We start from the raw sequence: 115,343 nt of genomic DNA on the forward strand, positions 1-115,343 counted from the left end.
GCGGCGTCCTACTCTCACAGGGGGAAACCCCCAACTACCATCGGCGCTGAAGAGCTTAACTGCCGTGTTCGGAATGGGAACGGGTGTGACCTCTTCGCTATCGCCACCAAACAATAAAGGAACGTTGTTCCTTCAAAACTAGATAATAAGAAGGTATTTCATTTTTTAAAGCGTGGTTAAGTCCTCGATCTATTAGTATCAGTCAGCTCCACATGTCGCCACGCTTCCACCTCTGACCTATCAACCTGATCATCTTTCAGGGATCTTACTAGCTTGCGCTATGGGAAATCTCATCTCGAGGGGGCTTCATGCTTAGATGCTTTCAGCACTTATCCCGTCCGCACGTAGCTACCCAGCTATGCCTTTGGCAAGACAACTGGTACACCAGCGGTGCGTCCATCCCGGTCCTCTCGTACTAAGGACAGCTCCTCTCAAATTTCCTGCGCCCGCGACGGATAGGGACCGAACTGTCTCACGACGTTCTGAACCCAGCTCGCGTACCGCTTTAATGGGCGAACAGCCCAACCCTTGGGACCGACTACAGCCCCAGGATGCGATGAGCCGACATCGAGGTGCCAAACCTCCCCGTCGATGTGGACTCTTGGGGAGATAAGCCTGTTATCCCCGGGGTAGCTTTTATCCGTTGAGCGATGGCCCTTCCATGCGGAACCACCGGATCACTAAGCCCGACTTTCGTCCCTGCTCGACTTGTAGGTCTCGCAGTCAAGCTCCCTTGTGCCTTTACACTCTACGAATGATTTCCAACCATTCTGAGGGAACCTTTGGGCGCCTCCGTTACTCTTTAGGAGGCGACCGCCCCAGTCAAACTGCCCACCTGACACTGTCTCCCACCCCGATAAGGGGCGCGGGTTAGAATTTCAATACAGCCAGGGTAGTATCCCACCAACGCCTCCACCGAAGCTAGCGCTCCGGCTTCTCAGGCTCCTACCTATCCTGTACAAGCTGTACCAAAATTCAATATCAGAGTCGCAGTAAAGCTCCACGGGGTCTTTCCGTCCTGTCGCGGGTAACCTGCATCTTCACAGGTACTATAATTTCACCGAGTCTCTCGTTGAGACAGTGCCCAGATCGTTACACCTTTCGTGCGGGTCGGAACTTACCCGACAAGGAATTTCGCTACCTTAGGACCGTTATAGTTACGGCCGCCGTTTACTGGGGCTTCGGTTCAAAGCTTCGCTTGCGCTAACCTCTCCCCTTAACCTTCCAGCACCGGGCAGGTGTCAGCCCCTATACTTCGCCTTGCGGCTTCGCAGAGACCTGTGTTTTTGCTAAACAGTCGCCTGGGCCTATTCACTGCGGCTTTTCCGGGCTATTCACCCTAAAAAGCACCCCTTCTCCCGAAGTTACGGGGTCATTTTGCCGAGTTCCTTAACGAGAGTTCTCTCGCACACCTTAGGATTCTCTCCTCGCCTACCTGTGTCGGTTTGCGGTACGGGCACCTTACATCTCACTAGAGGCTTTTCTTGGCAGCGTGGAATCAGGAACTTCGGTACTATATTTCCCTCGCCATCACAGCTCCGCCTTAATGGAAACGGGATTTGCCTCGTTTCCGGCCTAACTGCTTGGACGCGCATATCCAACAGCGCGCTTACCCTATCCTTCTGCGTCCCCCCATCGTTCAAACGATGTATAGGTGGTACAGGAATATCAACCTGTTGTCCATCGCCTACGCCTTTCGGCCTCGGCTTAGGTCCCGACTAACCCTGAGCGGACGAGCCTTCCTCAGGAAACCTTAGGCATTCGGTGGAAGGGATTCTCACCCTTCTTTCGCTACTCATACCGGCATTCTCACTTCTAAGCGCTCCACCAGTCCTTCCGGTCTGACTTCAACGCCCTTAGAACGCTCTCCTACCATCGACACCATACGGTGTCAATCCACAGCTTCGGTGATACGTTTAGCCCCGGTACATTTTCGGCGCGGAGTCACTCGACCAGTGAGCTATTACGCACTCTTTAAATGATGGCTGCTTCTGAGCCAACATCCTGGTTGTCTAAGCAACTCCACATCCTTTTCCACTTAACGTATACTTTGGGACCTTAGCTGGTGGTCTGGGCTGTTTCCCTTTCGACTACGGATCTTATCACTCGCAGTCTGACTCCCAAGAATAAGTATTTGGCATTCGGAGTTTGACTGAATTCGGTAACCCGTTGGGGGCCCCTAGTCCAATCAGTGCTCTACCTCCAATACTCTCATCTTGAGGCTAGCCCTAAAGCTATTTCGGAGAGAACCAGCTATCTCCAGGTTCGATTGGAATTTCTCCGCTACCCACACCTCATCCCCGCACTTTTCAACGTGCGTGGGTTCGGGCCTCCATTCAGTGTTACCTGAACTTCACCCTGGACATGGGTAGATCACCTGGTTTCGGGTCTACGACCTCATACTCATTCGCCCTATTCAGACTCGCTTTCAGCTGCGGCTCCGTCTTATCAACTTAACCTCGCATGAAATCGTAACTCGCCGGTTCATTCTACAAAAGGCACGCCATTACCCATTAACGGGCTTTGACTACTTGTAGGCACACGGTTTCAGGATCTATTTCACTCCCCTTCCGGGGTGCTTTTCACCTTTCCCTCACGGTACTGGTTCACTATCGGTCACTAGGTAGTATTTAGCCTTGGGAGATGGTCCTCCCTGCTTCCGACGGGATTTCTCGTGTCCCGCCGTACTCAGGATCCACTCAGGAGGGAACGAAGTTTCAACTACAGGGTTTTTACCTTCTTTGACGGACCTTTCCAGATCACTTCATTTACCCCGTTCCTTTGTAACTCCATGTTGAGTGTCCTACAACCCCAAGAGGCAAGCCTCTTGGTTTGGGCTAATTCCGTTTCGCTCGCCGCTACTCAGGAAATCGCATTTGCTTTCTCTTCCTCCGGGTACTTAGATGTTTCAGTTCCCCGGGTCTGCCTTCAGTACCCTATGTATTCAGGTAAAGATACTGTTCCATTACGAACAGTGGGTTTCCCCATTCGGAAATCTCCGGATCAAAGCTTACTTACAGCTCCCCGAAGCATATCGGTGTTAGTCCCGTCCTTCATCGGCTCCTAGTGCCAAGGCATCCACCGTGCGCCCTTTCTAACTTAACCGTTAAAAAAGATCTTACTGATGCTTTGAAAAAATTAATTGCCTTCTATCTATTATCTAGTTTTCAAGGAACAAAGAAGAAAGAACTTCATCACAACGTGATGAGATCTTTCGAATCTGAATGAATTACTCATTCAAAACTGAACAAAACAAAAGCGCTCTCGTATTTATCCTTAGAAAGGAGGTGATCCAGCCGCACCTTCCGATACGGCTACCTTGTTACGACTTCACCCCAATCATCTGTCCCACCTTAGGCGGCTGGCTCCATAAAGGTTACCTCACCGACTTCGGGTGTTACAAACTCTCGTGGTGTGACGGGCGGTGTGTACAAGGCCCGGGAACGTATTCACCGCGGCATGCTGATCCGCGATTACTAGCGATTCCGGCTTCATGTAGGCGAGTTGCAGCCTACAATCCGAACTGAGAATGGCTTTATGGGATTCGCTTACCTTCGCAGGTTTGCAGCCCTTTGTACCATCCATTGTAGCACGTGTGTAGCCCAGGTCATAAGGGGCATGATGATTTGACGTCATCCCCACCTTCCTCCGGTTTGTCACCGGCAGTCACCTTAGAGTGCCCAACTGAATGCTGGCAACTAAGATCAAGGGTTGCGCTCGTTGCGGGACTTAACCCAACATCTCACGACACGAGCTGACGACAACCATGCACCACCTGTCACTCTGTCCCCCGAAGGGGAACGCCCTATCTCTAGGGTTGTCAGAGGATGTCAAGACCTGGTAAGGTTCTTCGCGTTGCTTCGAATTAAACCACATGCTCCACCGCTTGTGCGGGCCCCCGTCAATTCCTTTGAGTTTCAGCCTTGCGGCCGTACTCCCCAGGCGGAGTGCTTAATGCGTTAGCTGCAGCACTAAAGGGCGGAAACCCTCTAACACTTAGCACTCATCGTTTACGGCGTGGACTACCAGGGTATCTAATCCTGTTTGCTCCCCACGCTTTCGCGCCTCAGTGTCAGTTACAGACCAGAAAGTCGCCTTCGCCACTGGTGTTCCTCCAAATCTCTACGCATTTCACCGCTACACTTGGAATTCCACTTTCCTCTTCTGCACTCAAGTTCCCCAGTTTCCAATGACCCTCCACGGTTGAGCCGTGGGCTTTCACATCAGACTTAAGGAACCACCTGCGCGCGCTTTACGCCCAATAATTCCGGACAACGCTTGCCACCTACGTATTACCGCGAGTCGCTGGCACGTAGTTAGCCGTGGCTTTCTGGTTAGGTACCGTCAAGGTACCAGCAGTTACTCTGGTACTTGTTCTTCCCTAACAACAGAACTTTACGACCCGAAGGCCTTCTTCGTTCACGCGGCGTTGCTCCGTCAGACTTTCGTCCATTGCGGAAGATTCCCTACTGCTGCCTCCCGTAGGAGTCTGGGCCGTGTCTCAGTCCCAGTGTGGCCGATCACCCTCTCAGGTCGGCTACGCATCGTCGCCTTGGTGAGCCATTACCTCACCAACTAGCTAATGCGCCGCGGGCCCATCTATAAGTGACAGCTAGAGGCCGTCTTTCCATCTTCTCTCATGCGAGAAAAGAACGTATCCGGTATTAGCTCCGGTTTCCCGAAGTTATCCCAGTCTTATAGGCAGGTTGCCCACGTGTTACTCACCCGTCCGCCGCTAATCTCAGGGAGCAAGCTCCCAAAAGATTCGCTCGACTTGCATGTATTAGGCACGCCGCCAGCGTTCGTCCTGAGCCAGGATCAAACTCTCCGAAGAAATGTTTGACTTGCTCATTTTGCTTTTTGATAGTGTGTGCTCACTTAAAAATTTAACGTTGGCGCTTTGTTTTGTTCAGTTTTCAAAGAGCAATTTTGTTGTCGGTTTGTTTCGACTTATTCATCTTAACATAGCTACGAATAGTTGTCAACTTCTGCGAAGAATTTCAGTTTCATAAAATCGCTCATTAATTAAGCGACTTCATTATCATACTTCTATTTTTTAAAATAGTCAACTTGGAATTGATAAATTAACAAACTATGACGTTTGTTCACCTTGAACCTATTTTGTTGATGTACAAAAAATCACCTAAGCAAGTTCTCCGGTCATTCATTTACCCTATTTTATGGAAGTGAATAATTTTTTAGAAACGTCTTTCTTCTATACTTATCTTTTTATTCAGCTACCTAAGCCAAGTGAGTATCCAAATGTTTTAAAAATTTCTGCTGGAGATTACTGGTGTATCCAAAATAACGGCTGGTCTATTGATTCTGCTACTGAAATTTATGGGAATAATAAACTCTATCATCAATTGAAAAAAGAACTTCGAATAAGAAAAACATAGGGAGATTTTAGTCTTCCTATGTTTTCATTCATATTATTTATCTGTTTGTTTTTGCTTCTTTTTCAAATACTCCGCACGTATTTTTTCAAGTTGCTGCTTTTTATCAAATTTGGCAGGCGTCTGTTTTTCATGAAACTTTGTCACAGCTACCTGACCTTTGTAATCCAATTGATATTTTCCCACTTTGTTCACCTACTTTTCATGTCTTTAAAGAGAATCTATTCAACAAATATAATATACCTTATTTTACTGAAGTAAACCTTATTACTTTATTAGTGTACTGCTAACTTTGCATATATCAGTAAAAACATTAAAAACTTAGTAAAATAATCATCGCCAAATGGTATTCATTTCATTGCTATAATCAAAATAAAATGCCTTGACACTCTGCATAAGCCTCAATAATTCTATTTCTTGTTTGTTCAGCTCTCTTCTAAAGGTCCAATTGTTCGGTAAATAAGGTTTAAAATATTAAAACAATCTAAGTCTACTCCATCTTTTAAATGGTTCTTAATGCTAATAACCATTACGTTCTCGATGATTTCAAATTTAGGTTTCTGAGGGGAAATATTGTTTTTTTTGCAAAGTCTTTTTACTACTTGTTTAAAAAAATCTACATCCCCAATATTTTTCTCCAAAAAATCACCCCTTGTTATTAACTTTTCTACTTATATCTATCTTAATCCAAATATTACCTTATTCAACTAAACTGCCCCTTTAGTGCCATAAGAAAATGATCGAATACCTAAAAAAGAAAGGCTATACAATCGCTCCATCTGAACAACAAACTGCATAACCAGTTAATATAACGACATGGTACATTTACGTCCTTCAAAAAATTAGAATATGGTGGGCTTATTTTGTATGGCCTTTCACGAATATATTTTCATACAAAATAGTTGCCTTAAAGACAACTCCAATCTTCAGCTAACGCACGACCCAATAGTTTAATTGGAAATCTTCACATTATTAATTAACAAAAATACATCCATTTTCCCTTTAAATTAGAAGCTTATGGTATAAACGTGTTTAGTAATTAAAAGAACCGGGTAATAGGAGTTTTGGCATATAAAAAATAGGAGGATTAGATTATGAAGGGGTCGCTAGATACATATAAATTTCTGGAATTCATCCAAGAAAATAAAGAGGATTTTGAAGATTCATTATTAAACGAAGCATCTAATGTGAAAGAAAAAATCGAAGAAATTTTAACGGTCGGTAATATTGACCTGATAACTAATGCCCATAGTCTGATTCAATACATTATTGAGGGTAAAGAACAAGAACTTCAATCATTTGCTAAGCAAGAAGGTATAGCTTGGGCGACACACGCAATACCATTATCTTTCAAATTAGAGTGGGTGCAAGCCATTCGAAGAACCTTGTGGAAGTTCCTACAAGAATATAATGAGGTAACGAATAAAGCTTTAACTGAAGAATTTTTTTCGGTAGAAAAAAAGGTAAATAATCAAGTAGACAGGTTTTTAAATGTTTTTTTTATCACCTATTCTCAATACAAAGATTCATTGATAATGGCTCAAAAAGAATTGGTTGAAAATCTTTCGGTGCCTATAATACCAATAACACCCACTATATGTATTTTACCTTTAATTGGTGCGGTTGATCTTTACCGAACGAATATTCTCGAGGAAAAAGTTTTAATAGAGATTGGAAAATTACGTATTCAAACATTGATTATGGACTTATCTGGAATTATGGAAATGGAGCCTGAAGTAATTGATCATTTAATGAAGATTATTGACGGCACTTCATTAATGGGATGTACCACCGTGATTACCGGGTTAAGAGCTGAAGTGGTTAGAAAAATGATAAACGTAGGAATAAGATTAAATGAAAAAGCACAAACATTGGGAACTTTACAACAAGCATTGAATAAATACTTATTAAGTTAAACACGGAGAATCTTAGAGGTGGGTCGCTTTGCCGACTCTTTTTTTAATTGGCTATATTCTGACCAACTGTCTAAATATTTGTTCCTGCCCCGCAGTTACATCTCGGTATAAAAACTATAGTAAGGGTATTTAGTATTTAATTCAACATCAATCAATTCATTTTCATCTTCAACTAAAAAATGCCCGGTTAGTAGCATAAAGAAAGAGCTGACAAAACAAACTGTGAAACAAAAAAACCTCTATTAATTAGAGGTTTTTTTAGAACTATCTTGCATAACTTTATCAATAGCTGAGATAGTAGATTCTATATCGTCACAGGTTTCGATAATTTGTGTATCCAAATGTGTTAGTTCATAACAATTATTGTCATAGCATACAGACAATAACGGTATACCATTTTTGTTTTTGAAAGTTAATGTTATTTCACAGTTAGTATACTGTTTTAAGGTTTCTAACATTGTTTTAATGTGGTCTAAGGACATATCGTCTTAGTCTCTCTTCTATTACAGAGGGAAGATGACTAAGAGAAGTCTGGAGGTGCCCCATATAATTCTAATTTTAACTCTAATTAAATATAACATACTAATGATTAAAAGTATTGTTATTCGATGTAGCTATACAGTACGAATACACTACACTTGTAACAAACCTGCCCCTTTAGTGCCATAATAAAAAGACTACCTCAGCAACCTTTCTTATTGAATTAAAGCACCCGTTAGTGCATTAAGAAATCCTGTATGGAAACAAATAAAACAAATAAAGAGATAACAATGCTCATATATCCCACAAAGCCTTTTCTGTCTTTTTGAAGTTCTGCTAAACCTATTTCCAATATAAGTGTCCCTAAGAAAAACATACAATACGGCATTAACTCGGTTTAGATTCAGTTATTAAATTATAACTTGATAGAACAATAACAGCTATTGCTAAGATAATTCTAATCATATTATCCCCCCATTTTTTTCGCAATCTATTATGTAAAACATACCCAAACTATAAAATAAACGAACTCATTTAAAGAACAAATCCTAACTTTTATTAATAGCCTTATAAATGATAAGGGGTACTATTTCTCCAATTTAAGCTTAAGATGGAAAATCGATGGTTCTACGGCATTGCCAGGATGTTGTTATTACCACAGGAGAAATAGTTTTGTTACTTCAGACAAATAACCCAGTCGTAAGACTTGATAAAGAATTGGATGAGCTCATTCAGATTGCTATCAAAACGGAAATACTGTTAGAGGAAATTAAGTATTTTTTATCAGGAAGTAAATCAGTATTTACATTTGAAAAAAAATGAGTAAATACGTTGTTGGTTCTCGCTGAGGTAAGATGGACAATTCAATATAATAAAAATGTTTGTGTACTGGTTTTATTAAGCTTTAGGGATATTACCCTGCCATGCTGCAACGGATCCTGAATCACACCATCCGTTTAATGCATTATTTAGGGGTTGCTGGAAGAGAAAACGAACATAAAGTTCGATGCACCTCTCTACTGCAATGCTTTTCCAATACCTTTACTGCCGCCTGTCACGAGTGCCGTTTTATCTTTTAATCCCAGGTTCACTTTAGATCCAATCCTTTCTATGGGCGTCTATTGTTGATTATATATTAACAATAACTTCTAGTCATAAACAAATGAACTATGGCTGATTTTCTGCTCCAATACTCAATAAAGGAGGGAAACCACTAAGATGGTTTCCCTCTAAAATGTTCCGTCTTGTTTAGTATAAGGTATATTCTTATACTTGCTGAGCAAGGACAATTATCATCACGATTCCCATTTTTTGTTGAACAATTCAAGGAAGCAGAGATGGAATGAGATAAGTGAACTCCTTATACAATAGGAAGCCAGCCAGGGATGCCAGTATAGTACTCCCACATTTTATCAGAAATAGCCAGTTCTTTTTGATCTTTTTTAGATAATGTTGTACGGATTTTGTTTTCTTCAACGGCTTGTACTTTTTGTACCCACTGAGGTTCCATTATCAATTCCCTCCCTAAAGCGATTAAAGGGTACACCTGTTTCAAATGCTTTCATCACTTCTTCGGGTGCCCGCAGTATCCCAACACCCATCACAGGAACATGATCGCCGACACGCTCATGGATCATAACAACTCGGGATGTCTGATGTTATCATCACGGATTGATCCGTTCCAAAAGCCGCCGACAGAATTATGGAGATAATCCAGGTCCTGGTCCGCTAACTTGTCCACTAATTCCAACGTTTCTTCCATGGTGATGCCAGGATTCTCTCTTTCTTCAGGCGATAACCGATAGCCGATGATAAAAGGTTTTGTTGCATGGTCTAAAACTGCTTTTTTAACGTCGTCAACTACAGCAAGCGGGAAGGACATACGTTTTTCCAGCGTTCCACCCACCCAACTTGTCAGTTCTGCGATTTGAGTGTGGAGAAAAGAATTGCTGAATCAAATACGTATTGGCACCATGGATTTCAACTCCATCATACCCAGCTTCGATTGCTCTTCTGGTTGCTTCACCAAATGCTTTAATAATTTCATCGATTTCGTCTGCTGTCATTTCCCGAGGTACCACGGCATCGTCCCGTTCCGCTGCTACCGCACTCGGAGCAATTGGTTGACGATCGAGCATTTTTATTCTATGAAAAAAAATTTTAGAGATACATTAAAAGCTTGCCATAAGGATCGGCCAGTTTTGACCTATTTTAGCTGAGTAATTTCTGCCAATATTTCATAGGAATGGAGGCGGGCCTTATGATCGTAAACCTGGGTGATTGCCATGATTTCATCGGCTTGACTTTCATCCATAAACTTTTCCAGCTTTTCTTTTACGATTTGAGGACTGCCAACAATCGAAGTTCCTAATTGATTCTCAAGGGCAGCTATTTCATAGTCGCTCGCTATATCATTAATATTATCCACTGGCGGCTGCAATGGGACTTCCTTCCCGCGCATCAAATTCAAGAACTGCTGCTGCAATGTTGTAGCGAGCCGCTCAGCTTCTTGATCTGTGTCGGCCGCAATGATGTTTAGCCCTACCATTGCATGCGGCTTGTCCAGTACTTTAGAAGGCTTAAACGAACGGCGGTACAGCTGGATAGCCGGCAGTGTGTTATGCGGCGAGAAATGGCTCGCAAATGCAAACGGCAGTCCAAGCTCTCCTGCCAGCTGGGCACTATATCCGCTTGAACCTAACAGCCAAATAGGTATGTTTAATCCCTCACCCGGAATTGCTTTAACATGACTATATCCTTGTGCCAGGGAAGGGTCAAAGTAATTCCGGAGCTCAGCCAGCTGCTCAGGGAAATCTTCTCCTGAACTTCTCAAGTCACGTCTTAATGCACGTGCGGTAAGCTGATCAGTGCCTGGTGCACGGCCCAAGCCAAGATCAATACGTCCTGGATATAATGATTCCAGAGTACCAAATTGCTCAGCAATAACAAGAGGTGCATGATTCGGCAGCATAATGCCGCCTGAACCTACCCGGATTTTTGATGTACCTGCTGCAACATGGGAAATGACTACCGATGTTGCAGAGCTAGCGATAAATGGCATATTATGATGCTCAGCGAGCCAATATCGGTTATACCCCAGCTTTTCAGCGAGCTGGGCCAGCTCCAAAGTATTGCGAAAAGAATCAGCCGGCGTACTTCCATCTGCAATTGGAGAGAGATCCAGGACCGAGAATGGAATATCCGTAATTTGTTTTGTATCATTTTCAGGCATATGCTCATCTTCTTTCTTTAAAAATTTCGTTTTCAAACCTATAAAAGAATTTACAGGTTGTTTTCTTTGTCTTCTTTTACTGCTTCAATCTAAATCACATTAATTTAACTGATTTAATATCTGCAGAAAATACATCCTTTATTAGACTAGACACTGTTTAATTTACTGCAGCCTGAGCCAAAATTTCATAAGAGCGCAGCCGTGCCTTATGATCAAAAATCTCTGTATGAGCCATAATTTCATCAGCGTCAGTCTTTTCTATTAACTCATGGAGCTGCTGCTTCACACCTGCAGGGTCCCCGATAATGGAAGTGAAAAGCTGTTCTTCAACCGCCCTGCGTTCATTATCGTTCCAAATCTCGTCCATGTTATCAACAGGTGGCAAAATGGGCGAAGGCTGTCCGCGGGTTAACAAAAGAAATTTTTGATACATCGAAGTGGCAAGCCTTTGTGCCTCCTGTTTCTCATCAGCAGCCACCACTTGAACGGCTAACAGTACATAAGGCTCCTCCAAAAATTGAGACGGACGAAAATAATCCCGGTACAGTTTTATGGCCTCCATCATGTTACCTGGAGCAAAATGTCCCGCGAAAGAGAATGGTAACCCAAGTATTCCAGCCAATTGTGCACTATAAAACCCTGAACCTAACAGCCAAATTGGCACATTTGTTTTTTCGCCGGGAATGGCGTGAAAGCTAAATGAACCATTCTTAGTGGCTGTTCCTGTACCATAAAGATATGCGATAAGCTCCTCAAGCCGGGCATCAAATTCAGTTTCACCAGCAACCCGCTGCCGCAATACATTTGCTGTATATTGGTCGGTGCCAGGTGCCCGCCCCAATCCAAGGTCGATCCGGCCAGGGAAGAAGGTTTCTAATGTTCCAAATTGCTCAGCCACGGAAAGAGGAGAATAATGGGAAAGCAGCATTGCGCCTGATCCAATACGAATTTCTTCCGTGACAGAGGCTACTCGTCCAATTACGATCGGGGATGCTGAACTCGCCATTCCTGCCCAATTATGATGTTCAGCAAGCCAAAACCGTTTATATCCCCACTGCTCTGTTTTCTTTGCTAGATCAAGCGTGTTTTGAAGGGAAAGTTCGGCTGATCCTCCCTCGACAATTGGGGAGGGATCTAGTACTGAAAGTTCTATTTTCTTTGTCATAATTCTTCCTCCTTTTATACAATTTAATTTTTTAAAGCTGGCCTGTACCTTTATGGGTTGGAAAGTAGGGTAAAACAAATTCTCCAAGTTCCTGGATTACTTCCTCTGGAGGGCGCTTGGAAAAATACAGAACAAACGCCAAATGGTTGACACCAATCGCTTGAAATCGATGAAGTAGATCAACTAAACGGTTTCTTCCCACGGAATAGCCTAAGGATATGGGGACAGGCATTTCATCAGGATTTTCCAATAAATTGATGAACAAGCTTTGAGAGAAGGGTTTAAAATCTCCTGGAGCATGCACTTCAGTTAAAGCACGATAATCCTGGATAAGCTGCGCCTGTTGAATAATGCTTCTTGGGTATTGAAGCCACCCATCCCCATTCCTGGCTATCCAATTGATAGACTGATTGCTAAATCCAGTCACCATGGTCGGAATCGAAGATACAGGCTTTGGAATTAACCTCATATCTGTACCATCGATCAGCCCGGCGTGGCTGTGGATTGTCGGCTGATCCTCTTTTAACAGCCGGTCGAGAATTTCGAAATTTTCTTTAAATAACGGACCGCTTTCTTGCTTAGATATCCCTAAAGCTGTAAAGTCTTTTTCCCTGTCCCCTGATGCCACTCCCATAATCAATCGACCTGGAAACAATTGATCGATTGATGCAGCTTCCTTGGCTACCCTGACGGGGTGGCGCAAAGGGAGAACTACACTTCCTGTCACTAACGCAATGTGCTTCGTATAGGCAGCAAGATACGTCAAATAAATCCATAAATCGTACTTTTGGCCGTTATCATCAATATTCAAATTCTGTATCGTAATATCACGGAGCCATAATGAAGCAAAGCCATATTCCTCAATTTTACGGGCAAGCTCAAGCTGATTCTCCATAATCGGATTTTTAGACATCCTGGCAGTCGGGAGGATAAATCCGAGTGTCATTTTGTCTTTCTGGTACATGCTGTTATAGGCACGATGATTTTGAAAACTCACTCTTGGTCCTCCTTAAAAGGTTATATTTTTAAGCCTATATACTTTTCAAACTGTTTAATGGTTTCCTCATTGCATCGATAATAAGTCCATTGTCCGATTCGTTTCATTTCTACCAGGTGAACGTCCGACACCTGCCTCTATTCTTCCGGGAAAAAGTGATTGTAATTAAAATAGCTAGGTAGCCACCTTTTATGCACTATACTGTGGAAGCAGGATTCCACCACTGCCAACCTTCAATTATGTTTTTCAAATTTGTTCATTTTAATTTTCTCCCTTTTCATCTCTTAGAATTTCAGTATATTATTAAACAACGGATTGTATTGGATCAATAGGAAACAAAAGCGAATACTTCATCCTTATTCTTATGGACACCCTTTCTAAATTTGTCTAAATCTCTTCCTTACTATAATTAATAAATCAGCTCCTTAAATAACGCTGAAATCATAGAAGCGTATATAATAAATTAATACATCGCGAATTAACGATTTATTTTAATAAAAAAATATATGGCCTAACATATTTACATATTCTGAAATCTAGATATATATTAATTGATTAAAGTGAATTGCTTCAAGCAATTCACTTTAATCCTCAAATCTCTTTCGCAATGTAATTGCTTATTTCCTTAATAACTTCTTCATTACGCTTATAGTATGTCCACTTCCCCTTACGCGTTGCTTCGAGTAGCCCAGCCCGATGTAACATAGTAAGATATTGAGAAACCGTTGATTGTGTTACATTTAACTTATGATGTAGCTGTGATACGCATACACCCTCTTTCTCAAAGCTAACCCCTTCAGAAATAGGGAGGGTAAAATAGTTTTCAGGCTCTTTTAACCACTTCAAAATCTGCAAACGTTTTTCATTAGACAATGCTTTAAAGATTTCTATGATATCCATATGTTTATAATATCATTAATTCCCGATATGTCAATTTGAATTCCCCCCTATAAGGATATCAATCGAAGTTAATACCTACTACCAAGCATGTTAGTTATCTAAATATAGTCAGAATACTATTTACGGACCCAATCAATCTGAACATAATTAGAGCCTCCTTATACAGCGTTTGTCATTGTCATCCGGATTATGCCAAAGCAGTCGTAGCAGTGAAAAATGCGGCAGATCAATAATCACTTTTTTGTTCAAATTTATTGATCTTCCACAATCGAGGCATTATCTACAGTATGGAAAAAAGCCCAATTTCTCAATTTAATGCTGAGAAATTGAGCTTTTAATATTGGTATTTCCTTAACGTTGTAAATTCGCGTTTTGCTGGTGGTATCCCTGTAAGTACGCTCTTTATAATTAAATAGTATCAGTAAAATTACATAGTGTAATAAAGTATACCAATTACTAGGTTTTTGTATAATATTCCCAGAAACGAAAAGGTTTTCCCCTCTGAGTAGACACTCCTTCATTTAGCTAACCGTACACCACCATGGCTAGAGATTTGCACCAATGCCGGGTGCATGTGAAAAAGCCAAGGTCAGCGACTATACAAAAATCGCTAACCTTGGCTTTTAATAACTGATTATTAAATGTTGTGCTTTTCTCTACCTTAATTTGATACGTGACCATATAAAGGTAAAGAAAAAGGAGAAAACATCTTTGAATAAGAAAGAAGGGATAGTTTTTCTAATTGATATCCTCTTTTCTTTTTACTTGGCCCCCAACGACATTCTCCATATAATTTTTGCCCCAATTATACATCGAATCAAGAATCGGCATCAGGCTTTCTCCTTGTTCTGTCAGAGAGTATTCCACTTTGGGAGGTACAATTGGATAGACTTCGCGATGAACAATAAGATCTTCTTCCAGCTCTCGAAGCTGGTTAACGAGCATCCTTTGAGTGATGCCCGGCATAAGAGCCTTCAGTTCACCAAAACGCTTGGTCCCCTGCTTGCCTAGGTGCCATAAAACAAGCATCTTCCATTTCCCCCCAATAACAGAAAGGGTCAATTCCTTCTCACAATTGAATGTTTTATTCTGTAGCCTTGTCATTCAAATCACCTCCAAATATAAATCCTTAATCACATAGTATACTTTTTAACACTATGTAAAATTAAAGTGCGTACTTACAAAAATATTATACTTAGTATACGATACATTGTACAGTCGATATAAATTTCTTGCGGTGCAATGATTGAGTGCCAGAGGGGCATACTTACTGTGCAACAAACTAAAACATACTATTAGGAGTGAAGAATAAATGGAATTACAATTGGCACTGGATTTAGTAAACATTCAAGAAGGTATTGAATTGGTTAAACAAGTGGAGGAATATGTTGATATCGTAGAAATCGGTACACCTGTGGTTATTAATGAAGGGCTTAGGGCTGTTAAAGAAATGAAAGAAGCTTTCCCTTCTTTGAAAGTATTAGCTGACCTAAAAATTATGGATGCAGCCGGTTATGAAGTGATGAAGGCATCTGAAGCTGGCGCTGATATCATCACGATTCTTGGTGCAGCTGAAGATATGTCCATCAAAGGGGCTGTTGAAGAAGCTAAAAAACAAGGCAAAAAAATCCTTGTTGATATGATCGCTGTGAAAGATCTTGAAACTCGTGCTAAAGAAGTGGATGCTTTTGGCGTCGACTACATCTGTGTGCACACTGGCTACGATCTTCAAGCTGTTGGAAAAAATTCTTTTGAGGACCTTCAAACCATTAAACGTGTTGTAAAAAATGCAAAAACTGCTGTAGCAGGCGGCATAAAATTAGATACACTTCCGGAAGTCATTAAAGCACAACCTGACCTTGTCATTGTTGGTGGAGGTATCACTGGACAAGCTGATATTAAAGGGACAGCTGCCCAAATACAAAAATTAGTGAAACAAGGCTAATATCCATCATGCATACTTCTCAATATTTAGCTGAAATCATAAAAGAGCTAAATCGTTCAGTAGACTTAATAGCTGACGAAGAAGCTGAAAAACTGGTTAATGGGATTCTTGAATCAAAGAAAGTTTTTGTAGCGGGTGCAGGAAGATCCGGGCTTATGGGTAAATCCTTTGCCATGCGAATGATGCACATGGGGATAGATGCGTATGTAATAGGTGAAACAGTCACCCCTACCTTCGAAAAAGACGACATTTTGATCATCGGAACCGGTTCAGGAGAAACAAAAAGTTTGGTTTCCATGGCTGAGAAAGCAAAAAGTATCGGTGGAACCATTGCGACTGCAACAATTTTCCCTGAATCCACCATTGGAAAATTGGCGGATATCGCAATAAAATTGCCTGGTTCACCTAAAGATCAGTCAGAAGGTGATTATCAAACAATTCAACCAATGGGCTCTCTATTTGAGCAAACTCTCTTACTTTTTTACGATGGTGTCATTTTGAGGTTCATGGATAAAAAGGGATTGGATACCAATAAAATGTATGGCCGACACGCAAATCTCGAGTAAAGAAATGATAACTAAAAAGTAAGATATAAAAAGACCGCAAGGAATTCTTTGAACTGTGCCCCATTTTACGGACAGTATAAAAAAGTGCCTAAGCGGCTAATAAGTGGTCCCGGTATTGTACCGGGGCCATTTTCTTTAGCCCCCATTGATAACGATGTTCATTATATTCTTCAATAACTCGATCAATTTCTTCCTTCACATCCGTTAAATTAGTACCTGTTTTATATTCTGACTTGTTCCCCTTTTTTTGAATAATCATTTATTGTAAACCATCAGCATGAATTGCTACCAGCCGTCGATAAAAAACAAATTATGCTCCATGAACGAAACCTCTTATAAAGCCTTTATGTTTTCTTGGATGATTCTTGAGATAGCTTTAAAATCATATTTATGGTTGACGACATCTACAACAAAATCCTGTTCTTCTTCTATTCCCATTATCCATTGATAATGATTAATCTTCAGAAACATAATAAGGGAAGCGAGTGCTGTCCTCTTGTTTGCGTTGTGGAATGCATGATTTTTTGAAATGAATTCGAATAATGCTGCAGCCTTTTCATGAATAGATGGGTAAGCATCATTCTCGAAAACAGTTTGTCTGGGTCTGTTCACTGCAGAATCAAGGAGACCGGGATCTTTCACTCCGATTTGTTCAGTAGGAGAATACACTTTTATTTGAATGGCATTGATAGCAATAATTTGATTCGTGGAAAGATAGATAATATCCAACGTCATATTATCTATCCACCAATCCCTTGAATGCTTCGTCATGTTCTTTAATAATGTCTGATAACATTTCCATAAATTCTGCATCTACACCTTTAGGTAATTTTACATTTTTATTTTTCCTTAAAATGATTTCTTCACCCTTAAACTCAACCTCTAATTCGTCTCCAAAAGCTAAATTTGCAGTTTTCAACATGTCAACTGGAAACGTAATACCCAAGCTATTGCCAACTTTGGTTAATTTTCTAATAGCCATTAATCGTTCCTCCTTCAAAAGAAAGTTATAATTGTTATTACTATTATAACTTTAGTCTTTATGGTTTATACTACTTTTATCTGGAATCTGTTATTTTTGATTACACAAAAAAAGCTTGCAGATTTAGACCCTAAAAGGGACCTTATTCTACATGCTGATTTATCAGATAAAGGTATCCATGTGGGACATTTATCATTAGGTATAATGATGAAATTAGGTACTCAAACAGACCTAATTTATGTGGCAGATACTTGGTATTACATGTTCGAAGAAAAAGAAATAGTAGAAGATACTTATCCTAAAGGTGCTATACGGAAACAATAATCTGGTAATAAGTAAAATAAATTATCTCGTCCAATTGAACAAGCTGCTAACGTAAAGTTTTATCAAGCTTTTCTTTAGCTATAATAAGTCGCGGCAAAGACGATCAATCACTACTTTGGCAAATTTGATTCAGAATTAAGTAAAACTATTAATGTGTTCCTATACGGAAGCCCCCAGGAAAAGACAAAACCTTTACCTGGGGACTATTTCGTTTTGGTCTCTTATTTTACGTGACGAAATTCCCCTGGTTTTCGGGATAAAGAGTTTGTGCCATCATTTTCCGCTTTTGACTTCTTGGAAGAAAGATAAACTCCAGCGAAAATAATCAGCAGGCCAATAATTACATTAGGAGTAATCGCTTCTCCAAGCAAGACATAGCCCCAAACCATAGCGGTTGCAGGAATAAGGTATGTAACCGTTGCCGCTAACTCTGGACTGCCATTTTTATTGATGTAGAAATAGATCAGCTGGCCGAGCCCTGAACCAAAGCACCCAAGACCGACGATGGCGAAAATCGTCAGCGGTTCCATCAACATTGCTGGCTTTATCGGCTCCGTTATTAGCATCCCGATCAAACCGATAACGGCACCCGTGAGCAGCGTAAATGTCGTTATGACCAATACTCCGGTACCAGAAAGAAATCTTTTCGTAAATTGGCCGGCAAATCCGTAACAGGTGGACGCAAGCAGCATTGTTCCAATCCCGATGAATTCCTTGCCGAAAAGCTGACCGACTTGAAAATCCATCAATACTAGAATTCCGAAAAAACCGATAAGAATGCCCATCCATTGGCGGGCGGTTAGAACATATGAAAAAATAATAAATCCGATGATCCCCGTCCAGATCGGAGTGGTTGCATTAAGAATCGATGCCGTGCTGCTGTTAATCTCTGTTTCACTTAGAGGAATTAATCCCCATGCCAATACGCAATTGAAGATTCCGACAACGACCAGTGCTTTCCACGGCAATTTCCAGCTGATTTCCCTGCGCTTCCACCACAAAACGGGAAGCAGAACAGCAGCACCCGCCAAACAGCGGAGAAACACAATCCCCCAAATGCCCGCTGGCGGGAGCAACCACTTCATAAAAACAAACGATAAACCCCATATCAAACTAAGGCCAATTAAAGCCCCGTATAATCGAAGCATGATGTTCCCCCTTCCTACTCTCTTATTATGGCAAACTTTGATAGGGATTTCATATAAAATCTTGCTATATAAGTTGAACTTGTAATTAAAATCATTGTCGATATGCGGAATCACTATTTATCGTTTCAGCAACCGTCATTAGTTTTTTCATGCCTGTTTGCAGCTGTATTTCGTTTGCGTACGAAAAGCTCAGTCTAATCCACGATCTAAGGGCTTGATCTGGATCACATATAGATCCCGGCACGAAGGAAATGGACTGTTCCAAACAGGCATCAAGGAGCTTTTCAACTGAAATTTGTTCTGGAAGTTCCACCCACAAGTTTAATCCTCCTGATGGATCTGTCCATTTCCATGACGTTGCAGCCAGTTCATTTCTCATTACTTCTTTCCTTAAAAATAGAGCTGTTCGCAATTTCTCCAAGTGAATCTGCATTCGTTCCGAGAAAAAATAGTGCAGGAACATTTTTTGATTAATAAGGGCCGTCCCGTTGTCAGCGAGTGACTTTGAAGTAATCAAGTGGCTCATTAGCGGATGACGGCAAGCTACAGCTGCAACACGCAATCCAGGTGAAACGTATTTACTAAAGCTGCGGATATAGATAACATAGCCATCGGTATCATACGAATAAATCGGGAATGGAGGAGCCTTATCAAAATAAATATCCCTGAAAGGATCATCTTCAACGATGACACATTGATACTTTTCTGCAAGTTCCACCAGCTGTTTTCTTTGCAGAGCAGAAATGGTGTGGCCTGTTGGATTATTGAAGGTTGGATTTGTATAGAAAAACCGCGGTTTATCTTTTTTTAAGATATGTTCTAGCTGATTCAGATCGTAACCGCCCTGCCCAATCTCAATCCCAATAATACGCGCACCATATTGCCTGAAAATATCAATGGCTGAGCTGTATGTAGGCCTCTCAACTAATACTGTATCATTCGCCCTAAGCAGAACCTTTGCCACGAGATCAATGGCCTGTTGAGCACCTGAAGTAATTAACAGCTCATCAATCGGTGCAAAAAAATGGTGCGTCTTGTAAAAGTAGTCTGAAAGTGCTGTCCTCAATTCCTCATCCCCTTGAACAGTCGAATAAGTGCCAAGCACTTTGGGATAGAGGGTAAAAACCTTTTTGACATATTCAGATAAATAAGAATTCGGCAGGAGATTCGGATCAATAAGGGCTTGAGAGAATTGATAGTCAACAGCCACCTGATGGATCGATGACAACAGGTTGCTATAAGGATAGTCAGCGATTTCTGGCAGCTGAGATTCATTCAAAGAAAAAGATGGATCTTCAGGCTGAACAAAGTACCCTGATTTTTCCTTTGCGTATATCTTTTTATGTTCTTTTAGTAATTGATAAGCTCTTAGAACAGTCAACCGATTTACATTCAGTTCCTCCGCCATTCTTCTTACAGAAGGCAGTTTCTCATGTTCCTTCCATTCTTTACGATCAATTTTGGCAAGAACCAAATCGTAAATCTGCTTATAAAGCTCTGAGGATTTTATCTTCACATGAATTCCCCCCAATATCAGTTTAGCACCAAGGTTTGCGATCTGTTCTACCTACAATGAATCTGTTCTATTTCCCGTCCTATATGATGAGTAGCAAGGAGGGATTTACATGATTATCTTTAACTATATTTGTATGTGCTTGATTTTTGGGACAACATTCCTGGCAATAAAAATAGGAGTAGACGAAGGGCTTCCTCCCTTTTTTTCAGCAGGGATTCGATTTTTCATGGCAGGAATCCTTCTATTTTTAATGATGTCGCTGCGAAAAAAAGCAAATCTGGCTGTTCTTTTTTCTAAAGAATCATTCATCACAGGAAGTACGTTAACATTCGGAACGTTTGCTACGCTATATTGGGCGGAACAGTACGTTGCTTCCGGAGTTGGTGCTGTCCTGTCTGCAACGGGACCAATTATGATTTTGCTGATTCAAACAATGGTCTTGCACGTTAAGTTATCTATAAGAACGTTTGTAGGATGTGCAATCAGCTTGATTGGAGTGGCTCTGCTCCTTATGCCGAATCTGACTGTTTCCTACGATTCAATATGGCTGATCGCTTGCTTCCTTATTCTGCTTGGTCAAGTGGGTTATGCAGCAGGAACGATCTATTCCAAAAAGGTGTCAGAGCGTTTTTCAGGCACCTCACCTATTATGCTGAATGCTACTCAAATGATTTACGGCGGTGCATTGCTTCTGCTGCTGTCTTTGACATCTGAGCAGATAAACATAGGAGATCTTGCAAATAAGAATGCAATAGGATCGATCGTGTACTTGACCGTTTTTGGCTCTATGATTGCCCATACCATATACTATTGGCTTGTTTCAAAAACGGACCCGATATTTCCGTCCACATGGCTCTACATCTCCCCCATCATTGCCTTAGGACTTGGGAAGGTCTTGTATCAGGAAAAGATAACATGGCTCATGTTTTTCGGGGGAATCACGATCATTGCAGGATTAATTGTGATTAATTCTAAGGCCTTAATCACCCATTTTGCAAATAAGTGCCGTACTGATTCCGTTAAGAGTGAAAGTTATCGCGCTAATAAGGCTTAATGTTCAAGTCTCACATTTAAAAAGCGTTAGAATCCTATTCTGTAAATTTAGGTGATAATTTGCACTTAACTTAAGTGCTATTTTGCACGTAAAAGAATCAACTATAGGGATTGATCAAAAGGTCCTCCTGAACCCCCATATTAGCGTAAATAAAAAGAATCCATTTTGGAAAAAAATGAACAAAATGGATTCTTTTCTAGTGATTAAGTATACGGTTTTTATAAAATAGTTTGATCATTTTTTGTGATCCTTTTGTTGATTGACAATAAGGTCGTTTAATTTTAAAGCTACAAACATGCATAACACCGTCCAAATTTTTGAACGGTGTTAAAATAAAGTTATTAATTTTGATTGTAGGTCAAAATTGCTCTTTCCACAGTAACAATAATGTCATTTAAAATCTATAATTCAATGCAATAACACAGCAATTTAGCCCTAATACCATTGTATTTTAATTATTTCTGGAATGTATATCCTGCTCTGGAGTTGCTAATTAGTTTGGATACTCCTTCTGGATAATAAGGCATTAGTCTATCTGCTTCCTCTAAATTTACCCATTCAACTCTTAAAATGTTTTTTTCCTTTGGAATTTGTTCAGGTGATTTTAGAACTTGCCCTTCAAACATAATAAAATATACATGATCTTCATTTATAAATGCTTCATTTAATGCAATAATATCGTTTACCTGCACATCATAGCCCGTTTCTTCTTTAACTTCTCTGATGGCTGCTTCTTTTAGAGTCTCATTTGCTTCAACTGCTCCTCCTGGTAAGGACCAAGTGTTATTTTTTTTATTTAGTACCACTAAAATCTTATTGGTATCCTCGTTAAACAAAAGTGTGTACACAACATCAACACGATTCAAATTCAATACTCCTTTTCTTATTAGTTAAGAGTTAAACAAGTTTATTGTAAATTAAACATCTTTATTTGTAATTAATTATCTTTATTGTCATTGAACACCTTTTAGTGATCCTTATAGAACTCCCTCAGTTTAATAGATAATGCTCACGAATACTCGCTTATTCGCAGGATTTCAAACCACATGGTATAGGTTGCTTTAGATGAACGAAAGAGATAGGACCGTTTTGATAAGATGAGGGCAGGTTGAAATAGGGGATCCATTGAGAATCCCATATTATTACATATGCTGCACGCATTTTCCACGCTGCCCCTGGAGGCTTTCCCTCCCATGTCTCAACGGGTCATAATCATATGCCCTTTCATTCCTTCGTCATGCCTATCCAAGGGGTGGAGGCTGGTTTTGCTAACGGAACGGGTCATTGCCCTTTTGTTCTATATATCCAGTACTTCGTGCTTTCTTTGAAATCCTACGAATAAGCCAACTTTCGTAAAAACAATGTGAATGTAAATTTACGCTGCTAGTTGTTCAAGAGGGAATACCATTTCCGGTTTATAGACAGAGCCATTACGAGCAATCCCTACTAGGACACGGGCGAGTTTTCCACATAGTTTCATGATGGATTTCATTTTCTTAATCTTCTTCACCTTAACATTGTTCGAGTGTAGGGCTTTAAACTCAGGGTTATTCATCACCAGACTCATGGTCGCAAGGAAGAGGTAACGCCGCAGGCGTGATCTTCCACGTTTGGAAAGAACAATTTGGCCTTTCCACTTCCCAGAGCTTGCCTCAGCGAGATGCAATCCTGCATGACGAAGGAGCGCATTCCCGTGAGCGAACCCACTCAGATCTCCAGCTTCTCCTAAGATGCCCGCCAGTGAAATTTCGCTGATTCCTTTAATGGCAAGTATTTGCTTAACGAATGGAATCTGTTCCAAGACGTTTGTGACTTCTTGCGTCACTCTTTCGAGTTGGGATGAAGCGAGATCATATTCCTCTAATAACTGTTCCAAGTGAAGTTTATACGCATCAAGGGCTTGTTTCGTACCAATTGAACGCTTGGCCAATGTAATCAGGGAACGGGCTTTTTTATGCCCGGAATGTCGCTTCATACATGATTTCCACCCGGTTACGATATCTTGAGGCTGTAAGGAACATATTTCAGCTGGGGTAGGAAAGAGGCGTAGGGTTGCGATTGCCCCTTTACATGATACGTCTTTAAACACTTGCCGGAGCTCGGGAAAGACAACATCCACCCAGCGATTAATCTGGTTGATGGAGCTAACAAGGCGCTTAACGATCACATCTCGGTTGGCCATAAGGACACGAAGTTTTTCAAATGATTCTGAAGTGGAACGAACGAAGGCATAATAGCCATTCTTCACCATATCAGCGATGACAAGGGCATCTTTTTTATCACTTTTGGATTGCGTATTATCACGATTTTCTTTGTTTCTTTTGACATGGTGAGGATTGACCGTAACGACATCAATGTTTTGTTTGACTAGCCACTTTGAAAGGTTTATCCAATAATGACCGGTAGGTTCCATTCCGACTATCGTGGTGTCTAGGTTTTTCATGTGTTTTAGTTCCTTGATCCAATTTAGTAATCTAGTAAAACCCTCTTCGTTATTTTCAAAAGACAAAGGTTTCCCGATCACAATGCCTCGATAGTTTACAGCACGGGCCACGTGTACGTGTTGGGCGATATCCACACCAACAACTAGATGTTGATCCGTAATTCTTTCAATCAGTTGATTTTGTTTGTTTTGCATTTTAAAATTCATAGTAGGGCTTCCTCCTTAAGACTTTGAGTTAGATTGGACACTATACTCGTATCTTACTGAGGGGCTCTATTTTTTTCAAACCTGATATTTAACGATCTACAGGAATGCTAACGCACCCGTAGTTTAAGTACAATGTTTCACAAACCTACTCAATTACCACTTCATTTATTACATGAATGCTGCCCGTCTATATGAGAGCAAGAGATGACTCTTCCACAAATTCTGTTTATTCTCTTGCTCCAGCTTAAATAGATCTTGATTATTTCTCTCAAAAGAATGCAAGACTTCGCTTCTCTTTCTCTCCTCAACAAAAAACAAAGAATGATACGGAGTCTTACTCGGAATATTTGAATGCCCTTCATGAATTTGATCAAAGAAACAAGTATATCGAAGGACTTCATGTAACAATAATAATACAATAAAAAACAATACAAATTTATTGTAAAACGATAAATCATATGATAAAATCATGTTGTCATTAAATAAGTGAGGTATTTTAAATGAATGTTAAACCAGGTTCAACCACTTTCTTAAAGGTAATTATTTTTCTGGTTGGAATTGCAGTTCTTGCATTGTGCATATTTTTGGTGCCTAAGATTGGGAATTTTGCTGGGGAATTGTATCCAGATATTGCTTATATGAAATCTCTCGTTTTAATCGATATGTACGTGGCAGCGATTCCTTTTTATTTCGCTCTTTATCAAGCTTTTAAACTTTTAAGCTATATTGATAAGAACCAAGCGTTCTCGGAATTATCGGTAAAGGCTTTAAAGAATATAAAACACTGTGCCATCACGATCAGTACCTTGTACCTGTTAGGTATGCCACTCTACTATCTCATGGCGAAAAGAGTTGACCCTCCAAGTTTCATACCAATCGGATTGGTCATTATTTTCGCCTCAATGGTGATCGCCGTTTTTGCTGCTGTTCTCCAAAGACTTTTACAAGAAGCTATTAATATAAAATCAGAAAATGATTTAACGATCTGAGGTGAATATCATGGCGATTATCATCAATATTGATGTGATGTTGGCAAAAAGGAAAATGAGCGTAACAGTACTTTCGGAGAGGGTTGGAATTACTATGGCGAATCTTTCCATTCTGAAAAATGGAAAAGCAAAAGCGGTTCGTTTTTCAACATTAGAAGCGATATGTAAGACTTTGGATTGTCAGCCAGGTGATATTTTGGAGTACAAGGGCGACGAATACACTCAATAAAAACAGACAACAACTTTCTTCAACCAACGGGATTAGATAGTGAAATTAAGATGAAGGGATAGCTATTAAGCTATCCCTTCTCTGCGTTTATTATTGATATTTAATTAGAGAATTCCATTGAGAATTGCATTGAGAATTGCATTGATATTAGTGACAAAAAATGTGATGTGATTTGCATTGTTTGCACCTCAAAAGGGAACCCGTTAGCCGCAGCCATCCCTTCTTTAATATAAGCACCCGTTAATTTAGATAAGATAAAAAACAAAAAGGCTTATATTCCAAAGTGTATCATGTATTTATTTTCCTCTTTAGCCTGAAATATTTTAGAAGCTAATTCATTAAGTTCAGCAGATTTTTTATACATCGTTGAAGATGTAATCACATCATAAAACATTGATAAAGAATCAGGTGGAATAATTGTAATTCCCCAGTAAGCTAACCCAAACTCTGGGCGTTCAAGCGAATGAAAGTAGGTTCTCATAATAGATAAATGCTCATTTAAGTGATTAATAATTTCATCATCAACAGAAATACATTTATATTTTTGTGGTTCATAACCAATATTTCTTTTCAGATTTTCGATATTATCAATTATTCCAAAATCATGAACAGGCATTATTATCGACCTCCTGATACATAGTGAGCCTTCTTGCCACTTAAGATATTGCATAAAAGCATACTATTGTTTAAGTACATTTTTTTCAAAAACTCTATAATTGAAGGTCATAAGAATGAATATGTTGTACAAATAATATATTAAAAAGTGCTCATATTCCTTTGCATTAATCTATTTCCCATTTTACATCAATCTTCCCTTTCAAATTATCCCCTGTGACTATTAATATATATATACCTGCTTTTTCTGCATTAAACTGGATTACATTCGTATCAATGTCTCTATATTCTCCATACGTATCTTCTAGCTCTTTCATCTCTACTAACTTCCCGTTATTATCTAAAATATGATACCCATATCCTCCCTCATTCATTTGGTCAAAGGATATATAACTCGTTACTACATCTCCCTTTTTTAAAGATATTGGAATCTCGTTTTTTCCATTGAAACGCTCAAACTCTGCGGAAAATGATGATTTTGTCTTTTCTTCGGTCCAATCTTCTTTTATAGTAAAATCGAATAATCTTATACATAGCAGTAGAGGGAAGACTAAAAGAGAAATCCATACTAATTGCTTTTTTTTCTCTAAAAAATAGTAGCTAAAAGCATAGATAAATGCACATAATGCACCAACACTTCCAGCAATCAATGAAAACAAATTAATACCCATAAATGGAAAAAACACAATAAATCCTGCTAAACAGTGCAAAAGGATACTCGTCTTGTATGTGACCTCTCTCCATTTATACCTTACTAAATCGATTAGCACTGTCATCACTAGTGCATATCCACAAATTAATCCCCAAACCTTTATATTTGATATAGACTCTGTAAACTCATACAAATCAAATTCGGTTCCCAAAATGATATATATACACATAATAAATACTAATAAACCAAGCGCTGCTAGTTTATTAAGTATGTACTCCATTACATTGTTATTAAACGTTATTTCTAAATTCATAAATCCCCCTATATGAAATTTTTCAATATGATATAAATAATATTAGCAGACATTCCCAATATATTACACAAAGGATTTACAGATTGATTGCCCGGATAGCTTAAGTGTAACTTTTCACAAATAATCTTAAATTAGTATGCCTACTGTTCACTATTCCTCAACAATCTGGCCCAATTGTTGAATAAAGATCAAACAGCACTCTTTAACTATCCTGCCCCTTCGTATTATAAAGGTCAGCCAGTTATTTCTGGTTGAACAATTTTTATATCGATATATGATAACGGTATCCGGGTTAGAACGTTCCTGCCCGTGGGGCTTGGACCCCGTCAACTAAACAGTTCGCCCCCTACTTGCTTAAACATGATTTGGCTGGTTGGGACCAAGATCTCGTATAACAAGCGAAGCTATGATACTGCAAGAAGGATTTAGGGGTACCGGCAATATTCTTTAGGAGGAGATAATAAATGAATCCAGTAGTTGGTCTGGATGTATCGAAAGGTGAAAGTCAGGTTCAAGCATTCTTGGAGAAGAAGAAGCCTTATCAAGGAAGTTTTAAAGTTACGCATACCATTGAAGGACTAGAGAGCTTACACCAATATCTTAGAGAGATAGAAAACGTAACAGGAATTCAGGATATTTTTTATTTGTCTTAGGATGTAAAGCAACCTGGCCATAGGTTCTGTAACTGAGGTTTGTTAATCAAAGGGGAGCGTGTGTTGAATTAAGACTTTTTATGAGGTAAAAAAGGAAAGGCTTAAGGATCCGAATTCACCTCAAGCCTTTACTTGCCCTATCTTAAAAACCCATTGATATATATTTTTCTTCCAAATATTCTTCAAGGCCTTGATGGCCACCTTCCCTTCCCATACCACTCTCTTTCATGCCGCCAAATGGAGCTTGTGCAACGGTGGGAATTGCGTCGTTAAAGCCGATGATGCCGAACTCCAGAGCTTCGGATACCCTGACTCCCCTGCTTATATTCTGTGTATAAAAATAAGCGGCCAGCCCGTACTCTGTATTATTGGCAAGCTCGATCACTTCTTCTTCTGTATCAAACGGGATGATTGGTGCAACCGGTCCAAATGTTTCCTTGTATGTGATAAGCATATCCTTATTCACTCCACCCAGAACGGTAGGTTCATAGAACAATCCATCAGCCAATTCCCCTTCAACTCTTTGTCCGCCACAAAGAAGGCGGGCACCTTTTGCCAAGGCATCTTGTACATGTTCCTCTACCTTTGCCAGGCCATCACTGCTGACAAGAGGCCCGACTTCAACGGTTGGATCGATGCTATTTCCGACTTTTAGAGCTTGTACCTTTTCAACAAAAAGTGCAGAGAATTTATTGATGACAGAACGGTGGACGTAAATTCGATTTGCGCATACGCACGTTTGTCCGGTGTTCCTGAACTTGCTTGCAACGGCACCATCTGCTGCGGCTTCCAAATCAGCATCCTCAAAGACGATAAATGGCGCGTGTCCCCCAAGCTCAAGGGAAAGTCTCTTGAGCTGCGGGGCTGACTTGGTAACCAGCAATTTGCCTACTTCAGTAGATCCTGTAAAAGAAATTTTCCTTACTACCGGATTTTCAAAAATTTCATCCGAAATAGGTCCGGCACTCCCTGTTACGATACTGACCACTCCAGCAGGCACTCCCGCCATTTCCACCAATTTACCAAACGCTAACGCACTAATAGGAGATTGTTTTGCAGGCTTGACAATGACTGTACATCCAGCGGCCATGGCAGGTCCTACTTTCCGCGTCATCATGGCCAACGGGAAATTCCAAGGGGTAATGGAAGCGACCACTCCAATCGGCTGGCGAATCACCGATAGCCTTTTATTTGCAGCAGAAGCAGGGATCGTTTCCCCATAAATCCGGCGTCCTTCTTCAGCAAACCATTCCAGGTAGCTTGCAGCAAAATCCACTTCACCCCGGGCTTCCGTTAAGGGCTTGCCCATTTCCATACTCATGATTTCTGCTAATTCATCTTTATATTCATGCATAAGGTCATGCAATATCTTTAGATATTTACTGCGTTCCTGTGCCGTCAGTTTTGACCAGGTTTTAAACGCTTCCTCAGCAGCTGCAATGGCCGCATGCGTTTCTTGGCGTCCTCCATTTGGAATCCTTGCCACCACTTTCCCTGTTGATGGATTTGTTACTGGTAAAGTTTCTCCGTTATGCGCTGCAGTCCATTCACCGTTCACATACATTTTCAGTTCAGATAAATTGACTAATCCACTAGTTTTCAGCATGAATATGTCTCCTTTTTTCGTTGAATTTGCAAAGCGCTTCATTATATACACAAAAAGATTAGAGTCCTGAAACTTTAGTTCCCCCGTCAATGTCCGTGTTAATGGAAATCCTTTCATTTTTAAGAACGAAGGTATACCCCACAGCAGCAATAAGGCAAATGACTACAGGTATGATCAGGGCTATATTGAAATTATTGAACTTCGCTATTAAGATCCCTGTTGCGACTGGAGCTATCCAGCCAGCGAGGTTCCCCACGAAGTTTTGCAGTCCTGCAAGCTTTCCTTCCGCACCCTTTGGAGCAACATCCGAAACAGTGGCCCAGAGAATGCCCGCAGCCAATCCTTCACCGCCGATTGCTATTGAGATATACGTAAGTGCCATTATGGCGCTGTCTGTATAGATAGTCGGTATAATAGCTAATGGAAAAAGCATGCCGATGGTTAAAACAGTCTTTCTTGCTTTGATGGAATTCCAGCCTCTTTTAATCAAGAAATCCGATAAAACCCCTCCTAGAATATTTCCCAGAAAGGACATGATCCAAGGTAGCATCGTGAAAAAACCGGCTTTTAAAAGAGTCATTTGCCTTTCGACTACAAGATAAGTGGGAAGCCAGGTCATCATTAAATAAGTAAGATAGTTATGGGCAAACAAGCCGTATAACATAGGGTAAACACTTCTGAATTTAAAGAATTTAAATGGTGAGACGTTTAGTGTCGTCGCTTTTTCGGTTTGAGTTTGCTCCTCTTTGATATAGGCTACTTCGGCCTCGTTTGCAATCTTACTTTGCTCTGGATGGTTTTTGAAAAAGAATAACCAGAATGCCAGCCATACAAAACCGATGGATCCAATTACCGCAAAGGATGCTTGCCATCCCCAAGTCTGGATGATCCATGCTAAAATGGGTGTCGTTATGCCAATCCCGATAGCTGTACCAGAATTAAATATCCCGTTTGCAATGCCCCGTTCGTGTGACGGCAGCCAGTCTGAAATAACGCGCGTATTGGTTGGAAACGCTGGAGCCTCTCCGATTCCCATTAAAACGCGGATACCAATCAGTCCGCCAAGCGAACGTCCCATTCCAGTAAACACCGTACAGAGCGACCACCAAACGATGGCAATCGAATAAGTTAAGCGTGCCCCCAATTTATCAACGATTACCCCGACCGGGATCTGCATTAAGGCATACGACCAAAAGAACGCTGACCCCAATATCCCGAATTCTACTGCCGAAAGCGAAAGATCCTTCATAATCGAGGGTCCTGCAATGCCAAGAATTGCCCGATCCATATAATTGATTGTTGTTGCGACGAAAAGGAGTACCACTACAAGCCATCTTCCATTGGTCTTTTTCATACGTCACCTCATTAGATAATTATATTCAGGTAGAAAAATGCTGCGGGAAATCCATGTGTCCGAAAAAAGTTAAAAAGGGGAAACTGATTCGAAATCCCCTGAAATTCCAGGTGATTTTCAAATTGAATGGTTTTTATACATTCACGATGGCCGTTTCTGAATTTTTTGCACTGCTTGCATTTCGATTACCATTATTAAAACCTTCAAAGTCCCCCTCATAAGCCTTCTCTATAATCAGTTGGATATCCGATGCCTTCGTCAGCCTTGGATTAACGACCACGTTACCGCTTCGCATGGAATCTTCCACTAATTTCGGCAAAACGTCCAAAGAGACTCCAAGCTCTTTAATATTAAGAGGAATATTCATGCTCCGATTCATTTCGATGATGGTTTCGATTGCTTTCTCGGCTGCTTGTGCATTGGATAAACCGCTTACATCCTTTCCTAAAGCTATTGCAATTTCTCTATACTGATCCTCACATGCCGGCAGGTTGAATCTCATGACGAATGGCAATAGTGCTGCATTTGCGATGCCATGCGGGATATTAAAGACTCCTCCAAATGTATGAGAAATGGCGTGTACATTACCCAGTCGGGATTGTGAAAAGGCTGCACCAGCTAACAGGGAGGCTACAAGCATGTTTTCCCTGCTCTCCATGTCCGTTCCCACAAAGTACGATCGTGTTAAATTTTCACCGATCATCTTAATGGCCTGCATCGCGAAAGCCTTACTGACAGGGTTGGCAGATTTGGAGGTGTAAGATTCAATTGCATGCGTCAGAGCATCCATACCAGTAGCTGCAGTAATCTCTTGAGGTAAATTTAATGTAAGGGCAGGATCCAATATAGCTAGCTTTGGAAACAAAAGTGAACTAAGTACTCCTAATTTAAAAGAGGTGTCCTTATTCGTTACCACTGTTGAATTAGTAGCTTCACTGCCAGTTCCAGCCGTAGTCGGGATTGCTATGATCGGGAGCGGAGGATTGGAAATATTTCCAACCCCTTCATAATCCAGGATATGGCCGGGATTAGTAGCCATTGCCGCGATGCCCTTGGCTGTGTCAATGCTGCTTCCTCCTCCTACAGCCAGAACCGCCTCCATCTTTTGTTGCTTAAGATACACTGTCCCCTGTTGGATTGTTTGAGCTGATGGATTAGGCTCTACCTCATCGTAAATCTCAAAATAAAGGTTTGCCGAAGCAAGGGATTTTTCAATGCCTTGTAAGAGACCGGCTCCTCTTACCCCTTTATCTGTTACGATCAGCACACTCGATACACCTAAATCCTTAATGAGTTCCCCTGTTTTTCCAGATATTCCGTTACCGCATTCCACCCGTGTCGGCATACTATATGTAAAAGGCATAAGAGACATTTTCATCTTCCTCTCCATTTATATTCTATTAGATAGTGAAACCCTTTCCGCCCCGGTCTGCAGATCCATCATGAATGGTTATGATGCTTAAACTTTCATGGACACCCTACCTTCAAGCAATCTATAAAGCTTTTCTAAGTAATTCTTCTAAACTGCGCTGGGTTGGCACTCTTGGGTTATTCCGAATCAGGCGATCGATTTGGAGGGTCTTCTCAGCAATTTCGGGAATATCCTCTTCTTTGATCCCAATCTTCGTCAGCTTTGTAGGCAGTCCAATTTCCCCAAGCAGGGTAAGCACAGCTTTTGATGCAGCCAAAGCGGCTTCCTTATCGGAGAGGCCATCCGTGTTCACATTGAATGCCTGGGAAATCCTCACCATTTTTTCTGTTTCTACAGTTGCATTATATTCCATGACATATGGAAGCAAGAGCCCGGTCACCTCTCCATGCGGTGACTTCACAAGTCCTCCGATTGGGTAAGCCAATGCATGGGCTGCTGCTGTACCTGCATTTGAAAAGGACATTCCAGCAAGCAGGCTGCCCATTAGCATATTGGAACGGGCCTCGAGATTGCTCCCTTGCTGCACCGCAAGCGGCAGGTTTTTTGCAATCAATTCAATGGCTCTGAAGGCGAGTGCATCGCTTATGGGGATTGAACCTTGGAATAAAATGCTTCCTTCTGCCTGGATATATGCAGAAGGTTTGGCTGTGTATGCCTCTATCGCATGTGACAAAGCATCAATTCCGGAACAAGCTGTTACATAAGCAGGAAGCCCTAACGTTAATTCTGGATCAAGTAGAGCAACGGTTGGTCTTAGGTAATTATCCGAGATACCAACTTTCAGGTTATTTTCCACATCGGTCAACACCGCTACAGATGTCACTTCTGAACCGGTTCCAGCAGTCGTCGGAATCGCTACAAGAGGGGCGATGGGTCCAGGAACCTGGTTTTCTCCGCCATAATAGTCCAGGGGATGTCCGCCATGGGCGACCAACAAAGCGACAATCTTCGCCATATCAATGCTGCTTCCTCCGCCAAGGCCAATTACTGCATCAATATCCATTTGAGATTTAGCAAACTTATAACAGTCCATCGCCGAATCTACCGGAGGTTCCGGTACGACCTGGTCATAGATAACTGTTTCGTAATTTGCATGTTCCAACAACGATGAAATTCTGTCTACGATTCCTGCATTTTTGATCCCTGGGTCAGTAACGAGCAAGATGTTTTTTGCCTTTAATCTTTGAAGGATCACATCCAATTGCCCGATTGCCCCGTTTCCAAATACGATTCTTTCGGTAGAATAAAAATCCCATGTATTTCTCATATTCCTTACCTCCAAAGTCTAAAGATTGATGACGACAAGTTTTTCGTCTGTCATTTCTTGCATGGCATAATGCGGTCCCTCTTTGCCAATTCCGCTGTCCTTCACTCCGCCGTACGGCATAATGTCGGCACGGTATGTAGAAACATCATTGATGATTACACCGCCAAAATGGAGTTCCTGTGTTGCCCGCATGGCTAAAGTGATATCGGATGTAAATAAACCAACTTGTAAGCCGAACTTCGTATCATTGGCCTGACGGAAAGCCTCCTCGATGCTATCGAAAGGAATGATGCTAATCACCGGTGCGAACACTTCCTGGCAGACTACCTTCATTTCCGGTTTCACATCTATTAATATAGTAGGTTCTAGAATCGAATCCCGCCTTTTCCCTCCATATACCACTTTGGCCCCAAGACGCCTGGCTTCCTGGATCCATTCTTCCGCACGCCTTGCTTCTTTCTCGGAAATCATAGGGCCAATGTCCGTGGAAGAATCTTCCGGATCACCGACCTTCAAGCCCTGTGCCACCTTGACTGCCTTCTCCACAAACGTATCGCAGATATTTCTATGAACGTAGATTCGCTGTACTGAGATGCAGGCTTGCCCTGCATTCACATACCCTCGTGTGACACAGAGCTCAACTGCTCTGTCTAAATCATGGACATCCTTGTGAATGATGTTTGGGGAGTTATTCCCTAATTCCAAAGTAACCTTACGAATTCCCGTACTGCTCTTAATATGCCGACCTACACCGGGACTCCCTGTAAAAGTGAACATTGCAATTCGTTCATCCTCCAAAAGGTATTGACCTGTTTCCTGCCCAAACCCGTTAACCACATTCAGAAAACCTGCAGGCAATCCAGCTTCAGAAAAAATTTCTGCGATCTTGCATGCAATGAGTGGCGTCATTTCAGCCGGCTTCAACACGATTGTATTTCCCGCTGCCAACGCAGGAGCTACCTTGTGTATGGTGAGATTGAATGGGAAATTAAACGGGGTGATCGCACCGATAACCCCAACAGGAACCCTGATGGTGAAAGCCATCTTATTGTCGTTTCCAGACTGCCCCAAAGGAACGCCTGTACCGGCAATCCGTTTTGCTTCTTCCGCTGAAGCTATCATCGTTTGGATTCCTCTATCGATTTCCCCTCTGGCATCCTTCAATACTTTACCGACTTCCTGAACCAGAATCATCGCCAGCTCTTCTTTTCTCTCTTTAGCGATATCCGCTGCACGCATTAGAATCTCGTAGCGTTGATTGGAATCTAGCTTTCTCGTATTAAAGGTTTCCAAGGCATTGGTCACCGCTTCAGAAACAATTTTCCGGGATGCCCTGCCGATCTGGGCAATTTCTTCTTTGTTATATTTGTTCATAACAGCGATTGTATGTTGATCGGATATCCATTGCCCATTTATGAAATGGCCATAAAATGTGTTTTTTCTGCTCAGCGTTGTGCTCATTGAAGATTCCTCCTTTGAAAAATAAAGATCACTTTTTTTAACTTCACAGTTATTTCTTCTAATAGATTCAATAAATTTCAATCAAGAAAACGGCAATTATAAAGCGCTTCCATTTTAAACTTAAGATTTTCCCTGCCCATCAACACTCTTTAGTAACTGATTATTGTAGAATCCTGCCCAAAAATAGTATGTAATCATTTCCAAAAATATATCATATAATATACGATTATGTAAATATTTAAAATTAAAAATATTCAGTTTTTTTATATAAACCTTGCTATTACAATGTTTTTCACTTCGAATAATATAGATAGATTAAATAATTCATGATTATTTTTAAAATATTATATATAATCTATTCAAAATCCATCAAATATAATATATAATCATCAGTGATGAGGATATATTTTTGTAGCTTTCCAGCAGACTATGGAGTCTACTTCTAAACTCTCTATTCTTGATATCAATATGGTTTCGCCTTATCTTATTGATAGGGTCAACAAGCCGAAAGCTGCTTCAGTTTTAATTTAAGTTGTTACATCTATATGAAATAACACTCGTTCTCATAGAATTTTTTTAAGTTAGGGGCCTTTCGATGATAAAGGAAAAAGAACGCGGAGAAACAACGGAATATGTCTACAATTTATTAAAAGAAAAGATTTTTGAATGGGATTTATCGCCGGGACAAAAAATCAATATCAGCCATTTAACCCGGGAAATCAACATTAGCGCCATACCTCTCAGAGAAGCATTATCTCGTCTGAACTCTGAGAACTTAGTCATCTTAGAACCAAATAAGGGGTATCGGGTCAGTGACATATTAGATACTGAAAATATGGCGAAAATGTTAGAGGCCCGGATATTACTGGAGACGCATGCGGTCCGGAATATTATCCGCTTAAATAATGTAAGCGTGACGGAAGAAATGGCCGCGCTTACAGATGAAATGTTTTCCACAAACACAGGTGCTTCCAACAAAAAAATACTAGATTTTACTCATTTAGATCAACAATTTCATCATGCCATCATGAACGCTGGAGGAAACCCGTTTTTATTTGAAGCATATAAAGGCATGCACTGTCATCTTCATATAGGCCGGTTTTATCACGTCAAAGGTGAGATCGACCAAAAAGACGCACCATCGGAACATATGGAAATCATTGAGGCCATCCGGACAAGGGATGTATACAGAGCCGAGATTGCGATCTCCAGCCACATACAGGATTCCATAGATCGTTTATTGGAGAGGACAAAAAGATAATACTTGGAAGCTATTGAGGATAATCTTCTTCGGATATCAGTCATCGTAATCGCTTTGATCAAATTTCCGGAATATTCAAGTGGGTGTAAACAGACATTCCCATCTCAAATGCTTGGAAAAAAAGGGACAGAAAAACATGTGAAAGATTTATGCACCAAGAAGAAAACAAGTGTGATCAAAGGGATGAAACCGAAGACAAAAGAAAAGAAGCCTTTTGATGCTTCTCTTGTTTTGAAAGATGATGGATCGATTGAATTTGCAAAAAAAACATTTGCTAAATCAAAGCAACAAACTAAAATCCCTATAACAATTGATAGGGATTTTACCATGAAAGAGTATATGCCGAATGATTCGCTGAATGAATCCACTTACTGCTATAACCTTTTCTGATTTTGATCTCCAAAGAAAAGAAAAAGTATATGTGAAAAATCCAAACGAAAGAAGTAAAAAATAACGAAAACCCTATAACTAATTTGCCCCTTATAGTTTTTGTAGGTCGTGGGTTTTACTTAATGAAAAAAACTCTTTGAAAAAAGATAGCTTAGAGCACAAAAAAAACGATTTTCCCTTAACGTGGGGTAAAATCGTCTTTTCTGGTACTTAATTTGAATAAGGTAAATGTAGCTCTCAAGACAGGGGTGTTCACTTTTCTTAAATCTTCTTCTATGCGTATTTAAACCAGAAGTAAAAATCACTTCCAAAAGTTAAAAAAGGGTTTGATACCTTCAAATCTATTTTTCCAAATGAAAACAACCATCTTTATGGCTTAAGGACCACTTTAATACATCCATCTGTCCTTGTATCAAATACTTCATACCCATGCTTTGCTTGGTCAATTGGAAGTACATGGGTTACAACATCGCCAGGATCTACTTTTCCTTCTGATATTAGTTTATAAAGGTAGGGCATATAAGGAATAACAGGAGCCTGACCTGTTTTAATTTCCACGTTTCTTTGGAAAATATCTCCTAGGGGGAATCCATTATAACGGCCGCCATAAACGCCTGTTATTTGTATAGTTCCCGCCTTACGCACGGCTTGGGACGCAATTACAATCCCTCCCATGGCTCCCCCATGTAATTTAAGACCCGATGCAAGATATTCCATCGGAGTCATTTTGCCACTCATCCCGGAACAGTCAATAACGATATCTGCACCACCTTTAGTGATTTCTTTAAGGTATTCGCCAGTATTTTCATATTGTGCAAAATTTACGGTTTCGACTTTATTCGTCCTTTTTGCATGCTCTAAACGATAGTCGAGATGGTCGACAGCAATCACTCTTTTCGCCCCTTTAAACCAAGCGAATTTTTGAGTAAGTAGACCTACAGGACCGCAGCCTAAAACGATAACCGTATCGCCAGATTTAACACCTGCGTGATCTACACTCCAGAATGCTGTGGATGCTGCATCAGCGAGCAACACCAATTTTTCATCTTCTACCTCGCAGTCTTCTGGGATTTTGAAAGGGGTAAAGTTTCCATAAGGAACACGCATATATTCAGCTTGCCCGCCCGCATACCCACCAGTTGTTTCTGAGTATCCAAAAAAACCACCCATTTCCCCATGAGGATTTGAATTATCGCACTGACTTGTAAGGTCGTGGTCGCAATACCAGCAGCTCCCGCAGCTAACGTTAAAGGGGATAATGACCCGGTCTCCCTTCTTTACCTTAGTTACCCCTGGTCCAACTTCCTCAACAACCCCCATCGGCTCATGACCAATGACATAATCTGTAGGCATATTGGGAATTAATTGATGAATTAAGTGCAAATCGGAGCCGCAAATCGCTGAAGTAGTGACTTTTACAATAATATCATCCGAATTTTTGATGTTAGGGTCTTTAACTTCTTTAACCTGTACATTTTTATTGCCCTGGTAAGTTACGGCTTTCATGATGCTTTTCCTCCTTTATTTATTCGGCGTTGCGAACATGCCGAGTCTGTCAGTATCATTCGGGAAAAGATTCATTCCAGCGATACTAACCGCCATATCGGCTGATTTCAAATCTAATTCCACCTGTTTACCTACATCGTTCGGATAAAGCCAGCCCTTCCTGATCATTAAATCGGATAACTCACCATGTAAGTCAATAGATTGCTCCATTTGCTGGTACAATGCTTTTCTCAATGCGGGATTCGCTGTTTCAGATAATGCAATACCATAAGTATGAATCCCACTTTTGATAGAGAGTAGAAAATCTAACGCGAAAGAGGAATCAGCCATTTCCGGCATATGTTCAGCGCCTTGAGGATCTAAAAAATCCATTTCCATTTAAATTTCACCTCATTTTTCATAGTTTGTTCGGGCTTCTTTATAAAAACCCTTTAGCTCGTTTATAGCAGCTATAGATTGTTGTACGTCTTTTTCCATTAATGCTTTTAAGTCATTGTCAAAGCAAATTCCTTGCATTAATTTAGATCTCATTAAACCTATTGTTTTAAAATTTAAAATTTCATGCGTTTCCATGGTTTCATGAAATGCCAAGCTTTCATTTTCCATACGTTAACCTCCCTAATCTATATAACAAAAATACCTTTCCCAGTTCATCTGTTTGTTATACGGAATATTGACCGATAGGTAGTTTTTTTTTTTTCGCAAAATATACGTTACCTTTGCAAATGATGATGTATAAAAACTTTTGTATTACGAAAGATATGTAAGTGAATTCTCAATAGAAATGGAGTGAAAAATCATGACCAAAAATTTAGGACTGCATGAAACTTTAGAGGCGCACGAAATTTTAACTTTCAAGAGTCTTTGTCTAACAAAGTCCTCTTCAATGAGCAGTTTAGTGCAGGATACAGAACTACAAAATATTCTATTAAAAGACATGAGCACTGGGACACAAGATATTCATAAACTGCAGGAAATTCTGACAAATCGAGGGGAACAGTAATGACAAATTTTTTGCAAAATATGGCGGGGATGGGTGGCATGACTGATCAGGTGATTGCAACGGACTTCTTAATATCCGCAAAATCAGGAATTAGAAATATTGCATTTGCCATTACAGAAACAAAAACACCTGAATTGAAAGCAGCCTTAAGAGAACAGCTTCGTGTCGCTGTAGAAAGACACGGAGAGATAAGTAACTATATGATTTCAAAAGGTTACTATCATCCACATGATTTAAGTGAACAATTACAAGTTGATTTAAATACAGCAAATACAGCCCTAAACCTTCCTCAACAATAAAGTCAACTCATGGATGTGAAAACAGACAGATTACACAGAGGTACGGGCAAATGGAAAAAAAGCAATGAATTTCTCAAACTTGAGATACATTGCTTTTTTTAGGGGTATATTATAGAAAGTCCTTAGCAAAACAGAGGAATAATGGTAATGTAGATGCTCCAATCTATAAGCTGTTGTGTTTTAACTAATTTTACTTCTTTCTTAATAGGGTTAAATCGATTTCTTCATGCCACACTCTCTGCATTTACGAATATATTTAACCGAACTTTCAAACTAAGTGTTACCGCAATTGTCATAGCGACCACTAACGATGTCAGGATAATCTTCGTAGTCATAAATAATTATGGTGTCATATTCCTTTTTTCCTCTAGAATTTCTTCAGATAAAGTAAAATCACCTTCACTATTTATTTGATTATATATATTCTACGAGAGGCGGAATGCTCCGCTTATCAAGACCTAAATTATAAAAAACCTTAATAAATAAAGGAGAACACATATTAGCCTTGTATAATATGTACTCTCCTTTTATCTTTTAATGAACTGACGCACCCGCTAGTTCCATAAGAAACTCCTATGGCGGCGCTCCTCGCCGCCACCATCTACTACGAATTTGGCTTCCGCTTCGTAATAATTATCGACACCCATTGTACAAGCATACCCATTAAGAGCTTGGCCCGCTTCCGGGAGAGGACTTTGACGCTGCATCAAAGCACCATTAATCCCAGGTTCATTCTCATCGCCAGTCCCCGCTCCCAAGTAAGGCATTCCTGCGAAATCACTCCAATCTTGAAATGACCATCCAAATACCTCACCATAAAATTTCTTTGCCCGTTCCATGTCATCCACATGAATTTCGAAGTGAACTAATCTTCCCATGATTACCTCCTAGTTTTGTTCAAAATTTTTCCTCTTACCGTAAGTTGATACTTATGTAGCTTCATGCCTATGGTGCTTTATTTATATTTTTAAATCTAAGATGAAGCAGGCTTTTCAATTTGAGTTAAGTCACTTCTTTATTATAGGACAGTTGGGGGGAATATCTGACAAAAAAGGCAGCTCCCTGATGGGGGATAGCTACCTTCGTTTACGATTACTATGAAAAGGTAGGAGCAGGGAATTCATCAATTCTCATACGAAGTAAACTATATGGTTTTTCTCGCAGATCTCTTCCATAATGAAATCTCGCCTGCCGATGTAATTGATTCACAATGACATATAAGTATTGATTGGGGCCAATCGAAAAAGTATCCGGCCATAAAATTCTCGGGTCATGTGCGATGGTTTCCATTGCGCCATTCGGCAATATCTTCCGGATACTATTGTTTTCATAGTCTCCCGCATAAACGGTTCCTTTTGCGCCGGTGACCATTCCATCAGACGCACCTTTTTCCCCCCAATACTGCACATATTGGGATAAATTCAGGTCCTGTATCCTTCTGTCTCTTAGGGCTTCTGTTGAGATCGAGAACAGCTGACGGCTGGTTAGCGGAGCATAAAATAAAACCTTTCCATCAGGAGAAATCGCTAAACTATCGGAAGCCAATCTAAATGGGAAAGTCGAGCGGTCCGGGTTTCGATTCATCAAAATTTCACCTTCTACTTTCGGTAAAAAATAGGGATCAGGTGAAGTTGATATTGCCCCATTTAACCGTCTAAACGCGTTCCCATTTTCTAAATCTACGACGATAATAGCCCCTGGCCCTCTGGAAGAAGAATCCGTTATATATGCATAGCCTGCTCTTCCAACCCGAAAATCCAAACGGACATCATTCAGATAAGTTGTTGGCAAGACAACATCTTCTGTAAAGGTATATACTCTCCTTATTGTATTCGTGCTTAAATCAACAGCAACTAATTTTGCTCCCCCTTGAATAGGTTCAGAAAAATTTGGTGCCCCTGTATCTAGTACCCAAAGTGTTCCTCTTCCATCAGCAACGATACTTTGGACACTGACGAAAGACATCGTAATATTCCCAGTATTAACTAAATTGGTTTCTACACTGGGATAAGGCTGCAATTCACCCTCAACAATTTCCGCCACAGTAAATTGAACGTCGTCTCCCCATTTCGGAAAGCATACAAAAATACGACCGGTTTCGGAAATGCTGACACCTGTAGGCATAGCCCCATAAAAAGCATGCACCAGTTCAAACTGCCCAAAATATTTTTCCATAGGTAACATAGGTTGCATGATATCCTCCTCATCAAATCCGAACGGATATCACCTATATATGATGAAAATTTTTTGTAGTGCCTGGTTCTCGATAAATTTTTCTATCGTGATGGATGCTGTGGGTTTATTAGTCCAGGAGAAACATGGGAGTTTCGATAAAGTGATTCAAACTTCCATGTTTCTCCAAAGACGGGGAATGAGAGCATCTGAATTTACGTTTGCAGTCAATTTTAGAACTAACATAAAAACTATTATGATTTGCTCCCGTCCAGCAGCCTGGTTAGAAAATAAATCTGTCTCCTTTAAAGGGGAGTATTTTTAAGTTTAGTGTAACTTTTTCATCCTGAGCATAAGTAAGAATTTTTAGAAGCCTATAAAGTGGGCGGATATTCATTTAATATAGATTATTTAAGAACCTCATTTACTTATGATACGGTTCCCCGTAACGAATCTAAATGAGGTTATAAAACCATGATATATTTTATTTTTCATTTAAAGATCTACTTTACCACAGTCAAAACTAATACCTGTTTCATTTTATTTGCCATTTTTGCCATTTTTCAACGTTGAAGTCTTTTACTTTTGAGTAAATAATTTTGGTGTCTAAAAAAGTTTTAAAAATTCTTTTGCTGCTTTTGATAAATAACTATTCTTCCTCCAAATTACTTTGGGTTCAGATATTAAGGTCTGATCCTTTAGCTGAATGACTCTCAATCCTCCCAATGAATGGAGGGATAATAACGAGAGCGGTAAGATCGTTGCACCAAACCCCGATGAAACGAGACCAAGTAACATAATTAAATCCTGACATTCGCACAGTATATTTGGTTCTAAATCTAACCGTTGAAATTCATTGACAATTTGTCCATACGCACCTAAACCATAGTTTGGTCGCAGAAGAATCAATGGCAAATCGATGATTTCCTCTAACCTGCATTGTTCTGATCCACTCCACGTCCATTTTTCAGGCAAAACAAGCACATATGGGTCACTTTCCAATGTCATTTGAGAGATACTTTTTTCCGTTATTGAACTATTTGTTATCGCAATCTCAATCTGACGTTTAGATAACATTTTTATGAGATGAATCGTTTCACCTTCCCATACTTTGAAAGTAAGACCAGGATTTTTCTCACGAATATCTACCACCTTGGAAAGAATTAAAGATGCACAATAAAGATTGGATCCAACAGATAAAATCCCACTGGTGTCTTTCCTCAATTCTTGAACTTCTACCATTGTTTCATCAAGTTTATTTAAAAGTTCTTTTGCTCGAAGAAGTAATCTTTCCCCCTCCAAGGTTAAATTAAGACTTTTGTTATCTCGATCAAATAAAATGACGCCTAGCTCTTCTTCCATTTGTTTGAGTTGTCTGCTCAAAGGGGGTTGAGCAATATTTAATTTCTTTGCAGCTGTCGTGATCTTACCTTCTTCTGCTATAGTGACAAAGTATTTTAACTGTCGAATATCCAAGATGAAACCTCCATCATACCTAAAAGATATAGTAAAAAGATAAAACAGATATTTTAAGTATTGATAAATTAAGTATACACTACGATGTAGTGTAATTCATAAGTTGAAGGGGAGTGACTTTGTTGTTCAAAAAAAACACCATACAATTTCCAAAGCTTTTATCAGTTGGGAATATATCGAATGGATTTGTGGCCTGGCTTTTTGGTTCAGCAGGACCATTATTAATTGTTTTACAAGCTGCTGCAAAAGGTCATTTGTCTGGTAGCATAACCAGCTCATGGATTTTCGCCATTTATGGAATGGGGGGACTCCTAACGCTCATCGTTTCCTTATATTATGGGCAACCCATAGGCTATGCCTTTTCAATACCTGGAGCCATTCTTGTCGGCTCAAGCTTAACCCATTATTCTTTCAACCAAGTGGTTGGTGCCTATATTATAACCGGGATCCTTATTTTTCTTTTAGGATTATCTGGCCTTGTTACAAAATTGATGAAGGTTTTGCCTATGCCAGTTATGATGGGGATGGTGTCAGGCGTCTTACTCCCTTTCGGAACTGAAATGATCGGCTCGGTTGTAAAAAATCCTTTACTCAACGGAATCCCTTTACTTGTCTTTCTTGCTCTTTCTTTTTTCTTACGATTTTCAAAAAAGTTTCCGCCTATATTAGGGGCGATCATTGCAGCAATTCTTTGTCTTAAATTTTTGCCGAACGTTTCTGTACAGCCTATCCATATAACAATGGGCATTCCCCATTTTATAATTCCATCATTTAGTTTTTCCGTTGTAGGGGAACTTGTCATTCCATTACTCTTAACGGTTATTGCCATTCAAAATGCCCAAGGGATTGCTATGTTAGAGACCCATGGCTATCGTCCACCGATCAATGCCATGACCAATTGGAGCGGAATCGGTACCATTATAAATGCTTTTTTTGGGGGTCACCCAGCCTGTATTGCAGGTCCCATGACGGGCTTACTTGTTAATAAAGAATCAGGCAAACTTGAACATAGGTATGTCGCTGCTATTGTATTAGGAGTATTATCCTGTCTATTAGCTCTTTTCTCTCCAATAGCTTCGCAAATTCCATATGTCATTCCTACCTCATTAATTCAATTACTAGGTGGCGTTGCCATGATTAGTGTACTGGTTGACTCTTTGAAAATGAGTTTCTCTGGTCCATTCAAATCAGGCGCCCTCTTTTCCTTTATAATCACAATCTCTGGGATCTCTATTCTCCATATTGGAGCACCATTCTGGGGTCTGGTTGGGGGTACCTTGGCCACCGTATTCTTGGATAAACAAGATTTTTATAAATCCAAATCAAGTGACCAAAACAATGAAACTAACTTGAGTGAAGCTCTTTACAAGGACAAAATTTCCTAACACCGTTTCTTTAGACCTCGGATACATCTCATGACAAAATAAATGACACCTAGACATAGTGCAGTCTAGGTGTCATTTATTTCTTTGTATAGAATAAAAACCTCATATACTTATGATACGATTCACCGCACATATTCAAGCTGTGATTTTTTAAAAACTGTCAGCCTTTTTATTTTACACTTCTACTTTAAATCGACGCTGCTGATGAAGCAGCTGCTTGATCAGCCTTCACACAATCAATTGCAACAACGAGTGCAATAATAATGGTTTCCATCTCTTCATCTATTATTTGAACCTGTAGCTATCGCCCCAAGTGAACCACTCCTTGCCCACTTCACCTCGATTTTACCATGCTGTAAAACTTGAAAATCCATATCCAACCAATTACCATGTACTTCAATGTCTGCCGCATCAATTGTATATCGTGCTTTTAAGAAGAAATTCCTTCTTTATTGTTAATACCTCTCGACCATTCACCTCAACCAAAACTTTGGTAAAATGCTGAACACCTTTTTCGTAATGAGTGCTACTTCATCTCTTGCTGTATTCATAATGGAGAAAGTCTTTGGAACTTGCATAAAACTTCCCTCCATGTAATATTTAAGTCTTTTACATTACTTACGTTTGAAATAGGCATTCGTTCCAATATTATGCATTAAATTCCAAATAATAGTTTCACTTAAAAGCTCCTTCTTTTCGGTTCACCACTATTTATCCTTACTAATTTACCTTTTGTAAAGTCAGCAATTCTTCCTTCGCAATCTGGCCCAATTGTTGAATAACTCCTTATGTACTCTTCAACTAGCTGCCCCGATGGTTCCATAAGAAAAAGCTGACTTAAAGACAGCTCTGATCTTCAGCTAACTAAGATAAGCGTTGTTTACTTCTTGAAAAAGGTTAAATGTTTTTTAATATTTAATAATTGTTCTTCCCAAATGGTGACCATTTTTAATCGCTTCAATCGTTTGAGGTAATTCTTCAAGTGAAATTTCACTTATTAGAGTAGTTTGAGAAATATTCCATTCATTCGCTATTTTCTCCCAAATATAACCACGGTCTTTGATTGGTACATTTACAGAATCAATTCCCAAAAGGTTAATTCCTCTAAGTATAAACGGCAATACTGTTGATGTTAGTTTTATACCACCTGCATTCCCACACATACTCATACTTCCACCATAAGAAATTTGAGGAATTAATACAGAAGCAATTTCCCCACCAACAGTATCTAGGACAAAGTCAAACTTTTGCTTATTTAATGGTTTATTTTGCACTCCTAATTCATTTACAAAAATGACATCGGTAGCTCCTAAAGATATAGCTACCTCTATTTGGTGTTCTTTTCGAACTAAAGCAGCAATATTTTTGTAACCAATTTTAGATAAAATTTGTAAAGCAATACTACCTACTCCACCAGTTGAACCAGTGACTAGAATCCTAGGGTTTTTAATTATATCCATACCTTTCTCCTCTAAAGCTATGATAGAAAGGGCAGCCGTAAACCCTGCTGTTCCAAAAACCATAGCATCTTTTAAGGATAAGTTGACTGGCATAGGAACAATCCAATCTCCAGGGACTCTAGCATATTCTGCAAATCCTCCTGTATGGCTCATCCCCATAGCAAAACCTGTAACAACAACTTTCTGTCCCTCTGTGTAACGATTATCTGTTGTATGAACAATGGTTCCACTTAAATCAATTCCGGGGATCATTGGGTAATTCCGAATAACTCCTCCATTTTTTTGAACAGCTAACATATCCTTATAGTTTATTGAAGAATATGACACCTTAATTAAAACCTCGCCGTCCGAAAGACTGTCAAGATTAACATCTTCCAAACCATAAATTACTTGATCATGTTTTTCTTTTACAATAATTGCCTTGAATGTATTCATAGATATCTACCTCCTTTTTGATACAAAACATTTTTGCAACAAAAATGTTTCATTACAAAAACTAACATGATATTATAGGTAATGTCAATATGGAGGAGATACTATGGAATTAAAAGATTGCATGAACTTTTTACTAAGTGCTAGTCAGAATAAAGTTTTTAAATATTTCAGCAAGCTTTTAGAGGAATTTGGAGTAACACCAGCTCAATATGGTGTGTTGAATTGTTTGTGGAGAGAAGGACAATTATCCCCTAAACAAATTGGAGAAATGGTATATTTAGAAGCCCCTACTGTCTCTGGGATATTAGATAAAATGCAAAAAGCTGAATTAATAGAACGTTCGGTAGATCCAAAAAATCGTAGAAATGTTTTAGTGATGGCTACTCAAAAATCTAAAGAAATCAGAGATGAAGTTGAAGCTGCAACAATTAAGTTGAATAATAAGGTTCTTCAAAACTTGTCGGATAATGATAAAGTAGTACTAAAAAAAGCATTAAATACAATAATAAAGTCTGATTTTTAACGATATGTAGCCAATATAATAACACTTATTTTCTTAACCTACGGTTGGAACAGTACTTGGTTGGAGTGTAAATTTGCAGATTAGCTCTACCTAATTTGTTAATATAAAAAAATTAAATTAGCCCCCCCTCATAATGGTTGATGGGGGGGCCTGACTACGTTGTAAAATGTAAGACTTATAAATCCCATTGTTAAACTTACCTGCCCCTTTAGTTGCATAAAGAAAAAGCTGCCTTAAAGAGAGCTCTGATCTTCAGATAACGCCCGTTAGTTTAAGTAAAAATCTTAACAAGATTCAATTAACATAAATACATCCATTTTCCTTTTAAAGTAGAAGCTTATTATAGTGTAAACGGGTTTAGTAATTATAATTACAGGGTAATTAAAGTTTTGGTATATAAAAAATAGGGGGATTAAATTATGAAGGGGTCACTAGATACATATAAATTACTGGAATTCATCCAAGAAAATAAAGCGGATTTTGAAAATTCATTATTAAACGAAGCATCTAATGTGAAAGAAAAAATTGAAGAAATTTTAACGATCGGTAATATTGACCTGATAAATAATGCCCATAGGCTGATTCAATACATTATTGAGGCTAAAGAACAGGAGCTTCAATCATTTGCTACACAAGAAGGTATAGCTTGGGCGACACACGCAATTCCATTAACTTTCAAATTAGAGTGGGTGCAAGCCATTCGAAGGACCTTGTGGAGGTTCCTACAAGAATATAACGAGGTAAAGAATAAGGTTATTACTGAAGAATTTTTTTCGGTAGAAAAACAAGTTAATAATCAGGTAGACAGATTTTTAAATGTTTTTTTTATTACATATTCTCAATACAAAGATTCGTTGATAATGGCTCAAAAAGAATTGGTTGAAAATCTTTCAGTGCCTATAATACCAATAACACCCACTATATGTATTTTGCCTCTTATTGGTGCGGTTGATCTTTACCGAACGAATATTCTCGAGGAAAAAGTTTTAATAGAGATTGGAAAATTACGTATTCAAACATTGATTATGGACTTATCTGGAATTATGGAAATCGAGGCCGATGTAATTGATCATTTAATGAAGATTATAGACGGCACTTCATTAATGGGATGTACCACTGTGATTACCGGGTTAAGAGCTGAAGTGGTTAGTAGTATGATAAACGTAGGAATAAGATTAAATGAAAAAGCACAAACATTAGGAACTTTACAACAAGCATTGAATAAATACTTATTAAGTTAAACACGGGGAATTTTAGAGGAGAGTGCTTTGCCGACTCTTTTTTCTTATTCAATATATTCTGACCAACTGTCTAAATATTTGTTCCTGCCCGGCAGTTACGCCTTGGTATAAGCTATAGTTAGGGTATTTAGTTTTTAATTCAACACTAATCAAATCATTTTTTTCTTCAACTAAAATGCTGGTACATAAAGAATGTGCTGCCTTAAAAACAGCTCCTGTTTTCAGCTAAAGCACCCGTTAGCAATCAGCGCAAATATCAGCGCTTCACCACAGAGAATGAAAATTGGTCTCTATGTCGATAATGTTTTAATGGCTGGCGAAGAATGTCGTTGAACTATGGTACCTTTGAGCCCATCCGTTAGTCTGACTCCGACGACCACGGTGTACCACCGACTGTCGCGCCCTTTATGGGTAGCACTCATGGGAGATTAATCCTTTTTTGATCGTCGCGCTAGCCTTTACTTAATTTGCAATGATTGGAGGTTTTTGTTTAACGATTTACCAAACTCAATTAGATCACTCATAAGGCTCAACCTATTTTTAAAAAGCGTTTTTACTGGGTCTATTTTGTTGTGGTTTTTTCTGGATTTTGAGCTTTTTTAATTTTCATGGGAGCTCAATTAGAAAATACGATACCTCTTATTAAAGTATCGCACTCATTAGTTTAAGAAGTACACATCATTAATTAATCAAATGGTTCTCTTCAATTTTCTTTTCTTATTTAAATCTGTAATTAATATTAAAACTAAGATTCTTCGGCTTATTCCAAATATAATTGCACCTCCCCTACTTACTCCCATTCCTACAAACCCCCTAATTAACTTCAACCACCAAAATGCGTTATGATACCTAAATTTACAAAAACCAATGGAGAAATATATAATGGTAAGCTTGATTTGTGTTAGAACATCAGTGTGACAAATCCCCGACGCAATAAGGCGAACTAAAACCTCACTTAGTTTAGGATCATCCATTGTAATTTCTGTGATTTGGAATGGTTCACCTTCCCAAATGTAACTGCTGACCTTTTCTGTTGAATCCTTACAAAACGATCTGCCCAGATTGTATTATAAGTTTCTAGAAGCTTTCTATCCTACTTAGTTATTTTATGCTTAATATGAATGTACAAAAAGAGAAAAGGGATATATAGATACACAAAGTAAAAAGCAATGTTTGAATACATATCATTCAATCGCTCTATTTGACTCCACTCTTTGAGCACATTAGCTAAAATAAAGAATAGGACCAGTACAATGAACAGACTTATACGTTGTTTCACATTTATTACTTTCTTAATAGCACGACAACCTGCCCATATTTTCACACTGATATTGGGTAATACGAGAAGTAACCAAATCGAAACAACGATAAATTCGACTCTTTCTATTAGAGGGAATTTCGCAATTTTCATTTGAGCTAATGTTGGCCATATTGTATGGTTTAATTGTCCTTCACTAAAGAAGACAAATGTGATGAGTGCTATTATTAGATAAAGTAAGCTTGAGAACAAAAGTCCAAAATGGGCCCATTTTTGTGATCTGTCTGGATTTTTTATGAATGGGTAGAACATGAATAAGGTCTCAAAGCCAACATACTGAAACAACATAGCTTTAGAGGATGATACGATTTCCTTCACAGAGTGGTTAAAGACGGGTAATAAATTGTGAAAATTGGCAAATTCCAATGAAAAAAAATTAAGGGGAAACAGGATAATAAAAGGTATGATAGTTCCCCAGAAACACATTCCAGTAATCACGCGGAATCCACCGGATACAACGTAATAAATGAGTACTAGAAGAATGAGGCTTATTTGCCAGGTCTTCATTAAGGGAAACAGCCAAACTTGAACAACTTCAATATAAACACGGAAAACAATTAACGCTAATATAAGAAAGTAGAAAATCACAAAAATGTTGAACAGTCCGCCAATCCATTTTCCAAAGCAAAATTTGTGAACATGTATGACATCATTATTAGCAATTCCAAGAATACGATAGATCATCCAAACTAGTATATGAATGCTTATACTTGATAAAATGATGGAAATCCATGCATCATAACCTGCGTCCTTCGTTATATCTCGTTGAAAACTCATGATTCCTATGCCAATAATATTCGTGTAGATCAGAAAGAAAACGTAAAAGGAAGATACTAAATGTCGTTCGTCTAGTAATGATTTCACGTGGTTCCTCCTCTTATCATGCAGATTTACTCTTCAATACCTGTATTTAGGATGTCAATATTTGTGTGTACAGTGGTTTTTACTTCTGAGTATATGTCCTCCATAAACCGTTGATAGTCCCAATTTCTTGAGGCGGCTCTAACCTTGTCTCCCAACCCAATGGGATCTACATTGTATCCTTGTACCAGTGAAATTAAACGTTGGACCTCTTCCTTAAAGTGTTCATTTAAAATTCGTTCCAATTTTACAATATCTTTATCTTTTTTCAAATCAAACCAGGATGATGCTTTTTCAATCTCTGCATGGATGGTTAAATCGATGAATATACTCGGAATGCCTTCGCTTTTCTCAACCGTATATGTAGTTTTTGCATCCAGGTTTTTTAAGAGAATAAAACCCTCCTTTTTATTTTGTGTGATTTTGGTTTTATATTGCCCATTTTGAGACCCATCAATTAATGTTTTTAGAATAAAGGACTTTCTTAAATTAATATGATTTATGTACTTCCCGTTCCTTAATAAGGCTAACCCGTCAATTTTAATTTGATCTTCCTCTAGGATAAAATAAGGTAAAATTTGATCCCTCCCTTCTTGATGAAAACTGTTCAAAAACATGTGCAGATTCATTTTTGGCAAATTACCACTTTCAATGTTTTGATTGATTTTTTCACTTAAATGGAATGGAAGATTCACATGTGCACTGGATTGAAGTATATCTTCGGCTTTGTTTTCAGCAATGCCCAACTGCATTCGACTCCCCGTATTTGGATTTCGGGCAAAATTAGTGATAACATCTTCGATCCCTTGTGTGGCATATTCCTTGCCGAACAATAGAAAATCTAATTTTCCTGTCTCAATAGGATAGGCTGACTTTGCATTCATGGTCGGGAGTATGTCTTCATATGAATCAGACACCGTTTTATAAATCTTCAATTTGACCTTCCCCTGCTCTGCGAAAGTAGGATAAATAGCAATTCCTTTGACTTTGCCTTCTTCCCGATCATATCCTAGAGCTTCAATTATCTGAACTTCATCAATGATCCTCTCATGTATACCACACCCTGATAAAAAGAAAGTTAAGCTAAAAGTTAACAGAAAACATAATTTCATTTAATTCACCTTTATTATCCTTTCCTGGTTATTCATCAAAATCACTTTTCTTTTTTTTGTGATTATGTGGGTGGTATCTCCAAATTGATTTAGGACGTAAGTAATTTGGCCTTTTGGATGTTTTACTATAAGAGGAACGGATCAGGCTGTCCGTTAAATCCTCAGGCCTAAAAGGATAAAGTGGAACGGTATAGGGTGTTCCTAAAGATTCTAACCGTGTAAGGTGAATGAGTAAAAAGGCAATCCCGATAACGACACCTAGTCCCCCCCAAATAGATGCGAAGAGAATTAAAGGAAAACGTAAAAAACGTATAGTGTTCGACATTTTATAAATTGGGGTAGTAAAGGAAGCTAAGGCAGATAAGGCGACTATAATGAGTAAGACATTACTTGTAAGGGACGCCTCAACTGACGCTTGGCCGATAACAATACCGCCCACTATTCCCAATGTTTGTCCTACCTTTGTAGGTAACCGGACTCCCGCTTCACGTAATAGTTCAATCGTGAATTCCAGAAAAATCACCTCTAATACCGGCGGAAACGGGACATTATAACGAGAACTACTAAGTGAACCGAATAAATCGTTTGGAATCATCTCGTAATGGTAAGTGATAACGGCTATATAAATAGATGTTCCAAAAATGGAGAAAAGGACACTGAATACCCGTATTAAACGAAAAAAAGATGCAAGAATCCATGGGAGAAAGTAATCTTCAGGTGAAATAAAATAATCAATGATCGTAGAAGGACCTGTAATGACATATGGCGACCCACTACTTAAAACAGCTACTTGTCCGTTAATAAGAGCTTGAACCGCCCTATCCACACGTTCAGTTGGAAGAAGCAAAGGAAACGGTGTAAGGGAATTATCTTCTATAAATTGATGCAGCAGAGAAGTATCAAAAATGACATCAAAATCAATATCTTGAAGCCGTTGGGTCATGGTATTAACATGCTGCTCACTCGTAATCCCATCAATATGAGCAATAATAACTCGAGTATTTGAAGTAGAACCAATGTTTACTTCCTTCGTAATTAGATCAGTTGTATTTATTTGTTGTCTTAATAAATGGATATTTACATCAATATTCTCAAGAAACCCAATTTGTGGCCCCACCACACTAAACTCATTTTCAACGTTATTTTGTTCACGCAATCCAGCTTTATCATTAGATAAGAGAATTAAAGCAACCCTTTGATCATTTTCCTTCATTTGAAGTATCGCATACCCTTTAAGTAACTTTGATTCAGCTTCGTTCCGATTATCCGTTATTACAATATCTTCTATTGCGATGATTTTCTTTATGTCATCAATTTTCTCTAGCCTGTCTAGTTCAAAAGGGGTCTCTCGGAAAATCATTAAAATTTTCAGTTGGAGTTGTTGTTGATCGACCAGTGTATTGTAGTAAGAAATGATTAAATGTCCCGATTCATCCGTAAGTGGAAATTGTTTAAAATCACTGGATTTTTTAACCTTAGCAAACAGCTGGCCAATATCTTGTGAATTCTCAGTCACGGCCTGTTTGTCTTTATTATTTCTAATCTTTCGTTTTTTGAAGAACATCTAATCACCTCCCTATTACAAAGGAATTCATATCCTTCTATATAATGTACAGGCATCCCCATATTTATGTAAATCCGTTTTATAATAAGTGAAAACTTTATCCTCTCTAGTTTACATAATATAAATATAGCTTAGAGTAAGCAAAGGACCCTGATCCTAATAGAAATAATCCCTGTAGGGGTAGGGTAGGACAGCAAAACACAAATTTACAAAGTTAAAACTTTTTCAAAATAAAAAGAGCCAAAAGGCTCTCTTAAATCATCGAATGGAGTTTAAACTCTAATGCTCCCCTCAATTTTACACCTAATTCAGGATACTTATTTAAACCGGTCCATACATTAACCCAACCCTCATTTTGTTCAAACAGTTTGCTTATTAGTGTATCATCATTTTCTTTCAAACCTTTTTTTTAACTTCATTATTTTATTCTCATTATCTACTATTTCAGTATAATCTTAATATCTGTTTCTTGATCATCCTCTACTTTTATATCTGTTGGTCAAATAAGATATTTCATAACAATACCTTTTATAAATAATCAATCTCACTTAATTTAGCTTTCAAGTATTCAATCGAAGTCCTTGCGTACCAATCTGGTTCTGCTTGTCTTGTATGAAATCCTACTTCCATTGATAAATACCCATCATAATTGATTTCTTTTAATGCTTTAAGTACGGCCGTAAAATCGCCTCTTCCTTGGCCAGGAGGGAGACGGTCATTGTCCGAAATATGGACATGGTGAAGTTTATTCTTCATTTGATATACATAATCACTTGGTACTTCGTTTCTGTACAAAGCATGGAATGTATCAAACATTACCTTGACATTGGATAAACCGGTTTGTTCGCTTAATAACAAAGCATCATCTGCTGTTTCAATCAGGTTGCTATCTGCAGGGGTTGGCTCAACAACCATAGTTACACCTAACTCTTTGGCATAATTACCAACTTCCCCTAAACCTTCTAAGCTGTAATTCCAGGCATCCTGTTGAGACATGCCAAATGAGGCCCATCCTGCAATCCACATAACTGTCGGGCATTCCCACTCGTGTGCCAACCGGACAACCTCTTTATAGTGGTTGATCGTAAATTTTCGTTCCTCTGCAAGAAGTGAACTTGGGTTATTACCCGGTCCGCCGCCTGGTGCAGGAAGCATCGATGATACCTTTAAGTTCTTTTCTTTTAAAAGTTTTAAAATTTCCTTCCTTCTTTCCGGTGATAAATAGTCCGGCCAGGCATGAGGAGCTGCACATCCAATCTCAATCGCATCATAACCAAATGATGAAATCCTATTTATTACCTCCTCTAGCGGATAGGAAGGAACCCAAGTTGGAAAACTGCTGTATGCCCAAGTATTAAACGAAATACCCTTCATGATATATAACCTCTTTTCGAATGATATTATCTAACGATTGTTATTTTATCCCTGTACTTCGGACCGGCAATGAGAGCTAATAAGTATTTCACTTGTATAGCTTAATATTATTCCCAAACAAATACTGCTTTTTCCGTTTTTCTTTCATCAAATAGTTGGAACGCTGTTTCTGCTTCTTCCAGTCTGAATTTATGGGTCACCAATCTTTCAACAGGGAGTTTTTTTCTCACAATGAATTCCGTAATTTCGTCAAATTCCTGGATTGGGAAATACCACGACCCTATGACAGAGATTTGTTTACGGATTAATTGTGCACTTGGTTTGATCGTAGTTTCCTTGCTTTCACCAACAAAGGCAACCCGTCCATGGGCTCTCACGCAATCCAGCGCATCATTCTGAGCGAAAGGACTTCCTGAACAATCGATCGCTGCATCGGCACCAAGCCCATTTGTAATGCGGGAAATTTCATCTTGTACGTTTGCATTTTTCCCATTAATTATGTAGGCTGCGCCTAATTCTTTCGCCATTTCTAAGCGCTCATCGAGCATATCGACTGCAATTACAGTCGCACCCAGGGCATTTCCGATCATTACACCGGCGGCCCCCATTGGACCCATTCCAAAAATGACAAGTTTGTCTCTACCAGAAATCGCTAGCCTTTTTTGGGCATGGAATAACGTTCCGACAGCATCAGTTGAAACGGCAGCTGTTAAAAAGCTCATATCATCGGGAAGCCTCATGCAGTTTTCAGCCGGAACAACCATGTAATCTGCGTCTCCACCGTGGGAATCAAATCCTATGCACTTGAATTCCTTACAGAACATTTTGTAACCACTCTTACAATGGGCACACTCCCCGCATCCTAGTGCTAAATAAACCGCAACACGGTCTCCTGTCTTAAAAGTGGTTACCCCTTCTCCTAATTCTGTTATAATTCCCGCAGGTTCATGACCTGGAACAATAGAACCAAGTTTTGTACCCTCAAAAACCGAAGTTCCATAATATAAACTCATATCACTGCGGCAAATCGCAGATGCTTTCATTTGGATTAAAACTTCTCCCATACCAGGTGTCGGGATTTCCATTTCTCTTATTTCTACTTTTTTGTCTCCAGGAAAAATAACTGCTTTCATGGTTTTCTCCTCCTATTAATAAAGGTCTTATTTTTCATAGTTTTTAATATATAATGTGTTTATTATCTTTTAACTTGCTTGATTTTTGTCAATAAAAGCATTTTCTTTCTGTTTTTGCTTTTCTTCGTGCGGCAATTTCATGAATCTCATTAAGAATGCACTAATAAAATACAAGATGGCGAATACCCACATCACACCTTCCACACCGATGCTGCCGATGAATGCCCCAACGATTGCCGGTGCAATGAAGTAAGATAATCCTGCTCCGAAATTTACAACAGCCATTGCAGACCCTTTCTTATCCGGTGCAAGTGAAGTTACAATTGCAGTGATTGGTACGTAACCTGTGAGTGCAGCTCCAAGAAATACTCCTGCAAGAGTCATCATCCAAAAATTACCCCCGAAAACCTGTGGCGTATAAAGCAAAACCAGAGTCATTACACCCGAACCAAAGCTTCCAATCCACATAACCGTTTTTCTCCAGCCTAACCATTTATCGCTGACATACGGGATAACAATATCAAAAACAATATTAGCTAACCACATCGTTCCCCATACTTGCAGCCATTGCTCTGTGCTAAATCCGTATTCGGAAGATAAATATAACGGGAAAAAGATTGGCAGTGCACCTATACCTGTCGTATTGATCGTACGAACAATACCACCGATTGCTACTTTTGGATTCTCGTAGCAAATGGTTAGTCCACTTATTAAGCTTTTGAACTTTTCCTTTGGATTGCCTTTCTTAGCTCCTGTATCGCGTCCGACAACATAAATTCCAATTAAACCACCGACTAAAACCCAAGCAACTGCACTCCATAGAAGACCTACATGCCCAATTTTAGGAAGCATAAATGCTGGGAAATAACTTCCGATTACATAAAGCCCCGCAATCCAAGCTGCCCAGAAGACTCCGATTGCTGTCGCAAGGACCTTACCAGGGCTGCGATACGTGACCCACACTAAGAAAGAGTAACAAAATAATGGATATCCGAATCCGCGTAAAGCATAGGTAGGCAACATGACTGAATAGTTAATACTTTGAAGAGCCTCTATAAAAGCAATGTGACCGATCAACCAGATGATCATTCCTAAAACCATCACTTTTCTTGCTCCCCAGGCTTCTGTCAGAACCCCGGAAAAGTAGGAGGCAATAGCCAAAACTCCCCCATATGCCATAAATAAGGTAGCAGACTGTTGAACGGTAAAACCTTGTTCAATAAGATATGGAGACAGCCATCCATGCTCAAGTCCGTCCCCAACCATAAAAATCATTGTTGCTAAATATCCCCAAATCATGGTGATAGGAAGGCCGAAGAGACCGCGTTTCGTTCCTTTAATTGCTTTCACTATTAATCACCTCGAATTATAAAGTTAAGGAATGGTGAGCCTTATGCCCACCACATTTCAGTTAATTGCTCTTTAAACATGGCCCCTTTTAATAACGAAATGGCCTTGCCTAGGCCCTCATCTAGCGACGCAAGCATATCTTCATGCTCGATCGAAACAACGTAATCATATCCTACTGCGAGTAGAGCGCTTACAATATCTTTCCAAACTTTTTCGTCTTGTCCATAACCTACAGATCTAAATGTCCAGGAGCGATTTAAGATATCACTGTAATGCTTTGTATCCAGGACGCCATTCACACTAATATTAGCTTGGTCCAAATACGTATCTTTCGCGTGAAAATGATAGATGGCATTGTCTTTTCCAAGCCTTTTAATGGCTTCAACCGGATTTATTCCTTGCCAGATCAAATGGCTTGGATCAAAATTCGCTCCTATAATCGGTCCTACATGCTCCCTTAACTTCAGTAATGTTTCCGGGTTGTACACAACAAACCCTGGGTGCATTTCAAGTGCGATTTGATTGATGCCGTGTGACTTGGCAAATCGAGCTTCCTCTTTCCAATAGGGAATTACGACTTCGTTCCATTGCCAATCTAGAACCTCGGTGTATTCAGGTGGCCAGGAGCATGTTACCCAGTTTGGAAACCTTGCTTCATGATGATCACCTGGACAGCCTGAAAACCCATTGATGACAGGAACTTCTAACCGTTCCGCTAATAAAACGGTTTTTCTCCAAGTGTCATGTGCTTCTTTCGCAGCCTTTTGATTCGGGTGAAGTGGATTCCCATGACAGCTTAGACCACTGATAGTCATTCCTCTACTATCAATCGCACGTTTAAATTCTTTAACTTTTTCAGGGCTTAATAACTCATCCGGGTTGCAATGACAGTTCCCCGGATAATTTCCAGTACCCAATTCAACCGCATCTACTCCCATTTCGGAAAGCTTATCCAACATCGCTTCAAAAGAAAGGTTTTGATAAAGAACGGTAAATACACCTAGTTTCATAGATACTCCTGCCTTCCCTGGACTTTCACCCATTTTTGTTGTTCATGGCTCTCTAAAATCGCATCAGTAATGCACATGGATATATGACCATCTTCAAATGTCGCAAAATTAACTTGTTCATTTAGTAGATCCTTGCCTTCACGAATGAAGGAATAATAATTCAGCATCATATTCTTCATTGCATCCGGCCAACCTTCATTATGTCCGCCTGGATGGTGGATCGCCTGTTTGGCTTCCGGTAAGAACAAAGCAGGATCTGCCTGAAGGATTTCATTCGGTCTTTCACGGTGGCCAATCCATAATTTCTCCGGTTCCTCCTGGTTCCAGAAGGCTGAATGTTGACTTCCGTTGATCTCAAAGCTCAACCTATTTTTCCGGCCAGCGCTTACCTGAGATACCGTAAACACCCCTTTGGCTCCATCCTCAAAGCGTACAAGAACGGATGCGTAATCCTCTGTATTGATAGAAACATCTTCATAATTCTTATTTTCTTCTTTTTCCGTTCCAAAAGTGGATCCGTTGTGTTTTTGTTTCTTTCTTACTGGAATGACTGTTGCTAAATCAGCGAATACTTCCGTAATCCGTTTTCCGGTCACATATTGGACGGTATCGCACCAGTGGGAACCGATATCCGCGATGGCTCGTGATTTTCCGCCTACATCCGAAGCCAACCGCCAATTAAAATCTGTCTCATATAATAACCAATCTTGTAAGTAGCTTCCGTGCACAAGATTCACTTTGCCCAACTCGCCATTCTTTATCATTGCTGCCAATTGTTTCATGATCGGGTATTGCCTATAATTGAAGTTGACGCCATGCACGACTTTATTTTCCTTTGCGAGCGCTAACAATTCAGCTGACTCTTGGCTTGACATAGCTAGAGGCTTTTCTGAAACAACATGCTTTCCTGCTAAAATAATCTCTTTATTGATTGTAAAGTGAAGATGGTTCGGTGTGCAGTTATGTACCACTTGGATTTCACTATCTTTTAGCATATCGCGATAATCGCCAAAGGCTTTTGCAATCCCGAGTTCAGCCGCCTTTTTTTCAGCGGCCTCCTGACCATTCGCTGCTAGCCCGATCACTTCCACAAAACCAAGCCTTCTAATAGCTTCAATATGAGTAGGTCCAATAAAACCATTTCCAATGACTCCCACTTTAATTTTTTCCATGGTGTGATCCTCCTTAACCAGTAACATATGATTTTCTGTAATCGATTACAAAAAATGAGTTGGGTTTTATTCCTTTTTTTCGTTTATTTCCTTGATTTCGTGTGAATTAGTAAAAAAATATGTAATCGATTACATTTATAGAGATTTATGCTATCTATCTATTCTTATTAGGTTGTTTAAGTAATAAACTGTTTTACAAGAATAATTGTAATCGATTACATTATTAATTGCAACTTTTTTCACAAAATTTATAATCTTTATACTTATTGTATATGGACAATTTTTCACCCATTAATTTTACTTTTTCTCAAAAATAGATTAGTACTTCTAATTAGTTAACTCCGTCAGGTCAAAACTGTGTGAGTCTTAAGGTTTGTTAATGAGGGGATGCAATAAAAAGGGGGTGACTTGTTTTAATAGTCACCCTTTTTTTATATATTAGAGATAAAAAACACAGAAGTATTATCAAATAACATAGCTCATATAATGAAACCTGCAGGTTTACCAATTTATTTCAGGACTGGCCTGTTTAAGTGTAAATGAAATAACCTTCTACTGATGGAGTTTCCCTTTATTTATTTTACATTTACAAGGTTTTGTTGCAGATTCACCCATGCACCTTTTTCAGCAGATTCAAGGATTGCATCAGAAATAACTGCAATCTGAAACCCATCATTAAAGTCTGGTGAAACAGCTGTGTTTTCTGCAATTGATTTAATAAAATCATAAGTTTCGATTATTTTTGTTTCACCATAGCCGATGCCTAACGCTGGAATTGGCCAAAGACTTTCTCCGTATGGATGGGCCGGACCAGTATAAACTGTTCTGAAGCCTTTGGCATCGCCTGGGTCGTCAGAGAAACAAACTTGGAGTTCATCACGGCGCTCGTAGTTGAAACAAATTGAACCTTTGTCGCCATGAATTTCGAATGTTAAGAAGTTGTTACGACCCCATGCATTGCGTGTAGCCTCAATACTTCCAATTGCTCCGTTCTCAAACTTTACCAATGTAGTAAACTCATCATCTACATCTACAGCACTCTTTGGTACACCTTCAGACCCTTTGATAGTACCTAATTTGTCGACACCACCTGTTTGAACTGGCCTCTCAGGAATCCATGTTCTTGCAAGTGCATTAACATCAGTGATTTCACCGACCAGGTAACGTGCAAAGTCGATTACATGAGTTCCTATATCTCCTAGAGCGCCAGATCCTGCGATTTTTTTCTGGAATCGCCATGATAAAGGTGAATTAGGGTCTGCAGACCAGTCTTGTAGATAAGTACCCCGAAAGTTCAAAACCCTTCCAATTCTTCCTTCTTCAATATATTTTTTAGCCAATGCAACAGCTGGTGTTCTTCTATAATTGAAAGCAACCATATGCTTGACCCCTGCCTCACGTACAGCCTCTAACATGGTTTTTGCCTCTTTAGCATCTCTTGCTAAAGGTTTTTCTGAAATAATATGCTTTCCAGCCTTAGCAGCAGCAATCGCTATTTCTGCATGTGAATCATTAGGAGTAACAATATCAATAATATCAATGTCTGGATTTTCTACTACCGCTCTCCAATCGGAAGAATAATTCTCAAACCCTAGACGCAGCGCACCATCCTTAGCTAATTCATCTGTAATATCTACTAAAGTATGACGATGTGGGATTGCTGGTGACGGCCAAAAAAACATCGGCATCCCCGCATATGCAAGTGCATGCGCTTTCCCCATAAATCCTCCACCAATCATGCCTATATTCAATTTCTTCATTTTATTCTCCTCCTATTATTAAATTAGCGATCAATAAGTATTTACTTTCCTGCATTCTGGATTGTATTAGGTGCCTCTGTATGGTATACCAGTTCCCATGCATCCAGAATATTGTCTTTATTTACTGTTAAAGCTGGTACTGCTATATATGCAGGTGCTTCTTTTCCAAGTAAAGCATAGCCAGCAAGGATAGCTTCAGCGATACCCTGGTCATAAGGCAGCTGTGCCCCTAGACCTTTAATTGGCCCACCTGATGCAATATCCAAAGCAACATTTGTGCCTAAATCAATTGTTGTTATGATCATATCTTCTCTACCTGCAGTTCTAACTGCCGCTAATGCTCCTTCAGCAGGTACATCCCAAACAACAAAGATTCCATCTAAAGTGGGGGTTTTTGTCAGCATACCTGATGCAACCTTCTCTCCCTGGTTCGGGTCAGTTATCCCTCCACGTGCAACAATTTTCATATCGGGATACTTTTCTTTAAGGGTTGCTTCAAATGCTTCTGTACGTTGTTTTGTTACAAAGAAGTCAGCATCATGAAAAATCATACCGATCTTCCCCTTTTTACCAAGTTTTTCAGCCATAATATCTGCTGCGGCCACGCCGTTTCCATAGTTATCTGCAGAAACAATACTCACATAATCCTTGCCTGCTTCCAGACCACTAGGTGTATTATCCATAAACACAAGCTTGACTCCAGCTTCAACTGCTTTCTTATATGCTGCAGCAGTCGAGACAGGGTCTACTGGAATACTTACGATAAGATCAGGATCCTTTGCTAGAACAGTTTCTATATCTGAAACCTGCTTCTCTGGTTTAAATTGTGCATCCGTAACGGCTACAATTTCTACGCCCATTCTTTTGAAGGATGATTTCAGACCGTCGATTTGTGCCTTTGCCCAATCGTTACCCGCGTAATGCATTACAATTGCTGCAGTATATTTCCCTTTTTTAATTTTTTCCATATCCTGTTCTGAAAGTTCTAATGTTGTTGCTGAAACTGCAGTTTCCCCATGAGGACCTTTACTAAGAATTTTCTGATCACTCGGTAATTCAGTGTTAATGGTAAGCGGACCCGATGAATTTGCTTCTGGGGCATTTTCAACTTCAGTGCTGTTCGAACTTTCCTGGCTGCAGCCAACTAGTCCAAAAGAGGTAATCAACAAAATCATAGGGAATACCGACAAAAACTTCTTCATAATAACCCCCCTTTCATATCCTTTAACCTATACGTTATTTATCTTCACAAACTTAGAAAGAAAATGACGGCTAATCTCTGCCCCTTTTTTTGGATCAGGGTAGCTATCTAATTCGACAGTAACCCAGCCATCATAGTTCACTTCATCCAAAACGGTCAGCATCTGGGCAAAATTTTGGTGACCCTCTCCCAAAGGTAAGAAATCCCCATTATGGTAGTCTTTTAAATGAACGTATTTAATACGATCCGAATACTTTTTTATAACATCTATCGGTTCTCCACCACCAGCTTCAATATGAGCAGTATCCGGGCAGAGATTTATCTTTGTTAATTGCATTAGTTTATCCAGTTGCTTAGGGGACTGTACATTTGTCCCTAAATGTGGATGGTAACTTGCTATAAGGTCATACTTTTCAGCAATGTCTGAGACAATATTAAGAGCATTCCCTAACGCTATGTAATCGCTATCCAGGATACCATTCGAACGGATTGCCCCTCCCCCGACTATAAGGTGTTTTGCGCCCGCTTTTGATGCCAAAGCAGCTACCGCCTCTATTTTTGATAATTCCTCTTCTAATATGTCAGGAAAGATAAAATTCCCACCTGTGTACACACCAATAAAATCTAAGGAATTCTCCCGTATCAAAGACTTAAATTCTTCCACTCGATCTTTGTATTCCATTAGGTTTCCATCGAAGATCTCAAAACCTTGATAGCCTGCTTCTGCTATATCTTTTAACGCTTCCTCTGTTGACCCATTTGCTAGATAGAATAAATCCTTCACTGAAGTGACTCCTGCAGGATGGCCAATTACTCCACCCCAGGTATTCGTATGATATCCCAATTTCATTATTTACCCTCCAATTCGAACTGATGAAAAGCCTTCTTTAAAACCCTAGAATAATAATCACCTCCTAAAAAGGAATAATGTGAAACTAAACCTGTATCATTTAGTTTTCTATACTCTCAACTGATCGTTAGTGGTATCTTGTGTGCTAGACGTGCTATCGATGTACAGGGTTGTGCTAGTATTCCTACAATTATCAAGTTTTATCGTTGCAGATTCCTATAAAGAGATACCCAATCCCAAGAACGATCCTTTAAATGCTTAAAGAAGTTGTTATTTCCAGGTATAAACATTTAAATGAAATGTAATCGATTACATTTTGGATTGTGGTATATATTATCTATCAATCAAAATATAAACTTAGCGTTTGAAAAATCTAAACCGTTCTCAGGCAAAAAAACCACCTCAAACAAAGCTGAGTCTTCTGATTACTTCAATGTAAGTGGCCCGATAAAAACCCATTTCAATATTTCCCACCTGATTTTTTGTTCACTTCTCATCCCTGCTCTAGTGGTTGAAACCAAGTGAGTATTGAATCGTTTACTATCTTTTCAAAGCTTTCTTACCGAACGCTACAGCCATGATAATGATCATTCCTTTAACAATCATCTGTTGGCTCACATCTAAGCCCATGATTATTAATCCGTTGTTAATAGTTCCAATCATCAACGATCCAACTACAGTCCCAACGATGGTTCCTACGCCGCCAAATAAGCTTGTTCCGCCAAGAATGACTGCTGCGATAACGGATAGCTCATCGCCCTGACCAAATGTATACCTCCCTGCATGCATACGTCCCGCATATAATAAACCTGCCAAACCCGCCATTAGGCCCGTCCCAAGAAAGACTATGAGTTTAATTTTCATGGTTTTTACACCTGAGAAACGAGCGGCACTCTCATTCCCGCCTGTGGCAAGGGTTTGTCTTCCAAAAGGTGTTTTTTTCAATAGAATATGAGCAATAATAGTCAGAATTAATGTCCACACTAATAAGATAGGAACTGCACCAATGTCACCGGATCCAAAGATAAAGTTAAAAGAAGCATCAACGATCGGCACCGGTGCAGTGTCTGTTATCCACATCGCTACCCCTGAAATAGCTCCCAACGTTCCAAGCGTAACCAAAAAGGAAGGGATTTGTACTCTTGTTACTAGCAATCCGTTAATTAATCCAACTAGTAACCCAGTCGCCAAGCCAACTGCTACACCACCTATCGCTCCATAACCAGCCTGGATGGCCAATGCACCTGTTAATGAAGATAAAGCGGCAATAGAGCCAACAGAAAGGTCAATTTCACCTGTACTGATAACAAATGTCATCGCTAGTGCCATGATTGTGATAGGAGCTGTTTGTCTAACTATATTCATAAAGTTATCTGAGCTCAAGAATCCTTGGTCAGAAAGGCTAACCGAGAAATAGAATAATACTCCTATAAAAGCTATATAAACGATATAGTTTCTCCATTCAAATCCTTTAAGTGATGTAGTTACATTGTTTCTAGGTTTGTTTTCAACTTTATTAGTGACCTTGTATTGCATATTGAAGATCCTCCTCTGTATCGATTTCTTTTCGATTGAGCTCCTTGATGATCGCTCCTTCGTGCATGATGACCACACGATCACTCATGGCCAGCAGTTCTTGAAGCTCCGAAGAGATAACAAGTATAGCCTTGCCGCTGTCAGCAAGTTCACGAATGACATCAATAATTTCTGATTTTGCACCAATGTCTACCCCTACTGTAGGTTCGTCGAGAATAAGAACCGTTGGATCATTCGCCAGCCACTTGGCCAAAACAATTTTTTGCTGGTTTCCACCTGAGAGCAAACCTGACTTTTTGAAGATATTGTCTGTCTTGATATTAAGTTTTTTAACAAACTTGTTTGTAATTTCATTGGACTTTTTATCATCAAGCAAAAAGCCTCTTTTAACCTTCGAAATGATTGGTAAGACCATGTTCTCTTTCACGCTGTGCTCCAAGATTAATCCCTGTACCCTACGGTCTTCCGGAATAAGGGCTATACCCGCATTTATTGCGTCAGTTGGACTTTTTATGGTTACTTTTTGTCCATTTACAATGACTTCTCCACTATCTTTAGGGTCTACTCCAAATATGCCTCGGACCATTTCTGTTCTTCCGCTTCCCATCAGTCCGGCCACGCCAAGTATCTCACCAGGATAGATGCTTAAATTTACATTATTGACTTTTGGTCCTGACGATAAATTTTTTACCTGTAATACCGGCTGGGCAACTTTAGAATAACTTCTTTCTTTCCATTCAAAGGCCTTATTAAATTTCGCCCCTACAATATGCTGAATAACAGATTCCATATCAGTATTTTCAATGTTATCTGTAGCTACATGCTTTCCGTCTCGTAAAATCGTAATACGGTCGCAAATCTTGAAGATTTCATCCATTCTATGTGAAATATAAATGATAGAATATCCTTTTGCTTTTAGTTGATTCATAAGCATAAATAGTATGTCTATCTCATTTTGAGTAAGCGAGGAAGTCGGTTCATCCATGACTAATATTTTGGCTTCCTGAGAAAGCGCTTTAGCAATTTCTGTCATTTGCCAGTACCCTACTCCAAGTTCCTGGACAATGTCATTAGGGTTGATATCGACACCTAATTCATTTATGATTTTTTCTGCTTTTAGAACAAGTTCTTTATCATTAATCAGCCCAATAGAAGTTTTGGCTTCTCTTGTGAGAAAGATATTTTGTGCAACTGTTAATGTCGGAATTAAACTGAACTCCTGAAAGATCATAGATATAAAGTTTTTTCTAGCATCCTCATAGCTATTGATTGTTACTTTTTCATTTTCAATTAAAACTTCTCCTGAGTCTGCTGTATAAACACCCGTTAAAATCTTCATTAAAGTAGATTTACCAGCACCATTTCCACCCATTAAGGCGTGTATCTCTCCCTTATTGATAGAGAAATCAACATGGTTAAGAACCGTGATACCGTTGAATGCTTTAGATATTTTCTTCATTTCAAGTATTGGCTGTCCCAAAGCTAATTCACCTTCTTTATTTGTAGAAGCTATTCATTTCAGAATAACTTCATATAATTTAATAGTTTAATTAGTAGTAGATATTATTCAGCTGCATTTTGAATGATCTCCGGGGCATCCACTCCGTAAATTAGCTTCCAGCTATCCAACACGTTTTCTTTGGTTACAGATAGAGCTGGTGTAGCGACATAAGCTGGTGCCTCTTTCCCAAGTAGTGCGTATCCTGCTAAAATAGATTCTGCTACGCCCTGGTCAAAAGGTAATTGACCGCCTAGGCCTTTTACAATACCTTCAGAGGCAATTTCCAATCCAACATTTGTGCCTAAGTCTGTTGTAGTGACTACTAAATCATCTTTCCCTGCTGTACGAGCAGCTGCGACGACACCTTCAGCAGGCACATCCCACACCACGAAGATACCATTAATATTTTTGTTTCTAGTTAACATTGCAGAAGCTACTTTTTCTCCATCATTTGGCCCGGTAATTCCCCCCCTTGCTACGATTTCAATATTTGGATACTTTTCTCTCATGGTTTCTTCAAAAGCATCCGTACGGTTTTTTGTTACAAAGAAATCAGCGTCATGGAAAACAATACCCACATTTCCTTTTTTACCAAGTTTTTCAGCCATAATATCAGCTGCGGCAGCACCGTTTCCGCGATTATCACCAGACACGGCACTGATATATTCCTTCCCTGGTTTTAAACCCTGTGCAACTCCATCCATAAATACTAGCTTAACCCCTTGTTGGGCTGCCTTTTTAAACGCCGGTGCTGTTGAAACTGGGTCTACTGGAACAGAAATCATTACATCTGGTTTTTTTGCTAATACTGTTTCAATATCTGAAACTTGTTTTTCTGCTTTGAATTGAGCGTCCGTCACTGCAACTACTTCGATTCCCATCCTCTTGAAGGATGCTTTCATTGCATTAACCTGGGCTGTCATATAGTCTGTTCCAGAATAGTGCATAACAATAGCAGCTTTATATTTGCCTGCTTTAATCTTTTCAATTTCTTTTTCAGTAAGCTTTAATGTTTTAGCCGAAACTGCTGCCTCACCATATGGCCCCTTATCCATAACTTTTTTATCCGAAACCTTAGGATTTATCATTAAATCACCAGTGCTTGCGATAGTTGCTGTTTTAGTAGTGTCTTTACCGCCTTCCTTTGTAGAAGCGTCTTGGTTACCACAAGCTGCCAGAGCAAGTGCGCTACTTATGATAATTGCAGAGAATATGTAAGATTTCTTTTTCATATTAATCCTCCCATTTGGTTCATTCATTATTTTTTATGTAACGCTTTATTTAAGCTTAGTAAGTAATAAACCAATTTTCCTCTTGTATTAAAGAAATCAATCACCCCCTTTAATCCGTGTAATCGTTTACATTTCAAAGGACTCTTTTTTCTTAAAATCAGTCAAAGGTGATATACATAACCCCCTTAAGACATGTAATGAGGGTATGTATCATGTATTATCCATTTTATGGTTTGTAATCGATTACAAATTGTAGAAAAAATTTTTATATTAACCTTTTGCATGATTCCCGAACAACCAGTTTATCATCTAAAATATATTGGCTTTTCTCTAGATTAACTTTACTTATAATTTTAATTAGTAATTCCATGGCTATCCTCCCAATATCAAAGGATGGTTGAGCAACCGTAGTTAATGACGGCTCAAAAATGGAAGCAAATTTAATATCATCAAACCCAACGACTGATATGTCCCCTGGAACACTTAATCCTTTGGATTTTATCGCTTTTATCGCCCCGATTGCCATTTCATCATTAGCAGCAAAAATAGCAGTCGGGGGTACTTCATTCGCTAATAATTTAAGCGTTAAATTAAAACCACTTTCATAAGAAAAGTCCCCCTCCTGTACCATTGTTGAGAGTATAGGTAAGCTATGTTGAGCCATTGCCTGATTATATCCCTTTAAACGATCGCGACCTAACACGCTATTAAATGGCCCGGATAAAAAACCAATTCGTTTGTGGTCTAAATTAATCAGATGTTCCGTTGCTTTTCTGGCACTGCTAATATTGTCAATCGATACAGTTGGAATTTCAAATCCTTCTGTATACTCACAAGCAAGGACAACAGGAAATTGTTTTGCAATGTCCTCTACTACTTGTCCATCAATTCTTGCAGTTAACAATATCATTCCGTCCGCCTTTTTTTGTTGAAGAATATTTAAGTATCCACTTTCACGATCCACATTATTGAGAGCATCTCCCAACAATACTTGATATCCACTTTCCATGGCTACGGATTCTATCCCCCGCAACACCTTGGAAAAAAAAGTATTCGTAATATCTGGAACAACAACAAGGATTGTTTTTGTTTCCATTCTTCGAAGCTGTCTTGCAAGAACATTAGGTTGATAGTTTAATAATTCTATCGCTTTCAGGACTCTTTCTTTTGTATCACTTTTTACGGTACCGGATTTACTTATCACCCTAGAAACTGTTGCTGTGGAAACATTCGCTTCCTTTGCAACATCAACAATTCTTATCATATTTTAAATTCCTTTCAAGATAAACTATCTTCCAATATTGTAATCGATTACATTTTAAATTGCAATAATATTTTAAATATTTAATTTTTCGTTACCTATTATCAATAAAATCTTCGATTTTTAAAATTATTCTTACTGTTTAACAAGCACAGATGAAATAATTATAACATCCTCCTTGGACGCGATATATTGACAAATTCATAACCACCTAATGGATTATACATTTAATACTTTATTGTTGACCCCCTTATATAAATAGGCTCCACCCACAACACCTGCATCATTTCCTAACGACGCAAGTTCTAATGTTAATGCATGGTAGGCCCGAGGTAACGTATATTGTTTTAAATACTTTTTCAATTGTTCTAGCAAGAATTCTCCTGCTTTCGAAACCCCTCCGCCAATAATCACCATTTCAGGATTATTTGTATGAATAATGGTACTAATTGCAATTCCTAAATGTTTCATTGCTTCATCAACTACATTAAGAGCATAAAAGTCCCCGCTTTCCGCAGCATTTAATACATCTTTGGCTTCAATTTTCCCGTTATCTTCTTTAATTACATATAAATCAGTAGAACCGGAGTGATTTTCAATCATTTCATTTCCCAATCTTACCATACCAGTTGCACTTGCGATTGTTTCCAGGCAACCCACTTTTCCGCAACCACAAATAATTCCATTATCCTTTGAAAATATATGTCCGATCTCTCCACCCATCCCATTAATTCCTCTTACTACTTCTCCGTCTACAATGACTCCCCCACCTACTCCGGTACCGAGCGTCACCATTAAAATGTTTTTCTTTCCTTTTCCAGCACCCATCCACATCTCACCTATAGCTGCTAAATTAGCATCATTTTCGATGGCCACTGGTAGTCTAAAACCCTCTTCTAATTCCTCTTTCAGTGGATAGTTTTCTTTCCAAGGTATATTAGGGGAATATGTTACACATCCGGCAACTGAATCTACAAATCCTGGAACACCGACACCTACCCCATTAAAAGAATCCATCTCAAAATTAAGTTCAACTATTTTTTTGTTAACGGTTTCAATAATGTCACCAACGATTTTTACACCGTTATACGAGATATCTGTCGGTATTTCCCACTTTGCTAACATCATTCCATCTAATTTTAAAAAAGCTAATTTTATGCTTGTTCCACCAATATCAATACCAATACACTTATCTTTCAAATATAACAACCACCTTACTATTAATGAATTGCGGGTTCCTTTCTCAGAAACAAAAAATGAAAAAGAAACGAGAAAAGATTCTATTCTTTTTTTGTAAATTCCTAAACAAGTATACAATGATTTGCTTTACTTTAACAGGTACCTACTTTTGTTTTTGTAGCCTGTCGTAAACTTCAAAAAAAAAGGGACTTACACAGCGCTTTAAATGTTACAAACACACAATCTTTTTAATGAATGTAAATTCCATTTTGATATGGACCAAGGTAGTAGCGCATACCAGCTTTCCTTTAGACTTCGAAAACGGGATTACCGTCTTTAAAATTATGTGTTTACTCAATTAATTTTTTTACTTTAATAACTTCATAAAACCTTATAATGCTCTCTGCGTTTTCTCTAAGTTTTCTTTTCCATTAGCTAATGCTTCTTCTAAAGAAGATGCCCCTTGCAGTATACTATATAATGAGTCAATCCCTTTTTCATATAGTATATCAATATCACCACTTACTCTTCCTGCCAGCGCTATTACCGGTTTATTATATTTCTTGGCCACAGTTGCAACTCCATATGGAGTTTTCCCGTATTGTGTTTGAAAATCAATACTTCCTTCACCAGTCCAGACCATGTCAGCGACTTTTATTTTTTCTTCTAAACCAGTATATTCTATTGCCACATCAATGCCTTAAAAACGTTCAAGAAACTCGCGATTCACCTTTAAAGATCCGTGTTTTGTATGGAGGATAGGGATTGAATCTGCTCTTCATAGTTGCCCTGGTTGGTCCTGACTTCATTCAGCTGTGAACGCAAACTGAAAATGTACATAATAACCAATGCAGCAGCGAAGAATACCATCATTAAAAATAAGAGATTTTTCTTTTGGGATGACTCCATACACTGTTCCTCCGTTTTCTATATCCGTCTAAAGCCTAAGAAGGGATATAAGTTTTTCCATTACTCAACGGATGAATAAGAAGTACCGCCACTGCTATTAGCATTGATAAATAGACCGTTCCCCACATACATGCCAACGTGAGAAGCACCGGGTTTATATGTGGAGAAAAAAACGAAGTCTCCCGGTTTTATTTGGTCTTCGGAACCGGCTTTGTTTTGTTGTACTGCGATTGAGCTGTCCCGTACATATCCATGCCGACCTGTGTAAAGGCATATTCCAGCAGCCCACTGCAGTCAAACCCTCCTGCTGCTGGTGTCCTGCCACCCCATACATACGGTCTGCCTAGGTACTGTTTTATTATGTTATGAACTTCCTCTACATCAAAAGATTGCGAACCGTCCCCCATGACAACCACGCTGCCATTTCCACCGTTGTAATATTGCATGACATGGTTCACATAATTCACATCACCGTAACGGCTCCACCCTTCCCTAGCAGCCATACTATGACTAAACTGGATGGCTACTTCCTTGGAATAGCCTCCACGCTCCAATGCGTATCCAATAAATCCATTCCCAAAGTTATAGCTTTGCAAAGCTAGGTTTACATCACCTTTAACTTGCTTCATCACTTCTGCAAAATGTTTCACCCCTATCTGAATGGAATCCTCCGGGTCGGTAATGGTTCCAGGTGGGAGCCCGATCGATTCGGAAGATTGCATCACATCTAATTCACGTCCACCTGATTCCTGTTGGATCATGGTCAGGATAAGTCCGACATATTCCCCAACCCCATTTTGTTTCGCATATTCCGGATTAACGGCTCGTACCGCATGACTTCAGAAGACACCCTCGCTGTTCCTCCTGCTCCGTCACCCTTTTCACTTTTATAATCCTTTAAATCCACAATGGCAGCTCCTGCATTTCTTGATGCTGATCGGTTGGCATTTCCTGTAATCAAACCCGTTGCTGTATTGATTGGCCCTTTTCCGATTGCTTGTTACTCTTGATTTCTCCCTACACCTGGTTTTTGAGGTGTATTTTCACCAACCGCTTTTCTATGTTCTGACCATCCACTGTTTGCTGCGGGTGGATTGGTAAAGGTCGTCTTTTGGCCCTCCCTCTTTTATCTGTGTGAGGGAGGGAAATTATATATATTCTGACGAGGTTTATTTTAAAATAATCAAAATCTTTATTGTGGTTCTACGGCAATAGCTTGGGTAATTCCAACATTTTACATTACCCAAGCTAAGAAATAAATGGGAAATCTACTTTTTTCAGTCATCTAATATTTTATATGATCTGATCTCATCCTAATGTTCAAAAATACCCCCCTTTAGATGTGCATCTTTTCCAGCTGCAAGCAAAGTTTCCGATATGGTAGATGATAATGGAACTTATTCTAATCCTGCTTTCTTAACCGCATGCACAAGGGATGAACAATAAATGCCTTCCCTGGCTATATGACTCAGATTTCTATCTTCATCAAAAACAGATTGGTTCTACATAATCATTGGACCATATGTTGTAGCTTCCAAATCAGTATAGGACCCAAAAAAATGCTTCAAGTTAGTGATCCATCTGCTTTTCAATTAATGTATCTGCTTCATTGTTCACCTACAAAAAAGGTTGAGATAGCAAGCCTACGACAAGAACGCTAGAATGTGCTCGACATCCATTAAATAACCCCAATACTAGCGTTCCATTCCCTTTTGTCTTTTCCTCTTGTTCTTATTCTTCTGTTCAAGTTCATCTTCTCTCCATTTTCGATCAGCTTCTCGGATTGCACTCTCAAGAATAGAAAAGAAGTCAGACCCATCATAAGACAAGAAACTTGAATAATGATTTGATTTCGGACCAAAAGTGGTGGAACTCTCAAGTTGGGAGTCCTCTACTTTACCAACCGACTGGACATCAAATGCACGTTGAAGTTGATTCATTCGTTCTTGGCCAATTTCGTCAGAATATCGCATACACTCATAATAGAACATATGTTTATAGGATTGATTATCCGTTTGGAAATCTGGATACTTCTTATTTAAGAGCTCAATAGATTGTTTTCGTTTATATGAGCCAATATGACCGTTACTAATTTGATAAAAAGAGGAAATAATTTCAATTTGTTCATCTTTAGAGTATTTTCTTGGTGGGTTTGAAAAATCCTCAGGCGTAATGTTTTTCCCATAATACTCTTCTGCCATGACAAAGAATTCCTTTTGTTCAATCGATAAATAATTACGTCCAACCCAATTAGGATACATAGCTTGAAGTCGGTGGTCATAAAGTAGTCCCAACAGGCCTAATGATTTGTTCAAATTCTCTTTTTGTTTTAATAAAAACTGCATTTGACCTAACTCTTTTTCAGAAGCATTTTTGATTGTTGATCCATCAGCAAAATTAACCCCATTTTTCAAACGCAAATTCTCGAACTGCTTTTCTGCACTTTGTATTTCTTTTTGTATGGAAAGAACAAACTGTGGTCTATTGTTCAGTAAAACATATAAGTCCTTTTCGATTTGCTTTTTCTCTAAATAGGTAATAACTTTTTCAATTTCATGGCTACTTAACCGTTTATTCTGCGTGACCGTCGTTTCAACAACCTCAATTTTTTGTTCTTTAGAATGATCCTCAATATTAAAATTCGGATAATACTTTTCTAAAAACCTATTTGCCTCATTTTCCAAAATATTTTCAGCTTGATCTAACATTTCTGTTTCTCTTTCAATCCGGTTCATTTTTTTAAATGTATCAACGGAATCCTGACTAAACTCTAGTCGCGCATGCCATTTGTCTAACTGGCTCCTTCTAGTGTTAATGTTTTCGTAATTGACAAAAAGTCGTAAGGATTTGGCTGACTCACGTAGTTGTTTTTTCTCTAAAGGAGTGAAGCGGCGAACAAACTTCTCTGTTCTTTCTTTTACCTGTTTTTCTTTCTTCACTTCTGACAGTTCGATGATGATTTTGTTGTACTCTTTACGCTCCATATTTATTCGAATTCTTTCAGATTCTTTCCCTTCATTTTGCAGCTGCCTTGCAACAACTCCTTCATGAATGGTCGGGAGTGTTTCAAGCCCTTGATCTTTATTCGATAAATGTGTGATCCTTTCAGGAAAACCATTTTTCTCTAAGTATTGATTTGCATAAGTCGCCCACTGCTCTCTCCAGTAAACAAGCTTTTCTTTGGTATTCCAATCAGTTGTATGTATGGCTTTTATTTGTTGTTTTCCATTAATGATTTCTTTCATCTTCACTTGTTTATTTCCCCATGTTCCCTCTTCATTAAAAGGTCGAATGGTTAACATGATATGAAAGTGTGGATTTTCTTCATCATCTCTATGGATCGCTAAATCTGCAACCATGCCATCCTTCACAAAAACCTCATTACAAAATTCAATGGCTAATTGTTCTTGCTCTTCATGAGATAATTCCTTTGGTAAGGCTACATTCATTTCACGTGCCAGTTGAGCATTCCATTGTCTTTCTACTTTCTCCACTTCATTCCATAATTGCTGACGATTATATACCCATTTAGGTGCATGACTAGGCGCAAGAATATGAGTAATCGGTTCCACTTGTCTTTTATAAAACTTGGACTCATTGGTTCTTTCATCTACCAATCTCTCACCAGAACGATATGCAGCTGCAGCAATGGTATTTTGTTGCTTTTTTCTTGAAATAATCTGATTGGAGAAATGATAGATAGCCACGGTTCAAGCGCCTCACTTTCTTTTCATAACATGAGCGAAGCGAATTTTTCAGACGCTTCACGAAATTGGTTCTTCGAAGAAGGAGCCAACGCACAATACCACGATAGTGGTATATAAGTGCGCCCTTGATCTTATCTTCGGGATCATTTTATCACTTTCCATAATATAGGACAAGTGTTATAATTAGGAAAAACTCTCCATAAGAGGTGTTACAATTGGTAAAACAGAATACTAAAGAACAAATTTTAAGTATTGAAGAGCAAATCAAAAGATTGAAAGAAAAACAGAAGAGGATATTGAACAACACCCACAGGGAGATTGGGAAATATCTAATGGATTCATGGGAAGTGGAAGATGTGAACGAAGCAAAGGGATTAATAGATTCATTTAATAATCAAGTGAAATCATTAAGTGAAGCCTCTTCTTCAAAAGAGGATAATGAGGATGAGAAGAATTTTTCTCTAAATTCACCTAAAGGGTAATTCATATGCCTAACGAAGAATTACAAAAAATGAAGGACAGAATAAAAGTTCTGGAGCAAAAGAAAAGAGTTCTAGAACATAAAGTTTCAAACGAAGCTAGAAGAGAACGAACGCGAAGACTGATTCAAAAAGGAGCACTTCTGGAAAAGTACTTAGAAGAAGAAAGCTTGTCCCTAAAGGACACTGAAAACTTACTAAAAGTATTAGCTGATTTTAAAAATAAAAATAAAGAATATGTAATTCGACAGATAAAAAGTATAGATGAAGAAGTCCATTAAAAATAATAAGATAAAGCCATTCTAGAAAGCCCCATAAATTAACCACACACAACTGTTTCGCTACCTAAATATTCTTCAGTAATTAATTATCATGAATGAGCAAACAAAATTAAATCGAGTAAGAAATGCAATTGATGAATTAACTAGGCTGTCATTCAAGGTAAAAAGATGGCAAAATTTCATGTTGAAATTGTTATCAATCGTTTCACTACAATAAAAAGGCAAATACATATTAATCATTATTAATATGTATTTGCCTTTTTAAATGGACTTTTAAATAGTAATTCTTGATAAGAATATGCGACTCTCCTTGAGCCTTTTATTCTCTTTGTCTTTTAATATCTTCTGATTTTCGGAACGTTCTATGATGCCGATATACCGTAAATGAGACTAAATTACAGAGTGTTTGGTGTTTGGCGTTAGCCTTACAGGCCGTGGTTAATGTTAAACAAACCGACGAATTTTTCTTTTTTAACTATGCCTCTTAATTATTACAAGGAAAGATCAATGGCTTCAAATAACAATAAGACAGAAACTAAATTAAATCAATCTAGTCTAATCTAGTTTAGTTTGGTTTATTCTTGATTTTTCAAAAACCAGACCAGACTAAACTAGTTTTGTCATTTCGTGATCAAACTCAGATCTTGCACATAACGATATTTGACCAAATGGCATTTTAACCAGCTGACGTCCATATACTATTTTAAAAGGAGGAAGGAAAATGGTGTATAGACCTACCGTAAGATACCCAGACGTTTATAAAAATTATATAGAGAATGTGTATAAAGCGACCGATCTAGATCGTAATCAAATTATCCGTTTGGCCTTATTTGTCGCCGCACATTCAACAGAGTATAAAAGTATCCTCCAAAAACATAAAATTGCTGACGTCCCTCTCCCCTGCCCGGATTGGGGGCCGGATGAAGAAGGTTGCTGGACAGATCAAAACTATATTAAAAAACAGAATCTAGCCCCATTCAAAATCACGGAACAGGGTGGAATTAAGATTATTTTGGGCTAATTATTTCTTTTTAGATTCATTTGTGCTCTTTACGTAATGTAGCGTGGATGCCTTATTAGCAAGCTTTTCAGCCAGTTCTTTTGAAATATCTTTACTCATTTCGTATCACCTCACTTAAAAAAAGCCTTGCCACAATCCCTAGCAAATATACCTCCCTCCACTCTTGGCATAGCGTAACGATGTAACCAACTGACCAACCAACCCAAAGAAAAAGACGATTTTGAAAGGGGAAAAAGCAAATGGGAAAGGTTAACCATTTGAATCCGGTTCTCTCTTCTTCTAATAAAAAAATGATTGAACCGCAAAAAAGAAAAGTTCGTTCGGATAAGCTGCATGACATAAAAATCCCCGTGGACGAACCCATGGACATGATATTAAGACGGGAATCCCGACGATACTGGAATGGCTCTAAAACAGCCTTGGGCACGGAAATACTGTTGTTTGGACTCGAACAGGTGCTCGTATACCCTGACGTCACCTATACAGACCAGCCTTACACGGTTCATTGCAAAGTAGATCATGAAACTTATCAAAAGATAGGCGATTATGCGGCCATTTGGAAATGTAGCGTTCGAAAAGCAGCTCATCGAATATTTGTAGAAGCATACAAAAAAAGACAACTAGGGGGCGTAACCGATGGGGAAATATAGCCAAGCCAATCTTATAGATGAAGAACTATCTTTGATTGGATCATCAAACTTTATCGGAAAGCTTCTCCATAAAGTAAATAAATCTTCAACCGTCTTACTGAGTATAGACGTCCCCTTGAATCTATTTCTAAGAGCAGAAGTTTTCTGTGAAGATATTCAAGACCTATCAGACCTGCATTTCGAACAAAACGACTTGATGAATCTTTTATATAATGACTTCTTACTTTTTGCGAAAAAGAATCCAGACTCAAAGGCCATATTCCGATTGCTCACCTCATTGGATCAGTATGCTGATAAAGATTCAAGACTTGAAAAGTATGGGGAATCTGCTTTTAAATTAATCCATAAAGAAAAGAACCAAGAAATAAAAACTTTAAATTTACGCATGAGAAGGAAATTCGCCTTACGTGGAGAGGTGTTGCTTGCCGATATGGAGGAAGTTCAGCCTGAACATGGCTATACACTAGAAAAAGTATTTGAGCTTCTTTATATAGACTTTATTGATAAATTTCGAAAAGGTAATCATGCGGGTGTCGTAGAAAATATCCTGCGCCTGCTTGATGATGAAATCGAATAGAATATACGAAAGGCTAAGGAACACATTTGAAGGGGAAAGTCCATTAATCTCAGGCTAAATCTCAAAATATGAACCTATGCATACACAATACAATTTGCATAAATAATGAGCTTGTAGAAGTTTCTCCAAGCTCATTACCTATACTTTTCGTTGTTCAACTATCGCTACCCTTCGTTAACCAACAACATCTCTCTTCTATTGCATACCATCCATGGATTATTCATCCAACAATATTTTCATCAATAATTACTCCAAAATAATCGGATATCGAATTGGCTTACTAAACTGCGGGACAAGTCCTATCTATTTTTATTTTTTGTAGCAACATTTGACTTGGCCAGTGGATAGTTACTTTTTTTCGGACTGTAACACTCACAGTTTTTGTCTGATATGTAACATAAGCCCTTTGAGGGAATATTATATTTCGAGCAAGGTAACTTAGTCACCAATAGCATACTACCAGCGATCCTTGCTCTCTACTTCATTTCAATCACAAAAATTTTAATGTCCTCAATCATTTTTGCTATAAACGTTCTTTTGCTTCTCGAAATAACTGATCATTCATACACCCTACAATATTTATGTCAGTGCAACTAGGATGCATTTATGTTTAATTATTTAGATGATGCTCCCGCATGATTTGTTTGTTGGAATATCTTCAAAAAAAATAAGCACCGTATAGATGCTTATTTTGCATTTAACCACTCTTTCATTTTTTCTAAGCTGACTGTATACGGGCGTTTAATTAGATTCCTTTCATACCGGGACAAGGTACTATGGGAGATTCCCATTTCCTTAGCTGCCTCTAAAATGCTTAATCCCCGATTCGTTCTTTCATTATTAATCGTTTCAGGAGAAACCTGCTTTTCTTCAACCATTTCCCTGGTTGCACCAGTCTCCTTGTCCGTCATACCCTTCAACATAGTTAGAAAATTCTCTGTGTCATAGTCCTGATCCTCAATCAATAATAAGTCCTGATCATCTCCCATTCCCGTGATTTCAGTAGGTGGGATGATTTGGACACGTGCCTTCAACCAGGTGTTTGCGAACCAATTTCTCTCCTGCTCTATTTGCTTCTCAAGGTTTTTTTCCTTATAGCTCCACCCTTTAATGATTCCATCCTGCTGCAGGGTATCCAATATTTCTTCAAATTGTTCTCTAATCCTTGAACCATATCGCGGATTCACGTCCAAATCCATGACTTTTAAAAGCCCTTTGTCTCCCCCGATATGATAAGCCCTGAGATAGTCCGCACTCTTCTGGCGAATCCTCCACTGCCAGGACAAGTACCTGGACAACCGTTTATGGTACTTTTGCTTAATCGGATGGTATTCGAGTGTCTTCAATGCAAGCAGCCCACTGCTCCTTTGGGAACCGTACAAGAAGTTGGCAAGCAATTCCCCTGGACGAATGCTGCATTCATAAATACCAATCGGGTTATCCCCCCGGTAGGCTACCGTCACGCTATCCACCAAAAACAAGGGATTAAACTGCACTTGTCCAATTTCTTCAAAATCTCCCTGATCCTCATTGATGAACCTCAAATTCTCTTTTTCAATTCTGATCCATATCGTTGTGAGAGCAGCCAACCTTTTCATGATATCATCGCGTTCTTTTTTCCGATAAGACATTTGATAGCCGTCTAAATCTTCCTTCCGTCCTTGCAATCTCCTTAGATTCAAAGCATCATCCGTATGGAAATGAATCATTTGGTCCTTATGAGTAGCCTGTTGCATCCAAAGAATCGAGACGATATCAAAAATGTCTGCGGTTAAGTCATCCATCGACGTGATGGCTTGAGAGGTGAGATTTTTCCATTGTTCGATGGCTACATTCGATTTCATCATCAGATAATCATTTTCTGCCCTCACTTGAGCCGTCGCCTCTATCGCCCTTTCCGCAATCCTTGCAGTAGGAATCTCAGTCGCAATGTCGAATTCATTTTTACTGATGGTCTCCCTTAATTTATGAAATAATAAGGCCGAACCGGACTCGGCAAAATTTTGATTCAACAAAGCATTTATCACTTCCCTGTTGTTAGACTTTGGGGAATAGGATGAATTCTCTTCTCCTGCAGTCTGTATGTATGGAAGGACAAAATTTCTAATTTCTTCTATGTAATCATCAACCCATTGTTCCATTTCCTCAAATTTCAATCCATAATCTTTCACCAAGCTATCCAAAATCACAAAAAATGCTTTTAATGTTTGGCTAGGCTGGTAATCATCTTGACCTGACATAAGATGGTTGATATCCATATTCCATTCGACAAAGAGTTGAGGATAATCTGGAAAAATCGTTTTCATGACATTCAAAAATTTCGTTTGCAGGGGTTGTAACATTATTCTTTAACCCGCCCTTCTTTTGTCGACTCTATGTCTTCAAATGAGTACTGTTGGATATAATCTTGAAAAACAACGGTTTCCAATATACCCAAATCGTGCAGAAAGCTAACGGACTCAAAAGAAAGGAACTGAACGATCGGATTTTTTTCTAGGATGGCATTTTTCAACTGTTGGATGTCTTTTTCCTGATAAAGTATGTAATTTCCCATCTGTTCTTTGATGTCCTTAGGGGAATAGATGGTATCTTTGAATGGTTGATTATGCGTACATTCATAGACCATCTCACCTTTTATATAATAAGTCCTGAGACCAAAATCTTTCCCAGCCTTATAAAATTCGATTTGTTTTCGAAACCATATGGGACCACTGTATAATTGGACCACTGGTTTAGGAAGCACGCCACGCAGTTGATAGGTGGAAACCTTTCTCCGATCCCATCCTAGAATTTCCCCCACCTCTTTAACTCCTACTAAAAAATCCATATGTGTTCCCCTTCTAATCTAGTAATATGGTAATTATGAGTGAGTATTGTTGCTTTTGTCAACACACGGTTTAAACGTGCAACTTTTTTTATTTTGACGTTTGCTTTCACAATGTGCACATCACACTGCTTCTCTGTTCACTTGCGATATACTTCCCTTTTGTTCTTTAACTCTTTTATTTACTCATCTCCGGATTCCTTCGATTTTCACCTCACGATGGGGCTTGTTCTATAGCCGTAGGTAAAACCTAGGGTGCATTTTCATGATCTAATGACTTTTTTGATCATTCAAAACTGTTAAAAAGGTTGCATCAGCAACCACCATGCAGGCTCGATGCCTGCTTTAATCAAGAAAAACGGATGTTTTTTCTTCCTTGCGCAAGCCATTACCGGTCAACCATTTAACGGGTAATAGCTTTATAATGCTCCCTATCAAGCAAAGGGGGCAATCTCCTTTGCTTGTCCTCTTTTATAAATAGCCTTTTTCTTTTAAGCTGACATGATTTCCGGTGTGGGTCACAATCACATGATCAAGGACTTCAATTCCAATAATTTTCCCGGCCTCAGCCAATCGTTTGGTCACCTCCACATCTTCCCTGCTCGGCGTCGGGTCCCCAGAAGGATGCTGATGGCTGACAATAATGGAAGCCGCATTGTTCAGAATGGCGCATTTCAGCACTTCCCTCGGATGGACGATGCTTGCGTTCAGGCTTCCCGTATGCGCCCGATGAAGTCCGACCACCTGGTTATTGGTGTTGAGCATTATAACGAGGAAAACCTCCCTGTCCTCATTGGCGATATGCGAAGCGGCTAATTCCTGGGCATCATAGGGCGAAGCAATTTGGTAGGTCGTGAACGGGTCTGAAATTCCCTTGATTTCCTGCCTGATGCGGACCACTTCGAAAATTGGGGTCAATTCCATTTTTCCAACACTCCTTCAAGTTTTTTTTAGTTTAATGGTTTTGGGGTTCTTGGTTGTTATTTTCCCTTTTGACTTGCGAAGCGCATCTGTTCCCCAAAGGGGGATTATTTTTCCCCTTTTGCAAGTAGAACGAAAAACACGCATAGCCAATCGGTCCAGGGCGATCTGAGCGCTAAGTTTTTTATGTTGCGCTAGCTTCCGTAATAAAAAAGTTTTGTGCCCCTTGACCGATTGGCTGCCTCCTTGGCTTCCTGCCGGAAAGGTTCGGGTGTCCTGCCGGCTGGAAGGTTAGAAGGCTTGCGCTGTTTTACGATTCGGAAGGCAAATGGGAAAAATAAATCAAAAAAGCAGCCGGATGGCTGCTCTCCTTTTGATTCATTATTAGTAGACTCACTCTATTGTTTAGATTTAGATTCCAGAATAGAGCTTGACAGCGGATTATTTTTACAATGTTACGTTTTTAAAGAAGCTTGACGCTTCCTTTCACTACCAATCAATAAAATTGCAACTTTTCTTTTATTTGACGTTTCCTCTCACAATGTGCACAAGCCTTTTAATATAAAACTTCTTTTAAAATGAAGGTTCTTTACCAAAAACCTTGCTTAAAGTAATCTCCTTCTGTTCAAATATGAAGGGAAATGACGTTTCCTTGCACACGTTTTTGTGCAAGTTTTACGATTTTTGTTCGATTATAGACGGCTTTTTTCATTAGAATGTTGATATATCAGTGATTCTCTCAACCTCTTAATTATTAAAGAATGACGTTTCCTTTCACAATATGCACACCATTATATGGGATTGCAACTTTTCCTTCATTGGACGTTTGCTCTCACAATGTGCACAATGATAATGGAATGCAGGTTTTATCTCCCATTAACAACTTCCCATAAGCTCGATGCCTTCTTGCACATCTCACTCATCCATAATAAGCTGTGCAACTTTTTCTTGTTTGACGTTTCCTTTCACAATGTGCACAACCCCCTATATTTAATCTAAGATTTTTTAAAATTTTTTAATCAACCAACCTTTTACACCTCTAAATCATCAACAAAATTTCAGCAAAAATTAGGAGCCCACACAAAATAGTGCCTAAATTTATCTCTTTTTGTTCTAAAATGAAGAAAAATGACGTTTGCTCTCACACAAACTTGCACACATTTCTGTGCAAGTTTTTTTATTCTTGCCCATTTATGGATGGACTATTTTATGAAAACACTGATATATCAACGTTTATCCTAATTTGCTTATCTATCAATTCATGACGTTTCCTTTCACAATATGCACAAATCGTGTGAAAAAATGACGTTTCCTTTCACACAAAAATATTTAGAGTTTTTTTCAATCCCTTGCCCCCCAAGGGATGAGCACACGTTGTGCAACTTTGAAAATCCCTTAATAAAGGACACCATTTCCTGTTTTTCCATTCTGCTATAATTCAAACTAGAAAAATAGACGAGAGGAGGGCCTAAAATGAAAGAATCCAGAATAAGAATCGATGGTTTTAGAATGCATCACGCCATCTTAAAAGAATTCCATTTTCTTCGTGATCAGTCATTTGAGCGCCCTCCTGCCTCTGCCTATGTCGTATATATGACCATGTTAAACCAATTACAAGTAGAACAAAATCAACGAGGCATGCTTAAGGAATATAATCTTTCTTACTGGGCAAAGAAACTTGGAATCTCTTATTCTACCCTTTGGGGAGGAAAAAAGTTTTTAGAAGATCATCATTTTGTAAAAGAGGAAATCCACGAGGGGTTACCTGTTATCGTGTTAAAAGATGTTGATAAGTATAATACACCTGAACTTAATGGTGTATCTCTTAACTACCTAATCATACCGCATGCCCTTTTTGAAACGAATATTTTAGCAGAATTCGTACGTACCTCGAACCCGGAGGGTATCGAACTTCTCTTATCCTTACTTAACCAGTTTCGGACTGGTCTGTCTTTCAGCAAGACAGGTGAAATGGAGAAAATAACACAAGAACGGACAATGAAGACACTTAAACTTCAACTAAACAAAAATGCAAAAGGGGTTCGTAAAACTTTAAGCGTTTTAGAAGCTCTTTTTTCCATCGAATTCACAGGGATAGAGGTTCGCGGCAAGCAAATATGGATTAAAAAAGCCTTCTTTTCCTTGAAGCCGGAATGTGTGGAAGAAAACACGGATGAATTCAATGTCAACTCACTCATGGCAAAACTATCAAAAGAGCTCACCTACTTCTTTGATGGACATCAAATTAAATTTAAACCAAGAGACCAAATCGATGTCATGATTTCCTTTAAGCAGGAAGTAATGAATAAACTGAACTATCTTATGGATGAGGACTATGAAAGCTTCACCATACGTGATCGATTCATGAAAAACTTCTTTTTACAAACAATGGATCAGATAGGAATTCATATACATACAGAAAAACAACGAAAAGGTTCTTTCCATTTCTACTCGATTGGCGCCTTTTTCAGAATGGCCTTTAGAAAGTATCTTCCTGGGGCCTTAAAAAAGATTCCTTATGAATTAATCCATGAAGCCAAAATCAGAGAATACACCAAAACCGGCCAAGCACCAGAGCTACACGGTGTAATTTAATAGCTTAACCCAGCCTTGTGAAAAAATAAGACATTCACAGGGCTATTCGAATATACTCAAAAAAAATATTGAAGTATTCCCTTCTAACAAAAGTCTTTCCTTCACTCTTCTGTCACGGTTTCTGGCAGATTTTCTGAGAAGGATTTTTTTTTACGTCTAATAGTTTCCGAATGTAGCCTTGTGTAATAGTGGATATTAAAAATACCATCCTGTGAATATGTAAATAGTAAAAAAAAAGCCCTGTGTATATGTGACTTCTATTACATACTATATGTGGGAAAGTGGAAACTCTGTTAAAACGACTCTTATAAATGGCTAGAACCCTTGTCCCTCAAGGGATATACCTAACAATTGAAAAATGCCTATTACTTCTGTTTCTTTTATTAAATCTGTATTCTCTTATTAAATATGCTTTTTTATTAAATTTGTTTATTTACGAAATAAATCACTTCAAACAGAATTTAAACTATTAGATTATTAAGAAAATACACTCGCTATAAAACAATGTGACATTCAAAAATTACATATTGAAAACTAATGAAAAGATTAATCAACCATATTAGTTAGATTAAGGTTCATTTATTATAAATTTTATACAATCACCAGAAGCAATTAATTGGGGCGAGCTTAAAACGGCAACTATGAAAATTCAGCACAAGTGAAATGAGCAGACATTCTATAACACCTTTGACAAATCGCTTTTCACCAAAAATTTCTGCAAGTAATACCTTAAAAAAGAAAATACTTTGTAAAAAAATTAGACCACCCAAGACGGTGGCCTAAACTTATATCCTTTTCCTGCATTCAACGTATTTAATTAAGGGGCAAGGCCCCCCTTTCCCCTTTTACTTGCTATAAAGCTCTAGAGAGCTCATAGAGAAGCTATAGTCCATCTTTGAACTTCATAAAACCAAAGGACACCCTTATTCCTAATTTAATCTAGAAAATGAAATGTCCATCTTCCAGAAAGCGCACTACATATAAGAGTTTGGGGGAATGCAATTTTTCTTCTTACACCCTAGACCAAAAACAAATGAAAAAGAACTATTAATCTTCCATAGTTTGTTCTAATACTTCCCTTTCATTTGTTAAAAGTGCTGTTTCAGATTTTAACCTTTTTTCTAAAGCAAGTGATTCTTCTTCCATTTGATTAATCTTCTTTCTTATTGTATTAATTTCTTCAATGAACTCCACTTCTATATGGTCAGCTTTGATATCCCTTTCATCCACTAGTATGTCAGATTCTAAATTCAGAGTATCTTCTGTATTTTTTTTTGCAAAGAAAGAGAAAAACCCTGTATTTTTCTTTTGCTCCAAACTTTTTCGTAATACATTCGCTGCTTGTCGATCCATTTTTCGATTTAACCGATGATTTTTAATCTTTTCTTCGATAACTTCAATTTGTCTTTGTTTATCAGCTATTCCAGTTCTCCTTCTCAGCAACTCCACTTCAAGTAGATTGATCGTGTTTTGTAGCGTGAAGGTTCTCATCATTACATTCTGCCTTCTATCAAATTCCGAGAATAATTGATCTAAGGTATCCTCATTATATTTACTTCCTTTTGCTTTTCCGCCATTTTGTTGAGGAATCGATTTTAGCGATAACTTAACTTGAATATCGGAGATTGTTTCTCCCCTCTCAATCGCCAGTAAAGTCATATAGATTTTAAAAACTGTGAGAAATGGCAATCGCTTCTTTCTACCTTCTACATAAATCTCTAAGTATCCCTCTAGCATCCTAACGTAATACCTTAACGTCGAATTAGCGATATTAAAGATTTTATCGGAACAATCGGTGGTTGAATACATGGCATTCGGATCCAACTCTAGTATATCTTCATTAAATAGTTTGGCACTGTATTCCTTATCAAGTACCAACGAAGTGAATAAAGCATCATCACGAAGTGCTTCTGTAATGAAATCTTTATTGGCCTGGACTCTGTTTGTCACGATAACCCTCCTCTTAACGCTAGTTTAACTATAGCTTATTTTTATCTACCTATCGCTAAGCGTCAATTTATCTGTATCTATAGTTTACCTACTAGATAAAGACTAATCAACTAGGTTTGTTTGCTTTAATAGAAATAATGAACGAATTCGATCTATTTTAATCTAGTCTAGATTAATCCGAAAGTACAATAATAAACAATCTAGTCTAATCTAGTTTAGATTTTCAGTGAGTTTCTTCTACATTTCTTGCGTTAAATAACTGATAACGCTAATCTAACGGATGATTAATTTAATACTAAACTAGTCTAATCTAGTTTAGTATGGCTTATATGAAGGGATTTCTCCCTATACCTCCAACGTTAAATAACCGATAACGTTAATTTGACGATAAATAGCAATAACGTGGAATGGCTTAGCGGTAACTTGCGGATAATTATCTTGTGATAAAAGAAGTCAAATAACCGATAACGTCAAATTACCGCCAAATATATAGTTGAAATAAAACAACTACTTATAAAGGTTTGTGTTAAGTGTTGAGGTAGCGCTAATTTAACGATATTATGTTAGCGTTGGAATATCGATAACGTCAATTTAGCGCTAGTTTTTCGTTGACTTTAACAGGAATTCTCTATATATTGGATAGTAAGTAGACTAAACTAGATTAGTCCGAAGGAGGAAGATCATGACAAAACTTGATTTTTTATTTAAAGAGGATTATTTAATTGCAGGAGTGGATAGTGGGAACATTTCTAATAAAATTACGTATATCGATCAAAAAGGAAATGTTGTTTCATTAAATATCGCGAGTATTATCGGAGAAAACGCAGAAACGACTGCCGAAGATATGCCAGATGAAAGCGCAGATAAATCTTTTCCTGATGATATGATCCTTCATTTACATATTAAAAGTAAAGCCTTACCAAAGAATCGAACAAATGCTTATTATACAGTAGGGGAATATGCTCAAATTTCAACAAATGACAAAAATAATTTAAGAGAAACTAGCAGTGATGCAAGAGATAAATTAGGGAATGAAATCCATGTTGTAACAACTTTAGCGGGATTAGCCTTAGCTGCTTGGAAATCGGGTAAGACCAATAAGGTAGACGTTCCATTGAGTTTTGGGCTTCCAATAGAAGAGGCCAAACAGGCGTCTTCCGAAAAAATTAACTTATATATGGGTGAGCATGAAATTACTGCAATAAAAGGGCCTTATAAAGGAAAAACCATAACCATTAACATTACGGATGTTCAGCTTAATGTGGAAGGCGTAACGAGCTACTTAGCATTGGCCTTTGATTTAGTGGATGGGGAAGTGGTGGAAACTGAATTTTCATCACAAATCCATGATGAGTTTGCCATAGCTGATTTAGGAGCTGGAACATTGGATTTAGCTCTTTATGATGAAAATGGTTTAAATTCGACTAAATCTACAAACCATCTGATAGGTACAAATAAATATATTGATTTAATCATGAAAGAAGCAGCGGAACTAAAGGAATTCGACAGCATACGTGCCCGTTTTGAAAGGGTGAATAAAACTCCTAAGATTTCGTTTACACGTGAAGAATTCATGAGGAAGTTCATCAAGCCGGAAATCAATAAAATGGTTTTAAAACCTAAATATTCTCCTGTCTTTAAAGCGACCTGGCAGTCCAAAACAGCAGATATCACAAAAATTGTAGATAAATATACGAAAGAATATGCCGAAGAAGTGAAAGATAAAGTCATCCGGTATTTTGTTGATACAAACGTTGGGCAAATGATTATCGTCGGGGGAGGGCTTCTCTTCGCCTATCAATACCTAGCGGAACTTAAAGATGAAGATTGTCTATTTCCTCCGAATATCGATCAAGCCAGTTTCTTTACAAGTAAGGCATATCTCTTGAAAAATATTATTGCTGAAATTGAAAAACAATCAATTGAAGCATAAAAATTCAAGGATAGGAGCATCTTCTTTTAGTAGTGATACAAGGTGGTGGTAACGTTGTCCAATAGAAAAATCACTCCAGGTCGGGGAATTCAATATACCCCAAAAACCTCGATAAAATGGGCTAATGAATTTAATGAGTTGGTAGACGGCTTTAAAAGCAGAAATGAACTCATTAGCGCGCTTATTGAAGATGGATTAAAGGTTCGGAATGGATCTTATAAAGAACAAGGTATTTACCTTCCACTAGACACCTTTGCTAATGATCAATTAGCACTTTTGAAAACGGAGGAAGGGCAAAGGATTCTTTATAATATCGTGTCTTTAATTGTAGGGAATCCCGAAGGGGCGGCGCTTGCCCAGCAAATGGTGCAGCCGGTATCCCAGAAAAGTCAGCTAGCTTCCTCACCAATCGTTCCATCTGAAGCGCCATTGAATCATGAAGAGGATACTAAGGAAGGTAAGGGTCAATCAAACGAAGCCCTTTCTAAACTATTGAAGTTGGGGAAGATGACCAATTTAAAGGGATAAAACATTTTTAAAAATAGAGCTCAGATATATGTAAGAGGCTGATTCAAAAGGTCGTTGAATAACGACTAATTTGATCAGTTTCTTTTTTTGTTAATCTTACACCCAAATCAAATGGAAAGAGCCCTTTTTATCTAGAAATTTATATATAGGGGGTTCCATAGAGCGGCTGGATCTTTATACAAAGTTCTCAACGCAGGACGTACATTTTATATTCGGAGGTTTTATCAAAATTTGTATTACAGTAACATTGGAAAATGTAAGCGTTTTCTTTTATAATGAAAACAGGCAAATGGTGTGTGGCCATCCTGGTATCTTGGCGTAGGCGGAGCCAATGCTATATTTCTAAAAATGATGACTGATTAAAAAATTACTATTTCTAAACAGAAATGTAATGAACTTTAAAAACGTGAGTGCTTAAATTGATGATATAAAAGATAAAGTAAAGGGGAGGAAAAGATGGAAGAAGAAAATAAAACCCTATTTGTCAATTTTATTCAGGAAGATCGATTTGAACTAAACTCCTACCTTAATTATTTATTTAACCAATTTAATGAATATGTTCCAAAGCATATGGACGACATTATGATGATAGAATAATAACGATAATATAACAACAAAAATACGCAGCTGTATTATTCCTTGAGAATAATACAGCTGCGTATTTTTGTTTTCTTTCTTCTCAAAAGAATATTTTTACCGGTATGAGCTTATTGAAATGAAAGTTCCATGTAGATCGAAATCAGAATCTAACTCGTTATTCTAGCCAGAAAAGAATAGACCGAGGAGTAGAAAAAAGGATAATAACAAGACTAAAGTCTCTAGAATACTAACCAGAAAAGTTAGGGTTATATGACTACGAATCCCATCAAAAGGTTCATTTTTTGTAATTTTTTGGCTAATTTAATCAATAAAAGGAATATCGCTGGTAAAATAAAAAGCAAGAGAAACGTCAAAGGTATTGCAATAGCATCCTTTTTAGTGGGGAGGGAAAATTGTTTGTGTATGAGATACAGATGAACAAATATCACGTGAGTTTCTTGCAATATCATATTACCTTTTTCACAAAACACTTCAGGTCCCTACAAGATGAGGAAAAGACTTTTATTAAAAAATATTTTCAATCCGTATCGACCCGTCATGAATTTAAAATATTGGAAATGGATATCAGGGAGTGCAGAGTGAATTTAATCATCCATTGTAAGACCACTCATTATATACCCAATATCATGAAAGCTCTTAAAGGGGGTTCAGCACGGTTCTTGTATAAGGCGTTTCCAGAAACTAAATTAAATTACAAAGGTAGCCTATGGGAGCAAAAGTATTTTATAGCAACCGAGGATACGCAACTGGATAAAATGGTTCAGCGGTATAGGGATGTAAACAAGCCCATTCAGAATTAAAGTGGGGAGATTGATTTTTACAATTTTTCACATGTTTTGGGTGAATTAATGTTATTGAAAGTCCTTTTTCCTAGGCTAAGTTGTTTCATTCTGAAAAATCATTTCGATCCAGGAAGGAGATGATCTTGTTATGAGAAATGATTCGATTGAAAGATTGGTCAACGATTCCATGCTTACGATTGCTGACTCTATTCTACAAATGATTGAACAGTCTAAACAAAAAAGTTTAGATAGGAAAAGTCAAAGTCCCATGAACCAGGAAAAGAAGAGTATGAAACAAGATTCCACTTCTTGGTCAACCAAAGAGAAGACAGAGGCTGAGTATGAGCTATATTACGCCATGATAAAGGAACGTCACCCTCAGTTATTTGAAATAAAAGGGGATTCTATTGAAACATTCCCAGTCGATAAGGAAAAAAGTGCTTTTTTCATCCTGAAGGATAAAGATACATACTTCGGGGTCTATAAACAAGAAACTAAGGAAGCGCACATCGTCACACCAGTATTTCCAACCAAAGAGGACCTGCTTCAAAAAACACTCGGAACCTCCCAATTCGAAAAGTTTAGAATGCACTCATTCTTCCTTGTGGAAGATGGAAAAGCATTCTCCCTCCATGACAATAAACAACTTCGGCTAAATTTAGCAAAATCTTATAAAACCCTAACAACTTATGAAAATATCGAACAAGCACGCTCTTCTGTTGTAAAAGAGGAACTTAAAAATGATCCTAAACTTAGAAAACAATCTCTACGCAGGGCTTTAGAAGAGCATTTTATTCCTTCAGATCTTTTAGGTAAGACCGTTACAATCCAAAATATTTCAAATGATGATCAAGGGACAAGGCTATCATTTGTAGAGAATCAAAAAGAACGAGACGTATGGTTGCCTGACATTGCAGAAAAATGGATCGAAAGAGTAAGAGATAACCCCGGAATGAAAGTAATGTTTGATGAAGTTATCATGGATAGTCGTTTTATTGCAGAAGGTTTCCTTGCCTTTTATGGTATGGAAATAAATAAAGAAAGCCAAGCGAGACAACATGATTTTGAAGTGATTTCAAATCAAGATGGCTCGTATATTGGGAAATTGAGTGGCAATGGCAAAGTGAAAAAAGTTTCCCCTTACTTCTCAGAGAAAGAGGCCGAGAAACAGTTGGGAAATTTAAATACCCATATTCAACTAGAAAAGCAGAAAGAAAGACAGGAAAAAGCGGTGGAAACCGATATTCAATTCAAAGAAATTAGGGAAAACGACTAAGGAGGAAACATAGTGAAATCGTTAAAAAAATTACAACTCTTACTGATGTTTGCTGCAATTCTTTTACTTTTACATATCGCCCCAGATCAAGCATCTGCAGCAGCTAATGTATCAGCAAAAATCAAAGAGGGACTGAAACAAGTTCAAACATTGTTAACGGGGCTTGTTGTTACAGTCGGCATCTGCGTATCCATCTGGATCATCATTAAAAAATTACCAGGCGTGGATGATCCTCATACAAAAAACGAAATGTTTCGTGGAGTAGGAATGGCTTTGGCAGGGGTAGGGTTAGCAGCCGCAATCGTATGGCTTGTTCCTTGGATGTACGCGTTATTCGCTTAATAGAGGTGAACTAGATGATGGCAAAAGAGGAGCTTAGAGAGGCTCTCAAAGAGTTACTTGGAGAAGAAGACAGTCGCAAGGGGAAAACGTTTGTTTTCCCTGATAATGTCGATCGATCGTATAACATTGTTAAAGGCTTATCATTAATGAATTTCTTTAGATTTATATTACCGGCCGTCGTTATTTCCGCCATTATCTTGCTCATTCCACCTTATTCATTGGGATTTATGATGATTAAATTATTCTTTATGGCCCTTTTGCTGTTAGGCTCTTTTACCTTTGCTGTTTTACGGCCCATATCTTCTCGGCCCAATATCACATATAGTAGCTATTTAAAACGAATTATTCATTACAACAATAGACAGAAGATGTTCTTTATTAAATCGAATAAAAGGGATGATTTCCGTGGTTAATCATAATAAGAAAATGAATAAGGAAGAATTTGACTATGAAGTAGAAACCCTGATAAAAAAAGGAGAATCGACAATTCAAGACATAAGTATTATAGAAGGGATATACAAAGACTATGTCCTTTTGAAAAATGGTTATCTGACGTCCATTCTGCAAGTGAGTGGTATCAACCTAGATTTGTTGGCGGAGTATGAACAGAATCGTTTATTTGAAGATTACGGTTCATTCTTAATGAGTCAAGTCCATGATCAATTACAAACCATATCGATGACGGTTCCAGTGGATTTCCGTTCCTATAACTTAGGTTGGAAAAAACGCTATTTGCATGAACTAGAGGATAAGGAAAACACAGGTAATGAATACAAGCGAACCCTAATCACATCGTACATCGATCACTTCCAAGGGATAAGGATGAAAGATGAAATGTCGACAAAACAACATTTTGTTGTCATTAGGGAGAAAATGAATAAACGTACGTTCCAAGATTTAGAACGTGCTGAAATTATTCTAACAAAAAAGGTGGAGGAAATGACAAACTCCCTGCGTTCCACTTTTGAGTCCTACGATATGACGATTAGAAAATTGTCTGAGAAGGATACGTTAACGTTGCTATACAGATCCTTTGATTTTGAAATGTCAAAACTATACGGATAACCGGTTCGGAAAGGAGTAAGTCAAATGCCTTTTTCTTTAGCTACTTTATTTTCTTTAATAAAACGTGAAAATAAGCAGGACGAACAGGTGAAACAAAGTCCCGAAGACATTTTACATGGGATGTTAGAGACCGAAGAACTTAATTCCATTTATCCTTTTGTCTGGAAGGAAAATAAGAATTATATCGAAAGTGGTGGCAACTTTATTAAGGTGCTGGCTGTCGTTGCTTATCCTAAAGAACAAAAAGGGAACTGGCTATCGGATCTGAAGCGGTTAAAAGGAAACATATCCTTTGTCCAGTACCTAGAACCGTCCAATTCAGAAGGCATGATTAGCTATTACAATGACTCTATTAAAAATAAAGATGCGGAACTATTAAAAACAAGAGATCCAGCCACTCGCATCAGGTTGCAATCCGAACTGGAAAGCGCAAAATATCAACTAAATCAGGTATTATCAAACCGTTCTACCTTTATGTATCTGTATACATACATCTTCATACAAGCTGCATCCTTAGAGGATCTGAAGACCTTAGAAGACAATGTCCAGAGGATTCTAACAAAACTAAGGATGAAAGCTCTAAACCCTCATTACGCAACACCGATGGCTTTCTGGTCGGCTCTGCCTTTAGGGGATAACCAATTAAAGGATTATACCTATCAGATGTGCAACAGTGAAGCGGCCTCTTCTTTCTTTCCGTTCGATGATTCAGAGATTTGCTATTTATCCCCGACGGCACAGGTGGAAGGGATCAATAAGACAACCAATTCATTGGTTGCGATAGACTATTTGGATACACAACGTACATTAAATCAAAATATGGTGGTCATTGGGACATCAGGTGTTGGGAAATCTACCTTTATGGTTCAAAAGATTCTTCGCTGCTACGCTATGGGAATCAAGATATATATCATTGATCCAGAAAATGAGTACTCCCATATTGTGAAAATTCTTGGAGGTGAAGTTGTTCATCTCAGTAGTAATAGTTCAACGAAAATCAACCCTTTGGAGATATTCTCCACAGAAATTACGGACACCGAAGATTTTAATGATGATTCGGAATTCATAAGGGACCTTGTTAAACAAAAGGTTCAACGTCTTAAGGCCTTTTTCAAAGTTTTAAAAGCAGACTTATCCCAAGTTGAATCTAGTATTTTAGATAAGGCATTGATCAACCTTTATAATCGTTTTTCCATTAATGGAAACAGCAATTTTACAAGTTTAATGGCAACGGACTTCCCTATTCTAGAGGACTTTTATGAGGATTTAGGTACATTGAAGGAAAATGATTTAGAACGTTATGAAAAAATCCAGGATTTTTATTTTATCCTGGAAAGTTATGTTCATGGATCTAACTCGTTATTTAATGGGCATACGAACGTGAATATCAATAACTCGCTATTCTCTTTTAATCTAAAATCCCTACAAAATGAGGTGGATGTACAGGCTGCATGTTACTTTAATATCTTTGGTTTCCTATGGGATGAAGTGACGAAAACGAAAGAGGAATTGGTGTACCTATTTATTGATGAATTCCACTTCTTATCAAAGAACCCGGATTCGATGAGATTCTTTTATCAAGCGTATAAACGATTTAGGAAGTATAATGCCGGCGCTATCGCAGGCACGCAACAAATTATCGATGTACTCGATACCGAGGATAACCTAGGAGCAGCTATGATTGAAAATAGTCACACAAAAATATTTTTTGGACTGGACAATAAGGGTGTTGATGATGTGGTTAAAAAAATTAATCTATCATTCTCCGATGAAGAGATTTCCTTATTACGAGCGAAACGTCAGGGAGAGGCATTAATTGTTTACGGGTCTCAACGTGCCTTTATTCGGGTTGAGCTCACACAAGAAGAGCTACGTCTTTGGAATAAAAAACGGTACTTTGAAAAATATGGTTTAGATCCTGATGAAATCCCTGATTATGAGGCAAGGAATGAAATGACTCCCATTGAAAAAGAAGAAGTTCGAAATTTTGTTCTGTAAAGGGGGAGACAACAGTGAAAATCCAATTATTTGAACTCGGAACGTTATTCATCCTTAAAAATAGGCACTATCGTTTAGAAATTGCGACAAATCAGGTGTTGGCTGAACGGGTAGAGGACCTTGCAGAACTTCAGGAAGAACATCCGTATTTCTTTACACTGAAAGATATAAAAAAAGAAAACGATCGCTTGATTCTTGGTTATGTATTGGATGAAGGGTACCAACCTCTACAAATAGCAAAATCATATTCAACCGTATTACGGCTTGCTTTATTAAATCAGTTGCTAGAATTGGATCCTTTACACAATTTTAATGAGAAAGTGCTGATCCACCCAAGAAACATTTTCTTTAAAGATATGAAAAAACTAAAGTTTCTATACAGAAGCAATCAATGGTTGCCCTTTGAAGGCCATATTGAAAAACTAGAACAATACAAAATTCTAACCCTATCTATGTTTTCCCGTTTTTCCTATGAAAAGTATAAACGGGAAAAAGAAAATCTGCTTAAAAAGGAAGAAGATGAATTTTTCTTCCGGATTGAAAATGCTGGCTCCGTTGAGGATTTGAAAGAGCTGATTGCGAGTAAACTTCAGGAGGAGGAAACGCTGCATTTTTTCGGATTAGAAGCGGAAAAACAAAAAATCAAAAAGCAAAAGAGGATTCTGACAGGGATTTCTATTGGGATCTCTGCTGCAGTCTTTACTTTGGCTCTTTTTCTTCAACAAATAGCAGTCAAGGAAGCTGAAACGGTTTATGCAACAGAACTTGAAAAAGCTGAACAAAAATCAACATTTTATAAACTAGTAAGTGAAGACAAATATGATGATGCCCTTTCCTTGTTGAAAAAAACGGGTGGTTCAAAAAAAGAGTTTGCGAATCTTTACTTTGAAAAAGGTGAATATCAAAAGGCAATAGAGGCAGACGATAACTTGATAAAGCCTAGTGTGGAAGTCTTATATAAAGCGAATAAAAAGGAAGAAATACTAGGATTGGAAGCAGAAAGTGACTATCTGGATATCGAAAAGAAAATAGTAAGCTATGATTACAGTGTTTTGCTATCGATGCAGGCATTTACAAAGGATGAGGACCAACAACTTCGAATCGGACAGGCTTTTGCTGAACACGGGGATTTAACAGATGCCAACGATCTCAATAAGAGGTTAAAAAACAAAGAATTAACGGTTACGATCAGAAAAAAGGAATTGCAAAACCAAGTGACTCATTTAGAAGAACAAATAAAGAACCTCAAGAAAAAGAAAGGCAGGAAATCAAAAGATATTAAGGAACAGCTTGATCCAAAGAATAAGGAGCTCACAACATATAAAACAGAACTTGATAAACTTGATAAGAAATTGGGGTTTAATTAAGTGTCCGCAACAGTTGCTGTGAAGGGAACCGTTTTTGTCGTTCGGTACTGGAAGGAAATTACGATAGGCGTCGTATTCTCCTTAATATTAATGGCAGGCTTATTACTTGGAACTAACTCTCAAGAGGAACCAACGGGATATATTAACTCGCCATTTGGAAAGGCTAATGTTCCACCGCATATTGAACAATGGAAGAGCCTGGTTCAAGAATATACGACGAAGTACGGAATACCGGAATACACAGATTTTCTACTTGCCCTCATGTATCAAGAATTAGGAAATTCACAAACCTTGGATATTATGCAAAGCTCTGAATCTGTTGGGTTACCGCCAAACGCCATTCAAGATCCGATAATGTCCGTGAATTTAGGGGTTCAACATTTTAAATCGGTGTTAGAGGATGGACAAAAAAACGGGGTGGATTTTCCAGCTATAGTTCAGTCATACAATTTCGGTTCTGGTTACCTGAGTTTTGTTTCTTCTAACGGAAAAAAACATTCAGTTGAATTAGCCCAACAATTCTCATTGACCCAAACTGAAAAACAAGGATGGAGTTGTTCGGATTGGAGGGCTCCTTACTGCTATGGAGACTATACGTATGTGGAGAAAGTGATGGGAAATTTAATGCCAACAGGAATTGTTGTAGGTGGGAAAGATGTCTCCCCATTAGGGGAACAAGCATTTAATGCGATTATCTCAGAAGCGAATAAATATGTTGGCTGGCCATATGCATGGGGAGGTTCGGATCCCCATAGAGGATTCGATTGTTCAGGATTTACACAATGGATATTTGCTAAAGTGGGTGTAAAGCTACCACGAACTGCTCAAGAACAATATGATGTGTCCTCGAAAATCCCGCCATCTGAAGCAAAGCCAGGTGATTTTATCTATTTTACTGGAACTTATGAGACCAACAAATATATCACACATGTCGGGATTTACATAGGAGATGGCAAAATGTTTGATTCTAACGGTTCGGGTATTGGAATCCATGACATACATTCATCTTACTGGAAATCTCATTTAGCTGGTTTTGGTAGAGTGTCCCATTAGGAGGAAAACACCTTGAATAAATTTTTCGCTACGTTGTTAGGACTATCCATCCTAGCGAATATGATTTTAGGATTTATGTATGTTGGTCAAAAGACCATGATGACTCAAGCCGAAGATCAAAATAATGAAACAAAAAAAGAGATGGTTCAGTTGAAAAGTAAAGTGAATGAAAAAGACAAGGACCTGAATACCTTTCAAAGGAATGCAACCTATTATGAAATTGAACATAGTGAAGAGGTTAAAAGCTTTGTAGATGAAACTTTTAAAGGACTATTTAATTACGATAACAAAAATTATGCTGCACGTTTTGATCAGGTCAAAGACCGGCTAGCAGAGTCCGTTATTTCAAAATTAAAAGCTTCAGGAGAAATGGGAAGTATGGAAATTGAATTCAAAAATGAAGTGAAGTCTTTACATGTTTATTTAAGTGCTGTTGAAAAAGACCAAGCAAAAGCGCTTGTAATGATGGAAACACAATACTCGGTAGGTGGCAGTGCATTCCCAAGGAAAAATCAAATGTATGAGGTCACGATCGCTTTGGATGGAGAGAAAAGGCAAGTTGATAAATTAGAGTTGATGGGGTCCTTCGAACCTTTTGAAGAGAACTGAGTGTATCGAATGTTTTGCCGGATTTGCTGAGATTGAAAGTAATCATAAAGGAGTGGATCCTTTTGAAAGTGATGGGAATACGCCTGTTGTTAATGGCCTTTTTATTAGCCCTATTTGAACTGATAGTAATCAACATAGCGGGGATCCTTCCATTTCTTGCGGCACATAAAGCCAACATATCTGGTGCCCCGTTTATGGCCTTTGTAACGGAAAACCTCATGAACCCTATTGGAACATCTACAAACATGATTGAAAAAAAGAATCCACTTTTCTTCATTGGTAGTGCCGCTGTAATCGTATTAGCTGTCTTCATGGTTTTTTTTACGAAGGGTGGAAAGGGTAAATATGAATTAGCAGATAAATACGGTGTTCATGGTTCAAGTAGATTTGCTCAAAATCACGAAATATTTACGCATGGTGAGACGGTTGAGGTTCCAGCAAAACAACTAATGCAGGATCTTGAAACGAGTATGCTAGATTCGAAAGGGGAGAAAGGAAGTGGCTTGCGATTATATGAAAAATAATGGAATCATAACAGGCGTTTTAAACCATTCAGTGATTGTGCAGCCTACGGATTCAAATCTTCCAAACAGAAACCACTTTGTAGTCGGGGGCCCTGGTTCATCCAAAACACAAGGGTATGTTGTGCCCAATGTGTTACATGAAAAAGAATGTTCCTTAGTGGTAACGGATCCCAAAGGCGAGGTCTATGAACTAACTTCCGAAGTCAAACGTAGACAAGGCTATGAAGTCCATGTGGTGAATTTTTCAGAAATGGGATTCTCAGATCGATATAATCCCTTCGATTACGTTAGAGAGGAAATACAGGCTTCCACGGTAGCGAATGCCATTATAGCTTCTAAAAATGACCCGAAACGAAAAGATTTTTGGTACAATGCCCAATTTAGTTTGTTAAAAGCACTTATCTTATACGCTGTTCATGAATTACCACCCGATCAACGTAACATGACGGGTGTGTTAGATTTTTTACAGGAATTTGACCCAGAAGCAAGTAAAGACGGAGCAAGTGAGCTAGATGGACAGTTTTTAAGAATGGACAAATCACATCCAGCTAGAAGGGCGTATGAGTTAGGATTTAAAAAATCCCAAGAAAAAACGCGAGCGAATATTATTATTTCTTTACTTACGACGATAGGTGACTTTACTTCAAGTTCGGTTTCTCGATTTACAAGCTTTTCAGACTTCTTTTTAGGCGATGTGGGAAAAAGGAAAATGACCTTATATGTGATTATTCCCGTTATGGATTCTACATGGGAAGGGTTAATTAATTTATTTTTTAACCAAATGTTTCAGGAGTTATATAAAGTAGGTGCTCAAAACAGAGCAAAGTTGCCTCAACCAGTGATCTTTATTTTAGATGAATTTCCGAACTTAGGGAAGTTTCCCGACTATGAAAAATTCTTGGCAACCTGCCGGGGCTACGACATTGGAGTACTTACCATCGTTCAAAGCATCACTCAATTGCAAGAGAAGTATGGCCGGGAACAAGCAGAATCTATTTTAGGGAACTGTGGAACAAAAATCTGTTTAGGGAATGTCAATGAAACAACGGCTAAATACTTTTCAGAGTTAATGGGGAAAACCACCGCAAAAATGGAAACTGGTTCAATTTCAAAATCAAAAGGACAATCATCCAGTTCGTCTTCTTCCTCAAGCTATTCTTATTCAGCACGCAACTTGATGAATGTTGATGAAATTTTAACGATGCATAAAGATGACGCTATTGTAATCATCACTGGAAAACACCCAATAAGGGTTAAAAAAGCCTATCAATATGTCCTGTTTCCAAATGTAACGAGCTCATTACGTGTAAGCCAATTAAGTTATCAGAATAAACCATCACAAGAATTGTTGGATTGGCTTGAAGGGAAAAGAGAGGAATATGACGAGTATTTTAGATCAACGGAGCGGAAAGAAGCATTAGAAAAAGCGGACGTTGAAATGCATGAGAAACAGGTCGGAAAAGCTGTAAAAGAGGCTGAAAGACAAGAAGAACTGGCCATGAGTTTCTTTTCTCAAATGAATACTACTTCAAGTACCAATCCATCAAAAGAAGGGGGATCTTAAGTTGAATAAGATAACTTTGTTTATACCAATATTCATATTACTTCTATTACTGGCTGCTTGTAATGGAGGTGGTGAAAGCTTTGATCCGAAGGTTGAGGAAGAACAGGCGACAGAAGTGATAAACAGTGTGTTAACTTCATTTGAGGATCAAGAGAGGTTGGCTGAAGGAAAAACACGTGATGAAGCAAATCCAATAGCGTGGGAGAAGCTTAAAAAAAAGAATACAAAGGCAATCTCTAATGACTTAATAGAAGAGGACCAAAGGAGGTTACTGTACCTTTTAACTACGAACAAAGCGGAAGATTTAGCTAATGGCGGAACAAAAGCAAATCTACTTTTTTCTCAAGATACAAAAAATAAAAATGTGTCTTTTAAAGAAACAACTAAATCCTATACCTTTGATATAGAACGAAGTGGTTTTGATCACAAATTAATAACCTTAGAAAAACAGGAAGGCGTTTGGAAAATCGTAACCGTTCTGGATCCTGAATAAGAGGTGAGTCAATTTGTTTGATTTTAAGGAAAAGATTGTAGAAGCCATTCAGGGAATGCTAGAGGATTTTATTGAATGGGCTCTGTTAATATGTAATGATCTGTTACTAAAGCAAAACGCTGAAGTAGAGTTCTTTTCATCCGTCAATAATTTTTTGCTTGCCCTAACCTCAACGATTGCGGTAACGATCGTTTTATATAAAATCATTGAGGTTATGTCAAGAAATGCGGCAGGTGATGCCGTTGCCTACGGGCCTGTGATTGTAAATACGTTAAAAAGTGCCTTACTTATTCCAGCGATGCCTTTCATTCAGAAGATTTTATTAGAAGAAGTCGCTTACAATATGGGAAACTGGATGATTGGAGAAGGAAGTAAGGTTAGTAAAGAGAAAATTGAAGACATGTTAGTACCCAGCAATTTTGCAGCGCTTCATTTCCAAGGGGCAGCTCTTCTTATATTGTTAGCTGTCTTTGCATTAGCGTTTATTGCATTCCTATTTTCAGTAGCGATATTCCACGCGGACGTGATGTTCCTATATTTATTAAGCCCTTTGGCTTGTGTGTCGGTTATTGCAGATGATAATGAATATTTAGGAGTTTGGTGGCGTGAATTACTAAGTCAGATCGTTACGATTCTTTCCAAAATCTTTTTATTCGTAATAGCTTTAAGTATATTAATCAATGAAAATCTTACATTTCTTAAATTTCTATTACTCATGGGATGCTGTATTCTCTTGATTAAGAGTCCTTCGGTCCTTAGAAACATGTGGTATTCATCTGGGTCGGGCAGAGGCATGATGGGGGCAATGGGTGGGACAACAAAACTAGCTGCTAGAAGATTTTTATTAAAAAGGTAGAGAAAAGGCGACTTAATTGTCGTTTTTATTTTGCACTTAGAATAAAGGTGTTGAATTACATATTCTCTTATTCAACGTGGCATCGTTCTAGTTTTGGAATACATAAGTAATTTGAAAAAAAAAACTACTCGGTATGAGCTTCAAAAAGAACAATCATCATAGATTCTAGGAGACAAATTTATCAGTTGCTCTAGTGAGGTTTACCTCTTAATTATTTTAGAAACAACCTCGATAGAATATATATTTTAATCTAATCTAACCTAATCTAAAAGTATACAAGGTGACCTAATATAAATGTTTCAAAATGATTTGATTGTGATTCGAATTGTATACAGAATGAATTGAAGGAGGTAGGGTGATGTGTACCGAATAAATCAATAAGAGGATTTAGGAGGGAATTGGATGACATACTTGGAACAATTCGCACGTAATCGGAGAAGAAGAGAAAAGACCGAGGTATTAACTGCACGCATTCCAGAAAGCTTGTACGGTGATTTCAAAGGTTACTGTGACGAACTGAATTTATCTATCAGTGAAGCGGTTTGTCTGCTGGTAGAACGTGAAATGGCAGGGAATGAAAGGGTATCCGGTGAACTAGCAATCACTGACGAATACAAAATGAATGATGATATAGTCGATACGAATACAAAGGTAGTCAATAAGGCTGCGAAAAGAAGTAATTCAAATACAAATAGATTCGTAACGACACAATGGCAGGTAGACGCACAGCTTCCATGTCCTTATTGTGGTCAGTGGTTGGCAGCGACTAACTTCTCCAGACATGCCAAGCGCCACATAACAACCACACAGGATATTTTCACGAATGAGAAGTTTAGAGAAAAAATTAAAGAAATGATCCAGGCGAAAAAAGCTGAAAAATGAACTAAATGAAAAGGTGATTTTGGACATAGTTAAGAAGAAGGTTACGTTCATTGCTATAAATTGGTTTTCATAGTTGTACCTGTAAATATGTAATCTGTAGAAAAAAGTTTATAAGGAAAGTCATTTATGGTTTCCTACGAATAAATAAATATGGATTTTCTTTTAGGGTGTGGCAATCATTTCATGCCCTTTTCCATTTACCGTCCATGTAAGATTGTCCTTCTCCTCTATAAACTGAACGACTGGGGCTTGATATGTCTCGTTGATTCCATAATGACCGAAGGTTTAACTCCTGTCATATCCTCCAGTTCTTTTAAGAATATATGGAACGAATCTAGTCCTTCACGTGTATTGTGAACACTATAACTTTTCTTAATGTCTTTCCTTCACTTTCTCCTTTCACAATGACTAGTCCAATGACATGATTCATTTTTATCCTTCCTTTCGATTGAAACTCATCAGTAGCCTTATTCCACACTTACGTCGTCGAATCCAGCGTGGGTTAAATAATGTTGAAGCCATGAACGCCTTAGAACGAGCAATTTAAACATGGGGAACTTAGAGAAAGAGCATTACAAGATCAATTACAACGTGTCAGCGCATTAAATCTTACTATTATTGCAATCAGCATTTGGAATACCGTGTAACTATCACACAGGCAATTGAACACATGAAATTACAGGAAATATCAAGAAGGATTGCTTCTCATATATCCCCGTTAGGATGGGAACACATAAATTTTCTCGGAGAATATTCGTTCAATTCTAGAATCCGAATTCCATTCATTCCCTACGTCCACTGCGGACGTAAAAATAACCCTGATTTTTCTTCTTAGCGTATAATATCCGCGTTTTGTTGCAGGACCCCAGACAGCCAATCCAAGAGAAAGTCCGGTTAATAGGAATTTCTATGTTTTATTTTGTTCAAGAATTTTTGTCACGGAAAATGCGCCAAAGTTTGAAGAAGTGACGTCTCTTCTTCTCTTCAAACGGTGCTAAACTTAACGATGTAAGCGCAATCATCTAATTCAAATGGAAAAGGGGATGTTTATGAATACCTCTAATGGAATAAAACTTTCATTTTTAGACAAAATTGGTATTCCGAAGACGCTCGTTTGGGGGTATTTTGGAATTCTAATTTTCATGATGGGAGATGGATTGGAAATAGCTTGGCTGAGTACATATTTGCAAGAACGAGGAATGAGCGTTGAACAAACGGCTTCTCTTTATACGGCCTATGGAGTCACAGTTACAATTGCTTCCTTTTTATCAGGGGTGCTCGCTGAAGCGTTTGGTCCGAGAAGAATAATGTTTACGGGAATGATTACTTATATAATCGGGACTAGTTCGTTTATTGCTTTCGGCGTTAACGAGCTTAATTATGGCACGATGTTACTGACTTATGCACTCCGAGGATTCGGTTATCCACTATTCGCATACAGCTTCATGGTATGGATCAATTATCGGAGTCCTAAAAATAAGCTGGGAGCAGCAGTTGGGTGGTTTTGGTTTGTTTTTACAGGTGGTTTAAATGTGCTGGGAGCCTATTACTCTATATGGGCCATTGAACATTTCGGCCACATCGGTACTCTTTGGACATCGATTCTCTGGGTATGTGTCGGAGTTTTTTTTGCCATTATTATGAACCGAGACAAGCTAGAGCTTAAAAGCAGCAATATGAATACCGGTGCGAAATTAAAAGAATTAACAAAAGGTTTTACGATTTTAAAAAGGGAACCAAAAGTTGCGTTAGGCGGGATTGTTCGAACCATTAATACTACTTCTCAATTTGCTTTTCCAATCTTTTTGCCTATTCATATGGCGAATTACGGGATTTCGATCAATACATGGCTGACTATGTGGGGCGTTATTTTTGCCAGTAATATCATATTTAATGTGATATTTGGAATAGTCGGTGATAAATTAGGATGGCGTAATACAGTCATTTGGTTTGGAGGAGTTACTGCCGGAATCTCTACACTACTGTTATTTTATATACCAATATGGACCAATGGAAACCTTATACTCGTTTTTCTTGCAGGAATGTTCTGGGGTGCTTCGCTTGCAGGGTATGTACCATTATCTGCTTTGGTACCATCTCTTGTAAAAGAAGACAAGGGAGCAGCTGTTTCTGTATTGAACTTAGGGGCAGGACTCCCCGTATTTATCGGCCCTGCTCTTGTAGGATTGTTTTATGAGCCGATTGGCGCAAGCGGTTTAATCTGGATGCTTGCGATTCTATATTTTATTAGTGCTATATTGACAGTCTTTATCAAATTGCCCACAGAAGCAAAAGCAAAAGAAGAAACACAAAAGATAGCGATGAATTCATAGAAAAAGCTGTCTGAATTCTTATTCGGACAGCTTTCTCTATGTGAGGGTTTATTCAGATTGGTTTCTGTTTTTAATTAATAGAACAATATCATCGTATTCTAGTAAATTAGATAAGGAGTTCAATCCAACTGTAGGTACAGATTGATGCTTGTGATTCATTCTTTTTTTTAGTTGCTCCTGAATAACAACTAAATCTGTATAGGACGGAATATCATCGATAGATCGGTGATCAATTTGAATATTGGTTAATCCAGCTTCCTTCACTTTCCGTCGTAGAATAGCAGCTCCCATCGCACTCGAAGCCATTCCTCCGTCACAGGAAATAGTAACGTGATGAATGGGAGAAAGAGAAGAGGGTTGTTCGTCCCGAAATACGATACTTGGCCGTTCATTTTTTTCAGAGAGTGGAAGAGGGAAAGGCTCCATTGATGTTTCAGAACGTTGGGCATCAGATCGAACAAGAATAAAATGTGCAACAATATAGGATACAAACGCCGATAACCCAATTCCCAATAAAATAAATAAAGCATCTTCCTGCGGAGCAAGAAACAAGATCAATAATATGCTCGCAGGAGAAGCCGTGGAAACAAGTCCAACATTAAAAAGTTGGAATAAGGTAATGCCTGTAAATCCACCAGCAATTACTGCTAAAAATAATGTAGGCTTCATTAAAATATATGGAAAATATACTTCGTGAATTCCTCCAAAAATCTGAATCCCAGCTGTCCCACGGAGTGCCGGTTCTTCTTCCTTTCTTGCCGTCACCAAATAGGCCAACAGAACACCAAAGCCTGGTCCAGGATTGGCTTCTACAAGAAAGATGACACTTTTCCCGAGTTCGCGTGTTTGTTGAATACCAAATGGCGCGACGATTCCATGGTTAATGAGATTATTTAAAAACATGACTTTGGCAGGCTCAATGATAAACGATAAAAAAGGTAGCCATACTGATTCGACTAACATAATTAACCCATTATTTATTTGTTTGAGTATATCGTTCATTAGAGGGCCTATCATGAAATAGCCAGCTAACAGTAAACTAATCCCAAGCACTGCATCTATAAGATTGGAAATCAGAAGTTCACTACCAATCGGAATATAGTCCTGTGTCCGCCGTTCTATCCATGCTGATAGCCAGCCGATTAGCGGACTGAATAAAATAGCTCCAATAGTCATCGGCATATCCGATGTCATAATCAAACCAATCATGGCAACATTCGCGACAATACCTCCGCTATGGCCGCCAAACAACTTTCCTCCAGTGTAAGCAAGCATAAGTGGTAATACATATCGATAAATAGGATCGATAAATTGACTGATTACAGTGTCAGGTTTCCATCCATTTGGTCCAAATAAAATATTTAAAATGCCTACAGCTATCATAATTGAGATATTTTGAAAAACAATGGAGCTATATATGCGTCCTATGCGATTCATCTAAGTTTTCCTCTTGCATAATTAAGAATTTTTTCTTGATAAGCTTGCTGCAAATGGTCACGCACGGCGAAAAGTGCCTGTTCTTTGTTGCCGGAAGAAATGGCTTCTGCCAGCACATTATCAAGAAGCCCGCTTATCAATTCCCCTAAAAGTGGAAAATGCTCACGCGGTGCATCAGGAGGTCCCGCCAGTAGTAATACTGTATTGACGGATTGCTTTTGTCCATTTTCAGAATGCCACGGTATTGTTTCTTTCAGCGATATAATGTTAGCAAAAAGAGTCCGAACAGCAGATGTACGGCTATGTAAAATACCAATGGAGCCAATTACAAAACTGCCTTTCCGCTCTCTTTCTTTAAATGCTTCAATCAGCTCTTCGGATGAAATGACAGCATGGGATTGTGATACAATCGCATTAAGCCATGTAAACTTCTCTTTTGTAGGAATGGCTTCCATCCAATCGAGGCTTCTCATCAGTTGAGCAAACGCTTCCCCATAATAAGCGACCTCTATAAGCGCTGAATCTTCTGAAAAATGATCGGATGCGAATAGTATCTGATCGGTGCTTTGTTGTTTTTTTAATATGCTTTTTATTTTTTGCAAATCATTTTCTGTTAAAATGGGGGATACGACGATAAGACGCTCTTCTGTAATGGCAGATATCTGAATCGTAGATACAATTGCATCCACTTGCCAGTTGTTTTCGAGCCATTTAGGCAGTTCATTAATGGATATCACTCCTGAAACGTAAATTCCTGGAATTTCTTGCTTTAACCGGGACGCAATTAATCGGGATGTGCCAAATCCACTGGCACAAACTATAACTACGCGTCCTTTTATATTTTGTTGATTTACTAATGCTGCTCCCACATGTATTGCCATATAGGCAATTTCAGAAGGAGGTATGGTAACACCAAGATAATCTGACAATGATTCAGCACTTTTCCGGCTCGCTTCATAGACATCGGGATAATCTCTTTGAATTTGAGAAAATAGCGGGTTATGGATAGGCAGTCCATTGCGTATTCTGTTTAATGCAGGATAAAAATGCTTAAGTAATCCTTCACTCAGCATGGGATCTGTCAATGGTTGATTCAGTTCTTTTTTCACGCCTTCGATAAAAATCCTAACCAAATGGGTAGTTTCTTCTTCTTGAAGCTGTTCTATAGGCAAATCAGGTTGTACCCCATATAAGTGAAGAATCAAATAGTTTATTTCCTCTTCCGGAAGTTCAATATCCAGTAATTCTCTTAATCTTGCTGCTATATAAAAAGCGGAAGGGTACAATTTCATTAGTTTCGAGTCGAGGTTTAGATGTCCATGTTTTTTATCTTTGTGGCGCTCAGCAGCAAGAGCTAAATGAAGAGAAACGCTGATCCGATCACGCTCGTTTAAAAACAGCGAAGGATTTTGTTCAGCTGCCTCAGTTAGCACTTTCTCGACTGCATAAAGAATATCCAAATCTAGCAGGTCTAAATACATGGATGGGATATACTTTTCTATCCGCCAATCTTCTTTTTTTCCTAGTTTCAATAAATCAAACACTGCCAGCCAATTCTCTGGCAGTGTTGAATTATTTACAACCGTAGTAATGGCAGCTCGTAAATCTTTGTCTTCTCCTACAATATAAATACCAAGACCAGGTTTTCGAACCAATGTTAAATGAAAATGGTTCAACCATTCTTCAAGTTCATTTAAATCATGGCTGATCGTCGCTTCCGTTACATAGTATTTTTTACTGAACACAAACATTTTAGTTGGTGTCTGATCCCTTAATAAGTCGCAAACGATTCCTATTTGCCTGTCTTTTGGTGAAAAAGAGGTTTGCTGGCGGGCTTTCTCTAGTTCTTCCGTCAGAACATCTTTATTTTCTTGTTCACCAACTAAGCATATACCACTTCGAAATTGTTTCATGATTTTCAGACCATAAGTCCGTACTATAGGTTTTAACTGTGCTATTTCTCGCTGGCATGTTCTTAAACTAATGTCCAGCTCCTCAGCAATATCTTTTGGCATAATCGGAAAGTCGCTTTCAAGTAGACGGTCAATTATCATCTTTTGGCGGCTGCTAATAAATATTTTTGCTTTCTCTGCCAACTTTTTCACCTTCATTTCTCATCATTTTTTATGTATTAAAACAAAGGGTTTATAGTTTGAGCAATGGTTTGATAGCGGGCAAATTGTTCGTCATACACGTTTTTGTTTTTTGGATTGCAGGCAATCATTTTAGATTGCTGATCAAGCATAGCTAAATCAGAAACTGCCGTCCACTCTCCGTTGCCAAAACCCGCTAGAATAGATGCACCATAAGCTGGGCCTTCACGTTCTTCATGAACATGAAGAGACTGCTGATATACGTCAGCTAGCACTTCTGTCCATAATGGATTTTTAATAGCGCCACCTGTTACAGTCCAATCTTCTACCTCAATCCCTGCTTTTTTCATCATATCAAATACATCTCTTAAACTATAACAAACTCCTTCTATCACAGCGCGAGCCATGTTTTGTCGATGATGTCTATACGTTAATCCAAAAAAGACGCCTTTTGCTTTGGGATTATTTAATGGTGTCCGTTCGCCATTTAAATAGGGGAAGAACAATAATCCTTCAGCGCCAGGTTCTACTTGATCAACACCTTTCAGCAATTCATCAAATGTTTCTTTTTCAAACGTGTCACGCAGCCATCTTAATGACATTCCAGCAGATAATGTTGTACCCATCGCATGCCACATTCCAGGCAGACAATGACAAAACAAGTGCAGTGTGCCTGCTTCATCTCTTGCTACATCAGGAAGTTCATTCAGTGGAACAAAAACGGTTCCTGATGTTCCGATGCTGATACTCCCCTTCATTTCCTTTATAATACCATTTCCTAGGGCTGCTGCTGCATTGTCTCCTGCTCCAGCAATAACTGGAATTCCGATTGGCAGTCCTGTTAACTGAGCCGCTTTTTCAGAAATGGTTCCGATGACTTCCTTACTTTCCGAAACCGGAGGGAACCATTCTTCAAGAAATCCAAGATCTTTGATAATATCCCAAGCCCATTCTCTTTTTTGGACATTTAGCAAACATGTTCCGCTTGCATCGGTTACATCTGCTGAATATTCTCCAGTTAACTCGTATACAATATAATCTTTTGGCATTAAGATCTTCTTAATTTGTGAAAAATGATGAGGTTCATTTCTTTTTAGCCATAAAAGTTTAGGCGCAGTAAAACCAGGTAAAATTGGATTTTGGACAGTTTTAAATAAACAATCAGCCCCGATGATTTCCTCCATTTCACTACACTCTTTTAATGTTCGCCCATCATTCCATAAAATGGACGGTCGAATCGGTTGATTTTGTTCATCTAAAATAACCAGGCTGTGCATTTGGCCGGTGGTACCAACTGCTCGAATTAATGTTGAATCAATTCCTTTTTCCCATAACATGTTTAAGCAGGAAATAACGGACTCCCACCAAAGAGAGGGTGATTGTTCAGCCCACCCTGGCTGTGGACTATCAAATGTATAAGATACTTGAGCGGTAGAAACAACGTGTCCATTATGATCGATCACCAAAGCCTTTGTTCCTTGCGTTCCAATATCAATTCCTAATAATAATGAAGGGTTCATCTTTTTTTATCCTTTCTGCTTTCTAGTAAAAAGAGAGAACCCGGCAAGTACCTTTCAGCAGAGTGAAATAAACTGCTTGAATTGGATGGCTGGGTTCTGGGTAGATGCTATTTATCGATTTTTACTTGTACTTTAAATTGACTGCTGTTGCGCGGTCCTTGTAAGTAATCAACTGTTTCTTCAAGAGACAGCTGATCAGAAATAAGTGGTTTTAATAGAATACGTCCTTCTTTCACCCAATTGAAAGCAGGAATGAATGTATAGTTAATGGCCATAGAACCTAATACAGTCCAGTCATTATTGTATAGTTTAAATGGATCAAGAGTTACTTTTGCATTTTGTGCTGTCACACCAAACTGAAGATACTTACCTGTTTTTCCGATGTAGTTAAATGCACTTTCTATAACAGAGGGAATTCCAGTAGCGTCTACAACAACATCAAATCCATGCGGGTATATTTCATTGCTAAGGTTCTTTTCAATTTCTTGGCTGAGTACACCTTTTGTAGCTCCCCACTCCAACGCCATATCTAATTTTGCCTGATCAAGATCGACAACAACAAGTTCAGAAGCTCCGGCCATTTTTAAAGATTGAATCAATTGTTGTCCCATTGCGCCTGCTCCAAATAATAGAACGCGGTCTCCTACTTGTAAATCAAGACGGTTCATAGCATGCACGACACAGGCCATTGGCTCAATGAATGCAGCTTCTTCAAAAGAAAGGGAATCGGGAATTTTTACTACATTTCGTGCTAGGACTTTTACATATTCCGCCATGCTACCATCAGTTGTATTTCCAAGAGCCCCCCAATTTTCACATTGGTTACCGCGGTGTGTTAAACAATATTCACATTCGCCGCAAAACAAAGATGGGTCAGCTGTTACTCTGTCTCCTATATTAAATCCTCTTACGTTTTCTCCGATCTCATGAATAACACCGGAAAACTCATGTCCTGGAATAATGGGATAGGGAGACAAAAATTCTCCTTTGTAAATATGTATATCGGTGCCACATATACCGGTATGTTTTACTTTGATTGTTACTTCTCCTGACTGCGGTGCAGGATAAGGAACTTCTTTTACGACTGCTTTATAGGGTTCTTCAATCACTAGTGCTCTCATTTTCTCTCCTCCTATTATCTTTCAAAACAATTTAGAAATAAATAATGAAGGATTCTGATATGAATCCGTTTTCATACTATTATTTTAGCAATCATCTTCATCTCATTGCACTAGAAGATTCCATAAGTTTGTCACTTATAAACGGACAGATTTTATACAGTGTATTTGCAAAAGTATTATCATCTACAGGTGTCCTCATAGTCCCCTTAATCAAAGATTTAATGGTTCCGTAGTACAATTTCTTCAACAAGTTCTCGCTAACCTTCTAACTCAAAGACTTCATACACAGAAAGACTTCATCCATCGATGTATATAAACATGCTTAAACAATAAAAACGGAAGACATTACCTTGAGGCCTAATGGTTTTTAGCATGCGTACTTAGTTACATATTGTTCGTAAAAGTAAGGAATATATGAAATGAAAAAGCATTTGGAATTGTCAATTTCAAATGTTTTCTTCGTGCGCCCGGCATGGGTGCAATCTATAGGGTGAAAGTCCCGAACCATGAAGGCAGTAGTAGTGGTTAGCTTAATGCAAGGGTGTCCACGGTGACGTGGAATCTGAAGGAAGCAAGCGGCAAACCTCCGGTCTGAGGAACACGAACTTCATATAAGGCTAGGTATCATTGGATGAGTTTGCGAAACAAAACAAAGTCCTTACTGCCGAAGGTGGTACAGAGTAAATGAAGCAGATAGATGGAGGGAAAGATTGCACTCTTACCCGGGGAGGTCTGATGACAGCCAAGTACACTTGGTAACCTGTCCAGTGATGGACAGCTGAATCATCAGAAGTCAGCAGAGGTCATAGTACTTGTCTACTCGAGAAGATAAAGAAGGACCGAACAGATTAAGGAGGATGAATATCACAAAGAAGATATTGACTCAGAAGTTTATGAAAGATTAATTGCTAGTCAAGAAGTGAAAGGGTACGAATATGTATTATCACAAATCCAAAGAAAACAATTAATTTTTGAGTACAATCAATCTTTCAACAATGTTGATATTTTGTTAACTCCGACACTTCCAATACTTCCGACAGATATTGGGCAAAGAGAAGTACAAATAAATGATCAAAAAGAGGAAGTTCGACATGCATTGCTTAGATTAACATCTCCAACAAATTATACTGGAAATCCTTCATTATCTATACCTTGTGGCATGTCGAAAAATGCTCTGCCAATAGGTGTACAATTAATTGCAAAACATGGAAATGATGCTGAATTATATCAATTCGGATATGCTCTAGAACAAAATATATAAAAGAATCAGTCTATAGCAAAACTAAAGCTTCTTTTTAACAAGAAAAATGAAGGTGAAGTTGAACACAACATAAATGTTGTTAAAATGTATTCAGGCCTAAACAAAGTGCCGTGAGCAGTAAAGCTATTTTTCACATACACGCTCAGACGGGAGAAGAAGCGAAGGTTGAAATTAAGCCAATAAATAAAGGTAAAGGTAAATATTATTTCTATTGCACCCATTCCTGGGCATAAAGAATCAGGGATGGGTGGTAAGCTTGAAGTATTTAAGAATAATAAGTATCCATGTGATTACATACCTAGTTAATTACAAAACCCACCCATCATTGTGATGAGAGGGTTTGCGATTTAACGATATTTTATTTATAGTTTTTTTTCTCAAGCATAAAGAATGAACTTTTAAGCAGTCTTTTTGCGACACGATTCTGAACATTTAAAGATACCATAAAAATCGCGTGTTTCATCTATATAATCTAATGAGTGGTTTACGAGTTCAATAAAAACTGGATGTTTTGATATTTCTAATCGTTGTATGATCTAAACTCCTTCATCATGAATAAATGGGTGAGACAAAAATCATAACATCTGGATCATTCAAAGAAAAAGAGAATTTAATACCTGAAGAATAAGAGAACAATTCCGAAATTAAGGAGCTTTAAATGGAGAATGATATTGTAAAGCAAGATGAGCTGATAGTAGGACGAAAGTAAATGTGATCAAGAAGTGGCACATGAAAACACATACAAAAAAGGCAGCTTTACATTAGAGTAAAGCTGGCCTACGGTTTATAAAGTTCGTTCGTTTTATTGCTCTCTATGAAACGGCTTATCATTTAGCATTTGATTTCAAAGTAATTTAGTTTACTTTTTTTTCAAATCCATTTGCTTATTTAATGCTTCATTGGCAACCTTTAAGCTTCTTTGGATATGCTCACCCATTTTTTCTTCAGTTTTTAAAGGATTTCGGTCTTTCAGAGCGGAATAAATTTGGATGTGATCGTTGACCAGATCAGGAAAGCTTTCCATAAGTTCCTTTAGGATACAGTTACGAATATAGAGTACTTTCGTTTTAATCACTTCGAATAATTGAATAAGCTGCTTATTTAAAGATGCACATGCAATGATATCGTGAAATTGTTGATTTAAGTTTGTGAGCTTTTGCTTGTCATTTTTTATTAGAGCTTCTTTGGATTCATCGATAATTTGTTCTAATTCGTTTAATTGTTCCTCTGTGATATTATGTGCTGCTAGCCTTGCTGCTAGTGATTCAAGGCTTTTCCGGCATTCATAGAGATCTAAAATATCCTGAGCAGTAGGGTTATAAACTAATAAGACATTGCCATCTTGAACCAGCATGTCATCTTTTGTAAGCATCCGAAATGCTTCGCGAACTGTCCCCCTGCTTACCCCAATATTTTCTGCTACCTTGGTTTCGACTAATCGTTCACCGGGTTGGTATTTCCCTTCTAAAATCATTTCTTTAACAATAGTATAAACCTGGCTATGAAGCGGTTCAGTTTTCTTAATTCCCCTCACAACAATCCCCCTACGATATGTAAATAACTTGTAATTTCACTCATTGATAAAAGTTTTTGAAACGTTTCCTCCGATAGAATATTTATATTAGAGGGCTTCCAAGATTCTCCCTTGTCTACTTGTAAACTTCTTAATTAATCAGGAATGCTTCTTCTGATGGTAAAAGGCTCCTTGCATTAATTGATTTGCATAATTATTGCTTAATAATTAGTTTACTATACTTTATGTGTAAATCAAAAGCTAGAACAGTGAAACTTCGCTCGGCACATTCATAACATGCCAATTATTTTTAACGTGATCTAATTAAATAAAATGAAATGATTATAAAGTAAATATAGAAGAATGAAAAGTCAGAAAATTTACCGTTAACTGTTGACAGTATACAATAATGGATATAAAATAAAAAATGAAATCGCTTACTGATATTAAGATTTAATCGTAAGAACGTTGATGTAGAGTTTCTTAAGGAATTTTAGATTTATATACATAAATAAAAATTCTAATTCAGGGGATGTTTGACATGGCAAAGAAGGCACTTGAGGGATTAAGAGTTTTGGAAATGGGACAATTGATTGCGGGACCTTCCGCATCTAGATTGTTAGGTGAATTTGGAGCAGAGGTAATTAAGGTTGAAACTCCTGAGACAGGTGATCCAATACGAACATGGCGAGTTGTTGAAAATGGAACTAGCCTTTGGTGGTATGTTCAATCTCGAAATAAAAAATCAATCACGATTAACCTACGTGAAGCTGAAGGCCAGCGGTTGATTCGTGAACTTGTTAAGGAAATTGATATTATAATAGAAAACTTCCGCCCTGGAACCATGGAAAAATGGGGATTGGGTTATGAAGAGTTAAAGGTAATCAACCCACGCCTGATTATGATTCGTGTATCAGGCTATGGACAGGATGGACCATACCGTGATAAGGCTGGATTTGGTTCAATTGGTGAAGCACTAGGAGGACTTCGTTACATAACTGGTTATCCTGACCGTCCACCTACACGGGTTGGTATTAGTATTGGTGATTCATTATCTGCTCTTTATTCCGTAATTGGAGCATTAATGGCAGTTCATCACCGAGATGTGAACGGAACTGGAGAAGGACAAGTAATCGATGTTGCCTTGTATGAATCTGTATTTAGCATGATGGAAAGTACCCTTCCAGAATTTGACCGTGCGGGAGTCATTCGTGAAAGAACGGGAAGTAAGCTGCCGGGGATCACTCCATCTAACACGTATTTATGTAGTGATGGAAAATATGTGGTTATTGGAGCAAACGGTGATGCTATATTCAAACGTCTTATGAATGCAATGAGGCGCAGTGATATAGCGGAGAATCCTCGTTTTGAAAATAACTCGAAACGCTCCGAGCATGCAGATTTCTTAGATGCATTAATCGAAGAATGGACGAAGAGTATGCCTTTTGATGAAGTAATGGCCCATTTAGATGAAGCAAAGGTTCCAGCCGGTGCGATTTACTCCATTGAGGATATTGTGAACGATCCGCATTACAAAGCCCGTCAAATGATTCAAGAAGTGGACGTTGAAGAGTTAGGGATATTGAAAATGCCTGGAATTGTGCCTAAAATGAGTGAAACTCCTGGTACTATCGAATGGGCAGGCCCGAAATTAGGTCAGCACACTGATGAAGTGTTAATAGAGAAAATCCATTTATCCGAAGAACAAATCAAAAGTCTGAAGGAAAAAGGAATTATCTAATAAGGGGTTGGATGATGATGGGAATGACTATGTCAGAAAAAATCTTGGCAAGAGCCTCTGGGCAGCCTGAGGTGAAAGCCGGGGATATTGTATGGGTCAAAGTAGATATTGCGATGATGCACGATTTGCTCGGACCCTGGCTGGTAGACGGTGGTTTCCGTCGTCTAGGCGGGGAATTGTTTGATAAAGAAAAGGTTGTCGTTGTTTCTGATCACTGTACCCCGCCAGCGACCGTTCAGCAAGCAGATATTCTGAAGTTCACCCGTGATTGGTCACGACAACAGAGACTTCCATACTATTACGAATTTGAAGGTCCTTGTCATCAGGTAATTGTGGAACATGGTCATGTCCGTCCGGGACGATTGATACTCGGAACGGATTCTCATACGTGTATGGCCGGTGGATTGGGAGCGTTCGCAACAGGCATTGGTTCCACTGAAATGATTGGAGTCTTATTGACAGGCGAAACCTGGTTAAAGGTTCCGGAAACGATCAAAGTTGTGTGGGACGGGATATTGCCTCAGGGTGTTTACTCCAAAGATCTGGTACTTAAAACAATCAAAGATATTGGACATGCAGGAGCAACGTATCAGACCATTGAATTTTCCGGCAGAGCCATAAGAGGCTTATCCATGGATGAACGCTTGGTTTTATCTAATATGGCGGTTGAAGCCGGGGCTAAAACAGGACTGATTCAACCAGATGAAACAGTTGCTGAATTTTTACGCTCGAAAGGTGTTCTCGAAGAACTTGATATGATAAAGAGTGATGATAATGCATCTTTTATCAAAACCATACATTATAATGCATCTGAATTAGAACCTCAGGTAGCTTGTCCGCATGAAGTCGATAATGTTCATCCTGTTAGTGCAGTAGAAGGAAAAGCAGTGGATCAGGTATATTTAGGTTCCTGTACGAATGGTCGATTAGAGGACCTGCGGATTGCTGCTCAAATCCTGAAGGGGAAAAAGATTTCTAAAAATATCCGCTGCCTAGTGGTACCAGCCTCCCAGCACATTTGGATGCAGGCAAATAAAGAAGGAATTCTCGACATTTTGACGGAAGCGGGATGCTTTGTAAACATGCCTTCTTGCGGCGCTTGTGGAGGATTCACCAGCGGAGTCATCGGGG

100 protein-coding genes, 3 rRNA genes and 8 pseudogenes (1 of these 111 running past the window's edge) are annotated in these 115,343 nt (G+C 38.5%); 46 read left to right on the plus strand and 65 right to left on the minus strand.

Going from position 1 to position 115,343, the window contains the following annotated elements:
* From rrf to JFU50_RS27970, 3 genes are all read right to left on the minus strand, one after another.
* Positions 1-111 (minus strand): 5S ribosomal RNA (gene rrf / locus JFU50_RS27960); the annotation flags it as partial.
* A 61-nt stretch (positions 112-172) separates the two neighbouring features.
* Positions 173-3,105, minus strand: a 23S ribosomal RNA gene (locus JFU50_RS27965).
* 175 nt (positions 3,106-3,280) lie between these two features.
* Positions 3,281-4,834: ribosomal RNA gene (locus tag JFU50_RS27970) — 16S ribosomal RNA — on the minus strand.
* Positions 4,835-5,180: 346 nt separating this feature from the next.
* Here JFU50_RS27970 and JFU50_RS27975 point away from each other — a divergent pair.
* Positions 5,181-5,399: a hypothetical protein gene (locus tag JFU50_RS27975; RefSeq protein WP_201225224.1), complete on the plus strand. Its 219-nt coding sequence runs from the start codon at positions 5,181-5,183 to the stop codon at positions 5,397-5,399.
* 33 nt (positions 5,400-5,432) lie between these two features.
* Here JFU50_RS27975 and JFU50_RS27980 read toward each other — a convergent pair whose 3' ends face one another.
* Entirely contained in the window at positions 5,433-5,582 is a 150-nt protein-coding gene (locus JFU50_RS27980) for a hypothetical protein (RefSeq protein WP_056529733.1), read from the minus strand.
* A 239-nt stretch (positions 5,583-5,821) separates the two neighbouring features.
* Positions 5,822-6,037 carry a hypothetical protein gene (locus JFU50_RS27985; protein ID WP_053348812.1) on the minus strand — a complete coding sequence of 72 codons (216 nt, stop codon included), beginning with the start codon at positions 6,035-6,037 and terminating at the stop codon, positions 5,822-5,824.
* A 453-nt stretch (positions 6,038-6,490) separates the two neighbouring features.
* On the opposite strand from JFU50_RS27985, the gene JFU50_RS27990 reads away from it, so the two are divergent.
* Positions 6,491-7,312, plus strand: a complete 822-nt coding sequence (locus JFU50_RS27990) for an STAS domain-containing protein (protein WP_201183539.1) — start codon at positions 6,491-6,493, stop codon at positions 7,310-7,312.
* A 715-nt stretch (positions 7,313-8,027) separates the two neighbouring features.
* On the opposite strand, the gene JFU50_RS31185 is transcribed toward JFU50_RS27990, so the two are convergent.
* Positions 8,028-8,180 (minus strand): DUF3953 domain-containing protein, encoded by a 153-nt coding sequence (locus JFU50_RS31185; protein WP_309559505.1) that lies wholly within the window; start codon positions 8,178-8,180, stop codon positions 8,028-8,030.
* A 284-nt stretch (positions 8,181-8,464) separates the two neighbouring features.
* Here JFU50_RS31185 and JFU50_RS28000 point away from each other — a divergent pair, with 284 nt between their 5' ends.
* On the plus strand, positions 8,465-8,614 hold the full coding sequence (locus JFU50_RS28000) for a hypothetical protein (RefSeq protein WP_157444554.1): 150 nt from the start codon (positions 8,465-8,467) through the stop codon (positions 8,612-8,614).
* 538 nt (positions 8,615-9,152) lie between these two features.
* On the opposite strand, the pseudogene JFU50_RS28005 reads toward JFU50_RS28000, so the two are convergent.
* From JFU50_RS28005 to JFU50_RS28030, 6 genes and pseudogenes are all read right to left on the minus strand, one after another.
* Positions 9,153-9,924, minus strand: a pseudogene (locus JFU50_RS28005) (oxidoreductase); the annotation flags it as partial.
* 74 nt (positions 9,925-9,998) lie between these two features.
* Positions 9,999-11,024 (minus strand): LLM class flavin-dependent oxidoreductase, encoded by a 1,026-nt coding sequence (locus JFU50_RS28010; RefSeq protein WP_201225602.1) that lies wholly within the window; start codon positions 11,022-11,024, stop codon positions 9,999-10,001.
* Positions 11,025-11,181: 157 nt separating this feature from the next.
* On the minus strand, positions 11,182-12,189 hold the full coding sequence (locus JFU50_RS28015) for an LLM class flavin-dependent oxidoreductase (RefSeq protein WP_201225225.1): 1,008 nt from the start codon (positions 12,187-12,189) through the stop codon (positions 11,182-11,184).
* A 31-nt stretch (positions 12,190-12,220) separates the two neighbouring features.
* Positions 12,221-13,186, minus strand: a complete 966-nt coding sequence (locus JFU50_RS28020; RefSeq protein ID WP_201225226.1) for a TIGR03571 family LLM class oxidoreductase — start codon at positions 13,184-13,186, stop codon at positions 12,221-12,223.
* Between the two features lie 591 nt (positions 13,187-13,777).
* A complete protein-coding gene (locus tag JFU50_RS28025; protein ID WP_057219135.1) occupies positions 13,778-14,086 on the minus strand; it encodes an ArsR/SmtB family transcription factor in 309 nt (102 codons plus the stop codon).
* Between the two features lie 738 nt (positions 14,087-14,824).
* Positions 14,825-15,190 (minus strand): winged helix-turn-helix transcriptional regulator, encoded by a 366-nt coding sequence (locus JFU50_RS28030; RefSeq protein ID WP_201183811.1) that lies wholly within the window; start codon positions 15,188-15,190, stop codon positions 14,825-14,827.
* Between the two features lie 208 nt (positions 15,191-15,398).
* Here JFU50_RS28030 and hxlA point away from each other — a divergent pair, with 208 nt between their 5' ends.
* Both hxlA and hxlB read left to right on the plus strand, forming a co-directional pair.
* Positions 15,399-16,031, plus strand: a complete 633-nt coding sequence (gene hxlA, locus JFU50_RS28035) for a 3-hexulose-6-phosphate synthase (RefSeq protein WP_056519751.1) — start codon at positions 15,399-15,401, stop codon at positions 16,029-16,031.
* 8 nt (positions 16,032-16,039) lie between these two features.
* Complete coding sequence (gene hxlB, locus JFU50_RS28040) at positions 16,040-16,597, plus strand: 6-phospho-3-hexuloisomerase (protein WP_201183808.1); 558 nt, start codon at positions 16,040-16,042, stop codon at positions 16,595-16,597.
* A gap of 88 nt (positions 16,598-16,685) precedes the next feature.
* Here the strand turns inward: hxlB and JFU50_RS28045 are convergent, their stop codons facing one another.
* From JFU50_RS28045 to JFU50_RS28055, 3 genes are all read right to left on the minus strand, one after another.
* Positions 16,686-16,856, minus strand: a complete 171-nt coding sequence (locus JFU50_RS28045) for an IS3 family transposase (RefSeq protein ID WP_397443460.1) — start codon at positions 16,854-16,856, stop codon at positions 16,686-16,688.
* Positions 16,857-16,930: 74 nt separating this feature from the next.
* Complete coding sequence (locus JFU50_RS28050) at positions 16,931-17,332, minus strand: type II toxin-antitoxin system death-on-curing family toxin (RefSeq protein ID WP_201225604.1); 402 nt, start codon at positions 17,330-17,332, stop codon at positions 16,931-16,933.
* A gap of 1 nt (position 17,333) precedes the next feature.
* A complete protein-coding gene (locus tag JFU50_RS28055; RefSeq protein WP_201183803.1) occupies positions 17,334-17,579 on the minus strand; it encodes an AbrB/MazE/SpoVT family DNA-binding domain-containing protein in 246 nt (81 codons plus the stop codon).
* 96 nt (positions 17,580-17,675) lie between these two features.
* On the opposite strand from JFU50_RS28055, the gene JFU50_RS28060 reads away from it, so the two are divergent.
* Positions 17,676-17,903: a dehydrogenase gene (locus tag JFU50_RS28060; protein ID WP_201225227.1), complete on the plus strand. Its 228-nt coding sequence runs from the start codon at positions 17,676-17,678 to the stop codon at positions 17,901-17,903.
* A 221-nt stretch (positions 17,904-18,124) separates the two neighbouring features.
* Here the strand turns inward: JFU50_RS28060 and JFU50_RS28065 are convergent, their stop codons facing one another.
* A complete protein-coding gene (locus JFU50_RS28065; RefSeq protein ID WP_201183797.1) occupies positions 18,125-19,051 on the minus strand; it encodes a DMT family transporter in 927 nt (308 codons plus the stop codon).
* 91 nt (positions 19,052-19,142) lie between these two features.
* Positions 19,143-20,573: an aminotransferase class I/II-fold pyridoxal phosphate-dependent enzyme gene (locus JFU50_RS28070; protein ID WP_201225606.1), complete on the minus strand. Its 1,431-nt coding sequence runs from the start codon at positions 20,571-20,573 to the stop codon at positions 19,143-19,145.
* Positions 20,574-20,676: 103 nt separating this feature from the next.
* Here JFU50_RS28070 and JFU50_RS28075 point away from each other — a divergent pair, with 103 nt between their 5' ends.
* Complete coding sequence (locus JFU50_RS28075) at positions 20,677-21,621, plus strand: DMT family transporter (protein WP_098175944.1); 945 nt, start codon at positions 20,677-20,679, stop codon at positions 21,619-21,621.
* A gap of 455 nt (positions 21,622-22,076) precedes the next feature.
* Here the strand turns inward: JFU50_RS28075 and JFU50_RS28080 are convergent, their stop codons facing one another.
* Together JFU50_RS28080 and JFU50_RS28085 are read right to left on the minus strand one after the other, a co-directional pair.
* On the minus strand, positions 22,077-22,487 hold the full coding sequence (locus JFU50_RS28080) for an NUDIX hydrolase (protein ID WP_201183791.1): 411 nt from the start codon (positions 22,485-22,487) through the stop codon (positions 22,077-22,079).
* A gap of 509 nt (positions 22,488-22,996) precedes the next feature.
* Positions 22,997-24,271 carry an IS110 family transposase gene (locus JFU50_RS28085; protein ID WP_201225228.1) on the minus strand — a complete coding sequence of 425 codons (1,275 nt, stop codon included), beginning with the start codon at positions 24,269-24,271 and terminating at the stop codon, positions 22,997-22,999.
* Positions 24,272-24,771: 500 nt separating this feature from the next.
* Between JFU50_RS28085 and JFU50_RS28090 the strand changes: the two genes are divergently transcribed.
* Both JFU50_RS28090 and JFU50_RS28095 read left to right on the plus strand, forming a co-directional pair.
* Positions 24,772-25,260, plus strand: coding sequence for a DUF2975 domain-containing protein (locus JFU50_RS28090; RefSeq protein ID WP_201183788.1), 489 nt, complete (start codon positions 24,772-24,774; stop codon positions 25,258-25,260).
* Between the two features lie 10 nt (positions 25,261-25,270).
* Complete coding sequence (locus tag JFU50_RS28095) at positions 25,271-25,489, plus strand: helix-turn-helix domain-containing protein (protein WP_201225229.1); 219 nt, start codon at positions 25,271-25,273, stop codon at positions 25,487-25,489.
* 271 nt (positions 25,490-25,760) lie between these two features.
* Here JFU50_RS28095 and JFU50_RS28100 read toward each other — a convergent pair whose 3' ends face one another.
* Positions 25,761-26,105, minus strand: coding sequence for a short-chain dehydrogenase (locus JFU50_RS28100; RefSeq protein WP_207196621.1), 345 nt, complete (start codon positions 26,103-26,105; stop codon positions 25,761-25,763).
* A 166-nt stretch (positions 26,106-26,271) separates the two neighbouring features.
* On the minus strand, positions 26,272-27,069 hold the full coding sequence (locus JFU50_RS28105) for a hypothetical protein (protein WP_201225230.1): 798 nt from the start codon (positions 27,067-27,069) through the stop codon (positions 26,272-26,274).
* A 464-nt stretch (positions 27,070-27,533) separates the two neighbouring features.
* On the opposite strand from JFU50_RS28105, the pseudogene JFU50_RS28110 reads away from it, so the two are divergent.
* A pseudogene (locus JFU50_RS28110) lies at positions 27,534-27,701 on the plus strand (IS110 family transposase); the annotation flags it as partial.
* A 163-nt stretch (positions 27,702-27,864) separates the two neighbouring features.
* Here JFU50_RS28110 and JFU50_RS28115 read toward each other — a convergent pair.
* The 5 genes from JFU50_RS28115 to JFU50_RS28135 form a co-directional block, all read right to left on the minus strand.
* Positions 27,865-29,328 (minus strand): NAD-dependent succinate-semialdehyde dehydrogenase, encoded by a 1,464-nt coding sequence (locus JFU50_RS28115; RefSeq protein ID WP_201225232.1) that lies wholly within the window; start codon positions 29,326-29,328, stop codon positions 27,865-27,867.
* Positions 29,329-29,386: 58 nt separating this feature from the next.
* Positions 29,387-30,682 (minus strand): MFS transporter, encoded by a 1,296-nt coding sequence (locus JFU50_RS28120; protein WP_201225233.1) that lies wholly within the window; start codon positions 30,680-30,682, stop codon positions 29,387-29,389.
* Between the two features lie 133 nt (positions 30,683-30,815).
* On the minus strand, positions 30,816-32,060 hold the full coding sequence (locus JFU50_RS28125; RefSeq protein WP_242489164.1) for an iron-containing alcohol dehydrogenase: 1,245 nt from the start codon (positions 32,058-32,060) through the stop codon (positions 30,816-30,818).
* A 115-nt stretch (positions 32,061-32,175) separates the two neighbouring features.
* Positions 32,176-33,381, minus strand: a complete 1,206-nt coding sequence (locus JFU50_RS28130) for a hydroxyacid-oxoacid transhydrogenase (RefSeq protein ID WP_201183738.1) — start codon at positions 33,379-33,381, stop codon at positions 32,176-32,178.
* A gap of 18 nt (positions 33,382-33,399) precedes the next feature.
* Positions 33,400-34,842, minus strand: a complete 1,443-nt coding sequence (locus tag JFU50_RS28135) for an aldehyde dehydrogenase family protein (protein WP_201183737.1) — start codon at positions 34,840-34,842, stop codon at positions 33,400-33,402.
* Between the two features lie 595 nt (positions 34,843-35,437).
* Between JFU50_RS28135 and JFU50_RS28140 the strand changes: the two genes are divergently transcribed.
* Both JFU50_RS28140 and JFU50_RS28145 read left to right on the plus strand, forming a co-directional pair.
* Positions 35,438-36,103, plus strand: a complete 666-nt coding sequence (locus JFU50_RS28140) for a GntR family transcriptional regulator (protein ID WP_057215460.1) — start codon at positions 35,438-35,440, stop codon at positions 36,101-36,103.
* A gap of 3 nt (positions 36,104-36,106) precedes the next feature.
* Positions 36,107-36,493, plus strand: coding sequence for a topoisomerase C-terminal repeat-containing protein (locus JFU50_RS28145; protein ID WP_201225234.1), 387 nt, complete (start codon positions 36,107-36,109; stop codon positions 36,491-36,493).
* 369 nt (positions 36,494-36,862) lie between these two features.
* Here JFU50_RS28145 and JFU50_RS28150 read toward each other — a convergent pair whose 3' ends face one another.
* Genes JFU50_RS28150 through JFU50_RS28160 form a run of 3 tightly spaced genes read right to left on the minus strand, consistent with a single transcriptional unit; the run spans position 36,863 to position 38,605 of the window.
* Positions 36,863-37,999: a zinc-dependent alcohol dehydrogenase gene (locus tag JFU50_RS28150; RefSeq protein ID WP_201183734.1), complete on the minus strand. Its 1,137-nt coding sequence runs from the start codon at positions 37,997-37,999 to the stop codon at positions 36,863-36,865.
* Positions 38,000-38,014: 15 nt separating this feature from the next.
* Positions 38,015-38,377 carry a spore coat protein gene (locus tag JFU50_RS28155; RefSeq protein WP_048682441.1) on the minus strand — a complete coding sequence of 121 codons (363 nt, stop codon included), beginning with the start codon at positions 38,375-38,377 and terminating at the stop codon, positions 38,015-38,017.
* A gap of 12 nt (positions 38,378-38,389) precedes the next feature.
* Positions 38,390-38,605, minus strand: a complete 216-nt coding sequence (locus tag JFU50_RS28160) for a hypothetical protein (protein WP_048682438.1) — start codon at positions 38,603-38,605, stop codon at positions 38,390-38,392.
* Positions 38,606-38,798: 193 nt separating this feature from the next.
* On the opposite strand from JFU50_RS28160, the gene JFU50_RS28165 reads away from it, so the two are divergent.
* Together JFU50_RS28165 and JFU50_RS28170 are read left to right on the plus strand one after the other, a co-directional pair.
* Positions 38,799-39,002 carry a hypothetical protein gene (locus JFU50_RS28165; RefSeq protein WP_201183733.1) on the plus strand — a complete coding sequence of 68 codons (204 nt, stop codon included), beginning with the start codon at positions 38,799-38,801 and terminating at the stop codon, positions 39,000-39,002.
* Positions 39,002-39,301 (plus strand): spore coat protein, encoded by a 300-nt coding sequence (locus JFU50_RS28170; RefSeq protein WP_095394806.1) that lies wholly within the window; start codon positions 39,002-39,004, stop codon positions 39,299-39,301. Before JFU50_RS28165 ends, JFU50_RS28170 begins: the two co-directional genes overlap by 1 nt.
* 210 nt (positions 39,302-39,511) lie before the next feature.
* On the opposite strand, the pseudogene JFU50_RS31190 reads toward JFU50_RS28170, so the two are convergent.
* The 4 genes and pseudogenes from JFU50_RS31190 to JFU50_RS28185 all read right to left on the minus strand — a co-directional run bounded on the left by JFU50_RS31190 (position 39,512) and on the right by JFU50_RS28185 (position 42,949).
* Positions 39,512-39,646, minus strand: a pseudogene (locus tag JFU50_RS31190) (hypothetical protein).
* Positions 39,647-39,894: 248 nt separating this feature from the next.
* A pseudogene (locus tag JFU50_RS28175) lies at positions 39,895-40,179 on the minus strand (VOC family protein); the annotation flags it as partial.
* Positions 40,180-40,396: 217 nt separating this feature from the next.
* On the minus strand, positions 40,397-41,494 hold the full coding sequence (locus tag JFU50_RS28180; RefSeq protein ID WP_201225236.1) for an L-dopachrome tautomerase-related protein: 1,098 nt from the start codon (positions 41,492-41,494) through the stop codon (positions 40,397-40,399).
* Positions 41,495-42,079: 585 nt separating this feature from the next.
* A complete protein-coding gene (locus tag JFU50_RS28185) occupies positions 42,080-42,949 on the minus strand; it encodes a LysR family transcriptional regulator (RefSeq protein WP_201225237.1) in 870 nt (289 codons plus the stop codon).
* A gap of 122 nt (positions 42,950-43,071) precedes the next feature.
* Here JFU50_RS28185 and JFU50_RS28190 point away from each other — a divergent pair, with 122 nt between their 5' ends.
* Positions 43,072-44,334 carry a benzoate/H(+) symporter BenE family transporter gene (locus JFU50_RS28190; RefSeq protein ID WP_201183728.1) on the plus strand — a complete coding sequence of 421 codons (1,263 nt, stop codon included), beginning with the start codon at positions 43,072-43,074 and terminating at the stop codon, positions 44,332-44,334.
* 187 nt (positions 44,335-44,521) lie between these two features.
* On the opposite strand, the pseudogene JFU50_RS28195 reads toward JFU50_RS28190, so the two are convergent.
* Together JFU50_RS28195 and JFU50_RS28200 are read right to left on the minus strand one after the other, a co-directional pair.
* Positions 44,522-44,933 (minus strand): annotated as a pseudogene (locus tag JFU50_RS28195) (LURP-one-related/scramblase family protein); the annotation flags it as partial.
* 309 nt (positions 44,934-45,242) lie between these two features.
* Positions 45,243-46,229, minus strand: a complete 987-nt coding sequence (locus JFU50_RS28200) for a YhdH/YhfP family quinone oxidoreductase (protein WP_056519667.1) — start codon at positions 46,227-46,229, stop codon at positions 45,243-45,245.
* A 103-nt stretch (positions 46,230-46,332) separates the two neighbouring features.
* On the opposite strand from JFU50_RS28200, the gene JFU50_RS28205 reads away from it, so the two are divergent.
* Together JFU50_RS28205 and JFU50_RS28210 are read left to right on the plus strand one after the other, a co-directional pair.
* On the plus strand, positions 46,333-46,752 hold the full coding sequence (locus JFU50_RS28205) for a MarR family winged helix-turn-helix transcriptional regulator (protein ID WP_056519665.1): 420 nt from the start codon (positions 46,333-46,335) through the stop codon (positions 46,750-46,752).
* 419 nt (positions 46,753-47,171) lie between these two features.
* On the plus strand, positions 47,172-47,993 hold the full coding sequence (locus JFU50_RS28210; protein WP_201225238.1) for an STAS domain-containing protein: 822 nt from the start codon (positions 47,172-47,174) through the stop codon (positions 47,991-47,993).
* A 1,093-nt stretch (positions 47,994-49,086) separates the two neighbouring features.
* Here the strand turns inward: JFU50_RS28210 and JFU50_RS28215 are convergent.
* From JFU50_RS28215 to mobQ, 21 genes and pseudogenes are all read right to left on the minus strand, one after another.
* Positions 49,087-50,175, minus strand: a complete 1,089-nt coding sequence (locus JFU50_RS28215; RefSeq protein WP_201183723.1) for a GerAB/ArcD/ProY family transporter — start codon at positions 50,173-50,175, stop codon at positions 49,087-49,089.
* Between the two features lie 26 nt (positions 50,176-50,201).
* A complete protein-coding gene (locus tag JFU50_RS28220; protein ID WP_201225239.1) occupies positions 50,202-51,284 on the minus strand; it encodes a Ger(x)C family spore germination protein in 1,083 nt (360 codons plus the stop codon).
* A 28-nt stretch (positions 51,285-51,312) separates the two neighbouring features.
* Entirely contained in the window at positions 51,313-52,848 is a 1,536-nt protein-coding gene (locus JFU50_RS28225) for a spore germination protein (RefSeq protein WP_201183719.1), read from the minus strand.
* Between the two features lie 528 nt (positions 52,849-53,376).
* Positions 53,377-54,222, minus strand: a complete 846-nt coding sequence (locus tag JFU50_RS28230) for a sugar phosphate isomerase/epimerase family protein (protein WP_201183716.1) — start codon at positions 54,220-54,222, stop codon at positions 53,377-53,379.
* Between the two features lie 107 nt (positions 54,223-54,329).
* A complete protein-coding gene (locus tag JFU50_RS28235; protein WP_201183713.1) occupies positions 54,330-55,355 on the minus strand; it encodes a zinc-dependent alcohol dehydrogenase family protein in 1,026 nt (341 codons plus the stop codon).
* 69 nt (positions 55,356-55,424) lie between these two features.
* Positions 55,425-56,705 (minus strand): MFS transporter, encoded by a 1,281-nt coding sequence (locus JFU50_RS28240; RefSeq protein WP_342366375.1) that lies wholly within the window; start codon positions 56,703-56,705, stop codon positions 55,425-55,427.
* 41 nt (positions 56,706-56,746) lie between these two features.
* Positions 56,747-57,715 carry a sugar phosphate isomerase/epimerase family protein gene (locus JFU50_RS28245; protein ID WP_201225240.1) on the minus strand — a complete coding sequence of 323 codons (969 nt, stop codon included), beginning with the start codon at positions 57,713-57,715 and terminating at the stop codon, positions 56,747-56,749.
* Positions 57,712-58,887: a Gfo/Idh/MocA family protein gene (locus tag JFU50_RS28250; RefSeq protein ID WP_201225241.1), complete on the minus strand. Its 1,176-nt coding sequence runs from the start codon at positions 58,885-58,887 to the stop codon at positions 57,712-57,714. The genes JFU50_RS28245 and JFU50_RS28250 overlap by 4 nt, the downstream gene beginning before the upstream one ends.
* Positions 58,888-59,462: 575 nt before the next feature.
* Positions 59,463-60,647 (minus strand): Gfo/Idh/MocA family protein, encoded by a 1,185-nt coding sequence (locus JFU50_RS28255; protein ID WP_201225242.1) that lies wholly within the window; start codon positions 60,645-60,647, stop codon positions 59,463-59,465.
* A gap of 41 nt (positions 60,648-60,688) precedes the next feature.
* Complete coding sequence (locus JFU50_RS28260) at positions 60,689-61,849, minus strand: substrate-binding domain-containing protein (protein WP_201225243.1); 1,161 nt, start codon at positions 61,847-61,849, stop codon at positions 60,689-60,691.
* A 27-nt stretch (positions 61,850-61,876) separates the two neighbouring features.
* Positions 61,877-62,698, minus strand: coding sequence for a sugar phosphate isomerase/epimerase family protein (locus JFU50_RS28265; protein WP_201225244.1), 822 nt, complete (start codon positions 62,696-62,698; stop codon positions 61,877-61,879).
* Between the two features lie 540 nt (positions 62,699-63,238).
* Entirely contained in the window at positions 63,239-64,234 is a 996-nt protein-coding gene (locus tag JFU50_RS28270) for an ABC transporter permease (protein WP_201225245.1), read from the minus strand.
* Positions 64,215-65,714, minus strand: coding sequence for a sugar ABC transporter ATP-binding protein (locus JFU50_RS28275; protein ID WP_201225246.1), 1,500 nt, complete (start codon positions 65,712-65,714; stop codon positions 64,215-64,217). The genes JFU50_RS28270 and JFU50_RS28275 overlap by 20 nt, the downstream gene beginning before the upstream one ends.
* A gap of 83 nt (positions 65,715-65,797) precedes the next feature.
* The gene (locus JFU50_RS28280; RefSeq protein WP_201225247.1) at positions 65,798-66,967 is read right to left on the minus strand and encodes a substrate-binding domain-containing protein; all 1,170 of its coding nucleotides are present in this window, start codon (positions 66,965-66,967) and stop codon (positions 65,798-65,800) included.
* Positions 66,968-67,232: 265 nt separating this feature from the next.
* Positions 67,233-68,231 (minus strand): LacI family DNA-binding transcriptional regulator, encoded by a 999-nt coding sequence (locus tag JFU50_RS28285; RefSeq protein ID WP_201225248.1) that lies wholly within the window; start codon positions 68,229-68,231, stop codon positions 67,233-67,235.
* 216 nt (positions 68,232-68,447) lie between these two features.
* Positions 68,448-69,428: an ROK family glucokinase gene (locus JFU50_RS28290; RefSeq protein WP_201183686.1), complete on the minus strand. Its 981-nt coding sequence runs from the start codon at positions 69,426-69,428 to the stop codon at positions 68,448-68,450.
* Between the two features lie 370 nt (positions 69,429-69,798).
* Positions 69,799-70,107: pseudogene (locus JFU50_RS28295) on the minus strand (glycerate kinase); the annotation flags it as partial.
* Between the two features lie 32 nt (positions 70,108-70,139).
* On the minus strand, positions 70,140-70,316 hold the full coding sequence (locus JFU50_RS28300; protein ID WP_201225249.1) for a hypothetical protein: 177 nt from the start codon (positions 70,314-70,316) through the stop codon (positions 70,140-70,142).
* Positions 70,317-70,376: 60 nt separating this feature from the next.
* Positions 70,377-71,077 (minus strand): annotated as a pseudogene (locus tag JFU50_RS28310) (bifunctional lytic transglycosylase/C40 family peptidase).
* A 2-nt stretch (positions 71,078-71,079) separates the two neighbouring features.
* Positions 71,080-71,277, minus strand: coding sequence for a hypothetical protein (locus tag JFU50_RS28315; protein ID WP_201225250.1), 198 nt, complete (start codon positions 71,275-71,277; stop codon positions 71,080-71,082).
* Between the two features lie 733 nt (positions 71,278-72,010).
* Complete coding sequence (gene mobQ / locus JFU50_RS31860; protein ID WP_201225251.1) at positions 72,011-74,023, minus strand: MobQ family relaxase; 2,013 nt, start codon at positions 74,021-74,023, stop codon at positions 72,011-72,013.
* Between the two features lie 215 nt (positions 74,024-74,238).
* Here mobQ and JFU50_RS28325 point away from each other — a divergent pair, with 215 nt between their 5' ends.
* The 5 genes from JFU50_RS28325 (at position 74,239) to JFU50_RS28345 (ending at position 77,031) form a co-directional block, all read left to right on the plus strand.
* The gene (locus tag JFU50_RS28325) at positions 74,239-74,505 is read left to right on the plus strand and encodes a hypothetical protein (RefSeq protein WP_201225252.1); all 267 of its coding nucleotides are present in this window, start codon (positions 74,239-74,241) and stop codon (positions 74,503-74,505) included.
* Positions 74,506-74,510: 5 nt separating this feature from the next.
* A complete protein-coding gene (locus tag JFU50_RS28330) occupies positions 74,511-74,783 on the plus strand; it encodes a DUF3847 domain-containing protein (protein ID WP_242489166.1) in 273 nt (90 codons plus the stop codon).
* A 721-nt stretch (positions 74,784-75,504) separates the two neighbouring features.
* A complete protein-coding gene (locus JFU50_RS28335) occupies positions 75,505-75,804 on the plus strand; it encodes a hypothetical protein (RefSeq protein WP_207198902.1) in 300 nt (99 codons plus the stop codon).
* Between the two features lie 239 nt (positions 75,805-76,043).
* The gene (locus tag JFU50_RS28340; RefSeq protein WP_201225253.1) at positions 76,044-76,454 is read left to right on the plus strand and encodes a hypothetical protein; all 411 of its coding nucleotides are present in this window, start codon (positions 76,044-76,046) and stop codon (positions 76,452-76,454) included.
* Complete coding sequence (locus JFU50_RS28345; RefSeq protein WP_056520335.1) at positions 76,441-77,031, plus strand: hypothetical protein; 591 nt, start codon at positions 76,441-76,443, stop codon at positions 77,029-77,031. Before JFU50_RS28340 ends, JFU50_RS28345 begins: the two co-directional genes overlap by 14 nt.
* A gap of 686 nt (positions 77,032-77,717) precedes the next feature.
* On the opposite strand, the gene JFU50_RS28350 is transcribed toward JFU50_RS28345, so the two are convergent.
* The 3 genes from JFU50_RS28350 to JFU50_RS28360 form a co-directional block, all read right to left on the minus strand.
* Positions 77,718-79,373 (minus strand): helix-turn-helix domain-containing protein, encoded by a 1,656-nt coding sequence (locus JFU50_RS28350; protein ID WP_207198903.1) that lies wholly within the window; start codon positions 79,371-79,373, stop codon positions 77,718-77,720.
* Entirely contained in the window at positions 79,373-79,858 is a 486-nt protein-coding gene (locus JFU50_RS28355; RefSeq protein WP_201225255.1) for a hypothetical protein, read from the minus strand. Before JFU50_RS28355 ends, JFU50_RS28350 begins: the two co-directional genes overlap by 1 nt.
* 468 nt (positions 79,859-80,326) lie before the next feature.
* Entirely contained in the window at positions 80,327-80,779 is a 453-nt protein-coding gene (locus JFU50_RS28360) for a RadC family protein (protein ID WP_201225256.1), read from the minus strand.
* A 231-nt stretch (positions 80,780-81,010) separates the two neighbouring features.
* On the opposite strand from JFU50_RS28360, the gene JFU50_RS28365 reads away from it, so the two are divergent.
* Together JFU50_RS28365 and JFU50_RS28370 are read left to right on the plus strand one after the other, a co-directional pair.
* A complete protein-coding gene (locus JFU50_RS28365) occupies positions 81,011-81,253 on the plus strand; it encodes a hypothetical protein (protein WP_201225257.1) in 243 nt (80 codons plus the stop codon).
* A 996-nt stretch (positions 81,254-82,249) separates the two neighbouring features.
* Positions 82,250-83,371 (plus strand): hypothetical protein, encoded by a 1,122-nt coding sequence (locus JFU50_RS28370; protein ID WP_201225258.1) that lies wholly within the window; start codon positions 82,250-82,252, stop codon positions 83,369-83,371.
* Between the two features lie 1,047 nt (positions 83,372-84,418).
* On the opposite strand, the gene JFU50_RS28375 is transcribed toward JFU50_RS28370, so the two are convergent.
* Positions 84,419-85,321: a hypothetical protein gene (locus JFU50_RS28375; protein WP_056520352.1), complete on the minus strand. Its 903-nt coding sequence runs from the start codon at positions 85,319-85,321 to the stop codon at positions 84,419-84,421.
* A gap of 682 nt (positions 85,322-86,003) precedes the next feature.
* Between JFU50_RS28375 and JFU50_RS28380 the strand changes: the two genes are divergently transcribed.
* From JFU50_RS28380 to JFU50_RS28470, 19 genes and pseudogenes are all read left to right on the plus strand, one after another.
* Positions 86,004-87,254 carry a ParM/StbA family protein gene (locus tag JFU50_RS28380; protein ID WP_201225259.1) on the plus strand — a complete coding sequence of 417 codons (1,251 nt, stop codon included), beginning with the start codon at positions 86,004-86,006 and terminating at the stop codon, positions 87,252-87,254.
* Positions 87,255-87,308: 54 nt separating this feature from the next.
* Positions 87,309-87,782: a hypothetical protein gene (locus tag JFU50_RS28385; protein ID WP_201225260.1), complete on the plus strand. Its 474-nt coding sequence runs from the start codon at positions 87,309-87,311 to the stop codon at positions 87,780-87,782.
* Between the two features lie 456 nt (positions 87,783-88,238).
* Positions 88,239-88,379, plus strand: a complete 141-nt coding sequence (locus tag JFU50_RS28390; RefSeq protein ID WP_200964763.1) for a hypothetical protein — start codon at positions 88,239-88,241, stop codon at positions 88,377-88,379.
* A 416-nt stretch (positions 88,380-88,795) separates the two neighbouring features.
* Positions 88,796-89,182: an IS200/IS605 family transposase gene (gene tnpA / locus JFU50_RS32090; RefSeq protein ID WP_201225261.1), complete on the plus strand. Its 387-nt coding sequence runs from the start codon at positions 88,796-88,798 to the stop codon at positions 89,180-89,182.
* Positions 89,183-89,312: 130 nt separating this feature from the next.
* On the plus strand, positions 89,313-90,440 hold the full coding sequence (locus JFU50_RS28400; protein WP_201225262.1) for a hypothetical protein: 1,128 nt from the start codon (positions 89,313-89,315) through the stop codon (positions 90,438-90,440).
* A 12-nt stretch (positions 90,441-90,452) separates the two neighbouring features.
* The gene (locus JFU50_RS28405; RefSeq protein ID WP_235565972.1) at positions 90,453-90,782 is read left to right on the plus strand and encodes a CagC family type IV secretion system protein; all 330 of its coding nucleotides are present in this window, start codon (positions 90,453-90,455) and stop codon (positions 90,780-90,782) included.
* A gap of 17 nt (positions 90,783-90,799) precedes the next feature.
* The gene (locus JFU50_RS28410) at positions 90,800-91,195 is read left to right on the plus strand and encodes a hypothetical protein (protein ID WP_201225263.1); all 396 of its coding nucleotides are present in this window, start codon (positions 90,800-90,802) and stop codon (positions 91,193-91,195) included.
* Complete coding sequence (gene trsD / locus JFU50_RS28415) at positions 91,188-91,847, plus strand: TrsD/TraD family conjugative transfer protein (RefSeq protein ID WP_201225264.1); 660 nt, start codon at positions 91,188-91,190, stop codon at positions 91,845-91,847. The genes JFU50_RS28410 and trsD overlap by 8 nt, the downstream gene beginning before the upstream one ends.
* A gap of 24 nt (positions 91,848-91,871) precedes the next feature.
* Complete coding sequence (locus JFU50_RS28420) at positions 91,872-93,845, plus strand: VirB4 family type IV secretion system protein (RefSeq protein WP_201225265.1); 1,974 nt, start codon at positions 91,872-91,874, stop codon at positions 93,843-93,845.
* A gap of 14 nt (positions 93,846-93,859) precedes the next feature.
* Entirely contained in the window at positions 93,860-95,212 is a 1,353-nt protein-coding gene (locus JFU50_RS28425; protein WP_201225266.1) for a type VII secretion protein EssB/YukC, read from the plus strand.
* Positions 95,213-96,265 (plus strand): lysozyme family protein, encoded by a 1,053-nt coding sequence (locus tag JFU50_RS28430; RefSeq protein ID WP_201225267.1) that lies wholly within the window; start codon positions 95,213-95,215, stop codon positions 96,263-96,265.
* A gap of 12 nt (positions 96,266-96,277) precedes the next feature.
* Positions 96,278-96,874 carry a hypothetical protein gene (locus JFU50_RS28435; RefSeq protein WP_201225268.1) on the plus strand — a complete coding sequence of 199 codons (597 nt, stop codon included), beginning with the start codon at positions 96,278-96,280 and terminating at the stop codon, positions 96,872-96,874.
* A 32-nt stretch (positions 96,875-96,906) separates the two neighbouring features.
* Positions 96,907-97,398, plus strand: a complete 492-nt coding sequence (locus JFU50_RS28440) for a hypothetical protein (protein ID WP_207198905.1) — start codon at positions 96,907-96,909, stop codon at positions 97,396-97,398.
* The gene (locus tag JFU50_RS28445) at positions 97,373-98,962 is read left to right on the plus strand and encodes a VirD4-like conjugal transfer protein, CD1115 family (RefSeq protein WP_342366378.1); all 1,590 of its coding nucleotides are present in this window, start codon (positions 97,373-97,375) and stop codon (positions 98,960-98,962) included. The genes JFU50_RS28440 and JFU50_RS28445 overlap by 26 nt, the downstream gene beginning before the upstream one ends.
* A 1-nt stretch (position 98,963) precedes the next feature.
* Positions 98,964-99,455, plus strand: a complete 492-nt coding sequence (locus JFU50_RS28450) for a hypothetical protein (protein ID WP_201225270.1) — start codon at positions 98,964-98,966, stop codon at positions 99,453-99,455.
* A 13-nt stretch (positions 99,456-99,468) separates the two neighbouring features.
* Positions 99,469-100,311, plus strand: a complete 843-nt coding sequence (locus JFU50_RS28455; protein ID WP_201225271.1) for a conjugal transfer protein TrbL family protein — start codon at positions 99,469-99,471, stop codon at positions 100,309-100,311.
* Positions 100,312-100,713: 402 nt separating this feature from the next.
* Positions 100,714-101,193, plus strand: a complete 480-nt coding sequence (locus JFU50_RS28460; RefSeq protein WP_201225272.1) for a hypothetical protein — start codon at positions 100,714-100,716, stop codon at positions 101,191-101,193.
* A gap of 478 nt (positions 101,194-101,671) precedes the next feature.
* Positions 101,672-102,003, plus strand: a pseudogene (locus JFU50_RS28465) (Tn3 family transposase); the annotation flags it as partial.
* Between the two features lie 239 nt (positions 102,004-102,242).
* Positions 102,243-103,526 carry an MFS transporter gene (locus tag JFU50_RS28470; protein WP_201225273.1) on the plus strand — a complete coding sequence of 428 codons (1,284 nt, stop codon included), beginning with the start codon at positions 102,243-102,245 and terminating at the stop codon, positions 103,524-103,526.
* 48 nt (positions 103,527-103,574) lie between these two features.
* Here the strand turns inward: JFU50_RS28470 and JFU50_RS28475 are convergent, their stop codons facing one another.
* The 4 genes from JFU50_RS28475 to JFU50_RS28490 form a co-directional block, all read right to left on the minus strand.
* A complete protein-coding gene (locus JFU50_RS28475; RefSeq protein WP_201225275.1) occupies positions 103,575-104,963 on the minus strand; it encodes a PTS mannitol transporter subunit IICB in 1,389 nt (462 codons plus the stop codon).
* Positions 104,960-107,074, minus strand: coding sequence for a BglG family transcription antiterminator (locus JFU50_RS28480; RefSeq protein WP_201225276.1), 2,115 nt, complete (start codon positions 107,072-107,074; stop codon positions 104,960-104,962). Before JFU50_RS28480 ends, JFU50_RS28475 begins: the two co-directional genes overlap by 4 nt.
* Before the next feature lie 20 nt (positions 107,075-107,094).
* Positions 107,095-108,576: a xylulokinase gene (gene xylB / locus JFU50_RS28485; RefSeq protein ID WP_201225277.1), complete on the minus strand. Its 1,482-nt coding sequence runs from the start codon at positions 108,574-108,576 to the stop codon at positions 107,095-107,097.
* Positions 108,577-108,683: 107 nt separating this feature from the next.
* Positions 108,684-109,697 (minus strand): zinc-dependent alcohol dehydrogenase family protein, encoded by a 1,014-nt coding sequence (locus tag JFU50_RS28490; RefSeq protein WP_201183670.1) that lies wholly within the window; start codon positions 109,695-109,697, stop codon positions 108,684-108,686.
* Positions 109,698-110,601: 904 nt separating this feature from the next.
* On the opposite strand from JFU50_RS28490, the gene JFU50_RS28495 reads away from it, so the two are divergent.
* Positions 110,602-110,958 carry an amidase family protein gene (locus JFU50_RS28495; protein ID WP_342366388.1) on the plus strand — a complete coding sequence of 119 codons (357 nt, stop codon included), beginning with the start codon at positions 110,602-110,604 and terminating at the stop codon, positions 110,956-110,958.
* Between the two features lie 859 nt (positions 110,959-111,817).
* Here JFU50_RS28495 and JFU50_RS28500 read toward each other — a convergent pair.
* Positions 111,818-112,492: an FCD domain-containing protein gene (locus JFU50_RS28500; protein ID WP_201225278.1), complete on the minus strand. Its 675-nt coding sequence runs from the start codon at positions 112,490-112,492 to the stop codon at positions 111,818-111,820.
* Positions 112,493-113,012: 520 nt separating this feature from the next.
* Here JFU50_RS28500 and JFU50_RS28505 point away from each other — a divergent pair.
* Together JFU50_RS28505 and JFU50_RS28510 are read left to right on the plus strand one after the other, a co-directional pair.
* Positions 113,013-114,212, plus strand: coding sequence for a CaiB/BaiF CoA transferase family protein (locus JFU50_RS28505; protein WP_201225279.1), 1,200 nt, complete (start codon positions 113,013-113,015; stop codon positions 114,210-114,212).
* 17 nt (positions 114,213-114,229) lie between these two features.
* A protein-coding gene (locus tag JFU50_RS28510; RefSeq protein WP_201225280.1) for a 3-isopropylmalate dehydratase large subunit crosses the window boundary here: on the plus strand, positions 114,230-115,343 show its 5' portion. Its footprint extends 164 nt past the window's final position; the window shows 1,114 of its 1,278 coding nt (coding positions 1-1,114); its start codon is at positions 114,230-114,232; the stop codon falls past the right edge of the window.

The sequence above is a fragment of the Peribacillus sp. TH14 genome, assembly GCF_016651145.1.
Taxonomy (GTDB): domain Bacteria; phylum Bacillota; class Bacilli; order Bacillales; family DSM-1321; genus Peribacillus; species Peribacillus butanolivorans.

What these genes read in the sequence shown, in the direction of transcription:
- JFU50_RS28210 (WP_201225238.1), top strand. Translation starts at nt 47,172, where the DNA reads ATGAAGGGGTCACTAGATACATATAAATTACTGGAATTCATCCAAGAA.
- JFU50_RS28050 (WP_201225604.1), bottom strand. Translation starts at nt 17,332, where the DNA reads ATGACGTTGGATATTATCTATCTTTCCACGAATCAAATTATTGCTATC.
- JFU50_RS28505 (WP_201225279.1), top strand. Translation starts at nt 113,013, where the DNA reads ATGGCAAAGAAGGCACTTGAGGGATTAAGAGTTTTGGAAATGGGACAA.
- JFU50_RS28165 (WP_201183733.1), top strand. Translation starts at nt 38,799, where the DNA reads ATGACCAAAAATTTAGGACTGCATGAAACTTTAGAGGCGCACGAAATT.
- JFU50_RS28245 (WP_201225240.1), bottom strand. Translation starts at nt 57,715, where the DNA reads ATGAAACTAGGTGTATTTACCGTTCTTTATCAAAACCTTTCTTTTGAA.
- JFU50_RS28380 (WP_201225259.1), top strand. Translation starts at nt 86,004, where the DNA reads ATGACAAAACTTGATTTTTTATTTAAAGAGGATTATTTAATTGCAGGA.
- JFU50_RS28355 (WP_201225255.1), bottom strand. Translation starts at nt 79,858, where the DNA reads ATGGATTTTTTAGTAGGAGTTAAAGAGGTGGGGGAAATTCTAGGATGG.
- JFU50_RS28260 (WP_201225243.1), bottom strand. Translation starts at nt 61,849, where the DNA reads ATGAAGAAGTTTTTGTCGGTATTCCCTATGATTTTGTTGATTACCTCT.
- JFU50_RS28120 (WP_201225233.1), bottom strand. Translation starts at nt 30,682, where the DNA reads ATGAAAAAGACCAATGGAAGATGGCTTGTAGTGGTACTCCTTTTCGTC.
- JFU50_RS28030 (WP_201183811.1), bottom strand. Translation starts at nt 15,190, where the DNA reads ATGACAAGGCTACAGAATAAAACATTCAATTGTGAGAAGGAATTGACC.
- JFU50_RS28100 (WP_207196621.1), bottom strand. Translation starts at nt 26,105, where the DNA reads ATGCCTGTTCATGATTTTGGAATAATTGATAATATCGAAAATCTGAAA.
- JFU50_RS28390 (WP_200964763.1), top strand. Translation starts at nt 88,239, where the DNA reads ATGGAAGAAGAAAATAAAACCCTATTTGTCAATTTTATTCAGGAAGAT.
- hxlA (WP_056519751.1), top strand. Translation starts at nt 15,399, where the DNA reads ATGGAATTACAATTGGCACTGGATTTAGTAAACATTCAAGAAGGTATT.
- JFU50_RS28265 (WP_201225244.1), bottom strand. Translation starts at nt 62,698, where the DNA reads ATGAAATTGGGATATCATACGAATACCTGGGGTGGAGTAATTGGCCAT.
- JFU50_RS28025 (WP_057219135.1), bottom strand. Translation starts at nt 14,086, where the DNA reads ATGGATATCATAGAAATCTTTAAAGCATTGTCTAATGAAAAACGTTTG.
- JFU50_RS28085 (WP_201225228.1), bottom strand. Translation starts at nt 24,271, where the DNA reads ATGAATTTTAAAATGCAAAACAAACAAAATCAACTGATTGAAAGAATT.
- JFU50_RS28350 (WP_207198903.1), bottom strand. Translation starts at nt 79,373, where the DNA reads ATGTTACAACCCCTGCAAACGAAATTTTTGAATGTCATGAAAACGATT.
- JFU50_RS28340 (WP_201225253.1), top strand. Translation starts at nt 76,044, where the DNA reads ATGGGAAAGGTTAACCATTTGAATCCGGTTCTCTCTTCTTCTAATAAA.
- JFU50_RS28045 (WP_397443460.1), bottom strand. Translation starts at nt 16,856, where the DNA reads ATGATTATTCAAAAAAAGGGGAACAAGTCAGAATATAAAACAGGTACT.
- JFU50_RS28150 (WP_201183734.1), bottom strand. Translation starts at nt 37,999, where the DNA reads ATGAAAGCCGTAACTTACCAGGGCAATAAAAATGTACAGGTTAAAGAA.
- JFU50_RS28170 (WP_095394806.1), top strand. Translation starts at nt 39,002, where the DNA reads ATGACAAATTTTTTGCAAAATATGGCGGGGATGGGTGGCATGACTGAT.
- JFU50_RS28130 (WP_201183738.1), bottom strand. Translation starts at nt 33,381, where the DNA reads ATGAGAAATACATGGGATTTTTATTCTACCGAAAGAATCGTATTTGGA.
- JFU50_RS28105 (WP_201225230.1), bottom strand. Translation starts at nt 27,069, where the DNA reads ATGAATTTAGAAATAACGTTTAATAACAATGTAATGGAGTACATACTT.
- JFU50_RS28490 (WP_201183670.1), bottom strand. Translation starts at nt 109,697, where the DNA reads ATGAGAGCACTAGTGATTGAAGAACCCTATAAAGCAGTCGTAAAAGAA.
- JFU50_RS28090 (WP_201183788.1), top strand. Translation starts at nt 24,772, where the DNA reads ATGAATGTTAAACCAGGTTCAACCACTTTCTTAAAGGTAATTATTTTT.
- JFU50_RS28345 (WP_056520335.1), top strand. Translation starts at nt 76,441, where the DNA reads ATGGGGAAATATAGCCAAGCCAATCTTATAGATGAAGAACTATCTTTG.
- JFU50_RS28225 (WP_201183719.1), bottom strand. Translation starts at nt 52,848, where the DNA reads ATGTTCTTCAAAAAACGAAAGATTAGAAATAATAAAGACAAACAGGCC.
- JFU50_RS28335 (WP_207198902.1), top strand. Translation starts at nt 75,505, where the DNA reads ATGGTGTATAGACCTACCGTAAGATACCCAGACGTTTATAAAAATTAT.
- JFU50_RS28285 (WP_201225248.1), bottom strand. Translation starts at nt 68,231, where the DNA reads ATGATAAGAATTGTTGATGTTGCAAAGGAAGCGAATGTTTCCACAGCA.
- JFU50_RS31185 (WP_309559505.1), bottom strand. Translation starts at nt 8,180, where the DNA reads ATGCCGTATTGTATGTTTTTCTTAGGGACACTTATATTGGAAATAGGT.
- JFU50_RS28475 (WP_201225275.1), bottom strand. Translation starts at nt 104,963, where the DNA reads ATGAATCGCATAGGACGCATATATAGCTCCATTGTTTTTCAAAATATC.
- JFU50_RS28300 (WP_201225249.1), bottom strand. Translation starts at nt 70,316, where the DNA reads ATGGAGTCATCCCAAAAGAAAAATCTCTTATTTTTAATGATGGTATTC.
- JFU50_RS28220 (WP_201225239.1), bottom strand. Translation starts at nt 51,284, where the DNA reads ATGAAATTATGTTTTCTGTTAACTTTTAGCTTAACTTTCTTTTTATCA.
- JFU50_RS28235 (WP_201183713.1), bottom strand. Translation starts at nt 55,355, where the DNA reads ATGAAAGCAGTTATTTTTCCTGGAGACAAAAAAGTAGAAATAAGAGAA.
- JFU50_RS28200 (WP_056519667.1), bottom strand. Translation starts at nt 46,229, where the DNA reads ATGAATACATTCAAGGCAATTATTGTAAAAGAAAAACATGATCAAGTA.
- JFU50_RS28280 (WP_201225247.1), bottom strand. Translation starts at nt 66,967, where the DNA reads ATGAAAAAGAAATCTTACATATTCTCTGCAATTATCATAAGTAGCGCA.
- JFU50_RS28180 (WP_201225236.1), bottom strand. Translation starts at nt 41,494, where the DNA reads ATGCAACCTATGTTACCTATGGAAAAATATTTTGGGCAGTTTGAACTG.
- JFU50_RS28470 (WP_201225273.1), top strand. Translation starts at nt 102,243, where the DNA reads ATGAATACCTCTAATGGAATAAAACTTTCATTTTTAGACAAAATTGGT.
- JFU50_RS28410 (WP_201225263.1), top strand. Translation starts at nt 90,800, where the DNA reads ATGGCAAAAGAGGAGCTTAGAGAGGCTCTCAAAGAGTTACTTGGAGAA.
- JFU50_RS28270 (WP_201225245.1), bottom strand. Translation starts at nt 64,234, where the DNA reads ATGCAATACAAGGTCACTAATAAAGTTGAAAACAAACCTAGAAACAAT.
- JFU50_RS28255 (WP_201225242.1), bottom strand. Translation starts at nt 60,647, where the DNA reads ATGAAGAAATTGAATATAGGCATGATTGGTGGAGGATTTATGGGGAAA.
- JFU50_RS28125 (WP_242489164.1), bottom strand. Translation starts at nt 32,060, where the DNA reads ATGAAAATGTCTCTTATGCCTTTTACATATAGTATGCCGACACGGGTG.
- JFU50_RS28330 (WP_242489166.1), top strand. Translation starts at nt 74,511, where the DNA reads ATGCCTAACGAAGAATTACAAAAAATGAAGGACAGAATAAAAGTTCTG.
- JFU50_RS28065 (WP_201183797.1), bottom strand. Translation starts at nt 19,051, where the DNA reads ATGCTTCGATTATACGGGGCTTTAATTGGCCTTAGTTTGATATGGGGT.
- xylB (WP_201225277.1), bottom strand. Translation starts at nt 108,576, where the DNA reads ATGAACCCTTCATTATTATTAGGAATTGATATTGGAACGCAAGGAACA.
- JFU50_RS28370 (WP_201225258.1), top strand. Translation starts at nt 82,250, where the DNA reads ATGAAAGAATCCAGAATAAGAATCGATGGTTTTAGAATGCATCACGCC.
- tnpA (WP_201225261.1), top strand. Translation starts at nt 88,796, where the DNA reads ATGAACAAATATCACGTGAGTTTCTTGCAATATCATATTACCTTTTTC.
- JFU50_RS28205 (WP_056519665.1), top strand. Translation starts at nt 46,333, where the DNA reads ATGGAATTAAAAGATTGCATGAACTTTTTACTAAGTGCTAGTCAGAAT.
- JFU50_RS28015 (WP_201225225.1), bottom strand. Translation starts at nt 12,189, where the DNA reads ATGACAAAGAAAATAGAACTTTCAGTACTAGATCCCTCCCCAATTGTC.
- JFU50_RS28055 (WP_201183803.1), bottom strand. Translation starts at nt 17,579, where the DNA reads ATGGCTATTAGAAAATTAACCAAAGTTGGCAATAGCTTGGGTATTACG.
- JFU50_RS27975 (WP_201225224.1), top strand. Translation starts at nt 5,181, where the DNA reads ATGGAAGTGAATAATTTTTTAGAAACGTCTTTCTTCTATACTTATCTT.
- JFU50_RS28400 (WP_201225262.1), top strand. Translation starts at nt 89,313, where the DNA reads ATGAGAAATGATTCGATTGAAAGATTGGTCAACGATTCCATGCTTACG.
- JFU50_RS28460 (WP_201225272.1), top strand. Translation starts at nt 100,714, where the DNA reads ATGACATACTTGGAACAATTCGCACGTAATCGGAGAAGAAGAGAAAAG.
- JFU50_RS28135 (WP_201183737.1), bottom strand. Translation starts at nt 34,842, where the DNA reads ATGAGCACAACGCTGAGCAGAAAAAACACATTTTATGGCCATTTCATA.
- JFU50_RS28230 (WP_201183716.1), bottom strand. Translation starts at nt 54,222, where the DNA reads ATGAAGGGTATTTCGTTTAATACTTGGGCATACAGCAGTTTTCCAACT.
- JFU50_RS28480 (WP_201225276.1), bottom strand. Translation starts at nt 107,074, where the DNA reads ATGAAGGTGAAAAAGTTGGCAGAGAAAGCAAAAATATTTATTAGCAGC.
- JFU50_RS28140 (WP_057215460.1), top strand. Translation starts at nt 35,438, where the DNA reads ATGATAAAGGAAAAAGAACGCGGAGAAACAACGGAATATGTCTACAAT.
- JFU50_RS28115 (WP_201225232.1), bottom strand. Translation starts at nt 29,328, where the DNA reads ATGCTGAAAACTAGTGGATTAGTCAATTTATCTGAACTGAAAATGTAT.
- hxlB (WP_201183808.1), top strand. Translation starts at nt 16,040, where the DNA reads ATGCATACTTCTCAATATTTAGCTGAAATCATAAAAGAGCTAAATCGT.
- JFU50_RS28160 (WP_048682438.1), bottom strand. Translation starts at nt 38,605, where the DNA reads ATGGAAAATGAAAGCTTGGCATTTCATGAAACCATGGAAACGCATGAA.
- JFU50_RS28095 (WP_201225229.1), top strand. Translation starts at nt 25,271, where the DNA reads ATGGCGATTATCATCAATATTGATGTGATGTTGGCAAAAAGGAAAATG.
- JFU50_RS28360 (WP_201225256.1), bottom strand. Translation starts at nt 80,779, where the DNA reads ATGGAATTGACCCCAATTTTCGAAGTGGTCCGCATCAGGCAGGAAATC.
- JFU50_RS28075 (WP_098175944.1), top strand. Translation starts at nt 20,677, where the DNA reads ATGATTATCTTTAACTATATTTGTATGTGCTTGATTTTTGGGACAACA.
- JFU50_RS28155 (WP_048682441.1), bottom strand. Translation starts at nt 38,377, where the DNA reads ATGGAAATGGATTTTTTAGATCCTCAAGGCGCTGAACATATGCCGGAA.
- JFU50_RS28250 (WP_201225241.1), bottom strand. Translation starts at nt 58,887, where the DNA reads ATGGAAAAAATTAAAGTGGGAGTCATTGGAAATGGTTTTATTGGACCT.
- JFU50_RS28420 (WP_201225265.1), top strand. Translation starts at nt 91,872, where the DNA reads ATGCCTTTTTCTTTAGCTACTTTATTTTCTTTAATAAAACGTGAAAAT.
- JFU50_RS27990 (WP_201183539.1), top strand. Translation starts at nt 6,491, where the DNA reads ATGAAGGGGTCGCTAGATACATATAAATTTCTGGAATTCATCCAAGAA.
- JFU50_RS28010 (WP_201225602.1), bottom strand. Translation starts at nt 11,024, where the DNA reads ATGCCTGAAAATGATACAAAACAAATTACGGATATTCCATTCTCGGTC.